Annotated in this window: 99 protein-coding genes, 1 tRNA gene and 1 pseudogene (1 of these 101 cut by a window edge); 60 read left to right on the forward strand and 41 right to left on the reverse strand. The window is 36.4% G+C overall.

The features are described 5' to 3' along the window. Nucleotides 1-15 precede the first annotated feature (15 nt). Nucleotides 16-513, forward strand: coding sequence for a hypothetical protein (locus ACULEU_RS10720; protein ID WP_445452586.1), 498 nt, complete (start codon nt 16-18; stop codon nt 511-513). On the opposite strand, the gene ACULEU_RS10725 is transcribed toward ACULEU_RS10720, so the two are convergent. Continuing rightward, nucleotides 500-952, reverse strand: coding sequence for a tRNA (cytidine(34)-2'-O)-methyltransferase (locus ACULEU_RS10725; protein ID WP_445452587.1), 453 nt, complete (start codon nt 950-952; stop codon nt 500-502). The two genes, ACULEU_RS10720 and ACULEU_RS10725, sit on opposite strands and share 14 nt — an antisense overlap. 49 nt (nt 953-1,001) lie before the next feature. Next, nucleotides 1,002-1,571 (reverse strand): pseudouridine synthase, encoded by a 570-nt coding sequence (locus ACULEU_RS10730; protein WP_445452588.1) that lies wholly within the window; start codon nt 1,569-1,571, stop codon nt 1,002-1,004. 98 nt (nt 1,572-1,669) lie between these two features. Between ACULEU_RS10730 and ACULEU_RS10735 the strand changes: the two genes are divergently transcribed. Further along, complete coding sequence (locus tag ACULEU_RS10735) at nt 1,670-1,933, forward strand: hypothetical protein (protein WP_445452589.1); 264 nt, start codon at nt 1,670-1,672, stop codon at nt 1,931-1,933. A gap of 56 nt (nt 1,934-1,989) precedes the next feature. Here ACULEU_RS10735 and ACULEU_RS10740 read toward each other — a convergent pair whose 3' ends face one another. After that, nucleotides 1,990-2,931, reverse strand: coding sequence for a DUF4476 domain-containing protein (locus ACULEU_RS10740; RefSeq protein WP_445452590.1), 942 nt, complete (start codon nt 2,929-2,931; stop codon nt 1,990-1,992). Nucleotides 2,932-3,052: 121 nt separating this feature from the next. Between ACULEU_RS10740 and rmuC the strand changes: the two genes are divergently transcribed. The 5 genes from rmuC (at nt 3,053) to ACULEU_RS10765 (ending at nt 11,469) form a co-directional block, all read left to right on the forward strand. Next, nucleotides 3,053-4,384, forward strand: coding sequence for a DNA recombination protein RmuC (rmuC, locus tag ACULEU_RS10745; RefSeq protein ID WP_445452591.1), 1,332 nt, complete (start codon nt 3,053-3,055; stop codon nt 4,382-4,384). Nucleotides 4,385-4,535: 151 nt separating this feature from the next. Further along, a complete protein-coding gene (locus tag ACULEU_RS10750) occupies nt 4,536-5,954 on the forward strand; it encodes an Ig-like domain-containing protein (RefSeq protein WP_445452592.1) in 1,419 nt (472 codons plus the stop codon). 40 nt (nt 5,955-5,994) lie between these two features. Then, on the forward strand, nt 5,995-8,040 hold the full coding sequence (locus ACULEU_RS10755) for an FG-GAP-like repeat-containing protein (RefSeq protein ID WP_445452593.1): 2,046 nt from the start codon (nt 5,995-5,997) through the stop codon (nt 8,038-8,040). A gap of 205 nt (nt 8,041-8,245) precedes the next feature. After that, a complete protein-coding gene (locus ACULEU_RS10760) occupies nt 8,246-9,373 on the forward strand; it encodes a hypothetical protein (protein WP_445452594.1) in 1,128 nt (375 codons plus the stop codon). Between the two features lie 38 nt (nt 9,374-9,411). Then, nucleotides 9,412-11,469, forward strand: a complete 2,058-nt coding sequence (locus ACULEU_RS10765) for an FG-GAP-like repeat-containing protein (protein ID WP_445452595.1) — start codon at nt 9,412-9,414, stop codon at nt 11,467-11,469. A 69-nt stretch (nt 11,470-11,538) separates the two neighbouring features. On the opposite strand, the gene ACULEU_RS10770 is transcribed toward ACULEU_RS10765, so the two are convergent. Next, on the reverse strand, nt 11,539-12,381 hold the full coding sequence (locus ACULEU_RS10770) for a DUF5777 family beta-barrel protein (RefSeq protein WP_445452596.1): 843 nt from the start codon (nt 12,379-12,381) through the stop codon (nt 11,539-11,541). Between the two features lie 17 nt (nt 12,382-12,398). Beyond that, nucleotides 12,399-12,788: an OB-fold protein gene (locus ACULEU_RS10775; protein WP_445452597.1), complete on the reverse strand. Its 390-nt coding sequence runs from the start codon at nt 12,786-12,788 to the stop codon at nt 12,399-12,401. Nucleotides 12,789-12,883: 95 nt separating this feature from the next. Here ACULEU_RS10775 and ACULEU_RS10780 point away from each other — a divergent pair, with 95 nt between their 5' ends. Both ACULEU_RS10780 and ACULEU_RS10785 read left to right on the forward strand, forming a co-directional pair. Continuing rightward, nucleotides 12,884-13,249, forward strand: coding sequence for a hypothetical protein (locus ACULEU_RS10780; RefSeq protein WP_445452598.1), 366 nt, complete (start codon nt 12,884-12,886; stop codon nt 13,247-13,249). Nucleotides 13,250-13,261: 12 nt separating this feature from the next. Next, nucleotides 13,262-13,801 carry a YceI family protein gene (locus tag ACULEU_RS10785; RefSeq protein ID WP_445452599.1) on the forward strand — a complete coding sequence of 180 codons (540 nt, stop codon included), beginning with the start codon at nt 13,262-13,264 and terminating at the stop codon, nt 13,799-13,801. Between the two features lie 19 nt (nt 13,802-13,820). Here ACULEU_RS10785 and ACULEU_RS10790 read toward each other — a convergent pair whose 3' ends face one another. The 3 genes from ACULEU_RS10790 to ACULEU_RS10800 are packed head-to-tail and all read right to left on the reverse strand — an operon-like array spanning nt 13,821 to nt 15,743. Then, nucleotides 13,821-14,777 (reverse strand): ion channel, encoded by a 957-nt coding sequence (locus ACULEU_RS10790; protein ID WP_445452600.1) that lies wholly within the window; start codon nt 14,775-14,777, stop codon nt 13,821-13,823. 7 nt (nt 14,778-14,784) lie between these two features. Beyond that, nucleotides 14,785-15,282 carry a GNAT family N-acetyltransferase gene (locus ACULEU_RS10795; RefSeq protein WP_445452601.1) on the reverse strand — a complete coding sequence of 166 codons (498 nt, stop codon included), beginning with the start codon at nt 15,280-15,282 and terminating at the stop codon, nt 14,785-14,787. A gap of 5 nt (nt 15,283-15,287) precedes the next feature. Beyond that, the gene (locus ACULEU_RS10800) at nt 15,288-15,743 is read right to left on the reverse strand and encodes a DUF1801 domain-containing protein (protein WP_445452602.1); all 456 of its coding nucleotides are present in this window, start codon (nt 15,741-15,743) and stop codon (nt 15,288-15,290) included. Nucleotides 15,744-15,821: 78 nt separating this feature from the next. On the opposite strand from ACULEU_RS10800, the gene ACULEU_RS10805 reads away from it, so the two are divergent. Both ACULEU_RS10805 and ACULEU_RS10810 read left to right on the forward strand, forming a co-directional pair. Further along, complete coding sequence (locus tag ACULEU_RS10805; protein WP_445452603.1) at nt 15,822-16,889, forward strand: DUF3667 domain-containing protein; 1,068 nt, start codon at nt 15,822-15,824, stop codon at nt 16,887-16,889. Nucleotides 16,890-16,895: 6 nt separating this feature from the next. Then, a pseudogene (locus ACULEU_RS10810) lies at nt 16,896-17,926 on the forward strand (M28 family peptidase). A gap of 41 nt (nt 17,927-17,967) precedes the next feature. Here ACULEU_RS10810 and ACULEU_RS10815 read toward each other — a convergent pair. The 4 genes from ACULEU_RS10815 to ACULEU_RS10830 form a co-directional block, all read right to left on the reverse strand. After that, nucleotides 17,968-18,041, reverse strand: a tRNA-His gene (locus ACULEU_RS10815). Between the two features lie 61 nt (nt 18,042-18,102). Beyond that, nucleotides 18,103-18,819 carry a bacillithiol biosynthesis deacetylase BshB1 gene (gene bshB1, locus ACULEU_RS10820; protein ID WP_445452604.1) on the reverse strand — a complete coding sequence of 239 codons (717 nt, stop codon included), beginning with the start codon at nt 18,817-18,819 and terminating at the stop codon, nt 18,103-18,105. Between the two features lie 58 nt (nt 18,820-18,877). Then, nucleotides 18,878-19,942 (reverse strand): chorismate-binding protein, encoded by a 1,065-nt coding sequence (locus ACULEU_RS10825; RefSeq protein ID WP_445452605.1) that lies wholly within the window; start codon nt 19,940-19,942, stop codon nt 18,878-18,880. Beyond that, the gene (locus ACULEU_RS10830) at nt 19,939-20,364 is read right to left on the reverse strand and encodes a PaaI family thioesterase (RefSeq protein ID WP_445452606.1); all 426 of its coding nucleotides are present in this window, start codon (nt 20,362-20,364) and stop codon (nt 19,939-19,941) included. The genes ACULEU_RS10825 and ACULEU_RS10830 overlap by 4 nt, the downstream gene beginning before the upstream one ends. A gap of 190 nt (nt 20,365-20,554) precedes the next feature. On the opposite strand from ACULEU_RS10830, the gene ACULEU_RS10835 reads away from it, so the two are divergent. The 5 genes from ACULEU_RS10835 to pepT all read left to right on the forward strand — a co-directional run bounded on the left by ACULEU_RS10835 (nt 20,555) and on the right by pepT (nt 28,706). Beyond that, nucleotides 20,555-22,123, forward strand: coding sequence for a hypothetical protein (locus ACULEU_RS10835; RefSeq protein WP_445452607.1), 1,569 nt, complete (start codon nt 20,555-20,557; stop codon nt 22,121-22,123). A gap of 98 nt (nt 22,124-22,221) precedes the next feature. After that, nucleotides 22,222-25,872 (forward strand): phosphoribosylformylglycinamidine synthase, encoded by a 3,651-nt coding sequence (gene purL / locus ACULEU_RS10840; RefSeq protein ID WP_445452608.1) that lies wholly within the window; start codon nt 22,222-22,224, stop codon nt 25,870-25,872. Between the two features lie 110 nt (nt 25,873-25,982). Further along, nucleotides 25,983-26,759 carry a DUF3667 domain-containing protein gene (locus tag ACULEU_RS10845; protein ID WP_445452609.1) on the forward strand — a complete coding sequence of 259 codons (777 nt, stop codon included), beginning with the start codon at nt 25,983-25,985 and terminating at the stop codon, nt 26,757-26,759. Between the two features lie 125 nt (nt 26,760-26,884). Continuing rightward, nucleotides 26,885-27,331, forward strand: a complete 447-nt coding sequence (locus ACULEU_RS10850; RefSeq protein ID WP_445452610.1) for a hypothetical protein — start codon at nt 26,885-26,887, stop codon at nt 27,329-27,331. Between the two features lie 100 nt (nt 27,332-27,431). Beyond that, a complete protein-coding gene (gene pepT / locus ACULEU_RS10855) occupies nt 27,432-28,706 on the forward strand; it encodes a peptidase T (protein WP_445452611.1) in 1,275 nt (424 codons plus the stop codon). A 103-nt stretch (nt 28,707-28,809) separates the two neighbouring features. On the opposite strand, the gene ACULEU_RS10860 is transcribed toward pepT, so the two are convergent. The 5 genes from ACULEU_RS10860 to ACULEU_RS10880 all read right to left on the reverse strand — a co-directional run bounded on the left by ACULEU_RS10860 (nt 28,810) and on the right by ACULEU_RS10880 (nt 35,336). Then, nucleotides 28,810-32,397 (reverse strand): T9SS type A sorting domain-containing protein, encoded by a 3,588-nt coding sequence (locus ACULEU_RS10860; protein ID WP_445452612.1) that lies wholly within the window; start codon nt 32,395-32,397, stop codon nt 28,810-28,812. A gap of 125 nt (nt 32,398-32,522) precedes the next feature. Continuing rightward, on the reverse strand, nt 32,523-32,798 hold the full coding sequence (gene yajC, locus ACULEU_RS10865; RefSeq protein ID WP_445452613.1) for a preprotein translocase subunit YajC: 276 nt from the start codon (nt 32,796-32,798) through the stop codon (nt 32,523-32,525). A 9-nt stretch (nt 32,799-32,807) separates the two neighbouring features. After that, nucleotides 32,808-33,212, reverse strand: coding sequence for a DUF1573 domain-containing protein (locus ACULEU_RS10870; RefSeq protein WP_445452614.1), 405 nt, complete (start codon nt 33,210-33,212; stop codon nt 32,808-32,810). 1 nt (nt 33,213) lies between these two features. Beyond that, a complete protein-coding gene (nusB, locus tag ACULEU_RS10875; protein ID WP_445454848.1) occupies nt 33,214-34,119 on the reverse strand; it encodes a transcription antitermination factor NusB in 906 nt (301 codons plus the stop codon). A gap of 110 nt (nt 34,120-34,229) precedes the next feature. Next, nucleotides 34,230-35,336, reverse strand: coding sequence for a Glu/Leu/Phe/Val family dehydrogenase (locus ACULEU_RS10880; RefSeq protein WP_445452615.1), 1,107 nt, complete (start codon nt 35,334-35,336; stop codon nt 34,230-34,232). A 193-nt stretch (nt 35,337-35,529) separates the two neighbouring features. Here ACULEU_RS10880 and ACULEU_RS10885 point away from each other — a divergent pair, with 193 nt between their 5' ends. After that, complete coding sequence (locus tag ACULEU_RS10885) at nt 35,530-37,287, forward strand: ABC transporter ATP-binding protein (protein WP_445452616.1); 1,758 nt, start codon at nt 35,530-35,532, stop codon at nt 37,285-37,287. A 71-nt stretch (nt 37,288-37,358) separates the two neighbouring features. Beyond that, nucleotides 37,359-37,739, forward strand: a complete 381-nt coding sequence (locus tag ACULEU_RS10890; RefSeq protein ID WP_445454849.1) for a PUR family DNA/RNA-binding protein — start codon at nt 37,359-37,361, stop codon at nt 37,737-37,739. Between the two features lie 473 nt (nt 37,740-38,212). On the opposite strand, the gene ACULEU_RS10895 is transcribed toward ACULEU_RS10890, so the two are convergent. After that, the gene (locus ACULEU_RS10895; RefSeq protein WP_445452617.1) at nt 38,213-38,545 is read right to left on the reverse strand and encodes a tRNA-binding protein; all 333 of its coding nucleotides are present in this window, start codon (nt 38,543-38,545) and stop codon (nt 38,213-38,215) included. A gap of 138 nt (nt 38,546-38,683) precedes the next feature. On the opposite strand from ACULEU_RS10895, the gene ACULEU_RS10900 reads away from it, so the two are divergent. The 3 genes from ACULEU_RS10900 (at nt 38,684) to ACULEU_RS10910 (ending at nt 42,256) form a co-directional block, all read left to right on the forward strand. After that, complete coding sequence (locus ACULEU_RS10900) at nt 38,684-39,577, forward strand: alpha/beta fold hydrolase (protein ID WP_445452618.1); 894 nt, start codon at nt 38,684-38,686, stop codon at nt 39,575-39,577. 157 nt (nt 39,578-39,734) lie between these two features. Continuing rightward, on the forward strand, nt 39,735-40,961 hold the full coding sequence (glgA, locus tag ACULEU_RS10905) for a glycogen synthase (RefSeq protein WP_445452619.1): 1,227 nt from the start codon (nt 39,735-39,737) through the stop codon (nt 40,959-40,961). A gap of 20 nt (nt 40,962-40,981) precedes the next feature. Further along, nucleotides 40,982-42,256 (forward strand): glucose-1-phosphate adenylyltransferase, encoded by a 1,275-nt coding sequence (locus tag ACULEU_RS10910; RefSeq protein ID WP_445452620.1) that lies wholly within the window; start codon nt 40,982-40,984, stop codon nt 42,254-42,256. Nucleotides 42,257-42,288: 32 nt separating this feature from the next. Here the strand turns inward: ACULEU_RS10910 and ACULEU_RS10915 are convergent, their stop codons facing one another. Both ACULEU_RS10915 and ACULEU_RS10920 read right to left on the reverse strand, forming a co-directional pair. Beyond that, nucleotides 42,289-42,606 (reverse strand): cytochrome c, encoded by a 318-nt coding sequence (locus tag ACULEU_RS10915; protein WP_445452621.1) that lies wholly within the window; start codon nt 42,604-42,606, stop codon nt 42,289-42,291. A gap of 196 nt (nt 42,607-42,802) precedes the next feature. After that, nucleotides 42,803-43,735, reverse strand: a complete 933-nt coding sequence (locus tag ACULEU_RS10920) for a peptidylprolyl isomerase (RefSeq protein WP_445452622.1) — start codon at nt 43,733-43,735, stop codon at nt 42,803-42,805. Nucleotides 43,736-43,812: 77 nt separating this feature from the next. Here ACULEU_RS10920 and ACULEU_RS10925 point away from each other — a divergent pair, with 77 nt between their 5' ends. The 5 genes from ACULEU_RS10925 (at nt 43,813) to ACULEU_RS10945 (ending at nt 52,048) form a co-directional block, all read left to right on the forward strand. Then, nucleotides 43,813-44,256, forward strand: coding sequence for a DUF1569 domain-containing protein (locus tag ACULEU_RS10925; protein WP_445452623.1), 444 nt, complete (start codon nt 43,813-43,815; stop codon nt 44,254-44,256). Between the two features lie 181 nt (nt 44,257-44,437). Continuing rightward, a complete protein-coding gene (gene trmD, locus ACULEU_RS10930) occupies nt 44,438-45,118 on the forward strand; it encodes a tRNA (guanosine(37)-N1)-methyltransferase TrmD (RefSeq protein WP_445452624.1) in 681 nt (226 codons plus the stop codon). Between the two features lie 170 nt (nt 45,119-45,288). Beyond that, nucleotides 45,289-45,639 carry a 50S ribosomal protein L19 gene (gene rplS, locus ACULEU_RS10935; protein WP_264522210.1) on the forward strand — a complete coding sequence of 117 codons (351 nt, stop codon included), beginning with the start codon at nt 45,289-45,291 and terminating at the stop codon, nt 45,637-45,639. A 267-nt stretch (nt 45,640-45,906) separates the two neighbouring features. Further along, entirely contained in the window at nt 45,907-47,130 is a 1,224-nt protein-coding gene (locus ACULEU_RS10940; protein WP_445452625.1) for an NADP-dependent isocitrate dehydrogenase, read from the forward strand. Nucleotides 47,131-47,650: 520 nt separating this feature from the next. After that, nucleotides 47,651-52,048, forward strand: coding sequence for an Ig-like domain-containing protein (locus ACULEU_RS10945; protein WP_445452626.1), 4,398 nt, complete (start codon nt 47,651-47,653; stop codon nt 52,046-52,048). 30 nt (nt 52,049-52,078) lie between these two features. Here ACULEU_RS10945 and ACULEU_RS10950 read toward each other — a convergent pair whose 3' ends face one another. Next, nucleotides 52,079-52,762 carry a hypothetical protein gene (locus ACULEU_RS10950; RefSeq protein ID WP_445452627.1) on the reverse strand — a complete coding sequence of 228 codons (684 nt, stop codon included), beginning with the start codon at nt 52,760-52,762 and terminating at the stop codon, nt 52,079-52,081. Between the two features lie 134 nt (nt 52,763-52,896). On the opposite strand from ACULEU_RS10950, the gene ACULEU_RS10955 reads away from it, so the two are divergent. The 15 genes from ACULEU_RS10955 (at nt 52,897) to ACULEU_RS11025 (ending at nt 70,671) form a co-directional block, all read left to right on the forward strand. Further along, the gene (locus ACULEU_RS10955) at nt 52,897-55,269 is read left to right on the forward strand and encodes a TonB-dependent receptor (RefSeq protein ID WP_445452628.1); all 2,373 of its coding nucleotides are present in this window, start codon (nt 52,897-52,899) and stop codon (nt 55,267-55,269) included. Nucleotides 55,270-55,273: 4 nt separating this feature from the next. Next, on the forward strand, nt 55,274-56,089 hold the full coding sequence (locus ACULEU_RS10960) for a DUF4249 domain-containing protein (RefSeq protein WP_445452629.1): 816 nt from the start codon (nt 55,274-55,276) through the stop codon (nt 56,087-56,089). An 84-nt stretch (nt 56,090-56,173) separates the two neighbouring features. Next, nucleotides 56,174-56,836, forward strand: a complete 663-nt coding sequence (locus tag ACULEU_RS10965; protein WP_445452630.1) for a thiamine diphosphokinase — start codon at nt 56,174-56,176, stop codon at nt 56,834-56,836. A 10-nt stretch (nt 56,837-56,846) separates the two neighbouring features. Then, nucleotides 56,847-57,803 carry a 23S rRNA (adenine(1618)-N(6))-methyltransferase RlmF gene (gene rlmF, locus ACULEU_RS10970; RefSeq protein WP_445452631.1) on the forward strand — a complete coding sequence of 319 codons (957 nt, stop codon included), beginning with the start codon at nt 56,847-56,849 and terminating at the stop codon, nt 57,801-57,803. Next, nucleotides 57,800-58,384: a GDP-mannose pyrophosphatase NudK gene (gene nudK, locus ACULEU_RS10975; RefSeq protein WP_445452632.1), complete on the forward strand. Its 585-nt coding sequence runs from the start codon at nt 57,800-57,802 to the stop codon at nt 58,382-58,384. Before rlmF ends, nudK begins: the two co-directional genes overlap by 4 nt. 103 nt (nt 58,385-58,487) lie before the next feature. Then, nucleotides 58,488-58,910: a thioredoxin family protein gene (locus tag ACULEU_RS10980; RefSeq protein ID WP_445452633.1), complete on the forward strand. Its 423-nt coding sequence runs from the start codon at nt 58,488-58,490 to the stop codon at nt 58,908-58,910. A 13-nt stretch (nt 58,911-58,923) separates the two neighbouring features. Then, a complete protein-coding gene (locus ACULEU_RS10985; RefSeq protein WP_445452634.1) occupies nt 58,924-59,844 on the forward strand; it encodes an FAD:protein FMN transferase in 921 nt (306 codons plus the stop codon). A 4-nt stretch (nt 59,845-59,848) separates the two neighbouring features. Next, nucleotides 59,849-60,055, forward strand: a complete 207-nt coding sequence (locus ACULEU_RS10990) for a DUF4266 domain-containing protein (protein WP_445452635.1) — start codon at nt 59,849-59,851, stop codon at nt 60,053-60,055. A gap of 12 nt (nt 60,056-60,067) precedes the next feature. Next, nucleotides 60,068-61,270: a DUF3570 domain-containing protein gene (locus tag ACULEU_RS10995; RefSeq protein WP_445452636.1), complete on the forward strand. Its 1,203-nt coding sequence runs from the start codon at nt 60,068-60,070 to the stop codon at nt 61,268-61,270. Nucleotides 61,271-61,356: 86 nt separating this feature from the next. Next, nucleotides 61,357-63,345 (forward strand): excinuclease ABC subunit UvrB, encoded by a 1,989-nt coding sequence (uvrB, locus tag ACULEU_RS11000; RefSeq protein WP_445452637.1) that lies wholly within the window; start codon nt 61,357-61,359, stop codon nt 63,343-63,345. Nucleotides 63,346-63,410: 65 nt separating this feature from the next. Continuing rightward, nucleotides 63,411-64,784 carry a hypothetical protein gene (locus tag ACULEU_RS11005; protein WP_445452638.1) on the forward strand — a complete coding sequence of 458 codons (1,374 nt, stop codon included), beginning with the start codon at nt 63,411-63,413 and terminating at the stop codon, nt 64,782-64,784. 176 nt (nt 64,785-64,960) lie between these two features. Further along, the gene (locus ACULEU_RS11010; RefSeq protein WP_445452639.1) at nt 64,961-67,858 is read left to right on the forward strand and encodes a response regulator; all 2,898 of its coding nucleotides are present in this window, start codon (nt 64,961-64,963) and stop codon (nt 67,856-67,858) included. 132 nt (nt 67,859-67,990) lie between these two features. After that, nucleotides 67,991-68,149, forward strand: a complete 159-nt coding sequence (locus ACULEU_RS11015; protein ID WP_445452640.1) for a hypothetical protein — start codon at nt 67,991-67,993, stop codon at nt 68,147-68,149. A gap of 2 nt (nt 68,150-68,151) precedes the next feature. Next, nucleotides 68,152-70,137 (forward strand): hypothetical protein, encoded by a 1,986-nt coding sequence (locus ACULEU_RS11020; protein ID WP_445452641.1) that lies wholly within the window; start codon nt 68,152-68,154, stop codon nt 70,135-70,137. A gap of 36 nt (nt 70,138-70,173) precedes the next feature. Further along, entirely contained in the window at nt 70,174-70,671 is a 498-nt protein-coding gene (locus tag ACULEU_RS11025; RefSeq protein WP_445452642.1) for a hypothetical protein, read from the forward strand. Nucleotides 70,672-70,722: 51 nt separating this feature from the next. Here ACULEU_RS11025 and ACULEU_RS11030 read toward each other — a convergent pair whose 3' ends face one another. Then, nucleotides 70,723-71,124: an excinuclease ABC subunit B gene (locus ACULEU_RS11030; protein ID WP_445452643.1), complete on the reverse strand. Its 402-nt coding sequence runs from the start codon at nt 71,122-71,124 to the stop codon at nt 70,723-70,725. A gap of 111 nt (nt 71,125-71,235) precedes the next feature. On the opposite strand from ACULEU_RS11030, the gene ACULEU_RS11035 reads away from it, so the two are divergent. From ACULEU_RS11035 to ACULEU_RS11050, 4 genes are read left to right on the forward strand one after another with little or no spacing between them, the layout of a single operon-like run. Then, nucleotides 71,236-71,700 carry a hypothetical protein gene (locus ACULEU_RS11035; RefSeq protein WP_445452644.1) on the forward strand — a complete coding sequence of 155 codons (465 nt, stop codon included), beginning with the start codon at nt 71,236-71,238 and terminating at the stop codon, nt 71,698-71,700. 12 nt (nt 71,701-71,712) lie between these two features. Further along, on the forward strand, nt 71,713-72,510 hold the full coding sequence (locus ACULEU_RS11040; protein ID WP_445452645.1) for an alpha/beta hydrolase: 798 nt from the start codon (nt 71,713-71,715) through the stop codon (nt 72,508-72,510). Between the two features lie 50 nt (nt 72,511-72,560). Continuing rightward, nucleotides 72,561-72,995, forward strand: coding sequence for a DUF1456 family protein (locus tag ACULEU_RS11045; protein WP_445452646.1), 435 nt, complete (start codon nt 72,561-72,563; stop codon nt 72,993-72,995). An 8-nt stretch (nt 72,996-73,003) separates the two neighbouring features. Continuing rightward, nucleotides 73,004-73,960, forward strand: a complete 957-nt coding sequence (locus ACULEU_RS11050) for a hypothetical protein (protein WP_445452647.1) — start codon at nt 73,004-73,006, stop codon at nt 73,958-73,960. Nucleotides 73,961-73,998: 38 nt separating this feature from the next. Here ACULEU_RS11050 and ACULEU_RS11055 read toward each other — a convergent pair whose 3' ends face one another. From ACULEU_RS11055 to ACULEU_RS11075, 5 genes are all read right to left on the reverse strand, one after another. Continuing rightward, entirely contained in the window at nt 73,999-74,880 is an 882-nt protein-coding gene (locus ACULEU_RS11055; RefSeq protein WP_445452648.1) for a bifunctional 5,10-methylenetetrahydrofolate dehydrogenase/5,10-methenyltetrahydrofolate cyclohydrolase, read from the reverse strand. Between the two features lie 52 nt (nt 74,881-74,932). Continuing rightward, nucleotides 74,933-76,264: a signal recognition particle protein gene (ffh, locus tag ACULEU_RS11060; protein WP_445452649.1), complete on the reverse strand. Its 1,332-nt coding sequence runs from the start codon at nt 76,262-76,264 to the stop codon at nt 74,933-74,935. Between the two features lie 137 nt (nt 76,265-76,401). After that, a complete protein-coding gene (locus ACULEU_RS11065; protein ID WP_445452650.1) occupies nt 76,402-76,860 on the reverse strand; it encodes a hypothetical protein in 459 nt (152 codons plus the stop codon). Nucleotides 76,861-76,877: 17 nt separating this feature from the next. Continuing rightward, a complete protein-coding gene (locus ACULEU_RS11070; protein ID WP_445452651.1) occupies nt 76,878-77,066 on the reverse strand; it encodes a hypothetical protein in 189 nt (62 codons plus the stop codon). Between the two features lie 10 nt (nt 77,067-77,076). After that, nucleotides 77,077-78,117 carry a hypothetical protein gene (locus ACULEU_RS11075; RefSeq protein ID WP_445452652.1) on the reverse strand — a complete coding sequence of 347 codons (1,041 nt, stop codon included), beginning with the start codon at nt 78,115-78,117 and terminating at the stop codon, nt 77,077-77,079. A 104-nt stretch (nt 78,118-78,221) separates the two neighbouring features. Here ACULEU_RS11075 and ACULEU_RS11080 point away from each other — a divergent pair, with 104 nt between their 5' ends. The 3 genes from ACULEU_RS11080 to ACULEU_RS11090 all read left to right on the forward strand — a co-directional run bounded on the left by ACULEU_RS11080 (nt 78,222) and on the right by ACULEU_RS11090 (nt 82,221). Further along, a complete protein-coding gene (locus ACULEU_RS11080; protein WP_445452653.1) occupies nt 78,222-78,743 on the forward strand; it encodes an RNA polymerase sigma factor in 522 nt (173 codons plus the stop codon). Between the two features lie 45 nt (nt 78,744-78,788). Next, nucleotides 78,789-79,703 carry a FecR family protein gene (locus ACULEU_RS11085; protein WP_445452654.1) on the forward strand — a complete coding sequence of 305 codons (915 nt, stop codon included), beginning with the start codon at nt 78,789-78,791 and terminating at the stop codon, nt 79,701-79,703. Nucleotides 79,704-79,785: 82 nt separating this feature from the next. Then, the gene (locus ACULEU_RS11090; RefSeq protein ID WP_445452655.1) at nt 79,786-82,221 is read left to right on the forward strand and encodes a TonB-dependent receptor; all 2,436 of its coding nucleotides are present in this window, start codon (nt 79,786-79,788) and stop codon (nt 82,219-82,221) included. A gap of 34 nt (nt 82,222-82,255) precedes the next feature. Here the strand turns inward: ACULEU_RS11090 and argS are convergent, their stop codons facing one another. Beyond that, entirely contained in the window at nt 82,256-84,034 is a 1,779-nt protein-coding gene (gene argS, locus ACULEU_RS11095) for an arginine--tRNA ligase (protein ID WP_445452656.1), read from the reverse strand. A gap of 210 nt (nt 84,035-84,244) precedes the next feature. Between argS and ACULEU_RS11100 the strand changes: the two genes are divergently transcribed. Both ACULEU_RS11100 and ACULEU_RS11105 read left to right on the forward strand, forming a co-directional pair. Then, entirely contained in the window at nt 84,245-88,864 is a 4,620-nt protein-coding gene (locus ACULEU_RS11100; protein WP_445452657.1) for a choice-of-anchor L domain-containing protein, read from the forward strand. 115 nt (nt 88,865-88,979) lie between these two features. After that, on the forward strand, nt 88,980-91,442 hold the full coding sequence (locus tag ACULEU_RS11105) for a TonB-dependent receptor domain-containing protein (RefSeq protein ID WP_445452658.1): 2,463 nt from the start codon (nt 88,980-88,982) through the stop codon (nt 91,440-91,442). Between the two features lie 165 nt (nt 91,443-91,607). Here the strand turns inward: ACULEU_RS11105 and ACULEU_RS11110 are convergent, their stop codons facing one another. Continuing rightward, complete coding sequence (locus tag ACULEU_RS11110) at nt 91,608-92,612, reverse strand: 3-oxoacyl-ACP synthase III family protein (RefSeq protein ID WP_445452659.1); 1,005 nt, start codon at nt 92,610-92,612, stop codon at nt 91,608-91,610. Nucleotides 92,613-92,749: 137 nt separating this feature from the next. Here ACULEU_RS11110 and ACULEU_RS11115 point away from each other — a divergent pair, with 137 nt between their 5' ends. Continuing rightward, nucleotides 92,750-95,164: a prolyl oligopeptidase family serine peptidase gene (locus tag ACULEU_RS11115; protein WP_445452660.1), complete on the forward strand. Its 2,415-nt coding sequence runs from the start codon at nt 92,750-92,752 to the stop codon at nt 95,162-95,164. A gap of 37 nt (nt 95,165-95,201) precedes the next feature. Here the strand turns inward: ACULEU_RS11115 and ACULEU_RS11120 are convergent, their stop codons facing one another. Further along, a complete protein-coding gene (locus ACULEU_RS11120) occupies nt 95,202-96,125 on the reverse strand; it encodes an ABC transporter ATP-binding protein (RefSeq protein WP_445452661.1) in 924 nt (307 codons plus the stop codon). Between the two features lie 180 nt (nt 96,126-96,305). On the opposite strand from ACULEU_RS11120, the gene ACULEU_RS11125 reads away from it, so the two are divergent. Continuing rightward, nucleotides 96,306-97,784 carry a hypothetical protein gene (locus tag ACULEU_RS11125; protein WP_445452662.1) on the forward strand — a complete coding sequence of 493 codons (1,479 nt, stop codon included), beginning with the start codon at nt 96,306-96,308 and terminating at the stop codon, nt 97,782-97,784. Between the two features lie 70 nt (nt 97,785-97,854). Here ACULEU_RS11125 and ACULEU_RS11130 read toward each other — a convergent pair whose 3' ends face one another. The 4 genes from ACULEU_RS11130 to ACULEU_RS11145 all read right to left on the reverse strand — a co-directional run bounded on the left by ACULEU_RS11130 (nt 97,855) and on the right by ACULEU_RS11145 (nt 101,157). After that, nucleotides 97,855-99,165 (reverse strand): ABC1 kinase family protein, encoded by a 1,311-nt coding sequence (locus ACULEU_RS11130; RefSeq protein WP_445452663.1) that lies wholly within the window; start codon nt 99,163-99,165, stop codon nt 97,855-97,857. Nucleotides 99,166-99,169: 4 nt separating this feature from the next. Beyond that, nucleotides 99,170-99,835 carry a TetR family transcriptional regulator C-terminal domain-containing protein gene (locus ACULEU_RS11135; protein WP_445452664.1) on the reverse strand — a complete coding sequence of 222 codons (666 nt, stop codon included), beginning with the start codon at nt 99,833-99,835 and terminating at the stop codon, nt 99,170-99,172. Between the two features lie 143 nt (nt 99,836-99,978). Continuing rightward, on the reverse strand, nt 99,979-100,674 hold the full coding sequence (locus ACULEU_RS11140; protein WP_445452665.1) for an OmpA family protein: 696 nt from the start codon (nt 100,672-100,674) through the stop codon (nt 99,979-99,981). 12 nt (nt 100,675-100,686) lie between these two features. Next, complete coding sequence (locus ACULEU_RS11145) at nt 100,687-101,157, reverse strand: hypothetical protein (protein WP_445452666.1); 471 nt, start codon at nt 101,155-101,157, stop codon at nt 100,687-100,689. 206 nt (nt 101,158-101,363) lie between these two features. Here ACULEU_RS11145 and htpG point away from each other — a divergent pair, with 206 nt between their 5' ends. Beyond that, nucleotides 101,364-103,265 (forward strand): molecular chaperone HtpG, encoded by a 1,902-nt coding sequence (gene htpG / locus ACULEU_RS11150; protein WP_445452667.1) that lies wholly within the window; start codon nt 101,364-101,366, stop codon nt 103,263-103,265. A gap of 59 nt (nt 103,266-103,324) precedes the next feature. On the opposite strand, the gene ACULEU_RS11155 is transcribed toward htpG, so the two are convergent. Further along, entirely contained in the window at nt 103,325-105,442 is a 2,118-nt protein-coding gene (locus tag ACULEU_RS11155; RefSeq protein ID WP_445452668.1) for an outer membrane beta-barrel protein, read from the reverse strand. Between the two features lie 119 nt (nt 105,443-105,561). On the opposite strand from ACULEU_RS11155, the gene ACULEU_RS11160 reads away from it, so the two are divergent. From ACULEU_RS11160 to ACULEU_RS11175, 4 genes are all read left to right on the forward strand, one after another. Continuing rightward, complete coding sequence (locus ACULEU_RS11160; protein ID WP_445452669.1) at nt 105,562-105,969, forward strand: DUF2721 domain-containing protein; 408 nt, start codon at nt 105,562-105,564, stop codon at nt 105,967-105,969. A gap of 24 nt (nt 105,970-105,993) precedes the next feature. Beyond that, on the forward strand, nt 105,994-106,563 hold the full coding sequence (locus ACULEU_RS11165) for a hypothetical protein (RefSeq protein WP_445452670.1): 570 nt from the start codon (nt 105,994-105,996) through the stop codon (nt 106,561-106,563). Between the two features lie 233 nt (nt 106,564-106,796). Then, the gene (locus tag ACULEU_RS11170; RefSeq protein ID WP_445452671.1) at nt 106,797-106,931 is read left to right on the forward strand and encodes a hypothetical protein; all 135 of its coding nucleotides are present in this window, start codon (nt 106,797-106,799) and stop codon (nt 106,929-106,931) included. Nucleotides 106,932-106,989: 58 nt separating this feature from the next. Next, nucleotides 106,990-107,754 (forward strand): NYN domain-containing protein, encoded by a 765-nt coding sequence (locus tag ACULEU_RS11175; protein WP_445452672.1) that lies wholly within the window; start codon nt 106,990-106,992, stop codon nt 107,752-107,754. A 35-nt stretch (nt 107,755-107,789) separates the two neighbouring features. On the opposite strand, the gene carB is transcribed toward ACULEU_RS11175, so the two are convergent. The 3 genes from carB to rpmH form a co-directional block, all read right to left on the reverse strand. Continuing rightward, nucleotides 107,790-110,642 carry a carbamoyl-phosphate synthase large subunit gene (carB, locus tag ACULEU_RS11180; RefSeq protein ID WP_445452673.1) on the reverse strand — a complete coding sequence of 951 codons (2,853 nt, stop codon included), beginning with the start codon at nt 110,640-110,642 and terminating at the stop codon, nt 107,790-107,792. Nucleotides 110,643-110,713: 71 nt separating this feature from the next. Then, nucleotides 110,714-111,607 carry a hypothetical protein gene (locus ACULEU_RS11185; RefSeq protein ID WP_445452674.1) on the reverse strand — a complete coding sequence of 298 codons (894 nt, stop codon included), beginning with the start codon at nt 111,605-111,607 and terminating at the stop codon, nt 110,714-110,716. 231 nt (nt 111,608-111,838) lie between these two features. Continuing rightward, on the reverse strand, nt 111,839-112,000 hold the full coding sequence (gene rpmH / locus ACULEU_RS11190; RefSeq protein WP_022828464.1) for a 50S ribosomal protein L34: 162 nt from the start codon (nt 111,998-112,000) through the stop codon (nt 111,839-111,841). Nucleotides 112,001-112,155: 155 nt separating this feature from the next. Here rpmH and ACULEU_RS11195 point away from each other — a divergent pair, with 155 nt between their 5' ends. Next, nucleotides 112,156-112,671 carry a DUF2892 domain-containing protein gene (locus ACULEU_RS11195; protein WP_445452675.1) on the forward strand — a complete coding sequence of 172 codons (516 nt, stop codon included), beginning with the start codon at nt 112,156-112,158 and terminating at the stop codon, nt 112,669-112,671. Nucleotides 112,672-112,751: 80 nt separating this feature from the next. Here ACULEU_RS11195 and ACULEU_RS11200 read toward each other — a convergent pair whose 3' ends face one another. Then, a complete protein-coding gene (locus ACULEU_RS11200) occupies nt 112,752-113,657 on the reverse strand; it encodes a lytic transglycosylase domain-containing protein (protein ID WP_445452676.1) in 906 nt (301 codons plus the stop codon). A 39-nt stretch (nt 113,658-113,696) separates the two neighbouring features. Then, complete coding sequence (locus ACULEU_RS11205; protein ID WP_445452677.1) at nt 113,697-114,362, reverse strand: alpha/beta fold hydrolase; 666 nt, start codon at nt 114,360-114,362, stop codon at nt 113,697-113,699. A gap of 68 nt (nt 114,363-114,430) precedes the next feature. On the opposite strand from ACULEU_RS11205, the gene ACULEU_RS11210 reads away from it, so the two are divergent. Together ACULEU_RS11210 and ACULEU_RS11215 are read left to right on the forward strand one after the other, a co-directional pair. Beyond that, entirely contained in the window at nt 114,431-114,742 is a 312-nt protein-coding gene (locus ACULEU_RS11210) for a GNAT family N-acetyltransferase (protein ID WP_445452678.1), read from the forward strand. Between the two features lie 70 nt (nt 114,743-114,812). Then, on the forward strand, nt 114,813-115,154 hold the full coding sequence (locus ACULEU_RS11215; protein WP_445452679.1) for a hypothetical protein: 342 nt from the start codon (nt 114,813-114,815) through the stop codon (nt 115,152-115,154). Here the strand turns inward: ACULEU_RS11215 and mtaB are convergent. After that, a protein-coding gene (mtaB, locus tag ACULEU_RS11220) for a tRNA (N(6)-L-threonylcarbamoyladenosine(37)-C(2))-methylthiotransferase MtaB (protein ID WP_445452680.1) crosses the window boundary here: on the reverse strand, nt 115,151-115,343 show its end. Its footprint extends 1,136 nt past the window's final position; the window shows 193 of its 1,329 coding nt (coding positions 1,137-1,329); the start codon falls outside the window, past its right edge; it ends in the stop codon at nt 115,151-115,153. The genes ACULEU_RS11215 and mtaB overlap by 4 nt on opposite strands.

Raw genomic sequence — 115,343 nt, forward strand, 5'->3', positions numbered from 1 at the left:
CCAAATGCTATACAAATGAAACACTTGCTCAACCTCACGCTGCTTTTTTGGATTACCCTGACCACAGCACAGTTTAAAATGGAGTTGACGCCACAAGGTTTTCCTTCGATGGAAATCAAAACTCCAAACAAAACTCTGGATAAACTCATGGAAGCTTCCAAGGCATGGGCGCCGTATTATAACAAAAAGGGCGCGGATGTTTTTAATGTAACTGAAAAATCCTTAACCATCGAAGCCCGAAATGAAAGTGCCTATTACTATTATAATGTGGGCGTAAAATATTATTGCGACATTGTGTATTCGCTCAAGATTACATTTCAGGACGATAAAACGTACACGCTGCTTTTTGCGGTAAAAGAAATTTATGCAGAAAATGTGCTGAAGAAAACAACAGTAACCGATTTTTTTTCTCCAGAAGGGAAATTAAAAGATGATTTCACGGATGCCAAACCTTCATTAGAAAAGACAGCGAGTAACATTGTGAATTCTTTTATAAACTTTATCGAGCGCTAATCTGTCTCTTTGCCTCACCTACTACAAAAGCAACCGAATTGGCAATGTTGTAGCTTCGGATTAAAGAGGACATGGGAATTGTCAAATGATTTTCGAACAGTGCCAAAACTTCGGGACTCAATCCTACACTTTCTTTACCGAAGACTAGCCAGTCTTCGTCTTGGAATTCGGCTTCGTAAATCGATTTTGAAGCATGGGAACTCATCAGATAAACTCTCGATTTGTCTTTAATCTGCGCCATCCACTCGGTTACATTTTGGTATTCTGTAACATCTAAATGCACCCAATAATCCAAACCCGAACGCTTTAGGTTTTTGTCATTGATTACAAATCCGAAGGGATGAATCAAATGCAGACGGCTTTCGGTGCCGACACTCAATCGGCCAATATTTCCGGTGTTGTTGGGGATTTCGGGTTCTACTAAAACAATGTTGAGCATGAGGGATTTTGGATTTAGAAATTGAGATTTAGGAATTGGAAATTGGGATTTAGAAAAAATGTTCCACTTCACGAACTTCTCCGGCTTTTAGGTTTTTCAAATGTAGGTTTCCAACTCGGATTCTGACCAATCGAAGTGTTGGAAATCCAACTGCAGCAGTCATTTTTCTAACCTGACGAAATTTTCCTTCCGTAAGCGTTAAAGAGAGCCAGCTTGTTGGGCCATGACGCTCGTCTCTTATTTTTCTGCCTTCACCAATGCTTTCCGGAAGTTCTGTTATGACTTTAGCTTCGCAGGTTTTCGTGGTATATCGAATACCTTTAAATCCTATTTCGACACCCTTTTGTAATTGTACAATCGCATCGTTGGTAATCATGCCATCTACTTGGGCGTAGTATTCTTTTTCAACGGTTTTGCTGCGAACCCTTTCGCTCATCATTCCGTCGGTTGTCAAAAGTAATAATCCTTCTGAATCTTCATCTAAACGACCAATTGCCATGGTTCCTATTGGAAAATCGTATAACGCGCCAAGCAATTTTTTAGGACGCTTTTTTTCGTAGACAAACTGACTTAAATAGCCATGTGGCTTATGAACTATAAAGTGCTGATTTTCTGTCATATTACAACTATGAATTGTACCATTTAATAGTAAGATTGTACAAGCGTTATGGCAAAAATAAGATTAATTTTACTATATAATACTAAATCAATTGCGATATGAAAACACTTTATTTATTGCTGTCCAATTTGGCTTCCTTAGTTTTTGGATTTACGTTTGTGACCAATCTTAAATACTCTACTGATTTCAGCTATTTGCTGTTTATGACGATGTTACTTCTTTTATTTTTTATTTTTACGATTGTAACGATTATGAATTTTCCAAGAAGAATAAAATCGAAATCCTTATTTTACAACAGCTATTCCAATAAAAGAACTAAAAATGAAGCGTTTGACAAATCGTATTCTTTTATGAATGAATGAACACAAAAAAAAGACCGTCATTGAGACAGTCCTTTTTATGGTGTTTTGTATTTCCATTACTGTCTGCTTTGGACATAGTCAGATAACTCATCTACATTGCTACTGAACGAGAAAATACCATTAAGTTTAAAATAATTTCGAGGTTCGATACAAAAATCATAAGCAAATTTAGCAAACTCCAATTTGTTATCTTCAAAATCAAAGGTGTTGGCAATTTGTATAATTTGATCAACATTTAGGCAATTAGCAGTAATCACTTGTTTGGCTGTTTTAAGTCTGGTATCCTCAAAACTCTGATTCTTAATTGTTGACAACGCAGCATTAAAATTGCCAGAACTCATACAACTTCTTCCTCCGCATCCTCTAACCGATTCTTGATGGTCCACAACAGCACCACCAGAATGTGTTGTTGTAGTAGTGGTTTGTGTTACCACTTGTCCACCCACCGGATCATTAATTGAAATTCCCATACTAACTCCTTCTATGTTAACTCCAACCCCAATACTTGCTCCACCAGTTTGGGTAGTGGTAGTGGTTGTGGTTTGAGAAACACCTCCAATAGGCTGAACGACAACCTGACGAGGCTGACCGTAGTGAATTACATGTACATTCGATGGCGGAACAAAATCTGGACGAACCGGGATGGATGAAAAATAATTCATCTTCATCTTTGTTTTATTGTTTTTATCTCTCTTAATTTTATAGGTCACATCCGAAAAAATGCCGTCCACATCGGTAAGCATTAGATTATTTTTGGTAATATCTGTTAAAGTATTGTCCGCAAATCTAATTTTAGCATTGTAATACGGTTGGTTTAAATCCTCTACTCTCAAATTGGTTTGAGGAACATCATTGATCTGTTCTCCATTTAAAATTAAAGTAAACTTATCACCATCTTCTGAGAAAATAGTTAAATGACCGACTGGTCCTCCTGGCTGCGCAAATGATGTTGAACAAGTTAGTAGCAACATCACAAAAAGGGTAAAACTTCGTATCATAAATTTTTATTTTTTAGTTATTTTTTCTTGACAAATACGATGCCAAAATAAAAACTATTTTACTAACATCAAAAATTATTTGAAAGAGTGTATCTTTAAACTTTTAAAAATAACACTATTCATGACTAATGGTATCATTCTTATCCTAGCATTGATTTCTGGCTTAGCCATAGGCATTTTCATTGGAAAATCATTATTTGCAGCCAACTCAAAATCAGACAAAGCATCTCTTGAAGAAAAAATAAATGGCTTATTCCAACAGATTGAGCAATATAAAACTCAATTACATCAAATAGCGCTGGAACGCGAAACAATTCGTACTGAAAAAGAATCATTAGCAATTCAATTGTCAAAAAAAGAAACCGATTTTGAAAATCTTTGGGAACGCAATAAAGAGCAAAAAGAAGAAGTAGAAAAACTTCAAGAAAAATTCACTAAAGAATTTGAAAATCTGGCCAATAAAATACTGGAAGAAAAAACCACAAAATTTACCGAACAAAATAAAGAAAATCTTAAAAACATCTTGACGCCTTTGCAAGATAAAATTCAGCTTTTTGAAAAGAAAGTGGAAGACACACACAAAGAAAGTATTGATTATCATGCAGCCTTACGCCAACAAATAGTGGGCTTGCGCGAAATGAACGAACAGATGAGTAAGGAGACTTTAAATCTAACGAAGGCATTAAAAGGTGACAGCAAAATGCAGGGCAATTGGGGTGAATTGATTTTGGAACGTGTTTTAGAAAAATCGGGTTTAGAAAAAGGGCGCGAATATGAAGTGCAACAGAGTTTCACTACTGAAGACGGTAATCGCGTATTTCCCGATGTTGTGATTAATTTGCCCGATGGTAAGAAAATGATCGTCGATTCGAAAGTGACTTTAACCGCCTATGAACGATATATCAATGAGGAAGATGAGAACGAAAAAAGTCAGTATTTGAAAGAACACATACTAGCCATTAAACGTCATGTTGAGCAATTAGGAAGCAAAAATTATCATGATCTATATCAGATGGAAAGTCCGGATTTTGTCTTGCTCTTCATTCCGATTGAATCTGCTTTTGCCCTGGCGCTTAACGAAGACACATCGCTCTATAACAAAGCATTCGAGAAAAACATTGTGATTGTAACCCCTTCAACCCTGTTAGCAACCTTACGCACCATTGACAGCATGTGGGCCAATCAAAAACAACAGGAAAATGCTCTGGAAATTGCTCGTCAAGCTGGAGCATTGTATGATAAATTCGAAGGATTTGTGGCCGATTTAGTAAAAGTGGGTAACAAAATAAAAGACTCTAAAACCGAATATGATAACGCTATGAACAAATTAGTTGATGGTAGTGGCAATTTGATTAATAGAGTAGAAAATCTCAAAAAAATGGGAGCAAAAGCCAAAAAATCCTTACCCGAAAATATTTTACAAAGAGCTGCTACAGATGAATTTAATGGGTAATTCAATTTAAGGTATTATCATGTTAAATTAGTAGGTTTTTGTGGTTTCCATTAAACAATTCATAATTATTCATCCAATTTTCTTTAGTAATTCAATTATTGATAGGATATTACAAATTATTTATTATTTTTGGTTGCGAATTCAAAAAATTATGAAAAAACACTACTCCCTATCGCTTGTTTTCATATTGTTTTTAAGCCTTTTTATGGCTTGTTCAGACGATGATGATTATGTTCCAGTTGACAATCCACCAATAGCAACAGATGATACCGTTAGCAGTACTATCACAGCACCAGTTGTGATTCCTATTTTAGATAACGACACCACAGGTGGTATACCAGTTCCAACTACTGTAAGCATTGTGAACGGAGTAGATACCGACAGCAATGGTACTTTAAACGAATTAGTGGTCGCAAACCAAGGAACGTGGAATGTAGATGCAACGACAGGAGTATTAACTTTTACACCTACACCTACTTTTACAGGAAATCCATCTCAAATATCGTATAACGTCAAAGACTCTGATGGCAACGTGTCTAACGATGCCGTTGTTACCATAAATGCTGTAGCTATTGTTACTGTGGATTTAAATCAGGTACCGTATCCAAAACTATCCGATTATCACTTTTTTATGGGCGATATTAAAAATCTGATTCCATCATTAAATGTTGTTGCCTACGAGCCTGCAAGTAGTTTGTTCACCGATTATGCGTTGAAAAAAAGATTTATTTGGATGCCTTCTGACGTTAGGGCAACCTATACGGCTGACGATAAAGTTTTAGAGTTTCCTATTGGCACTATTTTGATTAAAAATTTCTATTACAATACCATACAACCGGGAAATACAACCAAAATTATTGAAACCCGAATCATGGTTTTAAAAGCTGATCGCTGGCATTTTTATGAATACATATGGAATGATTCACAAACAGATGCTGATTTAGTATCGGGAGCTGATTTTGAAAACGGCGATATCAAAAACTTTACTTTTCAGAAGCCTAATGGAGAAATTGTGAATGAGGAATACCGAATCCCATCTGAAACCGAATGTTATGCTTGTCATAAAATTAATGAAGTTAGAATTCCAATTGGTATTAAACCACAAAACATCAATCATAGTTTAGCGTACAACGAAGGAAATGTTAACCAACTTCAAAAATTAGTAAATCAAGGGTATCTACAAAGTTTCCCGAGTAATATTGTGTCAACTGTAGATTATCACGACACCACTAAGCCTTTGGACTTGAGATTCCGATCTTATATTGATATCAACTGTGCCCACTGCCATCAGGACTTAGCGCGATGTGATTATCGCTCTATTCGACTTGGCTTTGAAGAAACAGCAAACTCCACTAATTTGGGTGTTTGCATAGAAGCAGACGAGCCTATTAGTCCAACTTTAATGAGACTTATTAGTCCGGGCAATTATAACAAATCCATCCTCCATTACAGAATGAACACCAATGATGAAAGTGAAAGAATGCCTCTTTTAGGAAGAACTATCGTCCACGATGAAGGGATAGCGCTTGTACGAGAATATATTTTATCATTGACTCAAACTTGTAACTAAAACATAACAAACAGCAAAATAATTTAATATCCACTTTTACATGAAAAAAATTACTTCTTTTCTTGTTCTGTTCTTTAGCATTTCATTTGCTACAGCGCAAACAGACTGCAGCACTGCAGTAACCGTTTTATTGGGGTCAACTACAACCGCTCCAGCATTTACTGATGAAACTGGAACTCCTCCAACTTCGTTTTGTGGATTAAACAACAACAATGCTACACCAACAAAAGGAAAATGGTATAAGTTTACGGCTACTCAAAACATTGAAATCACCATATCTACTGCGCTACCTCAAAATGGTAATACAGATACCCGTATTATTGTCTACACTGGAAACTGCGGCTCTCTAGTTTGTGTTGATGCAAATGACGATTACAATGGATCCTTAACATCTCGATTAAGTTTTGCTGCAACTACAGGTACTACTTACACAGTAGCATTTGACAATCGTTATAGTAATAATGGTTTCGATTTTACCGTTATGGAAGCTGATCCACCTGCTGCCGATAGGCTTTCTTTCACTTCAACTTCAGTACCCGGAATAACTGGTGGTTATGACAACTGTATTGTAGATATGAATGGCGACTTCCTTGATGATATTGTTTCTGCTGTCAACACTACCCAATTGGTAATCACTTATCAGGGAGAAAATGGTGTTTTTTCTACCACTTCATACCCTATTACTAACACTACAGTATTACCTTCATGGAGTATAGCTGCTGGAGACTTAGACAATAATGGATTTAATGATTTAATTTATGGTTCAGGAAGTGGCGTATGTATTCTAAAAGCAAATGCCGATGGAACTGGATTTATAACTGACAGAAAACCACAGTCTTATTTAGTTCAAAGAACTAATTTTATCGATTTGAATAATGATGGTAAATTGGACATATTTGCTTGTGATGATAATGCTCCAAACCGATATTATATGAATGACGGAACAATCTTAACTCCAAATCAAGGTGGAATAGGCGACTTCCCAACCGGAGGAAACTATGCATCCAACTGGTTTGACTATGATAACGATGGCGATGTAGATATGTACTTGGCAAAATGCGGTCAAGGTGGTTCTGGTGTTGGAGGAAACATCGATCAATTACACAGAAATAACGGAGATGGAACTTTTACCAATGTTGCTAATGAAGCGAATATGGCAAACCCAGAGCAAACTTGGTCTGGTGCATGTGGTGATTTTAACAACGATGGTTGGATGGATGTTATCGTTGGAGTAAATTCGACGTCAAATGGTTCTTCCAATGTTAAAAGAAATAACGGAGACGGAACATTTACTAGCGTAACTGCTGGTTCAGGTTATGATACTACCAATGCTGTGGGTAGAGAATATGTAGCGCATGATTTTGATAACGATGGGTTTCTTGACGTATTAGGTTCTGGAAACAATATTATGTTTGGTGATGGTGCTTTCCACTTTACACCAAACCCAAATACCTATCCAGTATCAAATAACGACAGACCTGTAGGTGATTTGAATAATGATGGTTTCCTTGATATTCAGAATGGCACCAATGTATTGTTCAATAATGGAAACACAAACAAATGGTTGAAAATTAACTTGCGAGGCATGCAAAGCAACAGAAACGGAATTGGCGCAAGAATTGAAATCTATGGAAGCTGGGGCAAACAAATACGTGATGTTCAAAGCGGAACCGGATTTCAAAACATGAGTACCATTACAGCTCATTTTGGACTTGGTCAAGCAACAATAATTAATCAGATAATTATCAAATGGCCATCAGGAACTGTTGATACCCTTAATAACGTTAATCCAAACCAAAAACTATTAGTTGTTGAAGGTAGTACACTTGGTATCGATACATTCAATAATGGCTTATATTCAGTATTTCCTAATCCTGCTAAAAATCAAATTAATATTCAGCTAAAAGACAATTTGAATGTAACGCTTTCATCAGTATCTATTTATGATCTAAATGGTAAAGTTGTACTAACGACAGCTAATGTAAACCAACCAATCAACGTGGAAAATTTGACCATAGGAACTTATATCGTATCGGTTTCTGACACCGAAAACAAAACGTATACGCAAAAATTCATTAAAGAATAATACACTCTTTTTTATATAAGCTACAAAGCGCCCTTATTCAGGGCGCTTTTTTTTACCAATTGACTGCAGAAATTACGGCATTAGCAAAGAATACAGATTTATTTTATAAAATTCACTAAAAGCTAATTTAAAGACTAGATAATCAGCTAACATTTAATAAATTATAGAAATAATTACTATATTTGGTCTGCATTTTTAAATTGATATGAAAAAAAATTACTGTAGCTTACTTGCTGTATTTATTTCGCTTTTTATTTTTATTTCTTGCTCAGATAAGGAAGACTACACGCCTATTTCGCCCGTTACAGTTGATTTAACGCAGGTTCCCTATCCAAAATTATCTGACTATAAATTCTTTGAAGGTGAATTGAAAAACTTAATACCCTCATTGAATGTATTGCCTTATGAACCAGCATCCTCGTTATTTTCTGACTATGCGCACAAAAAAAGATTTGTATGGATGCCCGTCGGAACAAAAGCGACGTACTCTGCTGATGGAAAAGTCTTAGAATTACCTGTAGGAGCCGTTCTGATAAAAACATTTTATTACGATAACGTTCAAAATACTAACCCAGTAGGAGCAACAAGAATAGTTGAAACTAGGCTTATGATTAAAAAAGCTACGGGTTGGACATTTGCAGAATATGTTTGGAATACAGAACAAACAGAAGCCTATTTTGATTTAGCAGGTAGTAACACCGAAATTACTTGGAAAGATGAAAACGAAGTTATTAAAACTACTAACTACAGAATCCCAAACGAAGTACAATGCATCATCTGTCATAAAAATAAAGAAATGGTAGGTTCTACCCAAGTAGATACGTATATACCCATTGGAATCAAACCTCAAAATCTAAATTATAGTTACACGTATAACAACGGTACTATGAACCAACTTTCTAAATGGAAAGAACAAGGATATTTAGAAGGTAATTTTGCCATGCCAACGGCCGAAAATTCTGCAATCGATTATAAAGATAACACTAAGCCACTGGAATTAAGAGTACGCTCGTATCTGGACAGCAATTGCTCACATTGCCATGCACCGGATAGACACTGCGATTATAGACCGGTACGTTTCGCTTTTAGTGAAACTGGTGGAGCAAACGGCAGAACAAATATGGGTGTCTGCGTAGATACCGAAGATTTTAGCTTTGCTCCGGCATTAACCAAAATTATTAAACCAGGCGCCACCAACAGGTCTATGTTGTTCTACAGATTAAATACAACGGAAGAATCTTTCCGAATGCCACTTCACGGTAGAACCATTATTCATGAAGAAGGCGTCGAAATGATGCGGGAGTGGATCAATTCACTATCAACTTGTCCCTGAAAAAAAACAAAAACAATCAAATAAAAATCAAAAAAACAATGAAAAAAATTACTTTAATGATGACATTGCTCTTCATGGTTCAATTAACCATAGCACAAAATACTTGTGCAGAAGCAGTAGCAATTTCAGGTCCTGGAACCTATGCCGTAGGCGTAATTAACGGAACTCCTGCAACAATAATCTGTGCTGATAATGGGGTAAACGATCAGCCTAATCCTGGTAGCGAATGGTATGTTTACACTCCAACTCAAAACCGTACAGTGACAATATCAACCGATATTTCCGCGAATACTCCTAGAAAAGATACTCGCTTCCATGTGTATACTGGAACTTGTGGGGCTTTAACCTGCTTTAACGGAAACGATGATGGCGGATCCGAATTTTCGTCGGTGGCAACTTTTAATGTAATAGCTGGAACTCCTTATATTATTGCTTTTGACAACAAATGGTTGGATACTGCGAATAATACAGGTTTCAGTTTTCAATTAACAGAGGTACCTGTTGTTGTTCCGCCTGTGACGCCAATAACATACACTATTCAAAATATACCAACAGTTAACAGTGCCTACAACATTTGTGTGGTAGATATGAATGGTGATCATAATGATGATATCGTGGGTATCAGTAACAATAACATGAGAGTACATTATCAAGGTGCTGGTGGTACCTTTACAATGACCGATTATGCTGTTTCAGGAACGCATTTTATGCCTTCATGGAGCATGGCGGCTGGAGACTATAATAGAGATGGTCAAACTGATGTTGTATTGGGTAGCGGACAAGGCTTGTCGATATGGAAATCTGTGGGTTCAGCTGGGTATACTAACATCACTCCTGGTGACTACATTTTTTGCCAAAGAACTAATTTCGCCGACTTAAATAACGACGGAAACTTAGATGTTTTCTCGTGTCACGATATTGCCCCAAACTGTTACTATCTTAATGGTGGTGGAACTAACCAACCTTTAACTTTTTATCAGACCAATGTAACGCCAGGCGCGATGAATTTGGGTGATGGAGGCGGAAACTATTCGACCTTATTTACCGATTTTGATAATGATGGTGATACCGATGTATTCATCTCGAAATGTTCCGGACCTCCTTGTGAATTATATAGAAACGATGGAAACGGAATTTATACCGATATTTCAAATATTGCTGGTATCAATGTACCTACGCAAACGTGGTCGTCAGCTATTGGTGACTTTGATAATGATGGGGATATGGATATTATCATTACAGCAAGTTCTGGTACTCATAAATATTTCAGAAATAATCTAGATACCACCAATAGTGTTGAAGAAGCATACACGAATATAACTCCAGGTTCAGGATGGGATACCAATCCTTCGCTAAATATCGACAATGTTACTTATGACTTTGACAATGATGGCTTCCTTGATGTATTAGGTGGTGGCGGCAAAATAATGTATAACCAACATAACAGTACTTTTGCTCCTGTTGCTTATGCTGGAATAGGTGTTGGTGCTATAGGTGATTTAAATAATGATGGTTTCCTTGATATTTTAAACGGAGGTACTATTCGTTATGCTGTTCCCAACTCAAATAAATGGTTAAAAGTGGCCTTACAAGGTATCCAAAGTAATATCGACGGAATTGGTGCTCGTATAGAAATTCATGGCGCTTGGGGCAAACAAATCAGAGATATCCGTAGTGGTGAAGGATTTGAATTCATGAGCTCTATGAATGCTCATTTCGGTATAGGCCAAGCAACAACTATTGACCAAGTGGTGATCAAGTGGCCTTCTGGAGTTGTAGACACGTACAACAATGTATCTCCAAACCAAAGACTTTTAGTGGTTGAAGGTTCTACTCTAGCACTAAACTCATTCAATAACGGTGTGTTCTCGGTATATCCAAACCCTGCTAAAAATGTTGTAAACATTCAATTGAAAGAAAATTTAAGCATCAACTTAACATCGGCTTCGGTATACGACCTAACCGGAAAAGTAGTATTAACTACAACTGATTTCAATCAACCTGTCAATGTTGAAAAACTAGCTAGTGGAACGTACATTCTTTCATTGACCGACTCTGATAATAGAAATTACGGTCAAAAATTCATAAAAGAATAATCTTTTAAACCTAGACAAATAAAAAATGCCCCGATAATCGGGGCATTTTTTTGTATATAAAAGTTTCTTTTAGAAAACTCGCAACAAATTAAATCCAAAGAAAATATCTCCTTTGCCCCAGTCTCCTGTAGTATTTCCCAAAAATCCAGCTTCATGCATCCCTTGTGAACTACTAAAGTGCATTTGAAATACGTGACCTCCGGTATCTAAATCAACACCAATAGAAAGTGGGTCTTTAAAAGGTGAACTACTGGAACGATTCAAATGCGCTGCATAATCCACATTCACAGACCAACGCTTCGCAAACTTATAGCGACCACCCATTCCTAAAGCAAATTGGCTATTGTCCTGATTGTCATCTATCACAAAATTCTCGTGAAAGAACGTTGGTGCTAATTCTAACGACAATTTATTATTAAACTTTCGCGAAACTAAAAGCTGCGCTACATAAATCAGTCGGTTCTCAAATTTCATATTCGGATAGCTGTTTTCTTTCAGCGTGTTGTTAAAACCAATACTAGTAAATCCAGCTACAGCAATCGGAAAACCATTAGTTTCCTGTGATTTCAATAAATATTTTCCGGAAAAATCATAAGCCAACTCGCTTCGAGCTGCACTCACCGTAAACCAATCGTTTAGTCCGTATACAAATTTTAATTGGGTAACCGCATTATCCAAACCATAAGCGCCTTCAAAACCATCTTTAAGCGATCCAAATCGGTGCGCTACTATAAAATATAAATCGCCTTTAGAGGCCATCTTGGTCGACTCGATATTGACGATTTTTAATGCCTTGAATGCCGATTCCACTTTACTCTTTTGTGATGAGGCTGTGTCTACATCTTTAAGTAAATCCTCTTGTGCGAAAATCGCAGTTGGTAATAACAATAGTAATAGTAGCTTTTTTTTCATGTTTCTTTTTTTAGTTTTTATTGATTTATAGTGCATTGATCCATTTGAATTTCCTCTAACAAATCGTCGTAACCCACGACTCTTCCTTTCAAAGTTAGCGTATTTTGAAGTTTTACAGTAGATGGTATACCATTTGTACACCTGCCCAACAGCTTATCTTCTATAGTAATTATTTTATTCTTAAAATCTATGTTAGTAACTTTACCGTATATAGCAATAGTTTTATCTAGATATTTTGCATTTGCCAGACTGTCACTTTCCTGAAAGGCTTTATAAACCTCAGCTACAGTGGTAGTATATGAAACTGATTCTGATGCAATATCACGATGACTTTTGTACATATAGTTGTAGCCAATTACAGCCAATACTATAAGTAACAGTAACACAACAATTATTTTTTTTCTCATATTTATATTTTTTTAACTACAAATTTAATTATTTATTGATACCTCGTAATTTTTACTAACTTTAAAATCTATTTTTAATAAAAAAAGAAATCACTATGAAAAAAGTACTCCTTAGCTTATTTATTATTCCGGTAGCATTCTTGCAAATTAGTTGCAGTAATGATTCCACATCCGATTTAATCGATGACACTATTGTCGATGAAATCACTTACACCAACACCGTTAAAAGTATTATCGACAACAATTGTATCGCTTGTCATGCCGCTACTCCAATTAACGGAGCTCCTATGTCTTTAGTTACATACGAGGATGTTAAGAATGCGGTTTTAAATAGAGGTTTATTAGATCGAATTTCAAGAGCTCAAGGAGAAGGCGGAATGATGCCATTAGGCGGAACAAGACTACCACAGGCAAATATTGACAAAATCAATGAATGGGCCCTAAGCGGGTTTCAAGAATAAAACACCATTATTATGAAAAATATATTTTTAAGTATGTTACTACTAGCAAGTCTAAGTAGCATAGCGCAAACCAAAATGCTTACCAAAAACGGTAAATTAACGTTTGAAGCTTCGGTTCCTGCTTTTGAAGAGGTGAAAGCCAAAAACGAATCGGTTACTGTGGTACTCAATCCTGCTACTGGTGAAATTGCTAGTTTGGCTTTAGTGAAATCATTTCGCTTCAAAGTAGCATTGATGGAAGAACATTTCAACGAAAATTATATGGAAAGTGATTCCTATCCAAAAGCCACTTTTAAAGGTAAGATTGATAACTTTAACGTAGCAAAATTAACCGCAACCGCCCAAAACTTTACCATTAAAGGAAAACTCGAAATGCATGGCAAAACCAAAGATATTACGATCACCGCCGCCATCAAAAAAACGGGAGACGGTATTGATATCGATTCCAACTTCACCGTAAACACCGATGATTATGGCATTGACATTCCTAGTGTCGTAAGCAAAAAGGTCTCTAAAAAAGTCTCCGTAAAATTAGACGCTACTCTAAAATAAAAATAAGGCTGTAAGTAACTTACAGCCTTATTTTTTCATAGGAATTCAATTTATCGATATGGAGTATCGTTTTATTTTGATTGTGACTTTTTGAAAACATCGGTAAAAACTTGGCACCAAAAACTATTTCGCTAAAAGCGTACGAAGAGCGGCGCACTACTGTAGTACTAAACATATCATCAAATACTTTCAGAAAAACAAGCACCTCGCCTTCAATAGTAGCATAATCTTCTTCTGTCAGATTGTATAGCGGACTGTTCTCTGTGATGGGATGCACCAAAGTCCAACTCAGATTTAGGGCATTTATCCTTGACATTTCCAAATCGAGCGTGTAAAACTTATTGATCAAACCTCCTTTTTCATCCAATTTCATTCCCAAAGTCATTTTCACTTCAGCATCGGTCAGGTTGGTATTCTTAAATGGAGTCAAGCGCAACATCAACGCCGTTCCGTCTTTGTAAGGTGCAATCAAAGCATTTTCAGAAAACTTGATGTGTGCTTTGGGTTTACTAAATCGGCCATAAAACAAACCTGTAGCAATAGCAAAGCTGAGCAATCCGAATAGCGCTTCAACTGCTGCTATAAAACTCGTTACAAAGCCACTTGGACTCACATGCCCATACCCGACCGTTGTGAATGTTTGAATACTGAAGAAAAACGCTTGTCCAAATTTATCCAAAGCCGTCTCTGCCGTAACGCCGTTCAGATGCTCTACACCTATGCCATAATACATACTAGCAAAAACAAGATTGACCAAAAAATAAAAAAGAACAATGATGACCAAGAATTTCCAACGCGGAATATTCACCATGGTATGATACCAACTGATACTTTCAAAAAAACCGATGCCCGATGTTTTCACATTGGCATTACCGCTTTTCGTAAAAAAACGGCCACCATAACTAGAGGCATTGGTTCCGAAACCTGTATTGGTATCCGATTTCGCTTTGCTGTTTATTTTCTTCAGAAACTGCATCTCTTTATTAAAATTGTTTTTCCATTACATAATCATCCATAATAAAGCCCTGACCAATATCAATCACTTCTTCATAGCTGATGGTAAAGCCCAAATTGGTATAAAAATCTTGAGCTTTATTTTTTTTATTGACATTTAAAATCAATCCTTGCTGCTGATTTCCAACAGCTTGTTGGCTAATATAATCCACCAAAAGTTTCCCAATTCCTTTACCTTGAGCAGAGGACAACACATACAGCTTGTGGATTTTAGTTTTGGCAGTTTGCTTATAATGGAACTCAAAAGAGGCAAATCCCAGTGGAATAGTACCTTCTAAAGCCACTATAAAATGATGTCCCAACTCATGCGCTTGATGTTGCATAGCGGGAATACTATACATCATTTCCAACATATAATCAATTTGTCCGTCAGGCAGAATCGGGCCATACGCAATAGGCCACACTTCTTCGGCAATGGCGCGTATTGCAGCAAAAGTAGTGTCTTCGTTTTTTTTAATGGAAATCATGCTCCTTACTTTTTCAAATTTTGCTGATACATGGAAATCCAATCTTCAACGGAAATTTTAGCCGCTAATTGCCCGATAAGCTCAAACGGAATATCCTCTGGTTTCTTGAAGCGAATACAGCTTTTCCCCATATCTAATTTTGATTTGGAATGTTTTGGATACTCAGCCACAAACCAATCGTATATAGTTGGACTTGCATAAATCCCCATATGATATAAGGCAATAAATCCTTTTTGTGAGGCAAGATTGATAAAAGGCAACGGCAACTTTGGATTGCAATGATACCCGTCTGGAAAAATACTATGAGGTACTACATAGCCTAACATTCCGTAGCTCATTACTTCTTCAAAACCGTTTGGCAAATTATCCTTGAGGGCAGTAGTAAGCTTGAGCATCGCAGGTTTTCTATCCTCTGGTAGTTCTGCCAAATACTGTTCTGGTGTTGTTGCTTTTGATGCCATACTTTAGTTTATTTTTAGTGTCTCAAAAATAGAAATAAATTTAATAGATTTACACTTTGATCTTTATAACCATTTCCTATGTCGAGAAGTCCATTACGAAAAGACAAAACCTGCCTCAATTGCCGCTACGTAGTAGAAAACAGATTTTGTCCGAATTGCGGTCAGGAAAATACGGATACCCGAAAAACCTTTCACCATCTTTTTGTACACTTCTTTGAAGATCTAACCCATTATGAAAATTCGTTTTGGAAAACCATTCGAAACCTCTTAGTTAAACCCGCAGCGCTTACCAAAGAATACCTTTCGGGAAAAAGACTTTCGTATTTGGCGCCAGTTCGACTCTACATCTTCATCAGTTTTGTTACGTTTTTTGTCATCTCCGTATGGCCCAATGACGAAAATGAAATCGACAATATAGTCGATATGAATCAGACTCAAACCGTTAAAGTCGTGGGTAAAGATGGCAAAGTAAGAGATAGTGTCATTTCGGCAAAAAAGATAAAAGCGTCTGAAGTACTCGCCAAGTATCAAAAAGAGATGGAAGACCAAAAAGTGTCGAATGAAAAGCAAAATGAAGGCTTTTTTAATATGGGCTATCTCAATGTCCGTCAATTAGATTCGATGCAAAAATATGGTCCCAAAGACGAAAAGCTGTCCGACTGGGAATACAATATGATTAAAAAAACCTTAGTCATCAAAGCCAAATACACCCGAAAAGAATTGATGGAGAAGTTTTTTGAACAGGCCAAAAAGAACTTCCCGAAAACCTTATTTATTTACATGCCGCTGTTTGCTTTTATTTTATGGCTGTTCCATGGCAAAAAGCGTTGGTATTATTTTGATCATGGGATTTTTACCTTACACTATTTTTCGTTTTTACTATTAATAACGTTGATACTGTTCTTTGTAAGGAAACTGATGAACTGCTTTGAGGATAACGGACTAATTTCGTTTCTTGATGGTGTGATCAAATTTGGGGGTTACGCTTGGATGTTTTATTACTTCTTTCCGGCGCACCATCGTTTTTATGGCGAATCCAGAGCAATATCGCTACTCAAAAGTATCGCTATCTTTTTCATCAATCTCATTCTCATGCTTTTTGTAGCAGTGGCATTGATGTTGTATTCTATCATAAGCATTCAATAAAAACATATGAAAAAAGTGCTCTTTCTACTAAGCGTCATGGTGCTTTCAAGCTGTTCCTCTAAAAACGGAACTACCACCAAAACTTCCTCAACTCAAGAGGCTTCTGATTATTTTAGTGCTATAACGACCGACCGACTGCGAACCAATCTCACAGTTATTGCGTCGGACGAAATGGAAGGTCGTGACACCGGAAGTGAAGGTCAAAAAAAAGCAGGTCGCTTTATAGTCGATTTTTATCAAAAAAATGGTATTGCCTTTCCTAAAGGAGCTACGAGTTACTACCAACCCATTCCAGCGGCCTATCTCAACGCTAAACGCAATGAAAACCTAAAGGATTCCGAAAACATTTGGGCTTTTATTGAAGGTACCGAAAAACCCGAAGAAATAGTGGTTGTTTCGGCGCACTATGACCACATCGGAACAAGAGGCGGTCAAGTCTATAATGGTGCTGATGACGATGGCTCAGGTACCGTAGGTATTATGGAAATAGCCGCGGCTTTCCAAAAAGCTAAAAACGAAGGCCACGGCCCTAAACGTTCTGTCCTGATCATACACATGACGGGCGAAGAACACGGTTTACACGGATCACGGTTTTATTCTGAAAACCCTTTATTTCCTTTGGCGAATACCGTTGCCAATGTTAACATTGATATGATAGGGCGTCGCGACAACCTACATCCGGAAACCAACAAGTACATCTATTTGATTGGTTCTGATTACCTATCAACCGATTTGTACAACCTCTGTGAAGCGGTAAAAAAAAAAACAACTTGCTAACCTTGGACTATAAATACAACGATAAAAAAGACCCGAACCGCTTTTACTACCGCTCGGATCACTACAACTTTGCCAAAAACGGCATTCCATCGGTATTCCTGTTCAACGGAACTCACGAGGACTACCACAAAGCCACAGATGAAATTGATAAAATAGAATTTGACGCCCTAACCCTCAGAACCCAATATGCCTTTGCCATTGCCTGGGAAATCGCCAACAGAAAAGACAAATTGGTCGTAGATAAAACCGACGGAAGATAAAAACAAAAAAAGTCCTGAAAATTCAGGACTTTTTGATTAAGGGTGGCTGACCGGGTTCGAACCGGCGACCCTCGGCACCACAAACCAATACTCTAACCAGCTGAGCTACAACCACCATTTTAACGGGTGCAAATATAATGCAAAATCTTTTCTTATGCCAAGAAAAAAAGTAAAAATTATTTTAAATTGCTTAAGCTGTTGACAGCCAAATATCTTTCAGCCGTAAAACCTTCAGCATACTCCACGCCTACCAAACGCCCTAAATCCTGCGAACGGTAATGGATGCTTTCCAAGAAGTTTTTGGTAGCAATAGGCGTTATTGGTTCGTTGGAACCTTCAGTATAAAACTGCGAACTATAAGCCAATATCGAAGCCGTTTTTTGCGCAACAAAATCGGTGATATCTACCACAAAATCAGGTGTGATGTTTTCCCACTGAATGTAATGGTATACTACCTTTGGTCGCCAAGCTTCTTGACTTTTCCCGTCCACCATAGTTTCTATTTTTCGCAAACCGGATAAAAAACAAGCATCTGAGACTAATTTACTGCCTTTACCGTGGTCAATATGGCGGTCGCGAATCGCATTGCACAACACAATATCGGGTTGGTATTTGCGAATCATCTGAATGATTTTAAGTTGATGGGCTTCATCGTTTACAAAAAAACCATCGCGCATATCCAGATTTTCTCGTACCGAAACCCCCAAAATCTCCGAAGCTTTAGTCGATTCCGCATTTCTGATTTCCACAGAACCACGGGTTCCCAATTCGCCTCGAGTCAAATCGATAATCCCGACTTTCTTGCCCAAAGCAATCTCTTTGGCAATCGTACCACTGCAACCCAATTCTACATCATCAGGATGTGCTCCAAAGGCTAATATGTCTAACTTCATATCGTTATTTTCTATGTTATATGTTCTATTCTCTTTGCTCGATATTCTATTTTCATCACTACACCAAAATCCTTTTCATGGTCATCGACTTGTTGACCGTTTCGAGGTATTCTGCAGCAGGAATACTGTCTTTGGTAATGCCGCAGCCTACAAATACCCGAGCTTTATCTTTTAAGATTCGCATACAGCGCAAATTCACAAATAAATCGGTTTGCATCGTCTTAAACGTCACCAAATCGATATTCAATTCGCCTAAATATCCCGAATAATATTCCCGATTATAGCCTTCGCGTTCTCGGATAAAAGTCAGAGCTTCTTGTTTGGGCAAACCACATACTGCAGAAGTCGGATGCAACGATTCGATTAGCTTTTTGAGCAGCTTTCTCGATTTCAATGTAGCCGAAATATCGGTTTTGATATGCCACAGATTGCCCGCCATCACGGTATACGGACTGGAAAGCGTCACTTCTTTGACCAAATCTTTCAGACTTTCAACAATAAAATCGGTTACCAATTGCTGTTCGGTTTTTTCTTTTGCTTCCCAGATGACATTTTCAGCAGTAGTAGCTACTTGTGTACCAGCCAAAGCCACCGTTTTGAAGTCATTGCCATTCGTTTTTAAAAATTGTTCTGGTGTGGCACCTATCCAAGTGCCTATTTTGGGATGCGAAAAACAATATTTAAAGGCATTTGGGTAATGATGTATCATTTTGCGCATCGTTTGCTGAATATCAAACTGTGATATAGCCACATCTTCCTTGCGGGAGAGTACTACTTTTTGAAATTTCTTTTCGTTTATAGCTGCAACAGCATCAGCCACCAAGTCTTCAAAGAAATCCTTCCCAATAAAGCTACTGGCATTGGAGAAAGGGTCTTCTATAAAATAACCTTTGCTGTGCACAGTATCCACATAAACATCGGCAAATTCCAAAGGAATAAACGGAACTTCATCAGCATCAAACGGCGCAAAAACAAAGCCTTTTTCTTCGAAACTGTCTAAAAAGTACAGGTGGTCGTTTTTTTGAAACACCCCAACAATCCTATCCGAATCGGGTTTGCAGTATACCGCAAACGGTAGGTTCTGTTCTTGTTGAATTTTGACTTTTAGGAATAAATCGGTCATTGTCTTCGGGGTAAAATCATGTTAGTCAACTTGCAAAGCGATATTAATCTTCCTTCTTCATCGGTAATTTTGATTTCCCAAAGATGAATGCTTCTACCTTTGTGGATAATCTTTGCCGTAGCAAAAACAGTTCCTTCGCGTTTCGATTTCAAATGATTCGCCGAAATCTCGATGCCACGCACTTCCTGCTTCTCGGTATTGATAAACAAAAAAGAAGCGGCACTTCCAACACTTTCGGCAAGGGCAACCGAAGCACCGCCATGGAGCAATCCCATAGGTTGATGCACTCTAGGATTTACAGGCATTTTAGCGGTCAGGAAATCTTCGCCGGCATCAATATATTCTATCTCTAAAGACTCCATTAATGTGTTCTTACACCAATCGTTACAAAGTTGGAGTAGTTTTTCTTTATTAAAGGACATAGCTTTTTTTTGTAAAAATACTACTTATTTGGCATTAGCGAAACACTAACAATATAATAAAGCAGTGTTTTTTGCGTTATCTAAAACAATTGGACTCATTTCCAAATTTTCAAATTTTCAAATTAAATACATACATTTACCACCCGAAGCCTTTTGGCTGAATTGTACAACGTAAAAATTCCTATTGCAGATGCGTAAAATTATTTTCCTTTTATTTATTGGTTTAGCCATTACCCTTAGTTCATGCCGTCAAGACTTTGTATTTAATGCCAGTACCGGAGATTTAACGTTTTCAAAAGACACCATTTATTTGGATACTGTTTTTACCAATATCGGTTCTAGTACGTACACGTTAAAAGTATACAACCGCAGCAGTAAGGATATTAAAATACCCACGATAAAATTAGGCAAAGCCACTTCTAAATACCGAATGACCGTTGACGGGATGACCGGTATTGATGTAGACGGAAATGGTTTAGGTGACGGAAGAGAATTTCGCGAAGTAGAATTATTGGCCAAAGACAGTATGTATATTTTTATTGAAACCACGGCCGGAATTGCCGATGCAAATCCGACTGATTTTTTATACACCGATCAAATTCAGTTTGACAGCGGTGCTAACCTGCAGACAGTAGAATTGGTCACGCTGATTCAGGATGCGTATTTTATCTTTCCTAACAGAGAAAACGGCATTACCGAAAGCATTCCGATTGGTGTTGACGAAGACGGAACCATTTTAGAAACCAACGGACGAAATCTTAGCCATACACATCCCGACAACGGTGATGAATACGTTTTTAAAACCGATAAACCCTACGTTGTATACGGCTATGCTAGTGTCCCTAATGGAGAAACACTTACAATTCCGGGCGGAGCAAGAGTGCACTTTCATTCCGAGTCCGGTTTGGTAGTACAACAAGGCGGCAGTCTCAAAATTACAGGTGATGTTTCAGCTACTGAAGCTCTCGAAAACGAAGTCATTTTTGAAGGTGATCGATTAGAGCCGGGCTTTTCCAATGTTCCAGGACAATGGGGCACAGTGTATCTCCGACAAGGAAGTGTCAATCACAGCATTAAGAATTTAACGGTTAAAAATGCAGTTATAGGTTTACTGGTAGAGAACAATTTTGGTACTACAATGACCATCGAAAACACGCAAATTTACGATTGCTCTAATGTGGGATTGTTGGCCAGAGCGGCTAAAATTGAAGGTAAAAACATGGTAATCAATTCGGCCGGAGTAGCAACATTAGCTTGTACTTTGGGCGGAAGCTACGAATTCAAACAGTGTACGTTTAACAATAACTGGTCGAGTTCAAGACAGGTAGCAGTTTTGGTAGACAACTATTATACAGACAGTGATACCAACCAACAAGTAGCCTTTGATTTGGTAAAAGCTGACTTTAAAAACTGTATTATATTTGGCGGGAATCAGGTAGAATTATTGGTAAATAAAAGTACAGATACCAGCAAACAATTCAACAAATTGTTCAGTAAATGTCAAATCAAATTTAACAATACCAACAATCAGTTTACGAACAATCCGGATTATGCGTTTATTAATGACACTAGTGAGATTATTAAAAACGGCACTGTAGATTTCCAAGATATTTTCAACAACAAGCTCTTTATTGGAGAGGCTTCTGCAGGGAATGGTTTCGGAAATGATGTTGGTGTTCCTGTGGATATTTTAAACACACCACGTGTTATTCCTAACATCGATTTAGGAGCGTATCAGCATATCACTTTTCCGGATTAATTTAAAAAGCTGCTTTTCGGATTCATTTATTTACCCTAAATTTGCAGCAAACTTCCTGTCGGCAGACAGGCAACAACACACACTAAAATAACTACACAATGATTCATTTCTTCGGAAACGAAAGTACTACTGTTTTTGCCGTTCAAACGCAAAACGAACTTTCGGCAGAAACCATCTCAAAATTAAACTGGTTATTCGCTAACGCCTATAAAATAGAAAAATCCGTCCTGACGGATTTTTTTATTGGCCCTCGTGCCGCCATGATTACGCCTTGGAGTACCAATGCTGTAGAAATTACCCAAAACATGGGAATTGAAGGTATTGTTAGAATAGAAGAATTCCAAAAAGTGGCATCCAACTTCAACGATTTTGACCCTATGCTTTCGCAAAAGTACAGCGCGTTAGATCAGGATATTTTTACCATCAACATCCAACCGGAACCAATATTAGAAATTGAAAATATTGGGGCCTACAACCAAAAAGAAGGGTTGTCTCTGAGCGAGGAAGAAGTTGCTTATTTAGAAAATCTTTCTGTAAAGCTAAACCGAAAATTGACCGATTCTGAAGTTTTTGGCTTTTCACAAGTCAATTCAGAGCATTGCCGTCACAAGATTTTTAATGGAACTTTTGTCATTGATGGTGTTGAAAAAGAGCTGTCGTTATTCAAGATGATTCGCAAAACATCCGAACTTAATCCAAATGATATTGTTTCTGCTTACAAAGACAATGTGGCTTTTATCAAAGGCCCGACAGTAACACAGTTCGCCCCAAAAACCGGGGACAAAGCCGATTATTATCAGGAAAAAGAATTCAATTCGGTTATTTCTATAAAAGCCGAAACACATAATTTCCCAACCACTGTAGAGCCTTTTAATGGCGCGGCTACGGGTTCTGGCGGCGAAATTCGGGATCGTTTGGCTGGTGGACAAGGTTCGTTGCCTTTAGCAGGAACTGCTGTATACATGACAGCCTACTCCCGATTAAACGACCAGCGATCATGGGAAAACGGCATGACTGAGCGAAAATGGTTGTACCAGACGCCGATGGATATTTTGATAAAGGCTTCCAATGGTGCTTCTGATTTCGGAAATAAATTTGGACAACCTTTAATCACGGGTTCGGTCCTAACTTTTGAACACGAAGAAAACAACCGAAAGCTGGGCTTTGATAAAGTGATTATGCTTGCTGGTGGCATTGGATACGGAAAAGAAGAACAAGCCAAAAAACATAAACCTAAAAAAGGCGATGCCATTGTCGTGCTTGGAGGTGAAAATTATAGAATCGGAATGGGTGGCGCGGCTGTTTCTTCGGCTGATACCGGCGCTTTTGGTTCTGGAATTGAGTTGAATGCCATTCAGCGTTCCAATCCTGAAATGCAGAAAAGAGCGGCAAACGCTATCCGAGCCTTTGTAGAAAGTGATGTTAATCCGATTGTATCGATTCACGATCATGGTGCTGGTGGTCATTTGAACTGCCTATCCGAATTGGTTGAAGAAACTGGCGGTTGGATTGACTTGGATAAATTACCAGTCGGCGACCCAACCTTATCTGCCAAAGAAATCATTGGTAACGAATCACAGGAACGTATGGGATTGGTTATTGGTAAGGAACATATCGAAACGTTGCGAAAAGTAGCCGAACGTGAACGAGCACCAATGTACGAAGTGGGAGTAGTTACCGATAATCATCGTTTTATATTTGAAAGCGCTTCTACCGGTGAAAAACCCATGGATTTTGCTTTGGAAGATATGTTTGGAAGTTCTCCAAAAATTATAATGACTGATACTACTTCCGAAGTAAAATATACAGAAATTGAGTATACTCAAGATAAGATACAGCACTATTTGGAGCACGTGTTACAACTCGAAGCTGTGGCATGCAAAGATTGGCTAACCAATAAAGTAGACCGTTGCGTAGGCGGAAAAGTCGCCAAACAGCAGTGTGTTGGTCCGTTACAACTGCCTTTGAACAATGTAGGTGTGATGGCATTGGATTATCACGGAAAAGAAGGTATTGCTACCACAATTGGGCACTCTCCTATTTCGGCATTGATCAATCCGGCTGCAGGTTCCCGAAATTCTATAGGTGAAGCCTTGTCGAATATTGTGTTTGCGCCTTTAAAAGACGGACTAAAAAGTGTTTCCTTATCAGCCAACTGGATGTGGGCATGTAAAAATGAAGGCGAAGATGCGCGTTTGTATGAAGCAGTAGAGGCTTGTTCTGATTTTGCTATCGAGTTGGGCATCAATATTCCCACAGGAAAAGATTCGTTGTCGATGAAGCAAAAATATCCTAACGCCGAGGTGATTGCGCCAGGAACGGTTATCATTTCAGCTGCCGGAAATTGTTCCAATATTACAAAGGTAATTGAACCTGTTTTACAGAAAAAGGGAGGTTCCATCTACTATATCAATCTTTCGCAGGATGCATTTAAGTTGGGCGGAAGTTCTTTTGCACAGACTCAGAATAAAGTAGGAAATGAAACTCCCACCATCAAGGATGCTGCCTTCTTTAAAAAAGCCTTCAATGCTATTCAAGATTTAATCAAAGATCGACAAATAGTTGCGGGACATGATATTGGTTCTGGTGGATTGATTTCCACTTTATTAGAAATGTGTTTTGCCGATGTCCATCTGGGAGCAAAAATCGACTTCAGTGCTTTTGCAGAAAAAGATTTGGTAAAAATCCTTTTTGCTGAAAACATTGGTGTAGTGCTTCAGGCGAAAGAAGATACTGTTTTTGAGAAAGCATTAGACGGAGTAGAGTTCTTTAAAATTGGAACCGTTGTCGAATCAGATTATTTGAAAATAGGTACTTCTCTTACAATAGATATTCCAGAAATGAGAGATAAGTGGTTTGAAACCTCTTACCTACTCGATCAAAAACAAAGTAAAAACGAAAAAGCGAAAGAGCGTTTTGCTAATTATAAAAACCAAGCGTTACGCTATAGTTTCCCAGCACATTTTACGGGTAACAAACCAGAATCCTACCACACAAAACCACGTCCGAAAGCAGCAATTATTCGGGAAAAAGGAAGTAACTCCGAGCGTGAAATGGCCAATGCATTGTATTTGGCAGGCTTTGATGTAAAAGATATTCACATGACCGATTTGATATCGGGTCGAGAAAACCTAGAAGATGTTCAGTTTATTGGTGCTGTGGGAGGGTTTTCGAATTCAGATGTTTTGGGTTCTGCTAAAGGTTGGGCCGGAGCTTTTAAATACAACGAGAAAGCCAATATTGCTTTAAAGAATTTCTTTAAACGAGAAGACACCCTTTCAGTTGGAATTTGTAACGGTTGTCAATTGTTTATGGAATTGGAATTAATCCATCCAGAACATAAGGTTCACGGTAAAATGCAGCATAACGACAGTCACAAACACGAAAGTATTTTTACCTCAGTAACAATTCAGAATAACCATTCGGTGATGTTAAAAACCCTTTCCGGTGCTACTCTTGGAGTTTGGGTTTCGCATGGCGAAGGAAAGTTCCATTTGCCTGAAGCAGCATCTGAATACAACATCGTTGCAAAATACGCTTACGAAGGGTATCCAGCAAATCCTAATGGCTCTGACTACAACACCGCTATGTTATGCGACAAAACAGGACGTCATTTAGTAATGATGCCCCATATTGAACGTTCTACATTTCCTTGGAATTGGGCTCATTATCCTAACGACAAGAAAGATGCAGTTTCGCCATGGCTAGAGGCGTTTGTAAATGCCAAACTCTGGTTGGAAGAGAAGTAGGATTTAAGATCTTGAGAATTGAGGTTTATTCTTTTAAAAACTTCCTTTAAAATATAAAAGTGCTTTTAACCGAGCACTTTATTTTGTAGTATTGTTAAAACAATTTCTTTATGCGCCATGACCCCCAATGTTTAAACTGTGAGTTTCCTTTATCTGGGAATTTCTGTTCCAATTGTGGTCAAAAGTCGGATATACACCGAATCACATTTCGGCATTTTATTTTTCATGACATACTGCATGGAGTATGGCATTTAGAAAGAGGGATTTTGTTTACTTCTAAACAAGCTTTAGTCAGACCCGGAAAAGCAGCATTGGAATATCTCTCGGGGAAAAGGATTCGGTATTACAATGTTTTTTACCTAACGTTATTGCTTATTGGTTTGAATCTTTTTATAAATCACCTTCAGGATCAATTATCTCATTATTACTTAAATACGGTTACCACATTAAAAGCCAATTCTCCCGGTGCCGCGATGGATGCTTTTTTAGGCAACAATTCAAAATTGATTATTCTGTCTTTTATTCCTCTTTTTGCAACAAACAGCTTTCTGATTTTTAGGCGAAAGAAGTTGAATTTTAGTGAACATTTTATTATTTCCGGAATGATGTTTTTAGGGGTGATGGTTATCACTACCATTACTTCCTTGTTTTATTTTACCTATTATTTAAAGTATATAGATTTCTTTACCGGTATTGTAAATGTTATGGCTCCGCTACTAATCTTAGTGTATCTGACGGTAAATTATTATAAAACATTTTCTGAAGATTATACCCAATTTGAAGCCAGTCTCAGGGTATCGCTATTTATCTTACTGCTATTAATGGAACTAGTGTTGTTACTCTTGTTACTGTTCGGATACTTTTCTGATTGGAAATTTAAATTTTAAAACCGTAAGGTTTGAGAATTTCGGCTAATGAACATTTATGCTTTTAACATGTTGATAAGTAGTTTTGGCAGTCGACCATCTGCATCAAATAGTTTTTATTTTTATTTCAACCAAACTTTGTATTTATGAAGGCAAAAAAATTACTCCTTGTTTCCTTATTATTATTTTCATGGAACGGATTCGCTCAAATTTGGGATAAAATTGAGGCCAAAGATGGGTTTCATTACATTACCTATAATTTGGAGTACATCAACCTTCCTGTACTGGGCACCTATTTATTTCAGGGAAAAGAACCTATTGTAGAGTTGAGTAAATACGGTGTCGGATTTTATCAATTGCATGAACAACTCAAAAGACCTGTAAATTGGGGTATCGAATGTGACGAAAGAGGTGCCTTATTATATAAAAAAGGATTTGACAACACCAAATACCTTCTTTGGTATCAGTACACCACCAAAACTGCAGAAGATACCGAAGAAGATATGGCATGGAAAATGGTAGAATTAACCATCCATTTCAATACTAAAAAGATGTTCATTCAGGGTGAGCGAAGTAAGGAGTATACGGAATAAATAGCCCTTAATTTATAAACACTAATACCTGACCGTTTTCTAAAAATTGTCAGGTTTATTTTTGACTGCTAATTACTATCTTTGAAAAAAAATATCACCCATGCAACATATCATCGACCGCTTTGTAAGTTATGTAACAATCGATACCGAATCAGATCCGAATTCAAACACTACACCGAGTACCAAAAAGCAATTTGATTTAGCCAATAATCTTGTAAAAGAACTTAAATCTATTGGTTTAAAAGAAGTTACTATTGACAAACACGGCTATATAATGGCAACTTTACCATCTAATGTTGACCATGAAGTTCCAACAATTGGCTTTATTGCTCACTTTGATACAACACCAGATTTTACAGGAAAAGATGTTAAGCCACAAATTATCCCTAATTATGATGGTGGTGATATCGTTTTAAATCAGGAACAAAATATCATATTGTCGCCAAATTATTTCAAAGATTTATTGCAATACAAAGGACAAACGCTAATCACTACAAATGGCTTAACCCTTCTTGGTGCCGATGACAAAGCTGGAATTACGGAGATTGTAACAGCTATGGAATTTTTAGTTCAAAATCCGCAAATCAAACACGGGAAAATACGCGTTGGATTTACTCCGGATGAAGAAATTGGTCGTGGAGCTGATTTATTTGATGTGGCTAAATTTGGTGCTGATTGGGCGTATACCATGGACGGAAGTCAGATTGGAGAATTAGAATATGAAAACTTTAATGCTGCAGGAGTCAAAATCACTTTTAAAGGAAAAAGCGTGCATCCTGGTTATTCTAAAGGGAAAATGATCAACTCGATGCTCATTGCCAATGATTTCATCAACGAATTACCTAAAGGCGAAACCCCACAAGAAACGAAAGGATACGAGGGATTCTTCCACGTAACCGGTATTTCAGGAAGCATTGAAGAGACCAAATTGGATTTAATCATTCGCGATCACGACATGAAGAAATTCAAAAAGCGCAAAGAATTGGTACATAACATAACCAAAAAAATCAATAAGAAATTCAAAAAACAATTTGGTGAAGATATTGTCATTACAACCATCAAAGACCAATATTACAACATGAAGGAAAAGGTAGAACCGGTCATGTTTATTGTGGATTTGGCCGAAAAAGCTATGAAATCACTTGACATTAAGCCTTTGATCAAGCCTATTCGAGGCGGAACTGACGGTTGCCGTTTATCGTATATGGGATTACCTTGTCCTAATATTTTTGCCGGTGGACATAACTTCCATGGAAAATATGAATACGTTCCGGTAGAAAGTATGCAAAAGGCTATTGATGTGATTGTAAAAATTGCCGAACTTACAGCAACTACTGATTTTTCTAAAAAGAAAAGCAAGAAAAAAAAGAAGTAATAGTTGGACTCTAGAAGTGCTAGAGTAAAGTGCTCTTTTGTGATAATAAAAATCCCAAACTCCAATAATGGCGTTTGGGATTTTTATTTGCTATATTTTAACCTTAATGCTTGATTAGTTTAAACCATTTTTGATTATCAGCCGTTTTAAGTCTGATAAAATATAAACCGTTTTGTCCGTTGAGGAAAGAAGTAACTTTTGTTACAGAGTTGAATTCTTTTTGAGCTAATTTTTTGCCTCCTATATCGTATATTTCCAACACTACATTTTCCATGTTGGTCTTCAACTCAATACTAAACTCGCCCGAAGTCGGGTTTGGAACAATAGTAAGCTTTTCTAACTCGGTAGTAGTCCAATCGCTGTTACTTAGAGTAGCATCAAATCTGGGAACACCACAGCTTTCGGTAAATCGAAGAATTGTACCATCAATACCGTTAAAATTATCAGTAGTCATTCCGAAGTCATGATACAATTGAGAAGAACTACTATACCCTAAATTTTTAGCCATATAAAAATAATTACCGGCACCTTTAAAAAAACCCGTAAATCCGAAAAAATTATTCACATTCGTACCGTCATTGTTTAAGAAAAGGCGCTTTAGATTGCCCGATTCATCATAAACCGAAATAAAATAATCAAACTTGTTTAGGGTCAAATTGTATCCGTTGCCATTGGTACTGTCAAAATATGCTGAAGCTGAATTCACATTGTTGTTTGAAAATTGGCCTACCACAAAAATTTCGTTTCCCGATTTTAAAAGATTGTGACCATAGCCATAATAGGTATGACCCGAACCTCTTATCCACTCACATATACCACTTGCACTAACTTTGGCCACAAAATAAGGTCCTTGATTCGTAGATGTTGACGTACCGTTAGCATTATTAAAAATATGAGTATAATTCAACGTCCCATACCAATTATCTCCTGTTGAGTTACTTCCTGTAAGATACACCGTCCCATCATTTTCCACAATCATTCGGCTAACCACTGTTGAATCAACGTCGTCATTGGCAGTATTACTGGTTCGGCTTCTCAGTTTCCATTGTACAACTCCTGACGAATTCAATTTAAAAATTCCTATTTTGGAACCGTATCTTCCGTCACCTGAGATTAACTGGGACAAGGTATTACTTCCAGGTTGGTAAATGCGGGCATAACCGTCAAATCCGGCAGCGATGTAAATGTTGTCTGAACCATCAATCCCTACATCAATCAAATCTCTGTTATTGGCCGAATCTAGGTAAGCTTTGGTGTCCCAAAGGACATTTCCTTGTGGAGAGAATTTTACGATACTGTTTGTAGCCAATGGTGTTACAACCTGCTGTCCTATTTGTGATACCGCCACACCATTAAGATACATTGGAATAGTGGTAAAATCTGTACGGAAATCTGAGAGAGCAATAAGATTTTTTTGACTGTCAACCGCTATTTTAATAAAGCCAAAAATATTGTTTTGCACGTACCAAATTATTTCTCCTTTAGCATTTAATTTAATTATATAATAGGCTGGAGTGGCATATGTAGCCGATAAATTAGTCACGCGACCACTATTATCATAGAATTTTCCGACGCCTTTACCTGAAATATATATATCTCCGTTGGCATCTTCAGCAACCGAATAAATAACATTATCATTGACATTTATAGTAACTGTATTGACATTGTAAACAGTCCATTTTAAAACCCCATTGCTATCCATCTTTGAAAGATAACCACCTCTTTTACCAGACATGTTTTGAGTGGTTCCGTAATTAGAATCAAAAATCTCATTACAATACGTTCCACAAGTTAAAATTCCATCCGATGTGGGAATCATTTGTGAAATATCGGGATTATAATAACCCGGCCAACTGGGATCATCACTATGATTCGTCAGTATAAAACAATCATCTTGTACGGAAGGTAATTCAAAAACATAGGGTTTGTTTTCTACAACCGTATCATGACAATCATTGTTGGACCAAGAATGCAGTGTAGTAGTAATTTGACCCGGAGCCGAAAAACTCAATTGTGGATTCGGAAGTCCGGAGGTACTAACCGACGCATTGGGTGTAAATTGCCATTCAAAATTTTGGGAATCTACCGTATTTTCATAAAAGTTAACCAATTCATTCACTTCAGCATTAATTAATCCGGAATGAAAATTGGCTGCTGTTTCTTCTACTGTGATAGGGAAATTGCCGGTAAACCTCACACCACAATTGGCCAAACTGTTTTTGGCATAGATGTAATAATTGGCAGATACATCAATCATACCTGTTGTAAAACTCAAAACACCACTTGTACTTATTGGACTTTGCCCAAAATTAGAATTGGGCTGACCTTCCATTTTAAGTGTATAAATCACATTGGGTTCACTATCTGCAATTTGCACCTGTATGGCTTGCTGCTTACAAAGTATATTATCACTTAAGGTAATGGTTTTGTCAATTTGAGGCTGTGGTACAAGGTTAATGACTCTTGTTGCCGTAGATTGTTCTCCGAAACTGTTTTGAACCGTTAAAGAAATTGTATAAGCTCCAGCTGAAGGTAAGCTGTAATTAAAAGTTGTTATCCCCGTGTGAAACAAATTTCCATTGTTATACCAACTACCGGAAGTAGCAGTTCCTGTGATAGCGCTGAATTGTATTGAACCTGGATAACAACCACCATCAGTATTGATACTTACATAAGGTTTTGTAGCGCCTCCAAAATTAGTTGATTTTAAAATTACTCCATTATTTCCAAAGGCATAGTAATCAGTATTTCCGCTCTGCTTCCAAAAATCATTGATTTGATAATTTAAAGAACTCGGTTGCCACTCTATCGAGATGATTTGAAAACTGGTGGTTGTAGAATAACACTTGTAAATTCCGTGGTCGGTACCAATGTAAAAATTATTACCATAGTATTCTAATCCATTGGCATCCAAAGGACCGTAATAATTTTGATTGTATCGGGTAACATAATTAGTTGTTGAAGTCAGATCTGTAAAGGAAAACGAATTATCACCCAATCCGTATAAATAAGAAGAGTTCAGACCGCTGAACGAAACATCTTTATGGGTTACATTAGGCGTTGACACTTCTGTCACTGAACTTATATTGGAAACATTCACACTAGCGCGAATCATTTTTTGATCTGTACCAAAAATGACAGTCCCTCCCATTGTGCTTACACTCGATAAATCATACGACCATCCGGTAACAATTGTTGTTAAAGCAGTATCTGAAAAAGTAAGCAACAATCCATTATCTCCCACGGCAACGTATCTGCTAATTGAATCCAAATAACCCAATTTATTTAATTTGGAATTAAGCAAACCATAATACTTTATTTCATAAGCCATAGAAGGAAGTGAAATTTTAAAAATAACACCTTTATTGGCTACTGCATCATAGCCACAAGCGTAAACAAATCCGTTATTATTAATATTACTGCTATTAGAATAACAATGGGTAAACACTGTATTTTCATATATGGTTGAATGGGCAGCATTAGTTGTTATTACAAACCTTGTCCAACTTCCAACTCCCATGCCACCTGTTGTAGTGTAATATAATCCGTTAACACCGCTAGCCAAACCGTTTTCATCCAAAAAAACTACACCGGTTAAATTATCGTTAATTCCGGTATCCAAGTTTGTCCATTGGGCAAATGAAAGAGATGGATGGAGTAAAATAAGTAACAACCAAGTAAATTTTCTCATACAAAAGAGTAGTTAAATTTTCATTAAGATTACTAAAGTAAGTATTTATCTTTACTTTTATTTAAAAAATCCCAAACTCCAATAAAATGGTGTTTGGGATTTTTATTTTGGCTTATGAATAAAGCTTATGCCTTTTTATTCAATGCTGCTGTCAATTCTAAAGAGATGGCTGAACGCTCAATTTTTAGCTTTCCAGACATGGTTTCGATAATTACTGAGGTTTCTGACAACTCAGCAATTTTTCCGTGAAAGCCACTTTTAGTGATGATTTTATCGCCTACTTTCAATGCTGATTCGAATTCTTTTTCTTGCTTGATTTTCTTTTGTTGTGGTCTAATCATAAAGAAATAGATTACCACAAACATTAATAAAAACGGTAAAAAACTAGTTAATTGTTCCATAATACTTGTTTATTTTGCCTTTATAGGCGTTTCGATGTTTGCTTTAATTTTTAAAATTTGATGTTTTTCTTTAGTATTTACCATAATGGTAACGCTTTTTTCGGTTTGACCGCTTTTGCCGTTCGAATTGAAGGATACTTTAATATTTCCCGATTTGCCTGGTTTAATTGGTTCTTTTGGATATTCCGGGACAGTACAACCGCAGGAACCTTTGGCATTAGATATCAGTAAATCCCCTTCACCGGTGTTGGTAAATTTGAAATCATGGGTTACTTTATCGCCTTGCACGATGGTTCCAAAATCATGCGCGGTTTTCTCAAAAGTCATTATAGCTGGCTTTTTTTCACATGAACTAAGGAATACCATTGAAGCCATAAACAATAACAAGCTTCCTTTTTTAATAATTGATGTCATATTATAATAAACCTCTTCCGGTTTTTTTGATTTTATTTTCGCTTTGAAATTCTTTGATGAGATTGTCTAAGATTCCGTTGATGAAGATGCTGCTTTTTGGTGTTGAATACTCTTTGGCAATTTCCAGATATTCGTTGATGGTAACTTTCAACGGAATAGATGGAAACTTCAAAAATTCACAGATGGCCATTTTTAAAATGATGGTGTCCAATTCAGCTATTCTTTCCGCGTCCCAATTGGGCGTTTTGTCGATGTATTCTTTAGCTAAATCTACTTCGTTAAGCACCGTTTTTTTGAACAATAAGCTTACGAATTCCTGATCTTCCTGATCTTTGTATAATTTCGTTACTCTAAACTCTTCTTTTTCAGAAACTTGTTTTAGTTGCTTTACAATTTGTGTGTTCACTACAGGAATATCGTCTACCCAAGTTAGTTTGGTATCTTCAAGATAGTCGTATAATTTTTCGTTTGGCGCAATCAGTTCCGAAAACACATCGGCGATGAAATCTCTGTCTTCTTGGAACGAGCTTTTTTTGGTGCTCATGTACTTGGCATACAGAGTACTTTGTTTGATCTCGTTTAACAAAATCAAGATATAAGTATCGTCATTAGTCCAATTGGTGATTTTTCTTTTCTCTAAGGCAATGCTCAAAGAATTGCTGTCCTCTAATTGCTGAAGTATGGCATTATTGACAAACTTTCTATTGGGATTTTTTTCTTCTGATGTCGCTAAATGTTTTTTGCTGGAGGCTTCTAAAAACAGTATTTCTTTCTTTCTGATTTCAGCCAACGAAGACAACATTATTAAATACAAATCCTGAATACTATCGATACTATGAAGTAAAAACTTTTCTTCTTTTTCGATATCGTCGGAGTTTTTTTGATGTAACGCATAAATAGATTGCATTACTTTCACTCGAATATGTCTTCTGTTTAACACGGGTAAGAACTTTTAAAAATTAACAAGGCGAAAGATACTCTTTCGCCTTGCAAAAATAGGAAATATTTTTAAACGACTTATTTAATAGCGTTTTCTTTTTTTCTTTGTGCAATACGGTTTTCGGCAATTTGCATCGCTGCTTGTTGCGTTGTCATATTGTTATCATCAGCAAATTTGAAGATTTCAAGCGTAGTGTTGTAGATATTCTCGGTTCTTCTGATAGCTTCTCCATCGCTGTATTTTACCAATTCGCCATAAACATTGATGATTCCACCGGCATTGATAAGGAAATCAGGAGCATACGCAATACCTCTTTCTCTTAAGATTTGTCCGTGAATCGCTTCTACAGCTAACTGATTGTTGGCAGCACCAGCAATTACTTTAGCCTGAATTCTATTTACAGTATCGTCATTGATGGTAGCTCCTAAAGCACAAGGTGAATAAATATCAACATCAGCGCCGTACAAATCAGCTCCTGTGAAAATTTTAGCTCCATATTTGGCAACCATATTTTCCATTTTGTCTTGGTGGATATCCGAAACCAAAACAATAGCACCTTCTTTAGTCAAATAGCTAATCAAGGTTTCTCCCACGTGGCCAGTTCCTTGCACTAAGACTTTTTTTCCAGCAAGATTATCTGAACCAAACTGGTATTTCGCTGCAGCTTTCATTCCCATATAAACGCCATAAGCTGTCACTGGGGAAGGATTACCTGAGCCTCCTTTTTCTGCAGAAATTCCTGTAACAAAATTGGTTACTTCGTGAATTCTGTCCATGTCTTCTGTTGTAGTACCGACGTCTTCAGCAGTGATATATTTTCCGCTTAATGAATTTACAAACTGACCAAAACGGGTAATCATTTCCGGAGTTTTATCTGCTTTTGCATCACCAATGATTACTGCTTTTCCACCGCCAAGATTTAAACCTGTGATGGCAGACTTGTAGGTCATACCTCGTGAGAGACGTAAAACATCATTTAATGCTTCCCATTCGTTAGCATAATTCCACATTCTTGTTCCGCCCAATGCTGGCCCCATTACTGTATTATGGATTCCAATTATTGCTTTTAATCCTGTATCTTTGTCGTTGCAAAAAACAATTTGTTCGTGATTATCAAAAGATATCTGACCAAAAACGGGATCCATTTTTTTAAGCTCTGCTGGCGTAGTGATTTCTGATGTCATTTTGTAAAGGTGTTAATTAAAGCTTTTTAAAAAAGCCCTACAAAATTAAAACTTTATTCAACAAAACTCACTTTAATCAAGAATAATTGGTAATTTGTTAATAAAATCCATTTAAATAAAGAATACAATAATTTAATCATCCGTAGCATTTTAACAGAATATCTTTTTTTAAACCCAATTCTACTAAATTTAAATGAAAGAACTTCAATATTTAAACAAATACTTTGTCAAATATAAATTCCATTTTTTATTAGGAATTATCATCACTATCGTCTCACAGATTTTCGCGCTTTTTACACCGAAGCTGATTAGCAAATCATTTACAGCAATTGAAGGTTTTCATCAGAATACAATAAGTTACGACATTGTCAAATCTGAATTAATTCAAAATATACTTTGGATTATCGGCACGGCAATCATTGCCGGTGTATTAAGCTTTTTAATGCGCCAAACCTTAATTGTAATGTCGCGTCACGTAGAATTTGACTTGAAAAATGAAGTGTTCCGTCATTACGAAATACTAGATCAGAATTTTTACAAACGCAACAGAACAGGAGACTTGATGAACCGCATCAGCGAAGATGTTGCCAGAGTAAGACAGTATGTTGGTCCAGCGGTAATGTATACCATCAATACCTTTATACGATTTACTGTGGTTATTATCTATATGTATAACGAATCACCGATTTTAACACTCTACACGATAGTACCTTTACCACTTCTTGCCTTTATTATTTTCAGATTGAGTACCGAAATCAATAAACGCAGTACCATTTTTCAACAATATTTATCTAAGGTATCCAGTTTTACACAAGAAATATTCTCCGGAATTCGGGTTGTGAAAGCGTATGCACTAGAAAAACAATTCCAAAACACTTATGAAGAATTAGCTAAGGAAAGTAAGGCTAAAAGCATGAGTTTAGCTCGAGTACAATCCTATTTTGGCCCTTTGATGATTGCGCTTATTGGAGTCAGCAATTTAACGGTTATTTACTTTGGCGGTTTGATGTATATCGATGGCAGCATCAAAAGTATCGGAACTATAGCCGAATTTATTTTGTATGTCAATATGCTTACTTGGCCTGTAGCCTCTATTGGTTGGGTTTCATCATTGGTACAAGAAGCGGAAGCGTCACAAAAAAGAATCAATGAGTTTTTGAAAATTGAGCCGGAAATCAAAAACAATTCAACAGCAAACACTATTATTGAAGGTGAAATTGAATTTAAAAATGTATCATTCACCTATGAAGACACCGAAATTATTGCCTTAAAAGAAGTTTCATTTAAAGTGAAAAAAGGAGAAACTTTGGCCATTTTAGGAAAAACCGGCTCTGGGAAATCGACCATTTTATCTCTTATTACCCGAATGTACGACGTAAAACAAGGAATAATTACCATGGACGGCAAAAAAATAGACCAAGTGAATTTAAATGATTTGCGAAATAGCATCGGAATGGTGCCTCAAGATTCTTTTCTTTTCTCTGATACTATCAAGAACAACATCAAATTCGGAAAAGAAATTGCTACCGATGAAGAAGTGATTGACGCGGCTAAAAAAGCCGTAGTTCATGATAATATTATCAATTTTAACCAGCAATATGAAACTATTTTGGGCGAGAGAGGTATTACACTTTCGGGCGGACAAAAGCAACGGGTTTCCATTGCACGAGCTATCATCAAAAATCCGGAGATACTTCTATTAGACGACTGCCTTTCGGCTGTAGACACTGAAACCGAAGAACAAATTTTGAACAATCTAATGGAAATTGCAAAAGGCAAAACTACCATTATTGTCAGTCACAGAGTTTCCTCTGTAAAAAATGCAGATACAATACTAATATTGGAAGAAGGTCAAATTATTCAAAAAGGTTCTCATAATCAATTAGTAAACCAAGAAGGCTATTATGCGGAGTTGTATGCGAAACAACTTTCGGAAAAAGAATTAAATTAATTGTTGTTTCGTAACAAAAAATTTACCATTTTTGAACTGTTTAGAAACACTACTAATTGACCGAAAGAATTATGAGAGAAAACGATATGTTAGAAAAAGATGAGATTTTTTCTAAAGTTTTAAGAGCAGGAAGAAGAACGTATTTCTTCGATGTAAGAGCTACAAAGGCCGATGATTACTACATTACCATTACCGAAAGCAAGAAATTTACAGAAGAAGATGGTTCTTTTCATTTCAAAAAACATAAAATTTATTTGTACAAAGAAGACTTCGCCGCTTTTAGTGAAATTTTAGAAGAAATGACCGCTTATGTTTTGAACAATAAAGGTGAAGAAGTAATTTCGGAAAGACATCAAAAGGATTTCAAAAGAGAATATCCATTAGAAACTATCTCAGACGAAAAACCAGTTGCCGAAAAAAGCTTCACAGACATTGATTTCGATGATATCTAAAAATGAATAATTTCTTCAAAAAATATATAATTCATCTTAACGTCATTTGGTCTCTAATTATCGTATTTAATCTAATAAGAAAATTCGATTCCATAACACAAGGTAAAAATATTAGGTCTCTCATTGGAATTCCTTTGTTACTTTTTTCTGTTTATACCATTTACATTGAATTAAAAAACAGAAAAAAATTCAGAAATCAAGATGAGAATTAATTTAGAGCTCAAAGCAAATGTGTTTTGGGCTTTTTTATAACTTTCAAAAATGCAAAAAATTCTAGCTTTTCTTAATAAACACAGTATTGTTATCAATTCCATTTGCATTGCATTTTGGTTGTATATTATTTATGAAAATTACCAAACTGCACAATCAGAAAATTCTTTTGACGAAAGAAACGCTTTTTTTATAGTTCCGGTTCTATTCATTTTACTATCTCTTTTTAACATGTACATGGCTAAAAAAAGAAGAGGAAGAAATTAACCAATTCGCAATCCGTTTTCAACTTTTACATCAGAAGTCAATAAAACGATATCTTCATTATTTACCGAACCTAAAACTAAGCATTCGCTCATAAAATTTCCAATCTGCTTCTTTGGAAAATTGACAACCGCCACAATTTGTTTCCCTATTAAATCCTCTTTTTGGTAGTGCATCGTAATTTGAGCCGATGATTTTTTGATTCCAATTTCGAGACCAAAATCAATTACTAATTGATAGGCAGGCTTTCTTGCTTCCGGAAAATCTTTAACTTCAAGGATGGTCCCAATCCGCATTTCTATTTTTTCAAAATCCTGCCAAGTAAGTTCCATAATGATCTATTTAATGTGGATAACAAACCTAATGAATTATAAAAACATCTCTTCTAATTGTGTAACGATTATTTTCTATTGAATAGGTAGTTTTATAAATCAAAATTTGATCCTAATTAAACGTAAAATTCCTTTAAAATGAAAGAATATCAAGTAGAAAATCAAGCCGATTTAAAAGAAACGAATTTCTCCGTAGTTGAAAATTCAACAGATAAATACATCGAAACTGCTCCCAATGTTAAACTCTATGTAAAAGATTACGGTTTTGGAAAACCTGTAATTTTAATTCATGGCTGGCCACTATCCAACGAAATGTGGGAATATCAAGTGGCAGATTTAGTCGATAGCGGCTTCAGAGTGATTACCTATGATCGTCGTGGTTTTGGAAAATCTTCACAGCCTTGGAATGGCTATAATTATGATACGTTAACCGATGATTTAAAATCGATCATTGACCAATTGGAATTAATCGATGTTACGCTTGTCGGATTCTCAATGGGTGGTGGTGAAGTCGTTCGTTATTTTAGTCGTTACGCTGGAAAAAATGTTTCCAAAGCAGTTTTAATTGCCTCTGTAACGCCTTTTAGATTATGGACAGAAAATAATCCGGAAGGCAATCTTCCAGAAAAAAATGAAGCCACTGCCACTAAAATTAAAAACGATAGAATTGGTTTTCTAGAGGGCTTTGGAAAAACCTTTTTTGGTGTTAGCCTATTAAACAATCCTTTGAGTTCTTCTCTGTTGGAATATTTCAAAATGCTCTGCTCTTTTGCTTCTCCTCGGGCCACTTTAGAATGTGCCAAAGCATTTTCAACCACCGATTTTCGTCGTGAAATGGCCACTGTAAATGTACCAACGCTAATCATTCATGGCGATGAAGATGAAATAGTTCCTATTGAAGTTTCTTCCGAAAAATCAGCCGCTAAGATTCCCAATAACAAATTTATAGTTTATGAAGAAGCACCACACGGATTGTTTTATACGCATAGAGAAAGGCTAAATAAAGACTTAATTACGTTTATAAATTCTTAATCCAAACATTCAACTTTACAATCCGGATTGCTCATTAAAAGGCATTTCGGATTGTTTATTTAATACACAACCTTATTTTTATATACCGTATCGTAATCCAAAAGTTGATTATATTTTATACTTTTAAGTTTTAATAAATCATTTTAAGGTTAACGCTATGAAAATTGCTTTGTTTACAAATGAATTCCCTCCTAATATTTATGGCGGTGCTGGCGTGCACATCGATTTTTTAAGTCAGGAACTGGCTAAATTGGGAACTGTAGCAGTGCGTTGCTTCGGAAATCAGATAGACGAAACCCAGAACATGAACGTATTGGGAGTCCAATCTTCACTAACCCAACCCGAAGACGACACTAATCCACATCTCAAAATGTTTCAAAATTTGAGTAAAAATGTCGCAATGTCGCAACATACTTTAGAAGCCGATGTCATTCATTGTCACACTTGGTACACGCATTTGGCCGGAATCTTTTCCAGAGAATTGTTGCAATGCCCTTTGTTATTGACCACCCATAGTTTAGAAACGCATCGTCCTTGGAAAGTGGAGCAACTGGGAAATGGTTATTTTCTCTCGCGGTGGATTGAACAGCATGCCTACACGACAGCGGACGGAATTATTGCAGTGAGTGAACAAATGAAAACCGATGTTATCGAAGCTTACGGTGTTTCTCCCGAAAAAGTAACGGTGATTCACAACGGAATTGATCCTGATTTTTACGCTCCCACTTTTGACAATGCTTTATTAGAAGAATACGGAATCGATCCTGATATTCCGTTTGTACTTTTTGTGGGACGTATTACCCGCCAAAAAGGTATTTCTCAATTAATTTCGGCAGCCCAATATTTTGATAAACAATGTCAAGTAGTACTTTGTGCCGGAGCGCCGGACACTCCCGAAATTGCTCAGGAAACCGAAGCACTTATTGCTTCTTTAAAAGCCAAACGCGACGGCATTATTTTGATTTCAGAAATGTTGCCTCGTGAAAAGATTAAAGTCCTTTACAGTCATGCCCGCGTGTTTGCCTGTCCTTCTCTTTATGAGCCATTTGGCATTATTAATTTGGAAGCTATGGCGTGCGAAACTCCGGTTGTAGGAAGCGCTGTTGGGGGAATTCCAGAAATTATCGTAGAAGGCAAAACAGGTTATCTTATCGCACTTGAAAGTATTTCCAGAACCGATTTCAATCCGAAAAACCCTGACGCTTTTCAGAAAAACTTCGCGGATAAAGTCAATCAATTACTTCGCGATGAAAAGTTGGCACATCAAATGGGAAAAGCAGGACGAGAAAGAGTTCTAGAAAAATTCAGCTGGGAATCCATTGCCAAAACTACTTTTAGCTATTACGAAGAAGTTATCTCGAAGTTCGAAAAAGAAAAAGCTTAACACAAAAACATCAATTTACCATGATTAATAAAAGCACATTAGCCATAATTTTAGGAGGAGGACAAGGTTCAAGATTAGCACCACTAACACAAACCCGATCAAAACCAGCGGTTCCCATTGCCGGAAAATACCGTTTAGTAGATATTCCTATTTCGAATTGTATCAATTCAGACATCAAGAGAATGTTTGTGCTGACACAATTCAATTCCGCTTCCTTAAATCAGCATATAAAAAACACCTATCATTTTAGTCATTTCAGCACTGCTTTTGTGGATATTTTAGCCGCCGAACAGACTCCGGATAATCCTACTTGGTTTCAAGGAACGGCTGATGCTGTTCGACAATGTATGCATCACTTTATGAATCATGATTTTGATTATGCCTTGATTTTATCCGGCGATCAATTGTATCAAATGGATTTTAATGCGATGATAAAAGCACATCATGAAAGTGGTGCCAACATTACTATTGCAACATTACCTGTTACGGCAAAAGAAGCTCCTGAATTTGGTATCTTGAAAACTGATGCTGAAAACTATATTACTTCTTTCATTGAAAAGCCTAATGTCAATTTGTTGCCCGAATGGACTTCCGATGTGAGCGAAGATTCTAAAGCGGAAGGAAAGCATTATCTAGCCTCAATGGGAATCTATATCTTTAATAGAGAACTATTGTTAGAATTAATGAAAAATCAGGGTACGAAAGATTTTGGTAAAGAAATTATTCCACAGGCTATTGGTCATCAAAAAATATTGAGTTATCAATACGAAGGCTATTGGACTGACATTGGGAATATTGACTCCTTTTTCGAAGCCAATTTAGGGTTGACTGATGATATTCCGAAATTCAATCTTTTTGATAATTCGAGTAAAATTTATACACGTGCCAGAGTTTTACCACCTTCAAAAATTACCGGAGCTTCCACCATTGATAAATCTGTTGTAGCCGAAGGTTGCATTTTGAATGGAGTCACTATTGAACATTCGGTTATTGGTATTAGAAGTCGCGTTGGATTTGGCTCTACTGTCATGAACTCCTATCTTATGGGTAACGATTATTATCAAAATTTAGAAGAAATTAGAACCAATGCATTACACAACGTGATCAATGTTGGTATTGGGGAAAGATGCTTTATCAATAATACCATTGTGGATAAAGACTGTCGTATCGGAAATGATGTCCGACTCAATGGCGGCAAACATTTAGAAAATCAGGATACCGATTTATATACTGTAAAAGACGGTATAATCGTGGTAAAAAAAGGCGCCATACTGCCTGATGGATTCACGGTTTAAAATAAAAAATCCCGATGAATCGGGATTTTTTATTATTTCATGGTAAGGTAATTGTAAATTTTTTGTCCTTGTACCTCATCTAACTGTGACTTAATGGCCATTCGTTTTACTATAGGTGTCCATTCTTCGGCAGTGAATTCATTAGCATTGTACAATTTGTGGCAATTAGCACAATTGTTTTCATACAGACTTTTTCCTTCTGCCAATTCCGGAGTCAGAACGGTTGCTGAAGCTGTTGTTATTGTCTTTGGTTCTGATGGTTTGACTTCTTGAGTTGGCACACTCGATTTGGAGGCGCACGAATAAATAACTACGGATAAAACCGCTAGAGCAAGTACTTTGTATTTCATGAGTTTGTTTTTATTCCGCTACATTCGACTAGAAGAAACTTGGTTTTTCGAATGAATAGTTGCTAAACATTCTTGCCCTACTATCTACTGTTTTGGTTGTTGGTTTAAGGTAAATGTAAAAAAAATTCCCAATAGCAAACTATTGGGAATTTGTGATTTAATCAAATCTTAATTTATTCCGTTTGAAGGCAAAATACTATTTTACATCCATTAACTCGACATCAAAAACCAACGTAGCATCAGGAGGAATCACTCCACCTGCACCACTAGAGCCATAACCAAGGTAGGAAGGAATAACAAAACGGGCTTTGTCTCCAACCTGCAACAAGGCAATACCTTCATCCCAGCCTTCGATAACGTGACCTTTTCCAAGAGGAAATTCGATTGGTTTTTTGCGTGGGTACGAGGAGTCAAAGGTTTTTCCATTTTCTAATTGACCTGTATAATGAACCGAAACCGTTTTACCAGCTTCTGCTTTTTTACCGTTTCCTTTTTGAATGATTTTGTAGCGCAAACCACTTTCTGTTTTATCAAAACCAGCTGCTAATTTTTCCATAGCTTGTTCCGCCTGCTTTTTAGCCTCTTCTATTCTTTTCTGACGAGAACCTTCAAAAGTTCTGAACGCTTCGATGGCATTCCATTTTTGAGCTTCCTCACCTACTCTAACAATTTCCAGCGTTTCAAGCAAGTCGCCTTGTCCAACTGCATCAACAATATCTTGTCCTTCTACTACATGACCAAACACGGTATGTTTCCCGTCTAACCAATTGGTTGGAACGTGAGTAATGAAGAACTGAGAACCATTAGTTCCCGGACCAGCATTAGCCATAGACAAAACTCCTGGTTTATCGTGTTTTAAAGTAGGATGAAATTCATCGTCAAAATTATAACCCGGACCACCAGAACCTACGCCTTGTGGACAACCACCTTGAATCATAAAGTCGGGTATAACTCTGTGAAATTTTAAGCCGTCGTAATACGGTTTTCCCATAGGCTGAGCTGAATTTTCTAATTGACCTTCAGCTAAACCCACAAAATTACCTACGGTTCCCGGTGTTAAATCGTGTGTTAATTTTACTAAAATCGATCCTTTTGAGGTGTTGAATTTTGCATATATTCCGTTTTCCATTGTGTTTGTTTTTAAAAATGCTGTGCAAATGTACTATATAAAATTGTAATTTTGATTACTTACAAAAAACGGAAAACATGAGTTCTATTTACAATAAAGAAGACAATGATTTAATCATTGCTAGAATTAATAAGCTAACCCCTGAAAGTAAAGCATTATGGGGAAAAATGACCGTTGATCAGATGCTAAAACACACTGAAGCAGCGGTGGCAGTAGCGTTTTCTGAAAAGGAATTAAAAATAAATTTCTTTATGAAACTTTTGGGAAAAATGCTTAAAAATAAAGTATTTAACTCGGATTTTGGGAAAAACAGTCCAACAGCTCCAGAGTTTATTTTTACGGACAAGTATGATTTTGAAGCATCAAAAAAAGCTTTGATTAAAAAGTACTCTCGTTTTGCTGAAGGCGAAAAGTCAATTTCACTAACACAACATCCTTTTTGGGGAAAAATGAGTCCCGAAGATTGGGATAAATTAATGTGGAAGCATGTGGATCATCATTTGAGGCAGTTTGGAGTTTAAAAAGAAAACAGCGAAAAGAACAAAGAAGAAAGACTATTTGGACAAATGAAACAAATCCATACTACGACAATAGCCCTAGCCCCGATAGCAGCGGCATCCTTTTTATCTCGTTCACAAAACGAGATAAAAAGATATAGCGTATAGCGGGAATAGCTCCTGAAAATTCTTTTATATTTGCACCATGCGCATAGACATTATCACCATTTTACCCGAATTAATGAAGAGCCCTTTTGAAGCCTCGATACTGAAACGAGCTATTGATAAGGGTTTGGTAGAAGTTCATTTTCACAATTTGAGAGATTATACGACCAATAAGCAGAAGAGTGTGGACGATTATCCGTTTGGCGGTGGTGCCGGAATGGTGATGATGGTGCAGCCGATTGATGCCTGTATTACGCACTTGAAAAGTGAACGTGCCTATGATGAAGTGATTTATATGTCGCCTGACGGAGAAACGCTGAACCAAAAAATGGCCAACACGGCTTCGATGTATGAAAATATTATTATTCTGTGTGGACATTATAAAGGTGTAGACCAACGCGTTCGGGATCATTTTATTACGAAAGAAATTTCGATTGGCGACTATGTGCTTTCCGGTGGTGAAATTGGAGCGATTGTATTTTGTGATGCTATTATCCGATTGATTCCTGGAGTTTTAAGTGATGAAACTTCGGCGTTAACGGATAGTTTTCAGGATAATTTATTATCGGGCCCCATATATACAAGACCCGCAGACTACAAAGGTTGGAAAGTTCCTGAGGTATTGACCAGTGGTCATTTTGCTAAAATTGATAAATGGCGCGAAGATATGGCTTATGAGCATACTAAGAAACGACGTCCGGATTTGCTTAATGAGTCTTAAAGTCAAAAGCCAAAAGTCAAAAGACTGAGACGCAGTGATTTAAATTTTTAAAAACTTTCGACTTTAGACTTGCTACTTTCGACTTATTTCATATCTTTGCCCCCACTTTGACCAACCTCTGGCGAGAACCGTGAATGTTGCTCAGATTTAAACCATAATAATTAGAAAAAATGGCCAATTTAGTAGATTTCGTTAATAACGAATTATCAACAAAAAAAGATTTCCCTGCTTTCGGAGCTGGAGATACCATCACCGTGTACTACGAAATTAAAGAGGGTGAAAAAACAAGAACACAGTTTTTCAAAGGAGTTGTAATCCAAAGAAAAGGAAGTGGAATGACAGAAACTTTTACAATCCGTAAAATGTCTGGAGCTGTTGGTGTAGAGCGTATCTTCCCGGTAAACATGCCAGCTTTACAAAAAGTAGAAGTGAACCAAAGAGGTAAAGTTAGAAGAGCTCGTATCTACTACTTTAGAGAACTTACTGGTAAAAAAGCAAAAATCAAAGAAAGAAGAAGATAATTCTATCCTTTCTGACCATAAAAAAAGCCCCGAAATGTTCGGGGCTTTTTTTATTCTGATAATTTTAAGGTCATATTTTATCGAATCAGCATTTTTTAACTCACTAAAATAGTAATTTGACAATTCAATCGATTTCGCTATCGTTAACTACCAAATTTCTATCTTATTAATTATATTTGCTATCGCGAAAAAATTATTCAACACCCGAGGCCTTTGATATTAAGAAAATCAATTAATAAGAGCGCAGCGGAGTAAAACCACAACAATATGGCAAAAATTAAAGTAGCTAATCCAGTAGTAGAATTGGATGGCGATGAAATGACACGAATCATTTGGAGTTTTATTAAAGAACAATTAATTCTTCCTTATCTGGATTTAGATATAAAATATTACGACTTGGGTATTGAGCACAGAGAAGCTACCAAAGACCAAGTTACTATAGATTCTGCAGAAGCCATAAAAAAATACAATGTTGGCATCAAATGCGCTACTATTACCCCGGATGAAGAGCGCGTTAAAGAATTTGGACTTTCTGAAATGTGGAAATCACCTAATGGTACGATTCGTAACATTGTTGGCGGAACTGTTTTTCGTGAGCCTATCATCATGAGTAATGTTCCTCGTTATGTTCAAGGATGGACAAAGCCAATCGTTATTGGACGTCATGCCTTTGGAGACCAATACAAAGCAACTGATAAAGTAATCAAAGGAAAAGGAACCTTGACGATGTCATTTACTAATGAAGCTGGCGAAACGACTTCGTGGAATGTTTATGATTTTAAAGGTGATGGTGTTGCGATGGCAATGTACAATACCGACGAAAGTATCTACGGATTTGCACACTCGTCTTTCCAAATGGCGCTAACTAAAAAATGGCCATTATACCTTTCTACTAAAAACACTATCCTAAAAGCATACGATGGCCGTTTTAAAGATATTTTTGAGGAAGTGTACCAACAATTTTACAAGGCTGATTTTGATGCAAACGGAATGGTTTACGAACACAGACTTATCGACGACATGGTTGCTTCGGCGATGAAATGGAGCGGCGGATTTGTTTGGGCTTGTAAAAACTATGATGGCGATGTTCAGTCGGATACTGTAGCACAAGGATTTGGTTCGTTAGGATTAATGACTTCTGTTTTGGTTACTCCAGACGGAAAAACCGTTGAAGCTGAAGCCGCACACGGAACCGTTACACGTCACTACAGAATGCACCAACAAGGAAAAGCTACCTCTACCAATCCAATTGCCTCCATCTTTGCATGGACAAGAGGTTTGGAGCACAGAGGAAAATTAGACAACAATCAGGCTTTAATAGATTTTTGTTTAAAACTTGAGCAGGTTTGTATCGAAACCGTAGAAAGCGGCAAAATGACGAAAGACTTAGCGATGTTGGTAAAACCGGAAGGTCTTACTGATGCTGACTATCTTACAACCGAAGGTTTCCTTGCTGCAATTAAAGAAAACTTAGATGTGAAATTATCTTAGATACTATTTTACCTTTTTACAGAAGCTGTTATCTTTAAAAGATAACAGCTTTTTTTATAGAGCAAACAGAGTGGTTTTTTAGAATTTGACAAATAATTCAATTCTTTTTTAGCGTATTCTTAGAAACATAGTTAGATTTCTGCTGTATTCCCTCCAAAACTTCAGAATACTTTTAATCCAAATCTTAGGATAATAGACGTAAACACTTCTTTCTTCACTATACATAACTACAACAAAAGGGGAACTCTATTAAATAAAATCGCTGTAAACCATAAGGTTTTAAGGGTTTTGGTTACTTTTTGTTTTTTAACATACTGTATAGTTTTTGTATCATTCAAAAATAAAAAAAGGTATAAATACAATAGTATATTTGAATTTACCCACTATTTGATAGGGTTAAACACTATTTTAAGCATATTGCTTCCATTTGTTCGAAAGTCTAACAAACAAATTTTCGATCTTACTTGGATACGATTCAAAATTGAATTAAAAAGTGTTATTCTGATTACTTAATTACCACATGAAAGAGTTTCTAAAAATACTTGCTTTTTATTTATTGCTCTTTGCAACTTCTTTTACCTACGGACAATTAGGCTTTTGTTCGGGCAGTAAAGGTGATCCTGTATTTAAAGAAAATTTCGGAAGCGGTTTAAATTATGGCCCTCAATTGCCCTTGGGCACAACAAATTATACTTACGTAGCGGGTGGTTTTCCTCAAGACGGACAATACACTTTAAACTACAGAACGAATTTAATTCCAAACTCCCAAAACTGGCACTTTTCTTTAGACCATACTCCAGATAATGAAGTAGATGGCACAAATGGCAAATCATTGGTAGTCAATGCTAGTTTTACAACTGGAGAATTTTTTAAAAAGACCGTTACCGGCTTGTGCATTAATACCACTTTTGAATTTTCGGCTTGGATAATGAATATTTATAACTCCGCTTCGGGTGGTTGTCCTGGAACCGGAATACCCATTAATATCCGATTTGAAATTTGGAACGACACCGAAACGATACTTTTGCAATCTGGAAACACTGGAGATATTCCTGGAACTCCTACTCCCATTTGGCGACAATATGGTTTAGTATTTACTACAACTAACCAAACCTCTGTAGTGCTCAAAATGAAAAACAATGGTGTTGGTGGATGCGGAAATGATTTGGCTATTGATGACATAATGTTCCGATCATGTGGTGATTTAACACTTATTACAAGTCCATCGGCAATTGGAAACACGTATTCAACATGTCCAGAAAACAGCCCTTTAACGCTAGCATTACAAGCAAATACTGCGGGAACAGCTACTTATTTTTACCAATGGCAAGAAAGCACAGACAACATCAATTGGGTAGACATTACCGGACAGAATTCCCCGAATTACAATGCTACCGGAATTACTTCACAAAGATATTACCGAACCAAAGTAGCACAAGACCTTGCCAATTTAAACAATAACTTTTGTTCTACATTATCAGACGTCTTTACTGTTTCCTTTTTAACAGCACCCAGTGCACCATCGAACGATGGAAATCAAATCATTTGTGCGGGTCAAACTATTCCAGCCTTGTCCGTTACTGCTGGCGCAAATCTTTCCGTAAATTGGTATGATTCCCCTACAAACGGTACCTTATTGCTTTCCAATTCATCTACATACACTCCAACTGCAGCTGGAACATTTTATGCTGAAACCGTTAGTTCCGTAAACAATTGTAAAAGTAGTACTAGAACGCCTGTGACACTTACCTTAACCCCTTTGCCCACTGCCGCTATTTCTGGTACAACAGCAGTTTGCACAGGAAGTAACGCAACGATTACTATTAACGGAACGCCTAATGCGACAGTAATCTACGCTATCAATGGAGGAACCGATCAGACTGAGATTTTAAGTGCGAGTGGAATTGCCATTCTATCAGTTTCTAATGTAACGACAAACACAACTTATACGATAGTCCGAGTAATTGCTCCCGGAACTGCAGGGTGTACTGCAACACCATCAAGTGCTGCTACCCTTAGCGTGACGCCACCACCTACAGCCTCAATTTCTGGCACAACCACAATCTGCTCCGGAAACAATGCTACCTTAGCAATCAGTGGAACTCCAAATGCGACCGTACTTTATTCGATTAATGGTGGCCCGAATCAAACGCAGCTATTGAATGCTGGTGGAAGTGCTTCTATTGTAGCATCCAACGTAACTGCAAACACAACCTATACTTTAGTGCGCGTGATTGCTCCCGGAACCGCTGGATGTAGTGCAACTCCGACTAGTTCTGCCACAATAAGCATCACAGCTTCGCCAACAGCTTCTATTTCTGGTACAACCACAATCTGCTCTGGAAACAATGCAACTTTGACGATTAATGGAACTCCAAATGCGACCGTGCTGTATTCCATCAATGGTGGCCCAAATCAAACTCAGATATTGAATGCTGGAGGAAGTGCTACTATTGTAGCTTCGAATGTAACCACAAATACAACCTACACTATAGTGCGCGTGATTGCTTCTGGAAGCGGTGGATGTTTTGCAACTCCAACTAGTACTGCTACCATTAGCGTGACGTTATCGCCTACAGCTTCCATTTCCGGTACAACCACAATCTGCTCTGGAAACAATGCTACTTTGGCGATTAATGGAACACCGAATGCCACCGTACTCTATTCGATTAATGGCGGAGCGAATCAAACTCAGGTTTTGAATGCTGGCGGAAGTGCTAGTATTGTTGCATCCAACGTAACCGCAAACACAACCTATACTATAGTCCGCGTGACTACTAGCGGAACTGGAGGATGTAGTGCAACCCCAACTAGTGCTTCCACAATTAATGTAACACCTTCGCCAACAGCTTCTTTTTCTGGAACAACAGCTGTTTGCTCCGGAAACAATGCAACTTTGACTATCAATGGAACTCCGAATGCGACCGTACTGTATTCAATAAATGGCGGTCCAAATCAAACACAGCTTTTGAATGCTAGTGGAAATACTTCTATTATAGCTTCGAATGTTACCACAAATACTACTTATACTTTGGTGCGAGTGATTGCTTCTGGTACAGCCGGATGTAGTGCAACCCCAACTAGTGCTGCCACAATTAACGTGACAATACCGCCTGCCGCTAGCATTTCTGGTACAACAACAATCTGTTCCGGAGGCAATGCTACTTTGGCGATTAATGGAACACCGAATGCCACCGTACTCTATTCGATTAATGGCGGAGCGAATCAAACGCAAATTTTGAATTCAAGCGGAAGCGCTTCTATTATAGCTTCGAATGTTACCACAAATACTACTTATACTTTAGTACGTGTGATTGCTCCTGGAACAGCCGGATGTAGTGCAACCCCAACTAGTTCGGCGACAATTAGCGTGACACTATCGCCTACAGCTTCTATTTCTGGAACAACTGCTATTTGTTCCGGAAGTAATGTTACTCTATCAATTAACGGCACTCCAAACGCGACCGTCCTCTATACCATTAATGGTGGCCCGAATCAAACGCAGCTTTTGAATGCTGGTGGAACTGCTTCTATTCTAGCATCTAATGTAACTTCAAATACCACTTATGCTTTAGTGCGCGTGATAGCGTCTGGAATTAGTGGATGTAGCGCAACACTCTCTAGTGCAGTTACTATTTCTGTAACGCCTCCACTAATCGCAACTATTTCGGGCACAACAACTATATGCTCTGGCAACAATGCTACGATTAGAATAAACGGAACGCCTAATGCCATAGTAAATTATACGATAAATGGAGGAATCGCACAATCGGTCATCCTTGATGCTAGTGGAAATGCTTCAATAGGAGCAACAAATGTAACTTCAAATACTACTTATACTCTCGTCAGTGTGAGTTCACCTACCGGTTCAAGCTGTCTACAGACTTTATCACAATCTGCCACTATAATCGTAAAACCAACACCAATTGCCAACTTTTCAGGTCTTACCAATTATTGCTCAGGAGAAACGACTGCTATTTCTTTAACAACTGGTCTTCCGGGCACAACATTTTCTTGGACAGTAACTCAAAATGAAGTCACTGGAGCCTTTGATGATTCGGGTAACGCTATAGTACAAACCGTGAGCACCATTCAGAATATTGGAAACATTACTTATACTGTTATACCAACTCTGAATGGATGTAGTGGCCTCCCTTTAATTATTCCAGTAACAGTAAATCCTTTACCCATTCCGACAATAACAGACGGAATCATTTGCAGAGATAATATCACAAATTTGGTGACGCAGCCTTATGTGTTGTATACTAATTTAAATGCAACCACACACACTTTTGATTGGTATTTTAATACGGGTTTGATTCCAGCGGCTTCGGGCAACACTTTAACTGTTAGCGATGCTGGAGCTTACGGTGTTATAGCAACCAATACTGCCACAGGCTGTGTTTCGCAACTATCTGTAGCAAGCGTTTCTGAACTTTTACAAGCGCAAAGTTTTACTATTTCTCAAACTAATGCTTTTAGCGAACCTAGTATAGTTACCGTAACAGTAAATGGTGGTGGAGGTAACTATTTGTATCAAATGGATGACGGCCCTTTTCAATCTTCCAACGTATTCACTAATGTTCCTTTTGGAAGTCATGTAATCAATGTTATTGATCCCGATGGTTGTACCAATTTGACAACGACGGTAACTGTTATTAACTACCCACATTATTTCACTCCAAACGATGACGGCATAAACGATACTTGGAATATTAACGGAGTTAATGCTAATGCCAGAATTTATATTTTTGATAGATATGGAAAGTTGCTGAAACAAATTTCCACTTTAGGAGAAGGTTGGGATGGCACTTATAACGGAAGAAAACTATTTGCAGATGATTATTGGTTTACCATCACCTACCTTGAAGCTGGAGCAGAGAAAACATTTAGAGCTCATTTCTCTCTTAAAAGATAATACCAAGAATTCATTCTATAAAAAATGGTGTTATTTTTTCTCTTCTAGCCCATCAATTCTGACTATTTTGATTATGGCTTTATAGCCTGCATTCAAAATCCAGTTTTGATTGGTTACTAATTTTTCATTCCCATCAAAAAAAGCAAACTGTCCGGTATTAGGATAATACATACCCGTATTTAATGCCTCAATTTGAATTACATTTAAACCTTCCTTAAGTTCGAAAGTATATTTAACAAAAGAACCTTCCAACCCTATAAACGGTTTAACTTTTTCATCATTTAACCATATTGCCACGTTATCCCCATCAATAATATTCCCGTTGTCTCTGCAGGCAATAAATAATTTGACTGTAGCCACTTTAAATTCCCCAAAAAAGAAATCACTGTTTTCTACAACACTCTCAAGCCCTTCAGACTTGAGTTGCCCGTTCAATTTGTCGGTACTCTCTTTTGTGGCGCTTGCAAATTGTTCTTTTTCGAAAACACTTTTACTTTCATCCTCTTTTTTCTTTAACAGAGAAACACCAGATAATAACTTATCCTTCTTATCAAAAATACTCGGATACGTAATTGTTTTTGAGCTAATTGGCGAAACTGCACCTTTAGGATCTGAGATAGGCGCAATATTAACCATTCTCTTTGGCGTTTCAAATTGTGAAAATCCTTTAGTAGAAATTAAGATTAAAAGTAAAAAAGCATAAGTAGCCTTCATGCACCAATTATTTAGGTTGTAAAATTATCTAAAATCAAAATAAAAAAACCTTGTAATTAACCAAAAGTTAACAAATGATGATAAAGTTTTAAGTTAATTTTGTGAACTTCATCAAACCATCAATACTTAAAATCATGCCAAAAAAATTAAAGACGCTTTTTTATTTGTTATTGATTCCAACATTTTTATTAGCTCAAAAAAAACACACGCTTAGTGGAACCGTTTTTGACGACAAAACCAAAGAAACGCTTATTGGTGCCTCGCTTTATGTAGAAGAGCTCAAAACAGCTTTTAGCACCAATGAATATGGTTTTTATTCGATTACGCTTCCTGCGGGAAATTATACGCTATCCATAAGTTATGTGGGCTACAAAACTTTTCAGGAAAAAATTTCGCTTACTCAAGACTTAAAGAAAAATCTACTTTTAGAAGGTTCCAATAATGTTTTAGATGAAGTAGTCGTCATTGATAACAAGAAAAGAATCAACATCAAAAAACCTGAAATGAGTGTTAACAAACTCACCATTCAGGAAATAAAGGAAATGCCCGTAATTCTGGGAGAAGTGGATATTATCAAATCGATTTTGACATTACCCGGAGTTACCAATGCCGGTGAAGGACAATCCGGATTCAATGTTCGAGGCGGTGGTGCTGACCAAAACCTCATCCAACTTGATGAAGCTACTATTTATAATTCTTCACATCTTTTCGGACTCTTCTCGGTATTCAATCCGGATGCTATAAAAGATTTAAAACTTTACAAAGGGGGCATTCCGGCACGTTATGGTGGCCGATTATCTTCAATTTTGGATATTTATCAAAAGGAAGGTAACAAAAACGAATTTCACATGAATGGCGGTATTGGATTAATCACCAGCCGAATCCTAGCTGAAGGTCCAATTGTAAAAGACAAAGGATCATTTCTAGTAGCAGGAAGAGGTTCGTATGCGCATCTTTTTTTAAAATTAATTGACAATCCCAATTCGGCCTATTTCTATGACTTAAACACCAAGTTGAGTTATTCGCTAAACGAAAAAAACAACATTTATGTGTCGGGTTATTTTGGGCGCGATGTTTTTCAGCTAAGCGACAGCTTTAAAAACACTTATGGTAATGCCATTTTAAACTTACGATGGAATCATCTGTTCTCCGACAAGCTATTTTCTAATTTATCCTTGATTTACTCTGATTATTATTACGGATTACAATTAGATTTTGTCGGACTCAACTGGGAAAGTGGCATCAAAAACTTCAATTTAAAGTATGATTTCAAACATTATCTCAGCAATAAAATTAAACTTACTTACGGATTTCATGGTAATTACTACGAGTTCAATCCGGGAACAATAAATCCTACTGGCGTAGATTCCGACATCAATCCCGATCAATTAGACCGAAAATATGCTTTTGAATCGGCTCTTTATGTAGATGCGGAACACCAACTTACGGATAATTTGGCGCTTTCTTACGGAGTTCGTTTTAGTTCTTTTTTACGTCTTGGTTTGCAGACTTTAAACACGTATGAAAACGATCAACCGGTTATTTTTAATCCGCAGTTTTCTATTTACGAAAGTGCTGACCCTATTGGAGTTGTCAATTACGGAAAGAATCAAACCATTGCCAAATTTGATAATCTCGAGCCAAGATTTGCCGTTTCCTATGCCATGAATGAAGACCAGTCCGTCAAAGCAAGTTATAACCGAATGACGCAGTACCTACATTTAATATCCAACACACAATCTCCTACTCCGCTTGACGTATGGGCACCTAGTGATCGGTATCTGAAACCACAATTGTTAGACCAATATGCTTTGGGCTATTTCAGAAATTTTAAAAATGATGCCTATTCTTTGGAAACGGAAGTTTTTTTCAAAAAAATCAAAAACAGAGTTGATTATATTGATGGTGCCAATCTTATTGCTAATGAAGCTATTGAACAAGTAATCCTAAACGGTAGAGCCAGAGCTTACGGACTTGAAGTATTGTTCCGAAAAAATGCCGGCAGAGCAACGGGTTGGGTTTCTTACACACTTTCCAGAACAGAGCAACAAGTAACTGGAAGAACTCCGGAAGAAACCGGAATCAATAACGGAAGATGGTACAAAACCGGTTTTGATAAAACGCACAATCTGGCCGTGGTTGGTAATTACAAGCTGAATGAGAAATGGCGTTTTGGAGCGAATTTTATTTTACAAACCGGTCAACCGGTTACGTTCCCGAATGGTCAATATGTGTATGAAGAAATTACGGTTCCAAGTTACACCAACAGAAACGAAGAAAACCTTCCCGCTTACCATCGTTTAGATGTTTCTGCGACACTAACACCAAGAAAAAATAAAGGCCGAAAATGGCACTCTGAATGGGTATTTGGCGTGTACAATATCTATAACCGACAAAATGCAGCTTCCATTACGTTCAGGCAAAATGATGAAACTGCTGCAAATGAAGCTGTTCGATTAACCATATTCGGGTTTGTTCCGAGTGCAACCTATAACATAAAGTTTTAAAATCATGAAAAAATCTATTATAGTACTATTGCTCCTAGTTACTTTTACATCGTGCGAAAAAGTAATTGATGTTGGTCTAAATACCGGTGAACCAAAATTAGTAGTAGAAGCTTCCATCAATTGGTACGAAGCTACAGATGGCAGTCAGCAAAAGATAAAACTATCTACCACAACAGACTATTTTGCCACGACAGTTCCGCCTGTTACTGATGCTGTCGTTTTTATTACAAACACTGCTGGACAAACTTTTACCTTTTTACAGAATACTGTGCCTGGAACTTATGAGTGTAGTAACTTTATTCCCATAGTCAATGAAGAATACACGCTTACCATTTCCTATCAGGGTGAAATGTACACCGCTACAGACAAACTCCTTGACACGCCTCAAATTACTCGGGTTGAACAAAAAGACGATGCTGGTTTTTTAGGGAATGAAACTGAGGTAAAATTTTTCTACGATGATTTTGATAATGAGACCAATCATTACTTCTTAAGAATAGACGACCCTTATAAAGTAATTCCGGAATACGGTGTTTTAGAAGATCGTTTTTTTCAAAATAACGAAATGTTTGCTTTGTATTTCAGTGAAGATTTAAAGCCTAGCGACACTTTAAAACTTACGTTAAACGGAATTAACCAAAACTATTACAATTATATGAACATTTTATTGGCTCAAACCGGTAGCAGTAGCGCCGGTCCATTCTCGACTCCAACATCGACGGTGAGAGGAAACGTAGTCAATCAAACCGATTTTAATAATTTTGCACTTGGCTATTTTAGGCTAAGTAAAACCTCGGTTAGAGAATACATCATTCAGTAAAAAGGTAAAATTTGAGAGGAGAAGTTTGACGTTTTTTTAGCTACTTTTACACTTAGTCCATAGACTTCTAATTTCTTACTTAAAATGTCATCACATCACATCGTTCGCGACGATCAGGAACCCGCTTTAATAATTGCCAATGGTGAAGCCTGTAGTGCTGAATTATTAGGCCAACTGCTCGAATGGTCACCATTAGTTATTGTTTTAGATTCGGCTATCGAAAGAGTACTTGAATTAGGTATCAAAATTGATGTTTTATTAGGTGATTTTGATAGAGGCTTCGATGCTGATTATTACAAGGAAAGGCAATATCCTATTGAAATCGTATACGCGCCTAATCAGGAAAAAACTGATTTGGAAAAAGCCTTTGATTATTTAATAGAAAAAGAGCACAAAGCGGCCAATGTAATTTGGGCTACCGGAAAACGTGCCGATCATACCATTACCAATATAACCAATATTGTTGCCTACAGAAACAAACTTAAAATCGTCATTCTTGATGATCATTCGAAAGTGTTTTTATTACCCTCCTCTTTTGAAAAATGGTATCCCCAAAACACTATTCTTTCTCTGATTCCGATTGGAAAAGTGAGCGGTATAAGTACTCAAAATCTTTTTTATCCTTTACAAGAAGAAGTGTTAACCATTGGTTACCGAACCGGAAGCAGCAACCATGTTACCCAAGATGGTATCGTTTCCATTACTCACAATGAAGGCGATTTATTATTAATGGAATGTTGGGACTAAACCACTACAGATGAAAACTCCAAATACTACTGAAAAAACTGGCTTACATCCTAGAAACCTTCATCGGTTTCGCTATGATTTTGAAGCCTTGGTAAAGGATTGTCCCGAATTAGAAAACTTCGTCTTTATCAATGAACACCAAATTCAAACCATTGACTTCAGCAACCCTAAAGCCGTAAAAGCTCTAAACAAAGCCTTATTGATGGTTCATTACGATATTCAGCATTGGGATATTCCGGACAACTATCTCTGTCCACCTATTCCGGGAAGAGCCGACTATATTCATTACATCGCTGATTTGCTAGCTGAAACCAACAACGGAAGTATTCCTGAAGGTGATGCTATCATGGGATTAGATATTGGTGTTGGTGCCAATGGTATTTATCCTATCATTGGAAATGCTTCGTATGGCTGGACTTTCGTTGGAACTGATATCGATGAAAAAGCATTACAGAATTGCAAAAAAATCATAGCGAATAACCCAAAACTCATCGATGTTATCAGTTTACAATTACAGATAGAACCAAGGTTTATCTTCAAAAACATTGTGCTTCCCGAAGATAAATTTGCCTTTACCATCTGTAACCCACCATTTCATTCCTCACCCGAAGAAGCGGCCAAAAGTGCTTTGAGAAAGGTTAACAACCTTGAGAATACTAAAACAACAAAACCTGTACTAAATTTTGGTGGACAAAATGCCGAATTGTGGTGCAAAGGCGGAGAATTAGGATTCATCACCCAAATGATTTATGAAAGCGTCAAATATCCGATGCAGTGTTTGTGGTTCACGACTTTGGTATCGAAAAAAGACAATCTGAAAAACATCTACAAACTACTCAATAAAATCGGCGCTACAGCAATCAAAACTATTGACATGGCACAAGGACAAAAAACAAGCCGAATAGTCGCTTGGACGTTTTTATCTCCCAAACAGCAACAAGAACTGCTAAACTCATTACAATCATGAGCGCACCAAAAATCGAAATCCTAAAAACTGAAATCCTCTCGGATAATTGGTATACACTACGAAAAATAACCTACAACTATCTTAAAAAAGATGGTGCGTGGGAAACCCAATCACGCGAAGCTTACGATCGTGGCAACGGCGCAACCATTTTGTTATACAATAAAAAGACACGAAATATAATCTTAACGCAACAATTCAGAATGCCAACTTACCTTAATGGGAATGCATCCGGTATGATGATAGAAGCTTGCGCAGGATTATTGGACAAAGACAACGCTGAAGAATGCATCCGAAGAGAAACCGAAGAGGAAACCGGTTATAAAATTTCTTCGGTTCAGAAACTATTTGAAGTGTATATGTCACCAGGTTCTGTAACAGAAATTGTGCATTTCTTTGCTGCCGAATATACCAAAGACATGAAAGTCAACGAAGGCGGTGGCATTCAAGAAGAACAAGAAAATATAGAAGTATTGGAACTTGATTTTGACCAAGCATATAACATGATTGCATCAGGAGATATTAAAGATGCCAAAACCATTATGCTATTACAATACGCAAAAATCAATATGCTGGTAGGGTAATTAAGCGAGAACGTGTTTTGTATATAATTAAACAAATGTTAAGATTTCTTTTTCGAGATTCCATTTATCTTTACACTAGAAATCTACCTAATTTTTATAAAACATGAAACGCATTCTCATCCTGCTGCTTTTAAGCACAAGCTTTTATTCTTTTTCACAACAAGCTAATACATTACAAAATTCAATCTCAAAAGCTAAGGAAGAGCACAAAAAAGTACTATTCTTTTTCTCAGGCTCGGATTGGTGTTCCCCTTGTGTAAAATTCAAGAGAAATTATATTGATAATCCTATTTTTAAAGAATATGCAACACAAAATTTAATTGTGTTCAATGCGGATTTCCCGAAATTGAAAAAAAATGCGCTTTCGACCGAACAAGTAACGGAAAACGAAAAATTAGCGGATAAATACAACCCGAAAGGTCTTTTCCCACTAGTGCTACTTTTGGATGAAAATGGAAAAACCATCAAAAAATGGGAAGCATTGCCATCCGAAACTGTAGAAGCATTTGTCACTGAGTTAAAATAATTGGCATAACAGTATGCAGTTCAAAAAAAACACACGGTTAATGGGGAATCAATTTGAATTTACGCTGATTGATGAGGATAAAAACCGTGCCGAAGCGAATTTTGAAATAGCCATACAGGAAATCAAAAGGATTGAACAACTTCTGACCACTTTTTCAGAAACCAGCATCACTTTTAAAATCAATGAAAATGCGGGAATTGCTCCTGTTGCAGTGAATGACGAAGTTTTTGATTTAATTAAAAGATGTCAATTTATTTCAAAAATTACGCAAGGTGCTTTCGACATTAGCTATGGAAGTCTGGACAAACGGTTTTGGAATTTTGATTTGAATATGACTTCGTTACCGGATGCTGAAACGGCTAAAAAGGCAGTAGCACTAATAAACTATGAAAATATTGAATTGGATGAAGTCCGAAAAACTGTCTTTTTGAAAAACAAAGGAATGCGGATTGGTTTTGGTGGAATCGGAAAAGGGTACGCCGCAGAAATGGCGAAGAAAAAATTGATGGAAAACGGTGTGTCAAACGGAATTGTAAATGCCTCCGGAGATTTAACCGCTTGGGGATTTCAGGAAAATGGAGAAGCTTGGACCATCGGTGTTGCCGACCCCAACCAAAAGAAATCCATATTCTCAACCTTTAAGATTACGGATAAAGCAGTAGCAACTTCAGGAAATTATGAAAAATTTGTTCTGATTGACAACAAAAGATATTCGCACACCATCGATCCCAAAACCGGCTATCCGATATCGGGAATAAAAAGTGTCACCATACTGGCCGAGAACGCAGAAATAGCCGATGCTCTAGCAACTCCAGTTACGGTTATGGGCATTGAAGTCGGAATGGATTTTATAAATCAACTAAAAACAATAGGCTGCATCATTATTGATGATAACGATAAAACCTATTTCTCTAAAAATATAACTATTAATTAAGGTCATGAAAAAAATCATTGTTCCCATGGCACTACTCTCGTTATGCGCCTGTAGTCCGGTAAAAGAGTATCAAAAATCAAAATTAAACGATGCTGAAATGGCACTAACAGCCAAAAAAACAGAAAAATTTGAAAACACATTTCAACTTTACAGAGAAGCAAGTTCGGGAGCCAATGGCGGAAAAACAGGTGGTGGATGTGGTTGTAATTAACAGAAAAAAGTAATGAAAAGAAGAATCATCACCGCAGCTTGTCTGGCATTTTTGTTCAGCCATCAGGCCAAAGCTCAAAACGATAGCGTTGCTACCAACTACAAGAAACAAAAACTAAAAATTGAGGAAATCAATTTTATATCGAGTTATTATACTCAAGACGGCAATAATTCAGCCGTAACTGGTGGCGAAGGAACGGAAAAGCTAACCGACATCGCTACTAATTTTGAAGTGATTTTATCCAAAAGAGATTCGAAAAACAACCTTCATACTTTAGACGTAAATGTCGGAATTGATAGTTACACTTCTGCTTCCTCAGACAAAATCGACCCAAGTTCTGTCAGCTCTGCATCGTATCAAGACATCCGAATTTATCCTTCGGCGAACTACAGTTATGCTAACGAAGAGCAAAAAACAATCTATAATGGAGGTGTTTCCTTTTCGGCTGAATACGATTATTTCTCTATTGGAGCTAATGTTGGTTTTACCAAAACATCCAAAGATAACAACCGTGAATTTTCAGTTAAAGGAATGGCGTTTTTTGATACCTGGAAAGTCATTCTTCCCATAGAATTGAGGAGCAATCCGTCTGACAATGATGCGCGACATAATGATGCCAAACCCCGAAATTCCTATAATCTGGGTTTAACATTATCGCAAGTCATCAATAAGAAATTCCAAATAGCGGTATTGGCCGATATTGGCTATCAGGAAGGATTATTGGCAACGAAATTTAATCGAGTTTATTTTGATGATTTATCCGTACGCTCTGAAAAGTTACCCAATACACGTTTTAAAATTCCGGTCGGAATTCGTGGCAACTATTTCCTAAATGATAAAATTGTATTGCGTACGTTCTACCGATACTATTATGATAACTGGGACATTAGTTCACATACCATCAGTTTTGAACCCAGTTACAAACTGACCGAGTTCTCCACGTTATCGCTTCCGTATCGATTTTACCATCAGAGTCAGGCCAAATATTTTGATGCTAAAAATCAACACCAACTGACCAACGAATATTACACCAGTGATTATGATTTGTCAAAATTCTCGAGTAATATGATTGGTTTGGGTTATCATCTTGTCGACAGTAACAAAGGAATTTTCAATATCAAAAGGATACACAGTTTGGATCTTCGCTACGGATTTTACACCCGAAATGACGGCTTGGATTCACACATCATAACGCTGGCACTGCAGTTTAAATAAGATTTGGTTTCTATAAAGTTACAAAGTTAAAAGTAGCAGCATTTATACTTTTAACTTTGTAACTTTGTGGCTAAGTCCATCAAAAAATGAAGTTCCAAGTCGTATCCGATTACAAACCTACAGGCGATCAGCCACAAGCCATTGAGAAACTCTCTAACGGAATCATTAATGGTGAAAAATACCAAACACTACTAGGTGTAACCGGCTCCGGAAAAACCTTTACTGTTGCCAATGTGGTTCAAAATGTAGACAAACCGACCTTGGTTTTAGCGCATAACAAGACTTTGGCTGCGCAATTGTATTCTGAATTCAAACAGTTTTTTCCCAACAATTCGGTACAGTATTTTGTCTCGTATTACGACTATTATCAGCCCGAAGCCTTTATTCCGGTTACGGGAACCTATATCGAAAAAGATTTATCCATCAATGAAGAACTCGAAAAGCTCCGATTAAGCACCACTTCTGCCCTACTTTCGGGTCGTCGTGATATTATTGTGGTGTCTTCGGTTTCGTGTTTGTACGGAATTGGAAATCCAGTGGAATTTCAAAAAAATGTGGTTTCGATTGCTAAAAACGAAGTCATCTCCCGGACCAAATTACTACACCGACTAGTTCAAAGTTTATACTCTAGAACGGAAGCCGATTTTACTCCGGGCACTTTCAGAATCAAAGGAGACACGGTCGATATTTTTCCGAGTTATGCCGATGAACCATATCGGGTACACTTTTTTGGTGATGAAATTGAAGAAATTGAAGCCTTTGACGCCAAAAGTTCAAAAGTCTTGGAACGTTATGAAAAACTGAATATTTATCCGGCCAATATGTTTGTGACATCGCCTGATGTATTGCAAGCTGCGATTTGGGATATACAGCAAGATTTAGTCAAACAAGTAGACTATTTTAAAGAAATTGGCAAACATCTCGAAGCAAAACGCTTGGAAGAACGCACCAATTTTGATTTAGAGATGATTCGCGAATTAGGGTATTGCTCCGGAATTGAGAATTATTCCCGCTATTTGGATCGACGACTTCCGGGAACACGTCCTTTCTGTTTGTTAGATTATTTTCCAGATGATTTTTTAATGGTGGTTGATGAAAGTCACGTTACTATTTCTCAGGTTCATGCCATGTACGGTGGCGACAGAAGCCGTAAAGAAAATCTGGTCGAGTATGGTTTCCGATTACCTGCTGCTATGGACAATCGTCCGCTGAAGTTTGAGGAATTTGAAAGTATGCAGAACCAAGTGATTTATGTTTCGGCAACTCCCGCCGATTATGAATTGGAAAAATCGGAAGGTGTCTTTGTAGAACAAGTCATTCGCCCAACCGGATTGTTAGATCCAATTATTGAAGTACGTCCAAGCCTTAATCAGATTGACGATTTGATTGAAGAAATTCAGGTACGATGTGAAGCCGATGAACGGGTTTTGGTTACTACATTAACAAAAAGAATGGCCGAAGAACTCACAAAATATTTAACCAAAGTTTCCATCAGATGCCGCTATATTCACTCGGATGTGGATACCTTAGAGCGTGTTGAAATCATGCAAGATTTGCGTAAAGGTTTGTTTGATGTACTGATTGGAGTCAACTTATTGCGTGAAGGTCTTGATTTACCTGAAGTTTCGCTGGTAGCCATTTTGGATGCTGATAAAGAAGGTTTTTTAAGAAGCCACCGTTCTTTAACACAAACGGTTGGACGTGCTGCCAGAAACGTCAACGGAAAAGCCATAATGTATGCTGACAAGATTACGAACAGTATGCAAAAAACCATCGATGATACCAATTATCGTCGGGAAAAGCAAATAGCTTACAATACTTTACATGGATTAGAGCCAAAAGCGTTGAATAAAAGCTTAGGAAGTGCCTTAGGAAACAACTCTGTTTCTACGCAATACTACGAAAACCAAGCGTTAAAAGCCGCCGAACCTGAAAGTCTTTACTTATCGAAACCTGAAATCGAAAAGAAAATTCGGGAAGCCCGAAAAGCCATGGAAAAAGCGGCCAAAGATCTAGATTTTATGCAAGCCGCTAAATATCGTGATGAGATTAAAGCATTGCAGGAGAAAATATAAAATACGACATTTTACGTATACTTTCCTAGCAATCAGTATGGTAAATTTGTAAAAAACTATTTATCATGCTAAAAAAAATCACCTTATTGCTACTGTTTTCTTTCATCAGTAGTTACGCTCAAAACGGTGCTCACTCTACAACTAGTAGAGTTTCTAGGCTATTTGTATCACAAGACGAAACTAAATTCTTGACCTTATCTGGCACTGAAATTGTACTTTGGGATAACATCACTAATCAAATGATTTGGATGAAAAAACTAAGCGACTTAGGATTAGGTAACGAAATATTACACGACCCAATAGTTGGTGTTGATCCTTATCTTAAGTACATGGTCCTAACCAATAAAATGTCATATCGAAAGTTGGTTAATCTCACTAATTTCACGACAACTCCATGGTCTTATTACACATATGATTTTGTAAATGACGGCAGAATAGCCGTAATGGACTACGATTTTAGTAAAAAAAACAGCAATACTGCTTATTTATTGAATTTAGATACGGGTCAAAAAGAACTTATTGCGGACAAAATGAGTGATTTACGAGTGATTGGCAATGGAAAATTTGTAAAAATTTTTTATAATAACAAAACAGTAAGTGACTACAATGATGATAAAACGAAAGTATATGAAATGTCAACAAAGTCGTTCAATAAATCAAAATTTGATTGGAGAATTCTTGACAATAACTTTACTTCAGGTAATCTTACCGCTACTTATTCTTATGGAGCAAAATCAATTACAACAACAGATGCTCAGGGCAAACAAATTACAAATTTCACAGTTAAAAACCCTGTAACTGGTTCAATGGAAAATAATAAAACACATTTGTTTTATGTTTCTGAAACCCAACCTCACGCGTATTTTTTAGAGCAAGACAGCAACAAACCGAATGAAAAGTTAAGCTATTTGTATTTGTATGACATTATAAATGGCAATGTGGTAAAAAGAATTGAACTTCACGACACCTCTGAATCTGCAAAGTTGATTTCCGAAAAAGAAATTGGAAAACAGAGACAAATTGAAGCTGAAAATCAACGAATATTTAATCTTCCCGAAAATGTATTAAAAAGACGGCTTTCTAATCTTCAAGGAAACGCCTATTACAACACCAATACCAAAGGAATATACTATGTAGTTCCGAATAAACCTTTATATCAAGGCGATTTGGTTCGAATGGATGCCTTAAACGACAGCCCAAAACTAAAAATGGAAGTCTATGAGAAAATTGAAACTCTTGAAAATCCTTCTATTTACAAAAAAATCATCAGTAGAAAATCGTGTACCTATTGCAACGGCAAAGGTTCTATTTCTAACTCGTACACACGAACTGCAGCCGATTACGAATATACAACAGGAAAAAAATTAGTAGAAACAACAACACACACCAATTCTTGCGGCAATTGTGGCGGTTGCGGATTGGTCCCTGTTTTTAATTAGAAAAATTAACTTAGAAGATTGACTTTAACTAGGCTAACAAAATTTTGTAACCAGACTAAAGCATTGCAGGAAAGAATTTAACAAAAAGAATTGTAACATTATAATGTTACATTCTTCACAATAAAAGAGAGTTTTATTTAGTAGAATTGTATAAATTTACTTATGAACTGTTTTTTATGAAAAAATATTTCCTCCTCTTATTATTGTTTCCCACTGTTTCGTTTACGCAATATAAGAAAGAGATTGATTCTTTAAGTCGACTCATACATAAAACGAAAGACATTCAAATAAAAGTTGATAGCTATCGCGAATTAATTCAAATTTATATAACCTCTGATTTACCAACAGCCCAAACTAAGATTAATGAACTAAAAAATCTGAATCAAAATAATTCCTGTGAAAAATGTGAAGCGATGTCCGATTTTTTACAAGCTAGGTATTATTCAATGTCGTTAAATAGTTCGGATAAAATAATAACTTACTATAAAAAAAGTACCGACCGTTCTTTTAAAATTAAAGATTATGACTTTTACTCCATTGCAATGATGCATCTCATCAACCATTATGTCAATAAAAATAAAATGGACGAAGCAGAAGTGGAATTGAAAAAGTACTTCGAACTTACCAAAAAAATTAACTATACCGATTATTACAATAGTATTTACTACCTCTACGGAAAACTTTACAAAAGAAAAGGATACAATAACTTAGCTCTTAAAAATTTAATTCTAGCTGATAAATATTTTAAATATAAATTTTCAGATGATATTTCTATTAGAATTGGTGACTTATTAGAGATTGCATCGTTCTATACTGATTTAAAAAACAAAGAAAAAGCAAATCTTTACATCAAAAAAGCGCTGCAATTATTAAAAAAGACAAATCATCCCATAACTGTTGTGAATACCAACTTTAAAATGGGTGAAATAGAATATAAGAATAAAAATTACAGCAAATCTTTGAGCTATCTAACGCAAATTTTAAATCCAAAAGACACCGCTAAAACGGTACCTTATAAATACGATATCGCTTTATTAATGGGACAAACCTATCAAGAAATCAATGAATTGAGCAAAGCAAGTCTGTATACTGAAATGGCAGTTCGCGAATTTACTAAGTTACAAGATTCTATTTATTTAATTAATGCATTGACAAATAACGCAAAAATTAACCTCAAGAAAAACAATTACCCATCGGCGAAAAAAGACATTGATATTGCCAAAAGATTAGCACAAAAACAAGAAGTCACTTTAGATATAATAGACGTATACAACACCGAAATTGAATACTACAAAAAAATTAAAAACTTTGAGGCAGCCCTAAAATCAATCCGTCAAAAAGATTTTTATCTTAACAAGTACAACGAAAAAACAAATTTAGCAAACCTCAACGAACAAGATATTATATACCAAACCGAGAAAAAAGAACAACAGATACAACTGCTCTCTACGCAAAATGAATTAGCTCAGAAACAAAAATACATATACATTATTTTATTAGCATTGCTGGTTCTAGTAGGAGGAAGTTTGCTTTATGGATACAGAAATAAAATCAAAACTGCGCAAAAATTAAAAGAACTCAGTGAATTAAAATCGCGCTTCTTTGCCAACATCTCGCACGAATTCAGAACACCATTAACATTGATAAAAAGTCCGGTTCAGAGTCTGCAAAATGAAATTTCAGATGTAAATCAGAAAAATAAGTTACAATTGATTCAAACAAATTCAACCAGAATGCTGGAATTAGTTGATCAATTACTGGAACTTTCAAAAATTGATAGTGGCAACTTAAAGCTTATTTTGAAAAATGGTACTATCAGTTTGTTTTTGAAATCCTTAATCGAGCCTTTTGAATTTCAGGCGAAAGAAAAAGAAATACATTTTAGTGCTTCGATTCACAAATCGTTAGAAAATCACCTTTTCGACAAAGACGTAATTGAAAAAATTGTGACCAACTTGGTTTCGAATGCCTTTAAATATTCACCTCAAGACGAACTCATTGTTTTTAGTTCTTCGGTTGAAAATTCGAATTTAAAATTGGTTGTTTCCAATTCGGGAAGCGATGTCAAAAAAGAAGATTTACCTAAATTATTCGAGCGTTTTTATCAGAAAAACGAGTCTCAACATGGCGTTGGAATTGGCTTGGCGTTAGTAAAAGAATTAGTCGATTTGTACAAAGGAACCATTGTAACATCGCTGGAAAACGACGAATTATCATTTATTGTAAATATACCTTTGACTGTTGCGAATGAAAATGCTGTGGTTATTCCAACGAAAGAAACGAGCTCAACAATTGAAAATGCTACTACTTGCGAAACTGAGTTTCCTATTTTATTACTAGTAGATGATAATGCCGAAATTCGTTCGGTTATAAAAGACCTATTCAAAAACGAGTATCAAATTCTGGAAGCACAAAATGGTGAAACAGCCTTAAAACTAGCCCAAAAAGAAATTCCAGATTGTATTATTTCCGATGTAATGATGCCAAAAATGGACGGATTTGAATTTACAAAACAGATTAAAACCAATGAATTAACATCATTCATTCCGCTTATTTTATTAACGGCAAAAACATCGGAAGAAGCACATCTTGAAGGTCTAAAAAGTACTGCTGATGCCTTTTTGACCAAACCATTCAATAATGATATTGTCAAAGCAACAGTTTTACAACTTATCACGGAACGCAAAAAACTTCACAAGCGATATAGCCAAGAATTGGTTTTGCGACCAGTTGATATTGTAATTAATTCGGTTGAAGAAAAATTTATTGAAAAACTACAATCAATTTTAGAAAGACAACTTTCTAATTCCGAGTTTACTTCTGAAGATTTTGCATCAGAAATTGGCATGAGTAGAATGCAGTTACATAGGAAATTAAAATCACTTTTGGGCGTTTCCTCAACCGAATTCTTACGAAACGAACGTTTGAAAGTCAGTGCTGAATTACTCAAAAAAGGCAACGGAAACATCTCAGAAATTGCCTACTCTGTTGGGTTCAATGATGTATCTTATTTCTCTAAATGTTTCAAAGAAATGTATCACTGCACACCTTCTGAATATATAGAAAAAAGCTGAAACTTTCCGATTAACCCTTAATTTTATTGACTTGTAATACCATGTTACATATATCATAATCCCTGTTACAATAGTCACAGGGATTTTTTTGTGCTTATCCTAGATTTACATCAACAAAAAAACGAAGGTTACATGTCAAAGAAAGAAAACGTAAAATATGAAGCGAATATCAATCAGTTTCTTGACAAGAAAATATACATCAATGTAAACCATCTTGAAAAAGGCGACTATGAATTGAGAGTCATCAACAAAAACAAACTAATAGTAAAAACGACTTTTAAAAAAAAATAAACATGAAAAAAATTATACTCGTACTAGTGTTACTACCTTTTTTATCAATAGCACAAATAGGAATAAACACAACCACTCCAAAAGCCGCATTAGATGTAGAATCTACCAATAACGGAATGTTAATTCCTCGCGTTCAATTAACTTCTACACTAGATACTTCAACGGTCGTTAATCCAAATGCTGGACCATTGGAAACCTCTACATTGGTTTATAATATAGCAGCAGCTGGAGTTATTCCAAACAATGTTTTTGCAGGTTTTTACTATTGGAATGGTTCGCAGTGGATTGCACTTAGTGCCAGTTCAGGCTGGACATTAAACGGAAATACCGCTATAACTTCTCCGGCAATTCCTATAACTTATGGAACATCCGCTATTGGTATCGCCGAAACCTTTTTAGGAACAACCGATAATAATGATGTAACCATTGGAACTGACAATATTGAACGAATGCGCATCAAAAACACAACCGGAAACGTTGGAATTGGAACTGCAAATCCGTCCTCAACACTTGAAATTGTGAGCAACGGAACAACTGACTTAAAAGTTAGTTCCCGCGGTGCTTTTGGTCCAACTCGATTTTCAATGATAAGTGATAAAGAACTTCCTGATGAATGGCGACCAACTTTTATAGAAAGCGCCGATAACGGTTTTTTTACAGGAAGAATGGATTTCTTTACTAACGGAACAGGAATTACAAATAAGTTTGGTTCGGTTAGAGCAATGAGTATTACCAATGGAAAAGTTGGAATAGGGACCACAAATCCATCTGAAAAATTACATGTATTTGACAACTCTAATGCTAATAAAAGTGCTGTTTATAGCGAGGTTAGTCAAACAAATACATTGCTTTATTATCAAAACATTGCAATGAAAGGAATTGGTAGTGGAAGTGGAGCAACACAAATAGGTTATGCAAATGGTGTTATGGGAATTGGAAATAGTCAAAACAGTTATTTTGCAACAGGTGTTTACGCTCATTTAGGAAATACAACACCAATACTTCCGGCAACAAATCAAGCATTATATGCCAACGGAAATGGTTTAGGAAATGCTGGTATATTTATGGGTGGAAATGTGGGTATTAATACACAAACACCAACTCTAGCTCGCCTGCAAGTCGACGGAATGTCGGGAAACACTACTGCCCTTTTCAGAGGAAACTCAACTACAAGTCAAGGAATATCAATGGTAGCTGATTGGCCAGGTGTCTACTTTAACTCCTATTATAATGGTGCCATTAGGCAAATGTCAAATTCGGGATATCCGACAATTATAAATACCGATCAATCATCGGGTGGATTAGTCTTTCAAACAACCAATATTGCTAATACAACATCTGGAGCAGCTATTGCATCAATTCCGGTGCGAATGACTATTGCTGGAAATGGAAATGTTGGAATCGGAGCGCCAACTCCGAGTAACTTATTGCATGTAAACAGCGCTGCTTCAGGAGCTGTACGAATTGTAGATGGCACTCAAGCTACAGGTAGAGTGTTAACCTCAAATGCAACTGGAGTAGGAACTTGGCAAGAAATTGGAATTAACAATGTTGTAGGAACATTAGCAGCAACTGGAGCAACAATTACAAGCACAACAGGTCCTTATCTGCAAACTGGAGCATCAATTACTCTTCCATCTGGGCGTTATGCAGTAAATGTAAACATGCTTTTGGCCAGATTTCCCATAGTTTTAACACCAAATGATTCTTCCTTTTGGGTTAGATCTACTTTCTCTGACAGCCCATTTATTAACCCAACACCATCAGCGTATATTGTGGGCTCTAGTTTAATAAGTGGTAATCTTCCGGGTTCTAATTATTATGGATTGTTAACTGGTACAATAATTATCAACAACAACTCAGGCGGACCATTGACCTTTTATTATGTTGCAGGCAATGTCGTAACTCACAATACAAGTGGATTCATCACCAATTTTGGCGGTACGCTATGGGCAGAAAATAACATTATTGCCTACCGCTTAAACTAAATTTAATTTAATACTAATCTATAAAAACAATCATCCATGAAAACAAAAATTTTAAAATCAGTGTCAATTGTACTTTTTATAAGTACCAGCCTATTTTCTTGTAGTAGCGATTCTATTGTAACTAATGAAAATGAAAACAACATTACTAACTCACACCTTTTAAAACCGCCACCTCCAGGATTACCCGAATTTTTTTACCGATATAATGGCGTTCTGCCTTACACCAATGTTCCTGATTCATTTGTAGTCATTTCTGACAAAGTAATCTTCGCAATGGACGGTTCATTTAATGTGATAAAAATACCTCTTAGCTCTATAGAGGTTGGCACCTATTTTATTGGCGAATTAAACAGTTTTACCTATAACTTGCCTTCGAATCCCAACACTTGGTTTGCCTATGACGGTTATATAAAAATTACGCAAAATAATGATGCAGAAATTTCCGGAATTATTAAAGTTGAAGGAGGAGGCGTTGGATACAAAGGCATTACTTCCATAAATGGCTATTTTAAAGCAGTGCCGATTGTGCCATAATTTTAAACGTTTTATCAAAGTACAACAAGAGCACCTAGAAAGGTGCTTTTTTTAATTCAACTGCTCTTGAAAAACTTCCAGTAAATATTCTGCTGGAATCATTTTGGTCGGAGAAGCTTCCATAGCTTTCAGCACTCTTTTGATTGCATGTGGATTTAATCCCATATTGATGCCAATTTCGTGAATTTTAATCTGTTCTCGTTCGTGTAAAACGCCATCACAATGCATCAATAAAGCCAAACGATAGAATTGCTGGATTCGTTCAAATTCCGATTTGATAACTACAGGATACTCTTCATGATGAAACAGGCTCTTGAACGCATCTTTGTCAATCTGAAGTTCTTCAGCTATCATTGACAAAAAAAGATATTCTCTTTCATGAAGCCTTCCGTCTACAACTGAAAAAGCTATCATTTCGGATAAAAGTGCTAATTTTTCTTCGTATTTGTCCATCAAATATTTATTTTTAGCTAAAATATAATTTTTATAGATAAGATAATCATATTTTTTTTAACATCGATACAATACAATTTTATCTAATTTTGCTCAACAAACATAATTACTATGAAAGCTTTTAGAATTTTCGTTTTTTGTTTACTCCTTACCTCAATGACTTCATCGGCGCAAAATTATTATGGCGTCAATAGGGACCTTAGAGATAACAGAACACCAAAACCACCAACACCAGAAGAAATTGAAAAAGACAGGGTTCAATATGTTGATAAATATATGGTCAAATTAAAAAGTGAATTAACTCTCGATGAGCTTCAAGTTATCGCCATAAAAAATGAAATTCTGTCCAACAGTAAGAATATCGATATTATCATGAAAAAAGAAGACTCACAGGAAGACAAATCCAAAGAGATCAAAGCCATGATGGATAAAACGGATGTTGTGATTAATTCCTATCTAAACAAAGAGCAGAAAGAGAAATATAAACTGTTTAAAGCTAATCTTAAATCCAAAAAGAAAGACAAAAAGGATAAAAAGGATAAAAAAGAAGATCCATCTAATGAAGAACAATTCTAATTCAGAGGCATCTTGAAACAGTATCTTTTGTTGATAGTATTCTTTTATCTATCCAATATTTTCGCCCAAAGTACTGCAAGTGCTCAGGTTTCAACCTTTTCTATTGATGCGCCTCAACTCAAAACCAATAAGAAGATTTGGGTTTATCTACCCAAAAATTACAAAACTTCCACTCAAAAATATCCCGTAATGTACCTACACGATGCACAAAACTTATTTGATGCTTCGACTTCTTATGTTGGTGAATGGAATGTGGATGAAACTTTAGACAGCATTAATGCTAAAGTGATTGTTATCGGAATTGAACATGGTGGAGACAAACGTATAGAAGAATTGACTCCATTCAAACATTCAAAATATGGTGGCGGCAAAGCCGATGACTATCTCGATTTCATTGTTAATACATTGAAGCCAAAGATTGATGCTACCTTTAGAACTAAAACTAATTCGAAAAACACAGCTATTTTTGGCAGTTCTCTTGGTGGATTAGTGTCGTTTTATGCTGCTATCAAATATCCAAATGTATTTGGAAAAGTGGGCTGCTTCTCCCCTGCTTTTTGGTTTGGCAGAAATGAAATGAACGAACTACTATCAAAAACAAAAGACTTTAATACTAAAATATATTTCATGTGCGGAGATAATGAAGGTGATGCCGATGTTATTCCTGACATGAAGAATATAGAATATTGGGTCAATTCCAAACGATGTGAATGTAAAAAAAAGAACAAAGAAGTCATCGTTAAAGGTGGTCAACACAATGAAAAATTATGGAGAGAGCAGTTCAAAAAGGCGTACCTTTGGCTTTTCTAATTGCGTTGTTTAACGTAGAAAATCCAAGTTAAAATCTAAATCAGAAACTAATGAACAACAACGATATCTTTAAAAAACTGCGTGTAGCCTTGCAATTGCGTGATGACCAAATTGTAGAAATTATGCAACTGGTAGATTTTCGGATTTCTGCAGCCGAATTAGGTGCTTTTTTTAGAACTACCGATCATCCTAAATATATGGATTGTGGAGACCAAGTACTGCGTAATTTTCTAAACGGATTGGTAATTCATCTTCGTGGCACCAAAGAAAATCCGAAAAATGCCATGGATGTTATCAAGCAAAATCAAGAAGATGTAAAAAAGAATACTTCTGAAAAACCTAAAGCTGAATTTAAACCCAAAACCGAGTTCAAGCCTAAAACAGAAACCAAAAAGAAGCCTTTCAATCCTAAAGATAAAAGAGCAGCACCTAAAGTTCAGGTTGTTGAAAAAGTGCAGTACAAAAATGGTAAAAACAAAAAGTAGTTTTCTGTATGAAGTTGTTGCTTAAATTATTGGTTTTTTGTTTACTGATTCCAAGTTTTTCTTGTAAAGATAAAACCAATGAAACTAGTGTTACGCCTGAAATCAATAAGGAAAGTAGCCTTTCAAAAACTACTCCTAAGAAATTTCTTTTTGATGCTTCCAAAGCGCAAACAGCAGGAAATGCCGACTGGATTTTGGATGCTGATAGGTTTCCACAACAATTTCCAACTCCGAATCAAACTTCTATAACAGCTTCAACTCCTGAAAACTATTGGAACGGCGCTTTATCTTCCTGGGGAATTGCGCTAGTAAAATTAGGACATCAAGTTGAAACTTTACCTTCAAGAAGCAGCATCACTTATGGTGAAAATCACAGTCAAGATTTAAAAAACTATGCTGTTTTTGTAGTCGACGAACCTAATAGTAGATTTACAGATTCTGAAAAAACCGCTATCTTGAATTTTGTTAAAAACGGTGGTGGCTTGTTTATGATTTCAAATCATACAGGTTCTGACAGAAATCATGACGGTTATGATTCGGTACAAATATGGAATGACTTGATGGAGCATAATACTGTACAAAAGAATCCGTTTGGTTTCAAAATCGATAAGAATGTTTTTTCAGAAACTACTTCCAATACTTTGCCTTCCAATCCGATTGTATATGGTTCACAAGGAAAAGTTACCGAACTTAAATTTTCAGCAGGTACCTCAATTAGCTTATTGCCATCAGAGACTAAAACAGCTCAGGGATTAATCTGGAGAAAAAACTCGACTCAGGGAAACGCTAATATTATGTGTGCTTGGGCAACTTTTGGAAAAGGAAGAGTGGTTGTACTTGGCGACAGTTCACCCGCTGACGATGGTACAGGATACAAAAAGGACAAACTCTATTATGGTTGGACCGAATTGGATTCACATTCCCGACTTCACTTAAATGCCTCGCTTTGGCTGGCCCAATTATAAAATAAAAAAACCTTAGGAAAACTCAGGTTTTTTTGTACTTATCTTAATCGTCTTTGTTCTCTTGCTAACAACGTATTTTTGAGTAACATCGCAATGGTCATGGGGCCAACGCCTCCTGGAACCGGAGTGATATGGGATGCTTTTTTAGATACATTTTCAAAGTCGACATCACCTGTAATTCGGTAGCCTCTTGGATCATTCTCATCAGCAACTCTTGTGATTCCAACGTCAATTACAACCGCTCCATCTTTAACCATTTCTGCTTTTAGATAGTTGGGAACGCCTAATGCCGTGATGATAATATCAGCTTGAGTCGTAATTTGGGCAATATTTTTAGTATAACTATGGGTTAACGTCACTGTGGAATTTCCAGGAAAACCTTTTCTTCCCATCAAAATACTCATTGGTCTACCAACAATGTGACTTCTACCAATAACAACGGTATGCTTTCCTTTAGTTTCAACATTATAGCGTTCCAGCAATTCCAAAATTCCAAATGGTGTTGCTGGAATAAATGTCGTCATATCCAAAGCCATTTTTCCGAAATTCTCCGGATGAAATCCATCTACGTCTTTACTTGGGTCGATGGCCATCAATATTTTTTGCGTATCAATCTGGTCCGGTAAAGGTAGTTGTACAATGAAACCATCGATGTCATCATTTTGATTGAGCTCGCCAATTTTTTTCAAAAGTTCGGTTTCAGATGTCGTGCTTGGCATTTTGATGAGTGTAGATTCAAAACCTACCAACTCACAGGCTTTTACTTTGCTGCCAACATAGGTAAGACTAGCGCCGTCATTTCCGACAATCAATGCGGCCAGATGCGGGACTTTCTCACCATTGGATTTCATTTTATTAACTTCAGCTGTGATTTCGTTTTTGATATCACTCGATGTTTTCTTACCGTCTAATAATTCCATTGTTTGTGTTGTTGTTAGTTATAAAAAAAGACGCGAAAAATCGCGCCTTTGCCTATTGTTTCATTCCGCCCATCATCTTCATCAGATTTTTGGCTCCTCCACCTTGCATCATCTTCATCATCTTACTCATTTGGTCGAATTGTTTCATGAGTTGATTTACCTCTTCTATTTTTCTACCTGAACCTTTAGCGATTCTGGTTTTTCGCTTCATATCAATGATAGATGGTTTCGATCTTTCATTAGGTGTCATCGAATAAATAATGGCTTCAATATGTTTGAAAGCATCATCTTCAATTTCAACATCTTTTAATGCTTTTCCGGCACCTGGTATCATTCCGACTAAGTCTTTCATGTTACCCATTTTTTTTACTTGTTGTATTTGCGTTAGGAAATCATCAAAACCAAATTCATTTTTAGCAATTTTCTTTTGAATTTTTCTGGCTTCTTCCTCATCATACTGTTCTTGCGCTCGTTCCACCAAAGAAACAACGTCACCCATTCCGAGAATTCTTTCCGCCATACGAGATGGATAAAACACATCGATGGCTTCCATTTTTTCTCCCGTTCCAATAAATTTAATCGGTTTGTCTACTACAGATTTGATAGAAATCGCAGCTCCACCTCGAGTATCACCATCTAATTTGGTTAAAATTACCCCGTCAAAATTCAATCGGTCGTTAAAGGCTTTTGCCGTATTAACCGCATCCTGACCCGTCATAGCATCTACCACAAATAACGTTTCCTGTGGTTTGATAGCGGCATGAACATTGGCAATTTCATTCATCATCTCCTCATCAATTGCCAAACGCCCAGCTGTATCGACAATAACGACATTAAAACCTTTTGATTTGGCATGCTGGATCGCATTTAATGCAATTTGAACCGCGTTTTTATTTTCGGGTTCCGAGTATACTTCAACGCCAATTTGGTCACCCACAACGTGCAATTGGTTGATAGCCGCTGGACGATAAATATCACAGGCTACTAAAAGTGGTTTTTTATTCTTTTTAGTTTTTAAATAGCTAGCTAATTTTCCGGAAAAAGTAGTTTTTCCAGAACCTTGTAAACCCGACATTAAAATCACGGTTGGATTTCCGGAAAGATTAATTCCTGTGGCATCACCACCCATTAATTCGGTCAATTCGTCTTTTACGATTTTAACCAATAATTGTCCGGGTTGTAAGGTTGTCAAAACGTTTTCACCAATAGCTTTTTCTTTAACTTTTGTGGTAAAATCTTTGGCGATTTTAAAATTAACATCGGCATCAAGCAATGCGCGACGGACTTCTTTCAAAGTTTCGGCTACATTGACTTCGGTAATTTTTCCGTGTCCCTTTAGGATATGGAATGCTTTATCTAGTTTATCACTTAAATTATTGAACATCGGTAAACTTTGTTTTTAATGAAGTGCAAATTTAAGGATTTGATTTCGAAATTTTATGATTCGACGGAATAAAAAAAACCATCTTGTTTTTCAAACAAGATGGTTTTCAAAATAGTAACTCAACTTTAAAAACTAACTTAATTTTTTGTAAAAACTAAAGTATCAGTTCCTCCATTTCCACCACTTACATCAATTAACGAAATGGTGTTCGCAGAATACGTAACAATATCCCAATCATCCGTCAAATCAGCAAAATTAGCAGGAGCACCGAATGCAATATTAAAATCTAAGTCGCCACTTGGGTTGTCATCATCACTGTCATCTGAAGTAACAGACCATGATCCCGTGTATGTATTGGTACCGTTAGTCGCGGTTAAAACATTACCGGAAGCAAAGGTAAAATTGTAACCAGTAAAATCATTGGTTTCATTATTTCCTGAGTCTACATAACTAGTTACACGCCAAGTTCCTTGGCTTGCTGTGTTGATTACCGGAGTAGGATCTGTAGAAGAGGAATTATCGTCTGAGCTACACATCGACGCAACATTTAGCATCATTAGGCAAAATAAGGCCGGAATTAAAAATACTTTTTTCATAGTTTTAAGTTTAAAGATTAAGGATTTAAATAAGTAGTAATATCAAGGTAATTAATAACAAACATCACTATTGAAATGATAAAAAACCAAATCAAAAACTGATTGAGAATATAATGTACTCTAGATGTTTCTTTTGCCGAAAACTTATCGGTTTTCTCATGAACATCAGTAGTATCACTAAAGAATTTTCGATGCAAAAGTTTCATAATCTATTGTTTAATTTTTTGTAAAAGTGAGATAGTCTGTGTCACCGTTTCCACCGCTTACATCTTTGAGTCTGATTTGGGTTTCAGAATATTCGATAATGCGCCAATCGTCTTCTAATTCCTCTAAACTGGTTCCGTAAAAAGATAAATCTAACTTGTCTTGACCACTATCAGAAATAACACTCCAATGTCCGTTAGTCGGCACTGCATTTAAAACCGCAGTTAATGTTCCACCTGTATTAAAGGTAAAGACATATCCTTCAAAATCATCTGTTTCATCATCGTCTTCTTCAAAATAATAAGAGACATACCAAGTTCCCGAAGAAATCACTGTTTCTAAAGAGGTTCCCCCAGAACCGCCGCCACCGCTATTGTCGTCACAATCACCTATAGAATCTTCTAAAAATCCCATTAATTCGGAATTTGAATTTATAACTACTGTTTGCCAATCAGAATTTACAACGGATATTGGATAGCTTAATGCAACATAAGTAGCCGAATTCAAATTCGCTAAAAAATTAAATAAAGTAGTGTTGCTCGTTACTGTGACCGTATTCGCAATCTGATTATTAGCATCGTATAAATTAATACTTAATGGATATACTAATGAAACACAATCAATTTCATCGAAATTATCGTCATCGCCACAAGCCGCAATGGCTGCTTGCAATTGACTGTAACTATTGATGAGTTCTGTCGCATAGTTTTGATATTGTATTGTAATAGGATAATTAAAATAAACGATATCATCATCGTCATCATCTTCCTCTATAGCATCTTGAACCAACTGATAATCTGCTCGCGATGAAACTACGATGGTATTACTATTGACAGTCACTGTAACTGGAAGTTGAATACCAATCATACTAGATTTATCCAAAACATTATCAATTGCTGTTGGATTTTGTGATGTTCTTGATAAAAGTCCTGCCATCGGAGATGTTTTTAAAAATCCTTGCGTATTTTCATCAATAACAGTATTTTCTTCTTCTTGACAGCTGCCAAAAGAAACTAGTAGTAAGCCCAAAATTATGTATCGCACTATTTTCATAAGATTATACTATGATGGTATGAGGTAAAAACACGCATTTCGTAATTTACCCTACCATAATTAAAAAAAATAATTATTTTTACCCGAGACAAAGCCAAAACAATATGTCAAAAGAGGATTTATCAGGTATATGCAAAGAAAGCATTTTTTCGGCTTTCTTTAAAAGTCATGCTAAAGCATTACGCAATTATCTTTATTACAAGTTTGGCAACGAAGATCAAGCCGAAGATATAGCTCAGGAAGCTTTCATCAAATTATGGCAAAATTGTGCCGATGTTCCTCTCGAAAAAGCTAAATCCTATATTTATACCATAGCCAATAATGCTTCTTTAAACATTATTGCACATCAAAAAGTGGTTTTGAATTATGCCAAAAGTTCGCCAAATAAAGAAGCTACAAATGAAAGCCCAGAATTTGTTTTAGAAGAAGAACAATTTAAAACCAAACTGTTAACCGCCATACAAAACCTAAACGAGACACAAAGGGTTGCCTTTCTGATGCACCGCATTGACGGAAAAAAATATGCTGAAATTGCAAATGAATTGGATATTTCAGTCAAAGCTGTAGAAAAGCGTATACATTTGGCATTAGTGGAGTTACGAAAAGAGTTTGATCATTTTAAGTAGGGTAAAATAATCGCAATCTGTTTTAGATTGAAATGCCTCAAAATTATGGAAGAAAATTACAAATTAGCAAAATGGCTTTCCGGAGAAATGACGGAGCAAGAATTAGCTGCTTTTAAAGCTGATCCTGACTTTGCGCTTTATGAAAAAATTAAAAATCATTCCGCGAAGTTGGAAATTACTCCTTTTGATGAACAGAAGATGTTTTCAAAAATAATGAACGCACCAAAAAAACAAGTTAAAACGGTTTCTTTAACACAGCACTGGATGTTTAGAGTTGCCGCGGTTTTGGTCATTGGATTGGGTTTATTTTTTACCTATAAAAACTTTGAAACCTCATCAGAGTTTGCTCAAAATGGATCTCGCACAACGTTTGTATTACCCGATCAATCCGAAGTCGTTTTAAACTCTGGTTCTGAAATCAATTATAAAAAATGGGGTTGGGACAGCAGACGTTCCTTGGAATTGCAAGGAGAAGCCTATTTTAAAGTAGCAAAAGGAAAAACATTCGTAGTCAATACATCCTTGGGTAAAGTAAGTGTTCTAGGAACACAGTTTAATGTCAAACAACGAGATAATCGATTTGATGTTAGCTGCTATGAAGGTAAAGTCAAAATAAACTATAATAATACAGAGCTCATTATCACTAAAGGAATGAGTGTTGCCTTTCAAGACGGTAAATCTCTTGATATTCCCCAAAATAAAGTCGAAAAACCTGAGTGGCTTAGTAATGAAATGGTTTTTTATCAATCCGATTTAAAATCCATTGTAAGTGAGTTTGAACGTCATTTTAATGTAACTTTGGAATTGAAAATCACTGATAGCAATCAATTATTTACCGGAACTATTCCGTGTGAAAACATTGATGTTGCTTTACAGGTTTTGTCCATTAGCTATCATTTAAAGCCTGTAAAAGTGACTAAAAACAAAATTATATTAACCGCCGTGAATGCTCAAAAATAGGTTAGTCTGTTCACTTTTTATTTTCTTTTTTCTTTTCACAGTTGTCCAGAGTTGGGCACAAACGGAAAAGAAAGCCATTCCATTGAAAAATATTTTAGAACAGATTAGTCAGGATCATCAAGTAAAATTCAACTATCTTGAGGATGAAATAGTAGTCTATGCTTTGTTGGAACCCGATAAAAAAAAGTCTCTTGAACAAAAAATAGCCTACATAAAAGAAGAAACGCAACTTCAATTTAAATTAGTCAGCCGGAAGTATTATACCATTTTTAACGATAAAAACTTAGACAAACCACTCTGTGGTTTTTTGCTTGATGCAGCATCTGGAAATGGAATTGAAAATGCTGTTATCAAAATTGATAATGTCTCCGTTTCGATATTTACCAATGAAAATGGCTATTTTGAAGTACCGAAAGTTTCCTCAAACCGCATCGAAGTTCAGCATCAAAGTTACCAATCATTTAGTATAAATCCGGTTGATTTGTATGTAACGAACTGCCCGAAATTTAAACTGCAAGCCATCAGCCAATCGCTTGACGAAGTAGTAACACAACGTTATTTGGCCACTGGCATCAGTAAAAAAGAGGATGGCTCTATTGAAGTGAAACCAAAAAAATTCGGAATTCTACCTGGCTTGATTGAACCCGATGTTTTACAAACCATGCAACAGATTCCCGGGATTATGAGTTTGGATGAAACCGTCTCCAACATCAATGTTCGTGGCGGAACCCATGATCAAAATTTATTTCTTTGGAATGGAATACGAATGTTTCAAACGGGACATTTTTTTGGACTGATTTCAGCTTTCAATCCGTCCTTGGCTCAAACCATTTCCATCACAAAAAATGGAAGCTCTGCTTTTTTTGGTGAAAGTGTCTCTAGCCTTGTTGACATCTCTTCTTTTTCGAAGAATGTAGAAAACAACAATACAAGTATCAGTACCAACATGATTAGTGCGGAGTTGTTTACGAAATTAAAACTTTCTGATAAAGCAAACTTTACTTTATCTGCCAGACGATCGTTTACCGATTTATTGCAAACGCCAACGTATACCAACTACAGCGACCGTGTTTTTCAAAATACTGTAATAACTAACTTGAACAATGATGAAATTATAAATTACAAAAGTAATGTCGACTTTTTCTTTTATGATATTACAGCGCAATTTGAGCAAAAAATAGGTTCGAAACACGAGTTGAATATCGATTTGATTACTATTGAAAACTCGTTGCTATTTAACCAATCTTCTGCAGATTTGACTAAGAAAAGTGACTTGGAACAAGAAAATTTTGGAACAAGTCTTCAATGGAAAACCAATTGGAATTCTAATCATTTTAGCGAATTTGAGGCCTATTTATCCAGTTATGATTTGAATTCTTTGAGCCAAACCTTAGAAAGCAATCAGATTTTGGAGCAAAAAAATAAGGTTCTTGATACCGGATTCCGTGTAAAAAACTCGAATACCATCAGTAAAACCACAACACTCAATGTGGGATATCAGTTTAACGAGACTGGCGTAACCAATTTTGATCAGATTAATATTCCTCTTTTCTCCCGAACAATTACCAATGTTTTACGAACACACGTTGGCATATTGGAAGGTGTTTTTAAAACGGAAAACAAAAAGACATTGCTTACAACAGGCGTTCGCGCCAACTATTTTGATAAGTTTAATGCGCTGCTTTTGGAACCTCGTTTGCAGTTCAATCAGTCAATAAGTCCTAGCCTAAAATTGGAAATTCTAGCGGAGAAAAAAAGTCAGACACTTTCGCAGATTATCGATTTACAGCAGGATTTTTTAGGTGTTGAAAAGCGAAGATGGACGTTGTCAGACAACGATTCTATTCCAATTCAAAAGAGCCGACAAATCTCATTGGGATTCACTTATACTAAAAATAAGTGGCTGATAACCTTCGATAATTTCTATAAAGAAATCAACGGAATCACGAGCAATAGCCAAGGATTTTTAAACCAATTTGAATTTGTAAAATCCACAGGAAATTACAGAGTTTTTGGTACAGAGTTTCTGATTCAAAAATCATTTCATAAATTTTACAGTTGGCTGAGCTATTCCTATAACGACAACAAATATGATTTTGATGCACTAAACAGCACTTCATTTCCCAATAATTTTGAAGTAACCCATGCCATTGGTTGGGCCGGAATTTATGAATGGGAAAAATTAAAATTAGCATTGGGCGCCAAATGGCATAGCGGAAGACCCATTACAACTCCAACCACTTTTATAGTATCAGAAACCAACCAAACTATTGCCTATAATGCTCCGAATAATTCGAGGTTAAAGGATTATTTTCAGGTGAATTTTTCTGCCTCAAAAGATTGGAAATTAAACACGAAAGTTAATCTGTTAACAGCCATTTCGGTTTTGAACGTTTTGAATACCAAGAACAGTCTTAACCGATCTTACCGAGTGAACCCTACTAATTTTACGGTAGAAAGTGTAGACACTTATTCGTTAGAAATGACACCTAATTTTAGCGTAAAAATAAGTTTCTAAGAACAAAAAGAGACAAAAGTGCCACCGAGTTCTTTTACATTCGCTCCGGAACTTCGATACCTAATAATCCAAATGCAAACTTAATGGTATCAGAGACTTTTCTGGAAAGTTGCACTCTAAAAATTTTCTTATCCAAATCTTCTTCTCCCAAAATCGAAACCGATTGGTAAAATGAATTATATTCTTTCACCAATTCATAGGTATAATTGGCGATTAAAGCTGGTGAATGATTGTTGGCCGCATTTTGAATTACCTCAGGAAAAAGTTCTATCTGTTTTACTAATTCCTTTTCTTTTAAATGCAACGCTGTTATTGGGTTTGCTTTGCTAGTATCAAAATCTGCCTTTCTTAAGATAGACTGAATTCGGGCATACGTATATTGAATAAACGGACCAGTATTACCTGCAAAATCAACCGATTCTTCAGGATTAAAGAGAATTTGCTTTTTGGGATCTACTTTAAGTATGTAATATTTCAAAGCACCAAGGCCGATAGTTTGAAATAATTTGGCTTTTTCCTCTTCTGAATAACCCTCTAATTTTCCTAACTCTGTTGAAATTTTTCTAGAGGTTGCGGTCATTTCTTCCATCAAATCATCAGCATCTACGACAGTTCCTTCTCTTGATTTCATTTTTCCAGAAGGCAATTCCACCATTCCGTATGATAAGTGAAACAAGCTTTCCGCCCAGTCAAATCCTAGTTTTTTCAGAATTAAAAACAGTACTTTAAAATGATAATCCTGTTCATTTCCGACTGTGTAAACCATTCCTCCAACATCGGGAAAATCTTTTACACGTTGAATAGCAGTTCCAATATCCTGCGTCATATAAACAGCTGTTCCATCAGAGCGTAGCACAATCTTTCTATCCAAACCATCCGGAGTCAAATCAATCCAAACCGAACCGTCAGGATCTTTTTCAAAAATGCCTTTTTCTAGTCCGAATTGAACCACTTCTTTACCTAACAAATAGGTATTACTTTCGTAATAATAGCTGTCAAAATCGACTCCCAGATTTTTATAGGTTTCGGCAAATCCGTCATAAACCCATTGGTTCATGGTTTTCCAAAGTGCCATTACTTCTGGCTTTCCGGCTTCCCAATCCAGAAGCATTTGTTGGGCTTCGAGTATAATGGGAGCTTGCTTTTTGGCTTCATCCTCCGTTTTTCCCTGAGCCATTAATGCAGTGATTTCAACTTTATACTGTTTGTCAAAAGCTACATAAAAATTTCCGACCAATTTATCGCCTTTGAGTCCGCTATTTTCTGGTGTTTGACCCTCACCAAATTTCTGCCAGGCCAACATCGATTTACAGATATGGATGCCACGATCGTTGATGATTTGCGTTTTATATACTTTTTTGCCTGAAGCTTTAATGATTTCGGCCACAGCATATCCCAAAAGATTATTTCTGACATGACCAAGATGCAAAGGTTTGTTGGTGTTAGGCGAAGAATATTCCACCATTATCGCCTTTTCATTAGGAGAAACGGCTACAGAACCAAAAGCAGCATCGTCTTTTATTTCATTGAAAAAATTCAGATAATATTCATCCGAAACCACAATATTGAGAAATCCGGAAACCACATTAAATCGAATCACAACATCAACGTTATCAACCAAATAATTTCCAATTTTAGTTCCTAGTTCAACAGGATTTCCTTTGATTATCTTCAGTAAAGGAAAAATAACCACAGTAATATCACCTTCAAATTCTTTCCGTGTCGCTTGAAATTCAACTTTATCAATTGTGACATCAAACAGCTCTTGCACTGCGTTTTGAATTGGCGTATTAAGGATTTGCGAAAGTTTCATGGGATTTACTTTTAAAAGCGCAAAGATAACCATTACCATATAATTTTCAACTACAAGAAATCAGTATAAAATACGGGCCAAAAAGTAGCAAAATCATATTTTTTGTAAGTATTATTCCAATATTTAAATAAATATTATGTATTTCATCGATTTTATTTGCGTTTAAACGATGATTCTTTCAATATTTGCTTTGTCAAAATCCCCCAAATTATGAAAAAGACATTACTATTAGCAGCTATCCTACTTAGCACCCTTGGTTTTTCACAACCAATTTCGGTTAGTTCCACAAGTTACACTGTACCACAACTGGTAAACAATGTGTTGATTAATTCACCTTGCGTTTCGGCAACCAATATTACCTGGAGTACAGGTACTAATTTTGGTTCTTCTAACGGACTTGGATATTTCCAAAACACCAATCCTTTATTTCCAATGGATAGCGGTGTTGTTTTGAGTACGGGAAATATTTTAAATGCACCTGGACCCAATGCCTCTTTATTAAATGATGGAGCAACAAACTGGCCAGGAGATACGGATTTAGAAGCCACTTTAGCAGCCGCTGGGATCAGTATGGTATCTAAAAATGCAACGGTCTTGGAATTCGACTTTACTCCAATTTCTCCGAATTTTAGCTTTGATTTTATCTTTGCTTCAGAGGAATATGGAAATTTCCAATGTTTGTATTCTGATGCATTTGCCTTCTTGCTAACCAACATGAACACAGGAGTGACTACAAATTTAGCTGTAGTTCCAAGTACCAATTTGCCAATATCTGTAGTAACAATAAGAGATTTTCAATACAATTCTTCTTGTTCTTCAGAAAACCCTCAGTTTTTCGGAAGTTTTAATGGAGGTTCAGCAGCTGCCAACTCAGCAACTAACTTTAACGGACAAACTAAAGTGTTGACTGCTGCATCAGTGTTAACTCCGAATGTTCCTTATCATATAAAATTAGTAATTGCAGATAGAGCTGACCCTCAATCAGATTCAGCCATATTCGTGTCTTCAGACAGTTTTAACATTGGACAAGATGTGTTGGGTTCCGATTTAACTCTTGCCAACAACTCCGCTTTATGCTTTGGTACAAGTCATACCATTACTACAGGCTTAAATGCTACCAACTATACTTTTGTATGGAAAAAAGGCGAAGCTACACTATCTGAAACGGGACCTAATTTGACCGTAACTGAACCCGGAACATACACCGTTACGTATCAAAATATATTCAGCACTTGTGCTCCAATCACTGATTCTGTTACTATTGAATTTAGTCCGGAAATAACTTCTCCAAATCCTATCACACTTTACAGATGTAATACTGGTGCACCAACATACACTTATAACTTAGCTCAGAATACAGCTGTGGTTACCCAAGGGTTACCTGCAGGAGCTACTGTTAGTTACTTTGCCTCATTAAACAATGCCAACAGTAATACTAGTGCATTGCCATTAAATTATAACAGTGCCAGTGGTACAACAGTTTATGTTAGAATTCAGTTAGCAGGAAGCCAATGTTTTATTGTTAAGCCATTCCAATTAGAGGTTTCTGCCCCACCTGTTGCAAATCAGGCACCAAACTTGTTGAGATGTACTAATACAAGTGGACAAACCTCAGGTTACTTTAACTTTAATCCACAGACACCTATTGTTTTAGGTTCTCAGTCTCCAAGTATTTATAGCGTAAATTATTATACTTCTTCGGCTGATGCCAATAGTGGAACAAATGCAATAGCGGATCCCTCTTATGGATCTTATGGAAATACAACGATTTATGTTAGAGTTCAGAGCATCAGTGACCCAAGTTGCTTTAGTGTTTCAAGCTTTAATTTAGTGGTAAATCAAACGCCTTTAGTAGATGTTTTACAAAATGTAATAGCTTGTGATACTTACACATTAGAGCCTTTAACTAATGGAAACTATTTTACTGAGATTGGCGGAGGCGGAACACCTATGTTTGCTGGCGATGTATTAACGGAAAGCCAAACAGTATATATCTTTAACCAACCTGGCGGACCAGGTTCCTGTGCTGCGAACAGTTCTTTTAGAGTAATCATTGTTGATGAAGATGAGCTTACTCCGGATGACATATCAAGCTGTGGAAATTTTACTTTACCATCATTAACTTACGGCGAATACTATACCCAACCTGGTGGTCCTAGCGGTGGAGGAACTGCAATTCCATTTGGAACTGTAATCACTACTTCGCAAACAGTATACTACTATTTTGCGACTACGATACAACCGATATGTACTGTTGATTCGAGCTTTAACGTTACCATAATTAACACTCTGGATGTTGGTCAATTTAATGATGTTTTCCATTGTTCAGCCTATACTTTACCTCCATTAACTATGGGTAACTATTACACTGGACCTGGTGGCACTGGAATACAATTACCAGAAGGAACCACATTGACCTCTAGTCAAACGGTTTATGTTTATGCCGCTACAACAGGAGCTACAGTATGCTCAGACGAAGATAGCTTTGAAGTGGTTATTGGAATAGCACAACCATCTGATATTGCTCAATGTAACGGATACACATTACCATCGCTTCCAATTGGAAATTATTATACAGGACCTACTGGAACCGGAACTATGATTCCAGCTGGAACTCTAATAAATGAAAATGCAACAATTTATATCTATGCGCCAATGACTGGTGAAGGAGTAAACTGTACCGATAATTTACATTTTACATTAACGTTCTCTCAGCCTCAAGTAGATACTTTGCAAGATGTTTCGGTTTGTGAAACCTATACTTTACCAACGCTTACTAATGGTAGTTACTTTTCACAAGATCAAGGTTTGGGAACCCAATTGTATGCTGGTGATGTAATTCTTGCCACTCAAACGATATACATCTTTAAACGATTGAACGAAAGTTGTGCTAATCAATCTAGCTTTACAGTAACAGTAAACCCTCTGCCTGCAATCGATTCGCGTTCAGATATTGACATTTGTGACCAATATGTGCTGACGCCGCTAAATGTGGGCGAATATTATACAGGTCCCAACGGAACTGGAAGTGTAATCCCAGGTAATACGGTAATCACAACTTCGCAAAGAATTTACATTTATGCAAGTTCCAATACCACACCAGCTTGTAGTGCAGAGAATAGTTTTCAAATAAATATCTTTAGTACTACTGCTGACAGTTCACAAAATATAACGGCTTGTGACAGTTATACGTTACCAGCATTAACAGCAAATAACAAATACTATACACAATCTGGTGGGCCTTTAGGTTCTGGAACAGAAATCGCTGTTGGTACTGCCATTACAACAAGTCAAACTATATACATTTTCAAAGAGTCAACTATTAGAACTTCTTTTTCATGTATTGATGAGACTTCATTTACTGTAACAATTAATAATACACCTGTAATAGCTCCAATAGCGAATGTTAGAGCATGCGATTCTTATACTTTACCAGCTTTAACTACAGGGAATTATTATACTGGACCAGCTGCATCAGGAACATTACTCAATGCAGGTGATGTTTTAACTACTAATCAAACTGTTTACGTATTTGCGAATACAGCTACAGCACCAGATTGTAGTAGTGAGAGAAGTTTTACTGTAACTATTTTCAATGTAGATAATTTACCAAACGTAACTATTTGCGAGAATTACACTTTACCTACTTTAACTGTTGGAAGATATTACACAGGACCAAACGGAACTGGAACACAGCTATCAGCAGGTTCAGTAATTAATACATCAATAACCGTTTACATTTTTGCAACTTCACCATTTACACCAGCATGCAGTGATGAAAGTACTTTTGCTGTTACTATCATTGATACTCCTGTTGCCAATAATGTTCCTGCAGCTACAAGAACCGTTTGTGATGAAGATGGCACTAACGATGGTGTAACATCATTCGACTTAACTACTTTAAATACTGTTGTATTGGGATCACAAACAGGAACTGAATTTTCTGTATCGTACTATGAAAGTTTGGCAAATGCTGTTAGTCAGACAAATCCTGTAACTAGCTCAAACCTTGCGATAGTTTATGTAAGAGTTGGGAATTCATTAGCTCCAAATTGCTTTGATGTTAAACCAATAACAATAATTGTTAACCGATTACCTGAACCGACTCCAATTGATGGTATCATTTGTATCGATAGCGAAACAGGAACACTTTTAAATCCGTACACTATGTACAGTGGTTTAGCTCCAGCAACACATCGATTTATATGGACAAATGAAGCAGGAGACACAGTAGCGACAACCGCAAACTATCAGGCGATATTACCTGGCGTTTATACACTAGTTGCAACAAACATTACTACGGGTTGTGCTTCTGTCCCAGTAGCCGTAACGGTTACGCCATCTGAACCAGCAGTGGTAACTTATGAAGTGAGTGAAGATTTTGCTGACACACAATCTATAACCGTAACCGCAACAGGTCAGGGAAATAATTTTGAATACCAATTGGATAATGGTCCATTCCAAGATAGTAATGTTTTTGAAAACGTTTCTTCTGGAATACATACCGTAACAGTTAGAGATAAATATGGTTGTGGAACTGTCAGTATCCAAGCATTGGTGGTAAACTATCCAAAATATTTCACTCCAAATGGAGACGGATATAATGACTCATGGAATATCAGAGACTTATCTACTCAAACAGACGCTAAGATTATCATCTACGACAGATATGGTAAAATGCTTAGCCAAATTAGACCGAGCAACACCGGTTGGGACGGAACTTATAACGGAAGACAAATGCCTGCAGATGACTATTGGTTTAGTGTTTCGTACGTAGATGAAAACCAAGTTGCACAAGAATTTAGAGCCCATTTCGCTATGAAGCGATAACCTACATACTATGTTTTGAAAACTCCTGATGCCCTTCAGGAGTTTTTTTTATGGGTAAAACTGTAACAAAAAACTGATTTTTATGTCTACTTGAAAAATAATCATCAATCCAATCATGCGTTCTAAAATTTTACTTCTTTGCTTTTTTAGCTCTTTGACATTCCTTCAAGCTCAAAATTCACCTTCAACTGCCAACAATCCTGGAAGTATTTCAGGAAAGGTAATCGACAAGAATACAAAGCAGCCTCTTCCCTATGTCAACATCAGTATCAAAAAAGACGATAAATTGATTACTGGTGGTATTACCCAAGACAACGGGAATTTTTCGATTAAAAATTTAGCCCTAGACACATACACTGTAGAGATTTTGTTCATCGGTTATAAAAAAGAAACCAAAATCATTACTTTATCAGCAACGGATAAAAGTAGTAACTTAAATACTATTGCACTCGAAGAAGAAGCGGTGCAACTAAAAGGGGTAGAAATCGTCAGTGAGCGATCAACGATGGTTCAAAAAATCGACCGAAAAGTAATCAACATAGGGAAAGATTTAATTGCGTCAGGCAACACGGCTTCTGAAATTATGAATAATATTCCGACCGTAAGTATTGATCCTCAAACCAAAGAAATCAGTTTGCGTGGCAATACCAATGTTAGAATTCTAATCGACGGAAAACCATCCAATATTGATGCTACGCAGCTTTTACAGCAGATTCCCTCATCCTCCATCAAGCAAATTGAATTGATTACGAATCCATCAGCTAAATACAATCCGGAAGGAATGAGCGGAATTATCAATGTTATCCTGCACAAAAATGCCAACGAAGGGTTTAACGGAAGTATTAATTCGGGCGTGACGTTCTCCAAAACTCCAAAAGTAAATACGGCTTTGAACCTCAACTATAAAACGGGAAAAGTAAATTTATATACTAATTATGGTTTGAATCACGGCAAAAATGCCAATCGCGGGGATATTACCAGTTTACGTCCTAATTTAGAAAACGAACAGCGATTCGGATTCAGCAACCTTAACACTTCTCATCTACTGAAACTGGGTATCGATTATTTAGCCAATGACAACAATACGTTTTCCTTTTACACCAATTTAAATTTAAATACGGGTGGTGGCAACGGTATTACCCTCATCAATTACTTTGACCCAACAAACAGCGATTCGCAACAGCTTTTCGATTCTGAAACCGACAATACTACCCAAACTTATGATTTTGTGTACAAACACAATTTCAAAAAAGCAGGCGAAAATATAGAGTTTCAATCAAATTATTCCAAAACCACAAATCCGGAAAATACGGATTACGATTACACCACGGCAAGTCCTGTTTCGCAAAGGCTTACCAACAATGATATTGACAGAGATGTAGATTATCTTCAATTGAATTTGGATTATGTCAATCCGATTACAGAAACGATAAAACTAGAACTTGGTGCCGAAAGCCGAATTCAGAAAATTACCAACGATTTCCTTGAAACGATAGACGAAACCACCGGAACCTACAATAGAGTTGGGAATTCCGATTTCGTTTTCAAAAGAAACATTCATTCGGTGTATTCCAATATTGGCAAACAGTGGAAAAAATGGAGCGCACAACTTGGCGTTCGTTTAGAGCATTTTAATATCAATGGTGATTTTTCTAATCTAGTAACTTCTACTATTCCATCTGAAAACATCAATGACAGCAAAAATTTAGAAGACAATATTTTCTCGGTTTATCCATCAGCTTTTTTCAATTATAAAGCTAACGATAAGGATTCCTTCAACTTCAATTTCTCGAGAAGAGTGGATCGCCCAAGTGTCGGCCAGTTGAGTCCGATTCGTGAATGGACGACACCATTAGTAGAATCTAGAGGAAATCCAAATCTAAAACCACAATTCACCAATTCGTTTGAGGTAAATTATACACGAACCATGAAAATTGGTAGTGTTACTGCCGGGGTTTTCTACCGACAAATCAATGACGAAATCATCAGAACCTTATACAAAAACCCTGAAAACATCAATCAGGATATTATTTCCTTTGACAATTTCAACGACAATCATGCGTATGGTGTAGAGATTTCAGGAAATTTAAAAGCCGCTAAATGGTGGTCTATCAATGCTAGTTCAGATGCTTATTTTAAAACCGTAAAAGGAACTGTTGAAAACGCCAATACCGGTTTACAAGAATATGGCGAAGCAGATGCAGCCATTTTCAACATCAGAATGAACAACAACTTTACCGCTACTAAAAAATTGCGATTTAATTTATTCGGAATGTATCGTGGTAGAGATTTGGGATTACAGTTTGTCCGAAACCCTATGTATAAATTAGATATTGGTTCTACCTATACCATCATGAAAGGAAAAGGAAGCATCACGGCTCGCGTAAACGATATTTTCAACACCATGAATTTTTCTTTTGACGGAAGCATTCCGTACCGACAAGAAGGTGCTTTCTATTGGGAAAGCCGCGGATTTTATATCGGGTTCAATCTCCTATTTGGTGGTGGTAAAAACAGCGCCGTCCAAAGAAAGCAAAGAGATGCCAATGAAACGCAAGGCGGTGGCGGATTATTATAAAAGGAGTAGTTGATTTGAATTAGTTATAGTGAAAAAGCCATCCGTGCAAACTAGATGGCTTTTTTTATTTTTAAGTTTTAGGAGCAGCACATTTTCTTATTTAAGACGAGCTGTCCCGCTATCCGCGCTACACGGTAGCTTGCTTCTATCGGGGCTACATACAACCTACCATTTAATAATAGCACTTGCCCAAGTAAAACCGCTACCAAAAGCAGCTAAAACTACGGTATCGCCTTTCTTAATTTTTCCTTGCTCCCAAGCTTCTGTTAAAGCAATCGGAATCGAAGCCGCGGTTGTATTGCCATATTTCTGAATGTTATTGAAAACTTGGTCGTCATTGAGTCCAAATTTCTTTTGGATAAACTGTGAAATTCTCAAATTGGCTTGATGCGGAATTAATAGATCGATATCGGAAACCTGCAAATTATTGGCCTGTAAACCTTCCATAATCACTTCACTGAAACGAACCACAGCATGTTTAAACACAAATTGTCCGTTCATATACGGAAAATAACTTTCGTCATCCGGATTGTTTTCTGCCAAAATATCAGTCACCCATCTTCCGCCCATTCCCGGAGCCAAAACTGCTAATTCTTTAGCGTGTTCTCCTTCAGAATGTAAATGTGTTGATAGTACTCCACTTCCATCTTCGCTTCTTGATAGCACTGCTGCTCCTGCTCCATCACCAAAAATCACCGAAACACCTCGACCACGTGTAGTCATGTCTAATCCTAACGACTGCACTTCGGAAGCTACTACTAAAATGTTTTTATACATTCCGGTCTTAATAAATTGATCTGCTACCGATAACGCATACACAAAACCGGAACATTGATTGCGAATATCCAAAGCGCCTATGGTTTTAAAACCCATTTGTTGTTGAAGTGCTACGCCCGGTCCCGGAAAATAATAATCGGGAGAAATCGTAGCAAAAACTATAAAATCGATGTCGTCTTTTGAAACTCCGGAACGCTCTAAAGCAATGGTCGCTGCTTTAATTCCCATCGTAGTCGTAGTATCCTGACCACGAACAATGTGTCTTCTTTCCAGAATTCCGGTACGCTCCTGAATCCATTCGTCGTTGGTATCCATTATTTTAGACAAATCATCATTGGTCACTACGTTGTCAGGAACATAAAATCCTAAGCCTGTTATTTTGGATTGATACATATCTTCATTATTAAATTATCATTATAAGCCTCACAAAATTAAACATTTTTGAATGGTAACGATTTTATTTTCGGATTTAATAAAAGTGTAACAACTCCTTCGTAAATTAGACCTATCAAAAATCAAAACTTATTCTCATGAGAAACCGTATTTTTCTATTACTGATTTTCTGCTTTTCAACAACTCTTATTGTTGCACAGGAAAATTTAACCTACCAAAAGCCTTCTGCAACTATTTTAGCTTTAGCAGATTATGACCGTGCTCCGAGTGTAAGTATGGATTCTAAAAAGGAATACATGCTTTTTTCGTATCGAAGCACCTACAAGACATTAGATGATTTGAATCAGGAAGAAATGCGTTTGGGCGGATTAAGAGTGAATCCTATCACTAATATTTCGAGTTCAACCAATTATATCTCCAATCTGAAAATCAGAAAAGTTACCGATAAAGTAGAAACGCAAATTAGCGGTTTGCCTGAAAATCCTCGAATTACGTTCATCAATTGGTCGCCCAACGAAAAAAAAATAGCCTTTACCAATACCGTTGCGAGTGGCGTTGAATTATGGGTAATCGATGTGGCATCGGCTACTGCCAAAAAACTTACCAATGCTAATTTGAATGCTAATCTGGGAACACCTTACAGCTGGATGAAAGACAACGAAACCTTATTGGTACGAATGATTTCCAAAAATCGTCCGGCATTAATAGACAGTAAAAAAGATTTACCAAAAGGACCTACTGTTTCTGCCAGTGATGGTTCAAAATCGCAAAACAGAACGTACGCCGATTTGTTAAAAAACAAAACCGATGAAGCTAATTTTGAGACCTTAATGACTTCTGAACTTAACAAAGTGAATCTTTACGGCGATGTCTATTTTTATAAGGAAGCGGCTATGTATGCCGGAGAAAGTATAGCTCCTGATGGTAACTATATCATGGTTACCACGATTCAGAAACCATTTTCTTATATCGTTCCGTACAGCCGTTTCCCATTGAAAACGGTGGTTTACGATGCCATGGGCAAAGAAATAAAAGTAGTTAATGAAGTGCCTTTAAATGAAGTAATTCCTAAAGGTTTTTCATCCGTAAGACAAGGTAAAAGGAGTATGAGTTGGAGGTCGGACAAACCTGCTACTTTAGCATATGTCGTGGCTCTTGATGAAGGAGATCAAGCCAAAAAAGCTGATTTTCGTGATGAACTTTTCTTATGGAATGCACCGTTTTCTGCCGAGCCAACTTCTATCGTAAAAACCCAACAGCGTTATGCCGGTTTAATATGGGGAAATGATACGCAAGCTATTGTGTATGATGATTGGTATGATACTCGTAATCAGAAAACCTATTTAATCAATCCTTCTAATCCCAATCAAGCACCAAAAATTATCTCGGATAGGAATTCGCAGGATATTTATTCCGATCCCGGAAATTTTGAAACCAAAAGAAATGAATACAATCGCTATGTTTTGGCCATTGAAAACAACACTACATATTTAATTGGAGACGGGTTTACCAAAGAAGGACAGTTTCCTTTTGTGGATGAATTCAATTTAGCCACACTGAAAACAAAACGATTGTATACGTCTAACATCAAAGACAAAAAAGAAGACATCTTGTCTATTGAAGACTTCAAAAAAGGAGAAGCTTTGGTACAAATACAATCCAAAAATGAATTTCCAAACTATTATTACAGAAATTTAAAATCTAAAAAATTAACGCAGTTGACCAATTTTAAAAATCCATTTGAAAGCATCAAGAATGTTTACAAAGAAGTGATTAAATACAAGCGTAAAGATGGCGTGGATTTATCAGGAACATTGTATTTACCTGACGGTTATGACAGAACCAAAAAAGCCGAAAAATTACCTTTACTGATTTGGGCGTATCCGGAAGAATTTAAGGATAAAAACTCGGCCGGACAAAACAAGCAAAATCCTAACGAATTTACATTTCCTTATTATGGCTCTTTTGTATATTGGGTAACCAAAGGTTATGCTGTGTTAGATGATGCATCGTTTCCCATCATTGGCGAAGGTACTACAGAACCCAATGATACCTTTATGACACAATTGGTAGATGATGCAGCAGCAGCGATTGATGCTGTTGATAAATTAGGCTATATCAATAGAAAAAAAGTGGCGATTGGCGGACATTCATACGGTGCTTTTATGACGGCTAACTTGTTGACGCATTGTAATCTTTTTGCTTGTGGTATTGCCCGAAGTGGTGCTTATAACAGAACCTTAACGCCATTTGGATTCCAAAGCGAGCAAAGAAATTATTGGGATGTTCCGAATGTTTACAACGAAATGTCGCCGTTTATGAATGCGGATAAAATGAAAACGCCTTTGCTATTAGTGCATGGTGATGCCGATAATAATCCGGGAACGTTTACTTTACAGTCGGAGCGTTATTTCCAAGCCTTGAAAAACTTAGGTGCTCCTACGCGATTGGTTTTATTACCGAAAGAATCACACAGTTATGTTGCGCGAGAAAATATTCTTCATTTGCTTTGGGAACAAGATCAGTTCTTGGAAAAATATTTGAAAAATTAGTTTTACCAAATAGAAAAAGAAACCCTGAAATTGAATTTCAGGGTTTCTTTTTTAAGTAGACTAGGCTTCCGGCTGGAAGCACTTCATCGGTTTGGAAAAATATCGGTTGGTTGCCATTCGTAGCTTCAATCAAATAATAATTTCCCAAAAAATAGGAGTTTACAACTTTCACTTTCAAATCAGACTTAGGCACTATTTCCAATTGATGCGGATAGCATAGTACTGTTTTACCATTTATGATGATTTCACTAATGTCACCAAAAAGAGAAGCAATGTATTTATTCTTTGGAGTTTCATAAATAGCTTTTGGATTTCCTTCATCAATAATTTTACCGTTTTGCAAAACCAGTACTTCATCTGCAAAAGACAAAACATCGGCGCTGTCATGTGTAGCAAAAAGAGTCGTGATTTGCTTTTCTTTTAAATAACCAAACAATTTTCTGCGTAAACTATTCTTTCTGAAATTATCAATATGGCTAAAAGGTTCATCTAATAATAAAACTTCTGGTTCCAGCGCCAAAACCCGAGCTAAGGCAACGCGTTGCATCTGACCGCCACTTAAGTTTTTTGCTTTGATGTTTGCAAAATCGGTCATTTCAACGATTTCCAAGAGTTCAGCAATACGCTCTTTTTTCTTATCAGAATAAATATTAGAAAGATATTTCCCAACATTTTCAGCTACCGTTATAAAAGGCATCAAATCGAAATCCTGTGCCAAGTATTTCATGAATTCCATTCCGGGAATAAGATGGTATTTCGGACCTAAAACTTCGGTTTCTTTCCAAAAAATCTGACCTTCATTCAAATCGTGAAGTCCGTAAACCAGCTTTAATAAGGTGCTTTTACCACAGCCGCTTTCTCCAATAACGGCAAGATTCCTTCCTTTTTCGAGTTGAAACGAAAGTTTTCTAAGTGTTGGATTTTCCTGATAAGAAAAAGAAATGTTTTCAACTTTTAGCATGGCATTCTATTGAATTACAAAATTGGACAATCTAATATGAAATAAAAAATATATTTAGAGAACAGTTGATGCATCTTAACGAAAATTAACGCTAACTCACAGATTTTAAAGGATATTTTCGGAATTTTATTAATTTAGATTTACTTTTGTAAACCCAATGATGATAACACCTGACGATTTATGAAATTGAAAATCTACGTAACCCTTTTTTTAGTTACCATTTTAGAAGCATCCTATGCACAGGTTGGTATAGGAACTGCGACACCTAATACTTCTTCTATTTTAGACATTACTTCGGTTAATAGCGGACTTTTGATTCCAAGAGTCGCACTTACTAGTACTAGTGACATCACAACAATTGCAACACCCGCGACATCTTTGTTGGTTTATAACATAGGTTTTGCTCCCAATGGTTATTACTATTTTAATGGTACTGTTTGGGTACAATTAGCTACAGGAAACAATACAGATTGGTCGATAACCGGAAACACAGGAACTAATAGTGCTACTAATTTTTTAGGTACCACAGATGACAGAGATATTGTTTTCAAAAGAAACAACCAAAGAGCAGGCTATATTGGTGACCCGGTGTATGATGTAAGTTTTATTTTTAATAATGGGAACACCTCCTTTGGCGCTAATTCTTTGGTAAATCCTACGGTAAATGTTATGGCGCAAAATGGCGTTAGAAATACTGCCTTTGGTGTCAATGTAATGCCTAGTTTATCTACAGGAAGACTCAATACCGGAGTTGGAGAGTTTGCCTTGTTTTCGAATACAACCGGAATAGGCAACACCGCTATTGGTTCAGGTTCAATGTACAGCAATTCTACGGCTAGTTCCAATGTGGCTCTCGGTCGTAATGCATTGACTTCTTCCAATTCTGATAACAATACTGCCATTGGCTTTGCAGCACTCAGACAAAATGCCTCTGGAACCAACAATACAGCCTTAGGTTTTGAAGCATTAAGAGGTGTTTTAGGAAGTGGTAATGTAGGCATCGGTTATCAGGCTGGAAGAGCAGAAACCGGTAGTAATAAATTGTACATTGAAAACTCGAATGCTGATGCGAATAATGCTTTAGTTTACGGAGAATTTGACACGAATATTGTTCGGATTAATGGAACGCTTCAGATTAGTAATCCGGCTTCAGCACCAGGATATGCTTTGCCCAATGTTAGAGGAACAACAGGCCAAATTTTACAAACAGATGGTATTGGTGGTACTTCATGGGCTTCACCCAACAATACTTTTGCTGCCACAAGAACAAACCTCAATGCTAATCAAGTATTGGGCACTTCAGGATGGCAAAAAGTAAATTTTAATACTGTTCTTTTTGATGTTAATTCTGAATTTAACACCGGAACAAATCGATTTGTAGCTAGTAAAGCTGGTTATTATGAAGTGAATGCCGGATTTCACACCTTTAATCAAAGTGACACCAATTACTATGGCATTGCTGTTTACAAGAATGGTATAACGTATCAAGAAACGACATCACATCATTATGGCATCAATCTTATTTCGAGAACGATCAATTGTTTGGTTTATCTCAATGCCGCTGAATATGTAGAAATTTTTGCCCACAATGTAAATTCGGGAACCACAATTGATTCTTACGCTGGTAAAACCTATTTTGAAGTGAAGCAAATTCGATAAAACAATAAGAGCCGCAGCTCTTATAAAGAAATCTGCAGCTCTTATCCACCTAACCAAAACTTAACTACATTTAAACAATGTATTTTTCGTAAGATTTTGTATCTATTCTTGCTTTTAAATCATGTAACAAATTGTACAAACCAAAGAAGGTTCTATTAATGTACAAAAAGTGCTTCGAACCTCTGTTGCCATTCATTTTTCGCAACTGCGTATCTTTGGCAAACTCTTCTCCCATTTGGGCTATTTTTCCGAAGAAATCCTCATCAGAAAAATCAAAATAATCTCCGTGAAAAGGTTTCGTAAACAAACTTAATAATTCATGGAAAATTTTGGTGAAATAGCGAATCTCTTCTTGGCTGTCATCCGCTCGTAAAATCTCAAGTTCATATAATTTCTCCGTAAATAATAGCGGATTATCTATGATTTCCGGCTTAGCCAATTCGAAATATGGAACATAAAATTCCTCCGGCACATGCTTGATGCAACCGAAATCAATCGCTACCAAATTATCATCTTTGTCAATCAAAAAATTACCCGGATGTGGGTCAGCATGTACTTGTTTCAAATGATGCATTTGAAACATATAAAAGTCCCACAAAGCTTGTCCGATTTTATCAGATTTAATGCTATCCGTATTGTGAGATGTGAATTCCGACAAATGCTCCCCTTCAATCCATTCCATTGTCAAAATCTTTTCGGAAGAGAATTCGGGATAGTACTTTGGGAAGCGCAAATTGGCAATCGATTTGCACCAATTGGAGACTTCTAAACTCTGTTTTAATTCGAGATTATAATCGGTTTCTTCGAGTAGTTTATCTTCTACTTCTTTGAAATATTTTTCAGAGTCTTTACCTTTTAGATTAAACATTCGGGTTGCAAAAGGCTTTACCAGAGCTAAATCGGAACTAATACTATCCGCTACTCCTGGATACTGAATTTTTACAGCAAAGCTTGTTCCGTTTTTTGTGGCTTTATGGACCTGACCAATACTGGCAGCATTCATGGCATCTGGAGTGAAGGTATCGTATATTTCTTCGGGGAACTTTCCTAAGTATTTTTTAAAAGTTTTTCTGACCAATGGTGCCGATAATGGTGGAACCGAAAACTGTGAGAGGGAAAATTTATCAACATAAGCCTGAGGCATGATGCTTTTATCCATGCTCAACATTTGCGCTACTTTTAGAGCACTTCCTTTTAAATTTTTTAATCCGTCATAAATATCATCGGCGTTGCTCTCATTGAGTTTGTCACGGTTTAAAGAAGGATTCACTATTTTTTCGCCATAATAGGCTACATAGTTTCCGCCAACTTTAATTCCGGTCTTTACCAATTGACTCGCACGCTCTATTTTTCCGGTTGGGATTTTATCTAATGTTTTCATGTTCTTATTTTTCTTTCCAAAGAAATTTTCCCAAATCGAATAAGTTTTCCAGTTGTTTGGTATCTAATAATCCAACCACCGTATTTACTGATTTTTCTATTAAAATATCTGTTTTTTCAAATCCTTTAGAAGTATCATCTATCCAAAACTTCAATAAAAATAAAAACTGAATCCAAGCGCCTTCTGAAAATACCGGCTTGGTCACTTTGAGAAATTTATCACTGCTTGGAGTTGAACCGTCCTCTATAATATCTGTAATAAAATCTTTAAAACGATTTCTGAAATGCTTTAAATCTCTTAGATTTTTCAATCCCTGTTTATTTTCCTTTAAACCAAATAGAACATACGATCTGTTTAGAGTTAAAAGTTCAAAGAGTGCAAAATAGAGTGACAGTAATTTATCTTTATCCGAATAAGTAGCATACGAAGCATCTTTTTCAATGGTAGTCACAACGTTTTCAAAAAACTTAACCCAAATCTCTTGCTTTAAAGCCTCAAATGAACCAAAGAAACTATAAAAGTCACTTTCGTCAATATTGTTATTCGTACAAAAAACATAAATGTTTTTGGGCTCCATATTGTTGAGAAGCACATCATTCATATAAATAGTGATGATTTTTGAATCATCTATTATTTCTTTCTTAGTCGAAGTTTTTTTTGCTGTTGCCATGATATTTTTTTTAACAGCATAAAGATACAAAGTGTTTAACTATTTATAGTAATATTTAAACAAAATGTTTTGTTAAAGTTTGGAATACAAAAAAAGCCGTCTCAAATAAGACAGCTTTTTTAATTTATAAAAGACAGAGATGATTATCTTCCTGCTTGCTTCTGAGCTTCTTCGACCATTTTCTGATTAGCTGTAATAGCAAACTCGACTCTACGGTTCTGACTTCTTCCTTCTGCTGTTTCATTAGTTGCAATTGGATCAGCTATTCCCAAACCAGTGGTTGTAAAACGTGAATTGCTAAGGCCTTTTGCGGCTAAATAACTTCTAACCGAAGCCGCTCTTTGATCGGATAAATTCAAATTGTATTCGGCCGGACCTGTACTATCGGTATAACCATAAATTTGAATATTGGTATCAGGATACTGATTAAAAACCGGAATCAATTTATCCAAATTAGCTTTGGCTCCAGCAGTTAAAGTTGATTTGTTGGTATCAAAACGAACAGCATTTTCTCCAAGCACTAATTTAATTCCTTCACCTACTCTTTCTACTTGTGCGCCTGGTAAAGCGGTTTCAATTTCTCGTGCTTGTTTGTCCATTTTATTTCCGATAACTCCACCAGCAACACCACCGATAACACCACCAAGAACAGCACCCATGGCCGTATTTCCACCTTTCCCTAAATTGTTTCCTAAAATGCCACCGATAACGGCTCCGCCTACAGCACCAATAGCAGCACCACGTTGCGTTTTGTTGGTATTTTTTACCGATTCACATCCCGTAAACAAACTTCCCAAAAGGAATAAACTAGTTAAAGCAAGTATTTTTATATTTTTCATATTCGTTTAAATTTAATTTCTACTGAATTGGTATACCACATCGGTCATTTTTCCGGCAACATCTATTTTATCAATCAACTGAAAAGCATTCTCACTTGGATTGGCAATGCGCAATACGTAACCCGTTTTAATTTTCTTGGCTTTAGATTCATCTAAAATTTTCATGACAAATTCACCTTCCTTATTAAGAAACCAAGTTATCGGTGTACTGTATTGAGTACAATTGGGACTCACCAATGAAAAATTGCCCTTATTATTATTAGCAATAAGTTTCCACTGACTTCCCACAAAACATTTTGAGTCTGCCAAATCAAATGAAGTTACCTTGATGACATCGGAACCTGGATACGTTACAGATGAAATAATCCAGTTGCCTTTAAGTGCTCTTTCGGTTTTCATGTCCAATTTGGTAGCCGTAGCCGATTTTGATTTACAGGATAAAATCAAAACTGACAATACACTTATTAAAATAATTTTCTTCATACTTATAAATTTAATAGAATTAGTAATGCAAAGATAATTTGATTTCTCTTGAACGCATTACAAAATATTGTAGAATTGTTGCAGAATTACTGTAGAATTGTTACTACGTCAATTTGTCAGAGCAACAAGTATTGGTATTAGTTTTGAGTAGTCAAAAGAAAATCGTTTAACCCACTTGCCATTTGGCAGGTCTAAAAAATATAAATATGACAACAGGAAAAATTAATGTATCCGTAGAAAACATCTTTCCGCTTATCAAGAAGTTTTTATACAATGACCACGAAATTTTCTTGCGCGAATTAGTCTCGAATGCAACCGATGCTACTCTAAAACTAAAGCATTTAACCAGTATTGGTGATGCTAAAGTAGAATATGGCAACCCCATAATCGAAATCAAAATTGATAAAGAAGGTAAAAAACTTCACATCATCGACCAAGGTTTAGGGATGACAGCTGAAGAAGTGGAGAAATACATCAACCAAATCGCCTTTTCCGGAGCGGAAGAGTTTTTAGAAAAATATAAAGATTCTGCCAAAGATTCGGGAATCATTGGTCATTTTGGACTTGGATTCTATTCTGCCTTTATGGTTGCTTCTAAAGTAGAAATTATCACCAAATCATATCAAGACGAACCAGCAGCGCATTGGACTTGTGATGGCAGTCCAGAATTTACTTTAGTGGCTTCTGATAAAACCGACAGAGGATCAGAAATCATTCTTCATATTGCCGAGGATTCATTGGAGTTTCTAGAAGAATTCAAAATCCGTGAATTGTTGACCAAGTACAATAAGTTTATGCCTATTCCGATTAAGTTCGGAACAAGAACAGAAAAAATCGAACAGAAAAAAGGTGAAAGTGTTGCTGAAGAAGATAAAGACAACATTTTTACTGAAGTAGAAGTGGATAACATCATCAACAATCCAAATCCGGCTTGGACAAAACAACCAGTCGATTTAACTGATGAAGATTATAAAAATTTCTACCACGAATTGTATCCGATGCAATTTGAAGAACCTCTTTTCAATATTCATTTGAATGTGGATTATCCTTTTAACTTGACCGGAATTTTATATTTCCCAAAAATGTCTGCCGATTTGCAGTTGCAGAAAGATAAAATTCAATTGTACCAAAATCAAGTCTATGTTACAGATAATGTAGAAGGAATTGTTCCTGAGTTTTTAGCCATGCTGAAAGGTGTAATCGATTCGCCGGATATTCCGCTAAACGTTTCTCGTTCGGGTTTACAAGCCGACAGCAATGTGAAAAAAATATCGAATTACATCACGCGTAAAGTCGCCGACAAACTGAAATCACTCTTCACGGAAAACCGTGAAGACTTTGAGAAAAAATGGAACGACATCAAAATCGTACTAGAATACGGAATGTTATCGGAACCCAAATTCTATGAAAAATCAGGTGATTTTGTTTTGTATCCTTCTGTTGATGACAAATATTACACTCTTGCTGAACTTAAAGAAACTTTAGCAGCAAACCAAACGGATAAAAATGGAAAAACTGTGGTCTTATATGCGTCAAACAAAGAAGCGCAGCACGGTTATATCGAAATTGCAAAAGAAAAAGGATACGAAGTGTTGTTGTTGGATTCGCCTATAGTTTCGCATTTAATCCAAAAACTAGAAAGTGACAACGAGAATTTGACCTTTGTTCGTGTCGATTCGGATCATATTGATAAGTTAATTCAAAAAGAGGACACGCAAATTTCTAAACTTTCAGAAGAAGAATCTACGCAATTAAAAACCGTCCTAGAAGAAATTGTACCCAAAGCAAACTACTCCGTACAACTAGAGCCAATGGACAGTGCAGCAGCACCATTCATTATCACGCAACCCGAATTCATGCGTCGTATGAAAGAAATGAGTCAGTCTGGCGGTGGAAGCATGTTCGGAATGGGCAACGTCCCAGAAATGTATAATTTGGTAGTGAATACCAATTCGGAATTGGCAACAACCATTTTAAATGCATCGGACAAATCAGCTCAGGAAAGTTTGGTAAAACAAGCCTTAGATTTAGCTAAAATCTCTCAAGGATTATTGAAAGGAGAAGAACTGACTGCTTTTGTAAAGCGCAGTTTTGAACTTATAAAGTAAGTAGGCATTAGCCAAAAGGTACTAGTTAAAAACCTGCAAGTGAAACTTGCAGGTTTTTTTTAATTTACAATTGGCGTTCCTTCCTCTTTTTTATCCTTATTCAACAGATTGGGATCTTCTTTTGCCAGTTTGTTTTTGGTGGGTATTTTATAACTAATGGTAAATCCAACTCTACGCGTATCATACTTATTAGTAATGCTTACAGGTGTTCCCACTGCCGCTACTCCTTGCTTGTTGATGTTTAAAACATCATCAAATGATAACGCCACTGAAAGTTGTTCTTTTAGGAATTTTTTTGAAAAAGTGAGATCCAAACTCTGACCAAATGGTTTGGTGGCAACAAAATAATAATAATTTCCTCCTGTCGTGTTGGTGTTGTATTGTGCGACAAACTTGATTTCTTTGGGTAAAATAATTTGAGACATAATATTAAAATTCCAAAAGCCTTTGGTATTCAACCCCGGAATTTCGTGGTATTGATAACCCGTATACAAGTACAGAAAGTTGATTTTGTCTGGATTAAATTCAAACTTCATGGTTTCTTTCAACCCTTTTGAAAACAACATATAGGGCAATGGAAATCCAAAATTAATATTGTGGATTTTTAGTCGTTCGATATTAATACTGGTATTGGTGATTTGATTATTGTTTAAAAAAATCCGATTGACAACCTGATTAGAAGCTACGCTAACATCATATCCTAAAAAAGCATAGTCAAAAGCGCTTATTTTAACTTCAAAATTATCGAAGATAGTCGGCTGCAATTGCGGATTTCCGGTATAATCTACGTTAGGATTTTGATAATTGGTATTGTTGGGATTCAGTGCCGATGTATTGGGAAGCGCGATTTTTTTATTGTAATTCATATTGAAAAAAATCTGCGGCATAAAATTATACTGAACCGACGCATTGGGAAAAAAACGAGTTTGCTTAAACGGAATTAATTCGTCTGTCTCAGTCTTTCCGGTGATTTTGTAGGCTTCGGTTCGACCACCTAAAATAAAATCAAACTTTTTATATTTTGCTTGAAACTCTAAATAGGCCGAAGCAGTTCTTCGAGTGTAATCTAAATTACTTGTGCCAAAATTTTTAGTGATAAAGGAAAGTTCATCGACTAAAATTCCGGAACTAAACTTACCTTCATCCAAAATCTTCAAGGCTTGATTATAATCAGCTTTGGCACTAAAGTAATCTTGTTTCGAATTATTATCCAATATATCATCATTAAAAAGCTGTGAGAACAAATTAAAATCGACTTTATTTTGCGAATAGTTTACCCTAAAATCGAGCTTTTTGTCCTTATCATCAAATCGTTTCTGATAGGTTATCACACCTTCCTGACGTAAGGTTTTAGTTTTTCCAGCATCATCAGAAACAAAACCTTCTCCAGAACCTTCCGTATCCGAATGCGTATTGTTGAAAGTAACATCATAATTCAGCAAAAGACGATCTTTATTCAAATCAAAGGTGGCAGCTGATCGAACAAAACTGCTTCTGGCAACACGGTCCGCATCGGTCGCAGATAACACAACATCATTACTTACCTCTTTTCGGATAACGGAATTGATTAAATTCGTTTCCCTATAATTTTGTCCAACCTGCAATTGCCATCCAAACAATCTATTTTTAGCATTCAGTAATAAACTATTGGTAAAACGTGGACGAAAACGGTCATAAGCCGTAAAATTAAACCCATTACTATATGTTGCACTTAAATACTTTTTGGCTTTTCTACTAGTAATAATATTAACGATAGCACCTCCTGAAGTGGCAGGAAATTCAGCTCCGGGTTGTGTAATAACTTCTACTTTTTCTATGGAATTGGCGGGCATTCCTTCGAGGTAGGCAATTAATTCATTCGAAAAAATGTTCAACGGACGACCATCTAAATACACTTCGAGTTGTTTGCCTTGATACATCATTCCGGCAACTTCAGAAACAATCAAACCCGGAAGTTTTTTTAGGCCTTCTAACAACGTACCTGAATTAAGATGCGACTGACTGGCAAAATCAAAAATAGTGCGATCTGCCTTTTGTTCTATGGCTTTTTTCTCTTTTGTAATGGTAACTTCTTTAAGTTCATTTACTTTTTCTTTTTCTTTCTTTTCTTGAGCCGAAACACCATCATAAGAGAACAAAGTAATTAGGCCGAATAAGACTGATCTTGCTGTAAGCATATCTTTTTAATTTCCTACAAAAATGAGAAAAAATATTACACGTTAATTTTTTTATATTAGAAAATATTTTCCATTCCTCATATCTTTTCCGACCTTAGCAATTCGTAATTTAGCATCTCATGACACTTCAAATAGAAACCCCAGCCCTTTTATTTTCGGCAACTTCACTAATTTTGCTGGCGTATACCAATCGTTTCCTGACAATTGCCCAAATTGTACGCAGTTTGAAAAAGCATTATGATGAAAATCATACGAAAAGTATATTATTGCAAATCAAAAACCTCAACTTGCGATTATCGCTCATTAGATACATGCAGCTTTTTGGAGTATTGTGCCTCTTTTTATCCGTGTTTGCGATGCTTTGTTTGTTTCTAGAGCAACAACTTATCGGAATTTATCTTTTTGGCGCGAGCATGCTGATGTTACTCATTTCACTTGGAATTTCCTTTTGGGAAATCAGTATTTCGGTTACGGCTTTGCGGATGCATTTGAGTGATTTGATGGAAGAGAAAGAAATGAAGAAATAATATTAATAGTTAAATCCTTGATAAATGAAAAATGTTTTTTTACCAATACTATGTTTATTTACTATAGCTCAAACATATTCTCAGGCTCGTGCAACTGAAATTATTACAAAACAAAATGACACTATAAAAAGCGCAATAATAAAGAATCGATATACTTTTAATAATGAGCTCTTGATGAGCTTACAGGAAAAGTTAGTAATTTTAGATAAAAATGGAGTTAAGAAAGAATACTTCCCAAATGAACTAAAATCCTTTAGACTTCAATATGAAAGCGACAGCGGTCAAATCGAAATCCAATATGAAAATATAGATGACAGGATGTTTGGCCAATTAATGTATGCTGAAAAATTAAGGCTACTAAAAGTTAATACGCGCAACTATTTTGTATTCATTATCAAAAGACCCAACGATGGTAAAACATCTTATATGGAAGCCATGGGACTAAGCAGATTAATTTCTTTAAAAGTAATTTCAAGGGAAATGGCGGACTGTCCTGATATAATAAAAAAAGTCGACGAAAAAGTGCTAAAAGTTCATGGCGAAGCTGGCGTTATAGAACTAGCCAAAGATTATGAATCTAATTGCCTAAAATAAAAAAAATGTCTAGTTTAATCTTAGTATTATAACTTATATTATTTGCTCAAATACATCTTTCTTCTCGAATACAATTCGTAGAATTGATCATCCTTCAAAACATCAATAAATAAAATAATCTCTCAAATGGATTTAATCACTAGTTCAACAACTTTGTTTTACATGTTTAAAATTACTTAATGAACAACTAGTTGCTCAATGGTAAAGCCTTTAGCTGATAGCTAATCTGACACATGCAGCTTTTTGGCGCGAGCATGTTGATGTTACTCATTTCACTTGGAATTTCCTTTTGGGAAATCAGTATTTCGGTTACGGCTTTGCGGATGCATTTGAGTGATTTGATGGGAAAAGAAGAAACCGAGAAATAATAACTTACCTTTGACCAACAGTAACTTGCTACTGTAGTTACCAAAATATACTCCGATAATGGAAATCAAAAAAGACTTAAAACTTGCTGTATTAATCGATGCCGATAATGTTCCCTATGCCAATGTCAAGGAGATGTTTGAAGAAATTGCCAAATACGGAACGCCTACTTTTAAAAGAATTTATGCTGATTGGACCAAACCAACGGTATCCGGTTGGAAGAATGTACTCTTGGAGAATGCCATAACACCTATTCAGCAATACAGCTATTCTACAGGAAAAAATGCCAGCGATAGCGCCTTAATTATTGATGCTATGGATATTCTTTACACAGGAAAAGTCGATGGCTTTTGTATCGTTTCGAGCGATTCCGATTTTACACGCTTAGCCACACGATTGCGTGAAGCGGGAATGAAAGTCATCGGTATTGGAGAAAAGAAAACGTTAACGCCTTTTATCACTGCCTGTGACAAATTTATTTATATCGAAATTCTGAAAAAGACAGATCCGGAACCAATTTCGGACATGGTTACTAAAAAGCCATCGAAAAACAGTAAATCTTCAGGAAACAATCCGATAAGTCAAATCGACCCCAAAATCATTAAACTTTTTGCCGACAGCATCAACGATATCGAAGATGAAAATGGCTGGGCTTTTCTGGGTGAATTAGGCAATCTGATGCTCAAAAAGAAACCCGATTTTGACTCCAGAAATTATGGTTTCCCCAAATTATTATCGCTGATAAAAAGCATCAACCGTTTTGAAATTGACGAAAGAGATAGCGGCAAAAACAACATCAAGCATATCTATGTCAGAAGAAAATAAGTTTCATAAAAAAATCCCGATTGCTCGGGATTTTTTTATTTGCTCAAATACATTTTACGTCTCGAATACAATTCGTAAAATTGATCATCTTTCAAATCATCAATAAACAAAATGCTCTCCCCTGTGGATTTCATCTCTGGCCCAAGGGCTTTGTTTACATCTTTGAACTTACTAAATGAAAAAACCGGTTGTTTAATCGCAAAGCCTTTTAGTTGTGGATTGAAATTAAAATCGGTTACTTTATTTTCACCCAACATTACTTTGGTAGCATAATTTACATAAGGTTCACCATAAGCTTTCGCAATAAAAGGTACAGTTCTCGATGCTCTAGGATTGGCTTCAATGATGTAAACAATATCGTCTTTAATTGCAAACTGAATATTGATTAAACCAACGGTTCGAAGTGCTAAGGCGATTTTCTTCGTATGATCTTTAATTTGCTGCATTACAAATTCGCCTAAATTGAAGGGAGGCAAAGTTGCATTACTGTCACCCGAATGTATACCGCAAGGCTCGATATGTTCCATGATTCCGATGATATATACATTTTCACCATCACAAATGGCATCGGCTTCCGCTTCAATCGCTCCATCTAAATAATTATCCAAAAGCAATTTGTTCCCCGGAATGTTTTTCAGCAAATCGATAACGTGCTCCTCCAATTCCTGTTTGTTGATGACAATTTTCATGCCTTGTCCACCCAAAACATAAGAAGGACGAACTAGCAGCGGAAAGTCTAAAACATCTGCCAAGGCTGAAGCCTGATCTGCATTCTCGGCTACACCAAACTTGGGGAACGGAATTTTAAGTTCGGTTAATAGTTCCGAAAATCTTCCTCTGTCTTCTGCTAAGTCCAAAGCATCAAAGGAAGTTCCTAATATTTTTATATCGTATTTAGATAATTTTTCTGCCAATTTCAAAGCGGTCTGTCCTCCAAGCTGCACAATCACACCTTCTGGTTTCTCGTGACGGATGATATCATAGATATGTTCCCAGAAAACCGGTTCAAAATAAAGTTTGTCAGCCGTATCAAAATCGGTGGAAACCGTTTCCGGATTGCAGTTAATCATGATGGTTTCGTAGCCACATTCTTTTGCAGCTAAGACTCCGTGAACACAAGAATAATCAAATTCGATTCCCTGCCCTATTCTATTGGGTCCTGAACCCAAAACAACTACTTTTTTCCGGTTAGAAACACTGCTTTCATTATGCACATAACATTCGCCAGCTGCGGTTTCTATTTCGGCTTCGAAAGTTGAATAATAGTAAGGTGTCATGGCTTTAAATTCGGCTGCACATGTGTCAACTAATTTATAGACACGTTTGATATTCATATCATCGCGTAGTTTGTATACTTGACTTTCCAAACATTTCAGCATGTGGGCAATTTGTCGGTCACCATAGCCTTTTTGTTTGGCTTCGAGCAATAATTCTTTAGGAAGTGTAGTGATATCGAATTTGGATATTTCTTTTTCTATGGCATACAATTCTTCATACTGCTTGAGGAACCACATATCAATTTTAGTGATTTCGTGGATTCTGCTCAGTGGAATTCCCATAGCAATCGCATCATAGATTACAAACACTCTGTCCCAACTTGCATAGGTCAGTTTCTCGATGATTTGCTCGTAATTTTTGTATCCTTTTCCGTCTGCGCCCAAGCCATTTCTTTTGATTTCGAGCGATTGCGTTGCCTTGTGTAAAGCTTCCTGAAAAGAACGCCCAATTCCCATTACTTCTCCAACCGATTTCATTTGGAGTCCCAAAGTTCTATCAGCGCCTTCAAACTTGTCAAAGTTCCAACGCGGAATTTTTACAATGACGTAATCTAATGTCGGTTCAAATAAGGCTGATGTGGATTTGGTGATTTGATTTTGCAATTCGTCCAAATGATATCCTAAGGCTAATTTTGAAGCAATCTTTGCAATCGGATAACCCGTCGCTTTTGAGGCTAAGGCTGAGGAACGCGAAACTCTTGGGTTGATTTCGATAGCCACAATATCTTCTTTTTCGTCCGGTGATACAGCAAATTGCACGTTACATCCACCGGCAAAATTCCCGATAGAACGCATCATCAAAATCGCCATATCCCGCATTTTTTGGAAGGTTGTGTCCGACAATGTCATGGCTGGTGCCACCGTAATCGAGTCACCTGTGTGGATTCCCATCGGATCCATATTTTCAATCGAACAGATGATGACTACATTGTCGTTTTGATCACGAAGTAGTTCTAATTCGTATTCTTTCCATCCTAACAAAGCTTTGTCTATCAATACTTCGTGAATAGGAGACATTTCTAAACCGTAGGTTAGTTTTTCGTCAAACTCTTCTTTGCTGTGAACGAAAGCGGCTCCTGTTCCGCCTAACGTAAACGAGGGGCGAATTACTAACGGGAAGCCGAATTCCTGCGCTATTTCTTTTCCTTTTAGGAATGACGTAGCGGTTTTTGCCGGAGCAGTGGGTACTCCGATTCTTTCTAACAATTGTTTGAATTGCTCGCGGTCTTCGGTGATGTTGATGGCGTTGATATCAACACCGATTAGACGTACTCCAAAGTCTTCCCAAATTCCCTTTTCATCGGCTTCGAGACACAAGTTCAAGGCAGTTTGTCCGCCCATGGTTGGTAGAACAGCGTCAATTTGCGGATGCTCTTTTAGGATTTGGATAATCGATTTGGTGGTTAGCGGTAATAAATACACATGATCGGCCATACTGGGATCCGTCATGATAGTGGCTGGATTGGAATTGATTAGAATGACTTCGATTCCTTCTTCGCGAATAGAGCGTGCGGATTGGGAACCTGCATAATCAAATTCGCAAGCTTGTCCGATTATGATAGGACCTGAACCTATGATTAAAACTGATTTGATGGAAGTGTCTTTGGGCATTGTAGTTAGATTTTTAGATTCTTAGAAAGTTAGACTTCTTAGATTTTGTTTGTTTAGTTGTGGTTGTTTAATTATTTGGTTGAAGTATAGGAATAGTCGACTAAAGTGACATCTTTATCATTTCTGTAAATTGGCATGTTCAATATTTTTGAAATTGATATATCCCAATTATAGTTTTTTGATTCAAAATTTATTCGTTCACCTTCTACCATGCAAAGAATTAAAATTTGACCCACATTTGGAACTGTTATAAAATTTTGCCCGGTTGATTTTTTAAGAGCATTACTAAAGACACTTTTAGAATCATTAGACAAATATAAGGCGCCATTATTTGTTACACCTGTAATTTTTAAAACGGTAACTGAATGCTGTTTTTCTTCAGGTAGTGCTAGTATTTTAACACCATTATTTTGAGCTTTCCAATAAATCTCGGATAGAATAATTTTCTTTCTTTCTGAGGTTGATAAATTTTCATTAATACTTGGGTCACTAAATAAATCTGAAAATCTTTTAAATGAAATATCACTAACAGGAAAACTTCTTTCATTCCATCGTTGAATTAAATCAAAACCTTTTATATAGGCATTTTTTTGTTCGTTTAAATTCTCACTTACCTCAATATCATTATTTTTTAATGAATTAACAATATTGATGATTTTAGATTTTTCACTTTCATTCAAACTCAAATTATCAAATGTCATAACTTCAGCAGATATGGACACATTATCAATCAAATTGTATTGTTGTTCTTCTTCAATAACGTTAGACAACTGGATTTTTGATCTGGTATCTTCAAGAATTATGTTTGAGGATAATGGCAAAATTTTTGTTTTTTTAGCAATCCACAACGGTATTAAAATCAAAAGGGAAAAAATGAATAATATGATTAGTAATTGTATTATAAATTTTATTGACCTCTTTGGATTTATAATAACCGAATCTAAAAGTTGAAAAATACTACTCATAATTAAAGAGTTAATTGATTTCTTTTTTAATAATTTACAAAAAAAATAAAAACTTAATAGTGCTACACTAGCCCCGATAGGAGTAAAAATCCTTTTTATTTTTCTAAAAATAAAAAGATTGGAACGGATAGCGGGAAATAGCTCCTAAAAATTATCATTATTTATAAACATGTTATAAAAAAAGCCGCTACTAATAAAAGTAACGGCTTGATATTGATTAATTGCTAATCATTATTTTTTGTGTCTTGGTTCGCAAGAAACGGTCAATTTATGTCTTCCTTTAGCTCTACGACGCGCTAGAACTTTTCTTCCGTTCGCAGATTCCATTCTGTCCATAAATCCGTGTTTATTTCTTCTCTTTCTTTTCGATGGTTGAAACGTTCTTTTGCTCATTGCTTTATGTCTTTAAAATCGTGTATTACTCTGTTTGATAGTGGTCGCTTTAAAACCGAGTGCAAATATACAAACCTTTTTTTTTCTGGCAAGTAGTTTTATAAAAATATTTTCAATTCCTTTTATTACCTTTGCAACCACAAAAATTATATCACATGTTTCACAGATTTATTAAACTAATTATAGCGGCTTTGTTACTAGCCACAGCCATTTGGCAGTTTGCAGAAGGAAATATTGGCAACGGAATCTTTTTGATTTTATTGACAGCACTTCCGATTTTTCTTTATTATAAAAATGAATATATCCTTTTAGCATTCCTAAAATTGAGAAAACAGGATTTTGCAGGCGCAAAAGTATGGTTGGATAAAATCAAAAATCCGGAAACGGCATTAGTAAAAAAACAACAAGGCTATTATAATTACTTACACGGTTTGATGACTTCGCAAACCAATTTACACCAATCGGAAAAGTACTTTAAAAAAGCGGTGGAATTGGGATTGAGTATGGATATGGATTTAGCCGTGGCTAAATTAAACTTAGCCGGAATTGCTATGTCCAAAAGACGTAAAATGGAAGCAACGACCTTGCTAAACGAGGCGAAAAAGCTAGACAAACAAAACATGCTGACAGATCAGATAAAAATGATGAAAGAGCAGATGAAGAAGATCTAAGTTAGATTTTAATCTAAAATAAAAAACCACCTCCAATTGGAGGTGGTTTTTTATTTCTAAGATGTCTAAAGAAGTCTATTTTAATATCCTGACAACGGAATCTCGATTTCGTATTTCTTTTTGTTGGGATTGACTAGCTTTTTATCGCGTAACCACGGATTGTGGATTTTCAATATTTTATAATTTATCCCTTGGGTTTTGGCAAAATCAGCTAAATTACTGATAGTACTGTCTACTTCAATTTTTTTAGCCGGAATGGGCGCATACAAATCGCTGCCGTAAAGACTAAATCCATACAAGGCTGGATTTTTCATAATTTCTTTCAAGGCCAAAATTCGGAATACGTAACGTGAAGTTTCCTCGGTTAAAGCTAAATCATAGTAATTGGTTACTTTTTGCTCCTCGATTTTCTTGCCAACGCCTGCCATTCCGCCATTATAGGAAGCCGCGGCTAGTGTCCAAGAACCAAATCGGTCTTTGGCAGCTAATAAATACCTGCAAGCAGCTTCGGTTGATTTTTCTAAATGATAACGCTCGTCCACTAAGTCGTTGACTTCCATCCCCTTTTCCTTTGCTGTTTCAGGCATAAATTGCCAAACTCCTTTAGCGCCAGAAGGAGAAACAGCATTAACCAATCCGCTTTCAATTACAGCTAAATATTTAAAGTCATCGGGAACGCCATTTTTAGCTAAAATAGGTTCTATAACTGGAAAAGCTCGATTAGCTCTTTTGATGATTAAGGCTGTAGTAGCATCTAAATTAGCATTTATAAGCAACTCTCTGTCGAGTCTTTCTTTAACATCCGTAATTTGTAATGGAGCAGTTTCGCCGGCAAAATCAACAGCAGTTGGAAAATACAAAGGAGTGCCTTCGCGCAATACTTTATCTTTATTATCGCCGGAAATACCAAAGACCAATATTCCCGAAATTAAAATTACACCGAGTGTCGATAAAAGGGCTTTATTCGTGTTCATGATCTTTTTCATTATGGTTATATTGGTAAAGCTACAAAAATCGATCCGTTTTCAGCAACCCTCTAACATAATTTTAGGCAGATTATCATTAAGCCATCGGTATTTTGTGAGGATCATAATGTGAGTTCCTCCTTTGACCACTATGGCGTTTTGGATATACTTTATCGGAAAAACTTCATCCGCATCTCCATGAATGTGAATTACTTCGGAGTCGCTTTCGGTTCGTTTCCAATTGATGATTTGCTCAATGGCCCAGTCCAAATAATGCTTATCACGGACCGAGAGAAATTTTTCATATAATTTCAACCGCTGCTTGATTATCGAGGAACCAAAGGTAAATTTAGTCAGCATATCAATATTTTCGAAGAGTTGGGTTGGAATCAATTTATAGGCTTTGGTTGTTTTTGCCACTTTCATTTTTCTCGGAAGCTCTTTATTTGACTTTACGCTCGATATGATAATCACCTTTTTAGGGTTTACAAAAGCTTTCATTTCCTGAACCAAAATCCCGCCAAAAGAAACACCAACCAAGATGACATTATCATGCTTGACATCTTTTGCGACTCGCTGGGCATAGGCTTCAATAGTTTCCTCTTTTTCAGGCAGTAACCATTCCAGCAAATGCATTTCAAAAGTATCCGCTGGCAATTGAATTCGTTCAAAAATACTGGGACTTGCCGCCATTCCGGGCATAAAATAAACATGAATTTTAGTCATTATTTAACTCAAAAGTGGTTAATTATTAGTAACTTTGCCTAAAAATAATCCTTTTTGTTTATAATCACATGGAAGCAACTGCAATTTTAGAAAAAATCGAGATTAAAGACAATACTTTTGCTCGTCAGTTTGAGACATTGGTTGACGGAAAATTAATTTCTGTAGAGTATTCTTTTCAGGAAAAGAAGATTTTCCTAACCCGTATTAATGTTTTTGACGGCTTTGATAATGAAGAGTTCATCAACGATTTATTGAAAAACATTATGGAAATCGCTTATGAAAGAAAATTAAAAGTAGTGCCAATTTTACCGAAAATTGCACTTTTCTTTAGAAAAAATACTTGTTACAGAGATTTACTTCCTCCGGGAATTAAAATATAAGTTTTAAAAATTCCACTACTAGAAATTCCAAATTCCGATAAAGAGTTTGGAATTTTTTTATATTTATCCAATGGAAACAACATCATTTCAACAGGGAATTATTGATTTCTTCGAAAATATAGCTACCTATTATGGCATTAAAACCGAGATAACTCAGGGTTTGTTTTCTGAATTGGAGCATTTTGATGCTGATTTAACGGCGTGGAATTTATCTGAATTTATATTAATCCGATCAGCTTATCGCACTACTGGCGCTAAATTTATGATGGAAGGCAACGGAACCTACTTCGAAATTTCTGCTGAAAAAATTATCTCCTTTCAAAAAAATGGTCGTCACAAATTTGAATTTATCGAAAAATACAGTGACACTGTTTTCAGAATAACAAAGATTCGGTTTCACTACAAGTACTAAACTTCAACCGCTAAAAAATCCATTCGAACACTTCCATCGTCATCAATTTTGGTTAGCTTGATGTCATGCAATGTATTGGCCAGTTCTGGATTCCAAGGTGTTTTTACTTTTACATAATTTTCGGTAAATCCGTGTATGTAACCTTCTTTGTTTTCACTTTCAAAAAGAACCGTTCTATAGCTTCCTATT

This window comes from Flavobacterium sp. 25HG05S-40, assembly GCF_052654735.1.

Bases quoted from the DNA above. Each gene is read 5' to 3' on its own strand.
- ACULEU_RS10720 (WP_445452586.1), top strand. From the start codon at position 16: ATGAAACACTTGCTCAACCTCACGCTGCTTTTTTGGATTACCCTGACC.
- ACULEU_RS10725 (WP_445452587.1), bottom strand. From the start codon at position 952: ATGCTCAACATTGTTTTAGTAGAACCCGAAATCCCCAACAACACCGGA.
- ACULEU_RS10730 (WP_445452588.1), bottom strand. From the start codon at position 1,571: ATGACAGAAAATCAGCACTTTATAGTTCATAAGCCACATGGCTATTTA.
- ACULEU_RS10735 (WP_445452589.1), top strand. From the start codon at position 1,670: ATGAAAACACTTTATTTATTGCTGTCCAATTTGGCTTCCTTAGTTTTT.
- ACULEU_RS10740 (WP_445452590.1), bottom strand. From the start codon at position 2,931: ATGATACGAAGTTTTACCCTTTTTGTGATGTTGCTACTAACTTGTTCA.
- rmuC (WP_445452591.1), top strand. From the start codon at position 3,053: ATGACTAATGGTATCATTCTTATCCTAGCATTGATTTCTGGCTTAGCC.
- ACULEU_RS10750 (WP_445452592.1), top strand. From the start codon at position 4,536: ATGAAAAAACACTACTCCCTATCGCTTGTTTTCATATTGTTTTTAAGC.
- ACULEU_RS10755 (WP_445452593.1), top strand. From the start codon at position 5,995: ATGAAAAAAATTACTTCTTTTCTTGTTCTGTTCTTTAGCATTTCATTT.
- ACULEU_RS10760 (WP_445452594.1), top strand. From the start codon at position 8,246: ATGAAAAAAAATTACTGTAGCTTACTTGCTGTATTTATTTCGCTTTTT.
- ACULEU_RS10765 (WP_445452595.1), top strand. From the start codon at position 9,412: ATGAAAAAAATTACTTTAATGATGACATTGCTCTTCATGGTTCAATTA.
- ACULEU_RS10770 (WP_445452596.1), bottom strand. From the start codon at position 12,381: ATGAAAAAAAAGCTACTATTACTATTGTTATTACCAACTGCGATTTTC.
- ACULEU_RS10775 (WP_445452597.1), bottom strand. From the start codon at position 12,788: ATGAGAAAAAAAATAATTGTTGTGTTACTGTTACTTATAGTATTGGCT.
- ACULEU_RS10780 (WP_445452598.1), top strand. From the start codon at position 12,884: ATGAAAAAAGTACTCCTTAGCTTATTTATTATTCCGGTAGCATTCTTG.
- ACULEU_RS10785 (WP_445452599.1), top strand. From the start codon at position 13,262: ATGAAAAATATATTTTTAAGTATGTTACTACTAGCAAGTCTAAGTAGC.
- ACULEU_RS10790 (WP_445452600.1), bottom strand. From the start codon at position 14,777: ATGCAGTTTCTGAAGAAAATAAACAGCAAAGCGAAATCGGATACCAAT.
- ACULEU_RS10795 (WP_445452601.1), bottom strand. From the start codon at position 15,282: ATGATTTCCATTAAAAAAAACGAAGACACTACTTTTGCTGCAATACGC.
- ACULEU_RS10800 (WP_445452602.1), bottom strand. From the start codon at position 15,743: ATGGCATCAAAAGCAACAACACCAGAACAGTATTTGGCAGAACTACCA.
- ACULEU_RS10805 (WP_445452603.1), top strand. From the start codon at position 15,822: ATGTCGAGAAGTCCATTACGAAAAGACAAAACCTGCCTCAATTGCCGC.
- bshB1 (WP_445452604.1), bottom strand. From the start codon at position 18,819: ATGAAGTTAGACATATTAGCCTTTGGAGCACATCCTGATGATGTAGAA.
- ACULEU_RS10825 (WP_445452605.1), bottom strand. From the start codon at position 19,942: ATGACCGATTTATTCCTAAAAGTCAAAATTCAACAAGAACAGAACCTA.
- ACULEU_RS10830 (WP_445452606.1), bottom strand. From the start codon at position 20,364: ATGTCCTTTAATAAAGAAAAACTACTCCAACTTTGTAACGATTGGTGT.
- ACULEU_RS10835 (WP_445452607.1), top strand. From the start codon at position 20,555: ATGCGTAAAATTATTTTCCTTTTATTTATTGGTTTAGCCATTACCCTT.
- purL (WP_445452608.1), top strand. From the start codon at position 22,222: ATGATTCATTTCTTCGGAAACGAAAGTACTACTGTTTTTGCCGTTCAA.
- ACULEU_RS10845 (WP_445452609.1), top strand. From the start codon at position 25,983: ATGCGCCATGACCCCCAATGTTTAAACTGTGAGTTTCCTTTATCTGGG.
- ACULEU_RS10850 (WP_445452610.1), top strand. From the start codon at position 26,885: ATGAAGGCAAAAAAATTACTCCTTGTTTCCTTATTATTATTTTCATGG.
- pepT (WP_445452611.1), top strand. From the start codon at position 27,432: ATGCAACATATCATCGACCGCTTTGTAAGTTATGTAACAATCGATACC.
- ACULEU_RS10860 (WP_445452612.1), bottom strand. From the start codon at position 32,397: ATGAGAAAATTTACTTGGTTGTTACTTATTTTACTCCATCCATCTCTT.
- yajC (WP_445452613.1), bottom strand. From the start codon at position 32,798: ATGGAACAATTAACTAGTTTTTTACCGTTTTTATTAATGTTTGTGGTA.
- ACULEU_RS10870 (WP_445452614.1), bottom strand. From the start codon at position 33,212: ATGACATCAATTATTAAAAAAGGAAGCTTGTTATTGTTTATGGCTTCA.
- nusB (WP_445454848.1), bottom strand. From the start codon at position 34,119: ATGCAATCTATTTATGCGTTACATCAAAAAAACTCCGACGATATCGAA.
- ACULEU_RS10880 (WP_445452615.1), bottom strand. From the start codon at position 35,336: ATGACATCAGAAATCACTACGCCAGCAGAGCTTAAAAAAATGGATCCC.
- ACULEU_RS10885 (WP_445452616.1), top strand. From the start codon at position 35,530: ATGAAAGAACTTCAATATTTAAACAAATACTTTGTCAAATATAAATTC.
- ACULEU_RS10890 (WP_445454849.1), top strand. From the start codon at position 37,359: ATGAGAGAAAACGATATGTTAGAAAAAGATGAGATTTTTTCTAAAGTT.
- ACULEU_RS10895 (WP_445452617.1), bottom strand. From the start codon at position 38,545: ATGGAACTTACTTGGCAGGATTTTGAAAAAATAGAAATGCGGATTGGG.
- ACULEU_RS10900 (WP_445452618.1), top strand. From the start codon at position 38,684: ATGAAAGAATATCAAGTAGAAAATCAAGCCGATTTAAAAGAAACGAAT.
- glgA (WP_445452619.1), top strand. From the start codon at position 39,735: ATGAAAATTGCTTTGTTTACAAATGAATTCCCTCCTAATATTTATGGC.
- ACULEU_RS10910 (WP_445452620.1), top strand. From the start codon at position 40,982: ATGATTAATAAAAGCACATTAGCCATAATTTTAGGAGGAGGACAAGGT.
- ACULEU_RS10915 (WP_445452621.1), bottom strand. From the start codon at position 42,606: ATGAAATACAAAGTACTTGCTCTAGCGGTTTTATCCGTAGTTATTTAT.
- ACULEU_RS10920 (WP_445452622.1), bottom strand. From the start codon at position 43,735: ATGGAAAACGGAATATATGCAAAATTCAACACCTCAAAAGGATCGATT.
- ACULEU_RS10925 (WP_445452623.1), top strand. From the start codon at position 43,813: ATGAGTTCTATTTACAATAAAGAAGACAATGATTTAATCATTGCTAGA.
- trmD (WP_445452624.1), top strand. From the start codon at position 44,438: ATGCGCATAGACATTATCACCATTTTACCCGAATTAATGAAGAGCCCT.
- rplS (WP_264522210.1), top strand. From the start codon at position 45,289: ATGGCCAATTTAGTAGATTTCGTTAATAACGAATTATCAACAAAAAAA.
- ACULEU_RS10940 (WP_445452625.1), top strand. From the start codon at position 45,907: ATGGCAAAAATTAAAGTAGCTAATCCAGTAGTAGAATTGGATGGCGAT.
- ACULEU_RS10945 (WP_445452626.1), top strand. From the start codon at position 47,651: ATGAAAGAGTTTCTAAAAATACTTGCTTTTTATTTATTGCTCTTTGCA.
- ACULEU_RS10950 (WP_445452627.1), bottom strand. From the start codon at position 52,762: ATGAAGGCTACTTATGCTTTTTTACTTTTAATCTTAATTTCTACTAAA.
- ACULEU_RS10955 (WP_445452628.1), top strand. From the start codon at position 52,897: ATGCCAAAAAAATTAAAGACGCTTTTTTATTTGTTATTGATTCCAACA.
- ACULEU_RS10960 (WP_445452629.1), top strand. From the start codon at position 55,274: ATGAAAAAATCTATTATAGTACTATTGCTCCTAGTTACTTTTACATCG.
- ACULEU_RS10965 (WP_445452630.1), top strand. From the start codon at position 56,174: ATGTCATCACATCACATCGTTCGCGACGATCAGGAACCCGCTTTAATA.
- rlmF (WP_445452631.1), top strand. From the start codon at position 56,847: ATGAAAACTCCAAATACTACTGAAAAAACTGGCTTACATCCTAGAAAC.
- nudK (WP_445452632.1), top strand. From the start codon at position 57,800: ATGAGCGCACCAAAAATCGAAATCCTAAAAACTGAAATCCTCTCGGAT.
- ACULEU_RS10980 (WP_445452633.1), top strand. From the start codon at position 58,488: ATGAAACGCATTCTCATCCTGCTGCTTTTAAGCACAAGCTTTTATTCT.
- ACULEU_RS10985 (WP_445452634.1), top strand. From the start codon at position 58,924: ATGCAGTTCAAAAAAAACACACGGTTAATGGGGAATCAATTTGAATTT.
- ACULEU_RS10990 (WP_445452635.1), top strand. From the start codon at position 59,849: ATGAAAAAAATCATTGTTCCCATGGCACTACTCTCGTTATGCGCCTGT.
- ACULEU_RS10995 (WP_445452636.1), top strand. From the start codon at position 60,068: ATGAAAAGAAGAATCATCACCGCAGCTTGTCTGGCATTTTTGTTCAGC.
- uvrB (WP_445452637.1), top strand. From the start codon at position 61,357: ATGAAGTTCCAAGTCGTATCCGATTACAAACCTACAGGCGATCAGCCA.
- ACULEU_RS11005 (WP_445452638.1), top strand. From the start codon at position 63,411: ATGCTAAAAAAAATCACCTTATTGCTACTGTTTTCTTTCATCAGTAGT.
- ACULEU_RS11010 (WP_445452639.1), top strand. From the start codon at position 64,961: ATGAAAAAATATTTCCTCCTCTTATTATTGTTTCCCACTGTTTCGTTT.
- ACULEU_RS11015 (WP_445452640.1), top strand. From the start codon at position 67,991: ATGTCAAAGAAAGAAAACGTAAAATATGAAGCGAATATCAATCAGTTT.
- ACULEU_RS11020 (WP_445452641.1), top strand. From the start codon at position 68,152: ATGAAAAAAATTATACTCGTACTAGTGTTACTACCTTTTTTATCAATA.
- ACULEU_RS11025 (WP_445452642.1), top strand. From the start codon at position 70,174: ATGAAAACAAAAATTTTAAAATCAGTGTCAATTGTACTTTTTATAAGT.
- ACULEU_RS11030 (WP_445452643.1), bottom strand. From the start codon at position 71,124: ATGGACAAATACGAAGAAAAATTAGCACTTTTATCCGAAATGATAGCT.
- ACULEU_RS11035 (WP_445452644.1), top strand. From the start codon at position 71,236: ATGAAAGCTTTTAGAATTTTCGTTTTTTGTTTACTCCTTACCTCAATG.
- ACULEU_RS11045 (WP_445452646.1), top strand. From the start codon at position 72,561: ATGAACAACAACGATATCTTTAAAAAACTGCGTGTAGCCTTGCAATTG.
- ACULEU_RS11050 (WP_445452647.1), top strand. From the start codon at position 73,004: ATGAAGTTGTTGCTTAAATTATTGGTTTTTTGTTTACTGATTCCAAGT.
- ACULEU_RS11055 (WP_445452648.1), bottom strand. From the start codon at position 74,880: ATGGAATTATTAGACGGTAAGAAAACATCGAGTGATATCAAAAACGAA.
- ffh (WP_445452649.1), bottom strand. From the start codon at position 76,264: ATGTTCAATAATTTAAGTGATAAACTAGATAAAGCATTCCATATCCTA.
- ACULEU_RS11065 (WP_445452650.1), bottom strand. From the start codon at position 76,860: ATGAAAAAAGTATTTTTAATTCCGGCCTTATTTTGCCTAATGATGCTA.
- ACULEU_RS11070 (WP_445452651.1), bottom strand. From the start codon at position 77,066: ATGAAACTTTTGCATCGAAAATTCTTTAGTGATACTACTGATGTTCAT.
- ACULEU_RS11075 (WP_445452652.1), bottom strand. From the start codon at position 78,117: ATGAAAATAGTGCGATACATAATTTTGGGCTTACTACTAGTTTCTTTT.
- ACULEU_RS11080 (WP_445452653.1), top strand. From the start codon at position 78,222: ATGTCAAAAGAGGATTTATCAGGTATATGCAAAGAAAGCATTTTTTCG.
- ACULEU_RS11085 (WP_445452654.1), top strand. From the start codon at position 78,789: ATGGAAGAAAATTACAAATTAGCAAAATGGCTTTCCGGAGAAATGACG.
- argS (WP_445452656.1), bottom strand. From the start codon at position 84,034: ATGAAACTTTCGCAAATCCTTAATACGCCAATTCAAAACGCAGTGCAA.
- ACULEU_RS11100 (WP_445452657.1), top strand. From the start codon at position 84,245: ATGAAAAAGACATTACTATTAGCAGCTATCCTACTTAGCACCCTTGGT.
- ACULEU_RS11105 (WP_445452658.1), top strand. From the start codon at position 88,980: ATGCGTTCTAAAATTTTACTTCTTTGCTTTTTTAGCTCTTTGACATTC.
- ACULEU_RS11110 (WP_445452659.1), bottom strand. From the start codon at position 92,612: ATGTATCAATCCAAAATAACAGGCTTAGGATTTTATGTTCCTGACAAC.
- ACULEU_RS11115 (WP_445452660.1), top strand. From the start codon at position 92,750: ATGAGAAACCGTATTTTTCTATTACTGATTTTCTGCTTTTCAACAACT.
- ACULEU_RS11120 (WP_445452661.1), bottom strand. From the start codon at position 96,125: ATGCTAAAAGTTGAAAACATTTCTTTTTCTTATCAGGAAAATCCAACA.
- ACULEU_RS11125 (WP_445452662.1), top strand. From the start codon at position 96,306: ATGAAATTGAAAATCTACGTAACCCTTTTTTTAGTTACCATTTTAGAA.
- ACULEU_RS11130 (WP_445452663.1), bottom strand. From the start codon at position 99,165: ATGAAAACATTAGATAAAATCCCAACCGGAAAAATAGAGCGTGCGAGT.
- ACULEU_RS11135 (WP_445452664.1), bottom strand. From the start codon at position 99,835: ATGGCAACAGCAAAAAAAACTTCGACTAAGAAAGAAATAATAGATGAT.
- ACULEU_RS11140 (WP_445452665.1), bottom strand. From the start codon at position 100,674: ATGAAAAATATAAAAATACTTGCTTTAACTAGTTTATTCCTTTTGGGA.
- ACULEU_RS11145 (WP_445452666.1), bottom strand. From the start codon at position 101,157: ATGAAGAAAATTATTTTAATAAGTGTATTGTCAGTTTTGATTTTATCC.
- htpG (WP_445452667.1), top strand. From the start codon at position 101,364: ATGACAACAGGAAAAATTAATGTATCCGTAGAAAACATCTTTCCGCTT.
- ACULEU_RS11155 (WP_445452668.1), bottom strand. From the start codon at position 105,442: ATGCTTACAGCAAGATCAGTCTTATTCGGCCTAATTACTTTGTTCTCT.
- ACULEU_RS11160 (WP_445452669.1), top strand. From the start codon at position 105,562: ATGACACTTCAAATAGAAACCCCAGCCCTTTTATTTTCGGCAACTTCA.
- ACULEU_RS11165 (WP_445452670.1), top strand. From the start codon at position 105,994: ATGAAAAATGTTTTTTTACCAATACTATGTTTATTTACTATAGCTCAA.
- ACULEU_RS11170 (WP_445452671.1), top strand. From the start codon at position 106,797: ATGCAGCTTTTTGGCGCGAGCATGTTGATGTTACTCATTTCACTTGGA.
- ACULEU_RS11175 (WP_445452672.1), top strand. From the start codon at position 106,990: ATGGAAATCAAAAAAGACTTAAAACTTGCTGTATTAATCGATGCCGAT.
- carB (WP_445452673.1), bottom strand. From the start codon at position 110,642: ATGCCCAAAGACACTTCCATCAAATCAGTTTTAATCATAGGTTCAGGT.
- ACULEU_RS11185 (WP_445452674.1), bottom strand. From the start codon at position 111,607: ATGAGTAGTATTTTTCAACTTTTAGATTCGGTTATTATAAATCCAAAG.
- rpmH (WP_022828464.1), bottom strand. From the start codon at position 112,000: ATGAGCAAAAGAACGTTTCAACCATCGAAAAGAAAGAGAAGAAATAAA.
- ACULEU_RS11195 (WP_445452675.1), top strand. From the start codon at position 112,156: ATGTTTCACAGATTTATTAAACTAATTATAGCGGCTTTGTTACTAGCC.
- ACULEU_RS11200 (WP_445452676.1), bottom strand. From the start codon at position 113,657: ATGAAAAAGATCATGAACACGAATAAAGCCCTTTTATCGACACTCGGT.
- ACULEU_RS11205 (WP_445452677.1), bottom strand. From the start codon at position 114,362: ATGACTAAAATTCATGTTTATTTTATGCCCGGAATGGCGGCAAGTCCC.
- ACULEU_RS11210 (WP_445452678.1), top strand. From the start codon at position 114,431: ATGGAAGCAACTGCAATTTTAGAAAAAATCGAGATTAAAGACAATACT.
- ACULEU_RS11215 (WP_445452679.1), top strand. From the start codon at position 114,813: ATGGAAACAACATCATTTCAACAGGGAATTATTGATTTCTTCGAAAAT.